We start from the raw sequence: 115,343 nt of genomic DNA, 5'->3' as shown, positions 1-115,343 counted from the left end.
GTGAGCTTGTCAATGGCATCGGCACCGAATTTGACCCGGAATTAACCGGTATCTTTCTGAACCAGGTGATAGGCAAGTGCTACTGAGTACAACTGAATCATCTCGAGTTGCCGGTTTATAAAAAGCAGTTTATTGAGATATTGGTTATATTAAAATAAAAACAGTTGCAAACGAAAATTAATAAAGGGGTAAGAGCCATTCTAAAGCCCTTACCCCTTTATTTTATTCAATAGGCCCCGTCATTTAGCTCGTCAATACTGCAGATTAGCATGATAAATGGCTCCACGAGATGGGGATCAAACTGGGTACCCGCATTTCTTCTTAATTCAGCAAAGGCTTCTTCATCCGAACGTTTGCTGCGATAACTGCGATCACTGGTAATGGCATCATACGAATCGGCAATACAAATCATTCGCGATTGAATCGGAATTAGTTCGCCTTTTAAACCCCGGGGGTAACCTTTTCCATCCCATCTTTCATGATGATCAAGGACAACTTCGGCCATTTCAGCCATGTCATTCACCGTACTTAAAATTCGATAGCCAATCTCAGGATGTCTTTTTATTTCTTCATACTCATCGTCTGTCAGCTTTCCCGGTTTATTGAGAATCGCTTCGTCGATGGCGATTTTTCCAATATCATGTAGTAATCCCACCGATTCAATTTCCTGGATTTCCTGATCTGAGAAATTTAAAGCAATTGCCAATTGCTTACATATATATGAAACCCGGTGCGAATGAAGTTCTTCTCTTTTGTTTTTTTCGTTTAACGTCTTGATAATAGCATGAATGGCGTTGCCTCTTATACTGGGGCCTTCAAAGAGCTTATTCTTATACATTTTATTTTCGGCGCACTTAAGCACCTCATGGATGTCTTCCTTTTCCGTATATTTAATTTCCCAACCTAAAGAAATGGACAACTCCATGGAACTCACTTTTTCCCTGGAACTCATTTTATGGATCCGTTCGACGAGCAATTCGGTCTGCGATGAATTGCTTTTTGGCACTAGGATCACAAATTCATCGCCGCCCATTCTGGCGATCACGGCATCCGGGCCACAGGCTTCGTTCAAAACTGCGGCCACTCTTTTGAGCAATTGATCGCCCATGACGTGTCCGAACGAATCATTGATCAGCTTTAGCCCATTCACATCGGCCATCATGATACATAGCGGCAGATTCTCGGAACCATTCAATCGCAGCAACTCAGCTTCAAAAAAACGGCGGTTATATAGTCCTGTTAATTGATCGTGGTAACTCAAAAACTCAATGCGTTCTCGAGATATTTTAGCCGTACTGATATTTCGGGTAATGCCAATAACTTCGTGCTCATTATTTCTGACAATCCGCATTTCAAAAATCTGACGCTGCTCATCAATAAACAGCTCATATTCAAAGGTTTGAAGCTGTTGGGTGTCAATGGCTTTGCGAATCTTATTGATCACTTCCGATGCAATTTGATCAGGAAATACTTCATTAAGGTATTTTCCTAAATAAGTTGACTTTAAGCTTGTTTGTATTTTTTCATCACTTGCCTGACAAGCGATAAACGCACCTGTGTCATCGAGCGTAAAGACGATATCGGGTAAGGCTTGAACAATTGATCGATTCCTGATTTCACTGTCTTGCAGCTGGGCCTGACTTTTGATCAATAAATTGTATTGTGCCCTAACATTGGCCTCCATGCGGATGATTTCCGTCATCTTTCCTTCCAATTCGATATTCATTTCGTTTAGTTTCTTTGTTCGTACCGCTACCATCCGTTTTAAGATCAGACTAATGGTCAGCAGCAGTAATATTATCAGCAAGATCGTTATAATCGCCCAATAGTATTCTTCAATAACTGACTGTACTGTTTTTTCTTCATAAACACCCAGCCAGCGATCATAAATACTATCGTACTCACCGGTTGCCTTTAATATCTGCAATCCGCTGTTTAATGTGATCAGCATGGTTTCGTTATCTTTTCGAACCGCCATACAATAATCATTTGGCGCTAAAACCATATTTTGGGCACGTAGTCCATTCAGACGCTGTTCTTTCATACTATATAACCCCGGCAGTTTTAAAACGCCGGCATAGTCATAGGTTCCGTCAGCAACTAATTTCAAAGCTTCATTAACTGTGGATACCTCAACCAGATTTATATTTAAATCGAGTTGACCGAGATACTCACCGATTATGTCACCACTTTGAACCACAATAGTTTGATCTCTTAACGCCTCAATTTGATCGAGTTGGATGTCTTTTCTTGTGAAGATATCACCATTTGTCACACTGTGTTTTGATGTGAAAGCATAAGTCTCCTGACGTTGGACCGAAAAAAACATCCCTGAAATAGCATCAATCTCACCTGACTCCAGTGCGGCTCTTGTTTTACTCCATTCATCTAGCCTAATTTCGACGTCATATCCCATCACTCGCGCAACCGCTTTGGCTAAATCTACATTGAAACCTGCCGGCATACCTTTGGAATCCAAATAACTGTAAGGCGGATAGTTGAGATCATCACCGATGATCATTACCGGTTTTTCCGGAACCGTTATCACTTGACCGAAAACGATTACAGAAGGCATGAAAAAAAGTACAATTGATAGCATAACGGCGACCCTGTTAATTGACTTCATATGTTTGTCATCCCTTCTTAATGGTTAAAGTGAGTATATTGTATAAAACCAAGTTTCAAAAGTCAATAGATAGCCTGAATTATTGACAAGCCAGGAGCTACCGTTATAATCATGTCGTTCAGGTCAATAATCATACAATGAGGTTGAGAACGAGCCGTTAGTCTCGACTGGACCAGATTCCGGGAGCTCCATCCTCACGGAATCTGGTTTTTCAATGATGGGGTAAATGGCCTTCGTTGGCTGGAATATCGCAGCGGGTAGATATAATCAGGATTCGATGGCAAAGGCATCGTCATTGGCGTTAACTGCGCCAACTTTGAGGACCTTACTTTTTGAGTTTCGAAAGGTTGGTCAAGACAATCGGAATGGCGGAAGCGATTAAAGTGCTGCATAACAAACTAAGCAATCAATAGAATGATGATAATGACTTGGGAATGTTTCAAGTTAAAGGGCATCATGTCCAACGAAATGCTCCCAATAATCCCTGACAGCCTAGCCAAACGTGATTGTAACCATCCCACCAGAATCGCTGTTACGCAGTTCGAGTTGTCCGGCGTGTGTTTTCGCGACTCGTGCGGCAAACCAGAGGCCCAGGCCATTGTGTCCATCGGCACCACGTGCTGCGTCGCCACGCCATAGGCGCTCGGTGGCATGGTGCAGCGCTGCCTTGCTAAAGCCGGGGCCTTCATCACACACCGTGATTTGCCAGCCACCATCGACCATACGGCCTTCCAAATACACGTTTCCACCCGCCGGGGTATGCTCGATGGCATTTTGCACCACATTACCGAGAGCCCGAAGTAAATGGTCTTTCTGAATCCGCACAGCACCCTCCAGATTGTTTTGGGTGTGCAGGCAAATCCGCTTGGCTTCAGCAATGGCGATTGTACGCTGGCAAAGCTCGTCAAACAGGGCGAGCAGGCTGGTGTTTTCAAATGCCTCATCGGCACCGGCGGCGGTTTCTAACAGACTGGCAACATACTGCTTGGCGCGGTCGTTGCTTGATACAATTGTGGCCACCATTTTGCGGCTGCGCTCAGGCAGTTCTTCATCCAGGAGAAGTTCAGCGTTGCCGCCCACCAGGGTGAGCGGGGTTTTTAAATCATGCGTGAGTGCGGCTATTTCCGCCTCGCGCTCTTGTTGTGCCGCCCATTGGGAGGACAGGGAGCTGAACAAGGCCTCCTTCATATGTTCCATCGCACCGAGCGCCTGGTCAAACTCCCGGATGCCCGCATGGGGAATTGCGAAATCCAGTTCCTGCGCGCCGACCTTCTCGCTTACCTCATCAAACAGCTTCAGTTTGGCGGCGAGACGACGCCGGAGTAACAGGGTGTTAAACAGCAGACAAAGCACACAGGCTCCGCCAAGTGTGGCCAGCCACAGGTATTCAAAGGGCGGCAGGATGTCGCGCAGTATCGGGTTGACAAACTCGGCTCGGTAATACCAGTGAAAGATTACGGTGCTATCATCCGCGTAGGTGTGCTGCGAAACATCGATGCTATCGCTGTCCTCCTGTAAAACCCTGGCCAGGGCTGCCAGTTTCTTACCTTCTACATTGCTTGCCAACACGTCGCCGTTTTGGCTAAACAAAGCGTACTCAGCCAGAAAATCGTCACCCGGAGAGACAAAGGTTTTTGGTTCTCCGGCCAGCATTTGCTCCACCTGTTGGTTGGAGACGTATCCCTGGTAAATAACGTCGGTGCTTAGAAGCCACCCAAAGTAGCAATACCATACCAGGCAGCATAACAGCATATCGCCAAGCATAACGACGGCAAAACGCAAAAGTACAAAGGAAAGGCTTACAGAACGCTGTTTTTTCGCCATTTGTAGCCCACCCCCCAAACGGTTTCGATGGGGCTGATGGCGTCGGCTTTCAGCTTGGCCCGGATATTTTTGATGTGCTCCGCAACGGCCGACGGATCGCCCTCAGCCTCAAAGCCGAAGACCGCTTCATATAATTGTTCTTTGGTAAACACCTGTCCGGCATGCAGCGCCAGATGTTCACAGATCGCGTATTCGCCCCTGGTAAAGGGCAGTGCGTGTTCGCCTGCGCTGGCCACTTTTGCCTGCATATCAAAGCGCACACCACCGCGGCTCAAGGTGTGGGTCGGCTGACGCACTTCCCGCCGCAGATGGGCGTTTACCCGGGCGCGCAGCTCCGTAAGACTGAAGGGCTTTTTAATGTAATCATCGGCACCCAGACCAAAGCCCTCGACAAGGGCCGCTTCTTCCGCCTTGGCGGTTAGAAATAGGATCGGGCAATCCACCTCGGCACGGATCCGGCGGCATAGGGAAAAACCATCCTCGCCGGGCATCATCACATCAAGCAGCAACAGATCGTACTGCTGGCACCGGGCAGGCTGCACGGCGGTGGCATCCGCTTCGGTGTCGATCAGGTGGCCGTCCTTTTCCAGGGCAGCGCGCACCAGGGATAGCATATCAAAGTCATCATCGACCACTAACACTTTCGACATCATCTCACCTCCTTGTTTTACTCTTGTATAACGTTACCTTCCCATCGACTAAACCAGAATAGTGACAAAATCAGAACCATCGAAGTCATCATAATCAGAGAAATAATTCCCGGAAATACGGGTGTACTGGAAACGTCAAAATAGTTTTCTAAAAACCGAACACCCCATTCCCAGGGAATGATCGGCCAAATCTTGTCACCAATCGCATTTTCAAAGTATCCGGCTAAAATGGTGCCCGATAGCCCTAACAAAACAGAAATACTGGAACCAAACCGAAAAGCAATCGGGATGTGTAGTAAATATAAAAATAAGTTGCTAAATAAAAATAGCTGAAATAGGAAAAAATATGATCCAACGGGTGCGGTGCCAATAGCCAGAAAAAAATTGACACCAACATAGAAACACAGTTCATATAATATCATATTTATCGTGAAAAGAAAGAGTAGAAAGAACAATTTCCCCAGGTATACGCTACTTCGCGACGCTACTAAACCCAGAGCATTTTTGTTATTCCGATCTAAGTTAATAAAAATTGGCACAACGATACTGACAAAAATCGGATAACATATTTGTAAGATGACGAAAAACAACCGCACATCAGCAATAAGATGGTATCCGCCAGTAGCGTAATAAACCAGGAATAATGTTGTAACCACAAACGGCGGTAGCAGATGCAATAAAACAATTGGTGTTCGTTTGATCTTGGTAAAGTTAGAAAGAAACTCCCTGATATTCGTCATTGGCGATACACCTGCTTGCTGTACCAGCGTGAAAATAAAAGGGTAAGAACGAACGCGACAACCAAGCTTATCAATACCAGCAACGCACTTTCGCCTAAATTTAAAATCAGTCTTGAACCGGCATCGACTAATAATCCGTTTGGTAAAACGCCAAATAATGTCACCATAAATCGTGCCGGCCAGCTATAAGGGAAAAACCAAAACAAAGGTGTCAAGGAAAAAAACAAACCGCCGAATGCGCTGGCGAACAAATTTATGATCACCGAACCAACAAAGCCGACTTTTTGATCCAAAAACAAACTAAACGGGATCTGCCATAATAACGAGAGCCACAGTAAGCCATATCCTAAAAGATAATATCCGCTATGACCAATTGCAGCTGCAACACCTGACACGAAGCATTCGGAGATAGCCGTGATCAGTGATAGCAATAATGAGATGTTAAAAAGATTAAGCGCGATCAAAATGGTTTTAGCAATAAAGGTCTTCTGCAAGTCGATGGGTAAACTATAAAGGGTTCGGTAGTTGTGCTTTTGATCTTTGTTATTCACCAAATGACTTAAAAACACAATCGACAAAGACGCAATCGGCATACACCAATTGCAAACCAATGCGCTTGAAAAACCACCTAACCCAATCCCAACAAATATAAATACCATCGATAATAAAATTAAAGCTGCCGGAATAAGAATCATCAGTTTTCTAAATAGGGAGCGTTTAAATTTCAAGTTTTCGGCGGTTAAATAGGTGCCTAACATCAAGACGCACGCTCCTTTCTGATGATCTCCATAAATAATTGTTCCAGGTTTTTATTGGCATCAATTTTATCCTGATACAAGAGTGATCCATCATACAAGATCCCGATATCATCGGCAACTTGTTGTATTTCGCTTAAAACATGACTTGATATAATGACAGAAATCCCAGACGCTGCAAATGTTTTAATCATTTTCCTTAATTCGTCAATACCAAAAGGATCTAACCCGTTTGTCGGTTCATCCAGGACTAATAATTGGGGGTTGTTTAGCAGCGCTAATGCGATACCCAAGCGCTGTTTCATTCCCAATGAAAAATCGGAGGTCTTTTTATTTTTAGTATCCGCTAAGTCCATCTGTCGTAACACCTCATGACATCTTTTTGTTGAAATCCCCATCAGCGTCGCTCGTACTTTTAAATTTTCATATGCCGTTAAATTCTCATACAGTGGCGGTGATTCGATCAACGAACCAATAGTTAATAAATCTTTTCGCGTCCACGGGTGATTGTTAAATGATATTTCGCCTGAAGTTGGCCGGATAATGCCGGTAATCATCTTTAATAAGGTTGATTTGCCAGCGCCATTAGGCCCTAATAAACCGTAGACAGAATTTTTTCTTACCGACATCGATAAATCTTTTATCGCATCGGCCTTTTTGAATTTTTTAGAAACATGATTGGTTTTTATGATGTGCTCGTATGTCATAACTTCCTCCATTTACATTCTGGTTTGTGCAGTGTCCGTTCCATAGGGTGTCCCTCCTTATATTTGTTACTGTTATGGTAACAGCCATTTTTAAGGATTTTATAAGGATGCGGGTACTTTCTCAAAAATTTATCGTCCTATGAAAAAATTTGCTATCGCAGCACAAAAGGTTTAGAATTAAGAAAACAACGACAGAAAAACAGAAATTAAAACGACTGATGATGACGGGACGTTTTGTCTGCGTTGGCAATTAAGGCAAAAAATAAGAATATAAGTTTAGATGTAAAGCGAGGGTACACATGAGTACTGATTTTGTAAACTTAACAACAGAAAATCTTGCGGGTGAGCATTTATGCTGCATTATCCGCAGTAAAAAGCCCCATCAAGGTATTGACGCAAAGCGACAATGGCTTTCAGCAAGGCTCAATGAAGGACATGTCTTTAGGAAGTTAAATGAAAAGGCGACGGTTTTTATTGAATATGCGCCGCTTGAAACCGCTTGGGTTCCCATAACGGGCGACAACTATTATTATCTGTATTGCTTATGGGTCTCTGGCAGTCACAAAGGAAAAGGGTATGGGAAATCGCTGCTAGAGTATTGTTTGGCTGATGCCAAAGAAAAGGGTAAATCCGGCCTTTGTATGCTTGGAGCAAAAAAACAAAAATCCTGGCTTTCTGACCAATCATTTGTGAAGAAGTTCGGCTTTGAGGTTGTTGATACCACCGATAATGGCTATGAATTGCTGGCACTTTCTTTTGACGGAACAACGCCAAAGTTCGCCCACAATGTTAAAAACCAAGAAATTGATAGTAAGGAGCTCACAATTTACTATGATATGCAATGCCCCTATATCTATCAAAATATTGAGAAGATCAAACAGTATTGTGAAGAAAATGCGGTTCCGGTATCGTTAATTCAAGTGGATACGCTCCAAAAAGCAAAGGAACTGCCTTGCGTTTTCAATAACTGGGGAGTGTTCTATAAAGGAAAATTTGAGACCGTGAATTTGATAGATGTCGCCTACTTAAAGAGAATACTTAAATATTGAAAAGCAGCGTAATTAAAACGAAGGAGAGGAACAACATATGAACACAGTTGAGCGCTTTGTCAAAGCTCAGGAAGAAAGCTATCGGCAGGCACTAATAGAAATAAAAAATGGTCGCAAGCACAGCCATTGGATGTGGTATGTTTTTCCCCAGCTAAAAGGGCTGGGTCGGAGTGAAATGGCTCGGTATTATGGAATCGCAAATCGTCATGAAGCTAAGGCGTATCTGGCCCACCCGCTACTAGGTTCGCGTTTACTGGAGATTTCCGGGGAATTGTTGAATCTGGAGTCTCGTGATGCCACGGCGGTATTTGGTCGGCCCGATGATGTGAAACTAAAATCGTCAATGACGCTGTTTTATCTGGTTGATGGGAATCCGACCTTTAAGGCGGTGCTGGATAAATTTTTTGGTGGTCAGTTGGATGAAGTCACTGCCGATCAATTGGATAAGGGAGAAATAACCGATGAAGCTGAATGATTTTGAAAAGCATATCGACGAAACGATCCTTGACCGGGGCTACGATTATTATGATGAGGGAAGAATCAACGAAGTGATCAAACAGGGAGATCGGGACTATCTTTTTACCGTAGCGGGAACCGAAGTTTATCAGGTGTTTGTAAAATTCGATGATCAGGGCGAAATTACGCAAACGGGTTGTGACTGCCCCTATGATTTTGGGCCAATCTGTAAACATCAGGTGGCGGCCTTTTATGTGTTAACGGATATTATTGACAACAGACAAAGCGAAGGTCTTAAGATTGAACGGGCAATCCAACAGCGTTTCCTGACGGAGGTACTTGATAACCTCACAAAAGAACAATTAATTACGATTATCATCGAGATGGCAGAAAAGGATGAAATCTTGAAAAACGGTCTGATGATGAGATATTCAAAGGGAAATCCGCGACAGGAACTACAAAAATGCAAACGACTGATGGAATCGATCGTCAGCAAATACCAGGGCCGAAGCGGCTATATTGAATATCGGGAAGCCGATGAATTTGCTGATGAAATGGACGAACTGCTGGAAGTGGCCAACGATACCGAAGATAGTTGCCTGGCTATGGATATTGCATCGATGTTGCTTATTGAGGCGGTTGAAGCATTTCAATATGCTGATGATTCAGATGGAAGCATCGGTCAATTAGTATCGGCGGCCATCGACGCAATCGAAAATATTGTAACCAATAACATGGATCTTGATATTGGTTTAAAAACTGAGCTATTTGAAAAGTTAGTTAAGCTATCTGATGAGAGCGTTTTTGATGGGTGGGAGGATTTTAGAATCGATCTGCTTCAAATCGGAATCGAATTTGCCGAGGTTGAAAGTCTGAGAAACAAGCTAAATCAGAAAATTGAAGCGATGATCGGAAAATTCGCAAAAAATTCATACCAGCGATACGTTGTTGAAGCCTTACTGCGGATTGAGTTGGAAATAAAAAGTCGGTATGGTGCGAAAGCAGAGGTTGATGAATTTATCAGACAGAATCTCAATTATTCATCGTTTCGAGAAGCGCTGATTGATAAACATATTAAGGAAAAAGATTTCCAGAGTGTGATTGAGCTGGCTTTGGAAGGAGAAAAAAAGGATCGCGACGCTGCCGGTTTAGTCGCCAGATGGAAAAAAATAAGATATACGGCTTACAAGCAGCTATCCCAGAAGCATGAACAGCAGCAGTTGGCTAAAGAACTGTTATTGGACGGAAATTTTGAGTACTATCAGGAACTGAAAGCACTAGATCCCGGAAATGAAACCGCACTATATAACGGCTTAAAGCAGGAATTAAAAGCCCTCAAAGACTGGCGTGGCAAAGAGTTGTATCGAACGCTGATTGTCGATGCTAAAGATTTGGATGCGATCATGGATTACGTCAGAGAAAATCCGCAAAGTATTGAAACCTATGCTGGGATGCTTAAAGAAAAGTTTAAAGATGAAGTCATAGAAATTTATCAAGCCTATATCAAAGGCGCCGCCGGAGCTGCCCGAAACAGACGTGATTATCAGAGCGTTGGCAGAATCATCAAACAGTACAAAAAGATTGCGGGTCAAAAAAATCAGGACAAGATTATTCAGGAGCTGGTCATTTTTTATAAAAAGAAGCCAGCCTTTGTCGATGAACTGCGCAAGGTTTAAACGATAAGGTAGGGAAAAGCAAAGGCTTTGAACTAGTTACTGGAATCTAAAGTCTAAAGTCAAAGTGAACGCTTTGGGTCGAATTTTAAAAGGAAGGGATAAAGGAGAAATTTGAGATGAACAAGACAAACCCGGAGAAAGCAATTAAAGAATTGACAATGGTATTGATGTATTTAACACGGTTTAATGAAAGTGATCGCTTTGGCTCGAATCTGGATATAAGCTGGAAAGGATATGATTTTGGTATTATTGATGAACTGGATGAGGAAGATTATGTCAGACAGGGAAATCATCGTTCCAAGTCGGTAGCAATTACGGAAGAGGGAATTAAATTATCGCAAAGCTTATTGCATAAATATAATATTTCGGATTGGGAGTAGCATGAAACGTTCCCTCGTCACTTAAAAAATGACAGGGGGACGTTCGATACTTTGATTTAAATCATCCGGTATATTTACGCCTTCTTTTTACCATCGTCGATAATTTCGATTTCTAAATAATCAAACCAAATCGATTCGATAAACTGGTCTTCACGAAAAGTTGTCTTGGAAATCTGATTAAGTTCTGTTGTATTTTTGTCAAACCACATTGGTTTTTCCAAATCAAAGTCGTGGCAGAAGGTCTCTAAAGCAGCTTGGACTTTATCATATATATGCAAGGATTTGTTATCAATTTCGATAACTTTTTCTTCTAAAAATTTGTTGTTTCTCATGATTTTTCCCCAAATTCGAACCATGTTTTTTACCTCTCGATCATCAATGTGTTATTACATCCGGATAACATTTTTAAGGGTCTGTAAAATGGACATATGTTGAGTATAAGGGGTAGCGAGAAAAATGTAAAGAAAATTGGTGTTTTCGATTTGGGAATGACATCGTGACGTTTCGCTTGTCAAGTTATGAGCAGCGAAAACCAGAATCTGGGAGAACAGTCCATTGCAAAGAAAATCGACTAATTTGAAATTTTCAGCAGGAAACCGGTGGCAGTATCTAGAAACGTCACCTCGTCATGCAAAAACCGCGAATAATGGGGAATGCTAATTTTGTGCATCAAAATTAACTTTGTATATGGATAGGTTAACCAAAATAAAAAAGTGAGAGTAAAAATATGGAAAACAAATTCGCTATAGCGATTAAATGTATTGCTTATTTAGATGGAAAAGTTCTGTTGTTGACTAAAGCTGAACATGAAAGAAAGGGTGATGCTTCTGATAGTAGTTGGGATTTACCGGGAGGAAGGGTAAATTACAAAGAAACACCAGAAGATGCTGCCAAGCGCGAAATGCAGGAAGAAACATCATTGAATGTCGAGCAATTGTCTTTGAAATTAGCGACTACTCTAATTAGGCCGGATGGTCTGCATTTGCTAGTACTAACTTATCAATGTAATTGTGATAGTCAGAACGTAATTTTAAGTAACGAACATATTTCGCATAATTGGTTTAGTATCAAAGAAATAATAGATAATGACACGATACCAGATTGGATTAAAGATACAGTGCGAACAATTAATGAGGATGAAATATGAGTCGAAAACTTATGTGCTTAACGGGCTTAGGCGGTTGCGGTATCTGCCGATTGGGACAGGTGCTGGGTTTGGGCAAGATGATCATGGAATAGGCATCGAGGCGATAAACATGACAAACGAAACTGCAATGCAAAAAATCAACAAGCGCTTGCGAAAAAGCGGTTGTGGATTTTTCGTTCTGGCAACGGGATATATTATTTGTCGGGAAACCCGAATTATCTGGCAAAATACTGGTAGCATCAGGTATCTCCGATGATTTATCGCCCGCTTTCCGACCGTATTGTTTCAATGATATTCTGCTTTTGCAGTCGATGGGCGGCATAGCGGGTAAGTGCTCCAGGTGATCAGAAATACTGCGAGCACGCACAGTACGATGGCAAGCCACGGCAACGCATACGGAATGGGAAACACCGATCGAATCGGTAAATTTATAAAAATGCTCACGATAATTCCAACTGGCAGGCCATACATGAGCGCTTTCATCGAACATAAAACGCTCTCGAGGTTCAGCATCTGCTTCAATCCTGCCGCTGTCATGCCCACACTCTGTAAAATGGCAAATTCACGGGAGCGCATCCGTACATTGGTGGACATTGTACGGATCACATTGGTAAACCCGATTAGCATGAGAAGCACGACAAAGCTGTACATAAAGATCAAGGCCGGAACAATGGCGATGTTCAGTCTTTCTCTTTTGATGAAGCCAAACACACCGCCAAAATTTCAAAAAGAACCGCTGTTATGAGTATGACAGGGGTGACGTTTCGTTTGTCAGGCTAGCACAAATGTGGTAGACTGACTAAAATAACATGAGGCGAAATCAGAAACGGCAAGTCGTTTCAGGTCGTTTGTTGTCTTTAGTGAAAAAAACTCACAACAAAAGCGTCGATAGAGAAGTGTCCAGAGTTATGATTGATACAAAACATAGTAAAGGGGATCAAATATTGGATAGTAAGGTTGAAACAAATGAAAATAAATGAAAAAAAGAGGTCGAAAAAACACAAACAAGTTAGCCAGAGGTGTCCTTGTATATGAACTGATGATGTTTTTGATTGTTATTGTAGGTATGATTCTAAGCATGATACCATTTTTTACTAGTAATAATGAAGTAAATATCGATTCTGCTATTGATCAAATGGCTAGTGAGGCAATGAATAGCGGAACTTCAAGTATCATTGCGGTGTTCATAGGGCTGCTCTTTTTATTGTTTTATTTTCGAAAATGCGACTATCGGAAATTAATGTTTCATTCGCAAGAGAAAATGACCCGTGTATCATTTTTGGTAGTACTGACAATTTTTATGTCTGCTCAGGCTGTTTTTAGTTTGCTGGGTGCAGGAATTGAGACTTCCCTCAACCAGTTTGGATTTAGCATTTTGGGCGAGATTGAGAGTGCATCCAGTGGCAGCAGCACGATATCGATGTTCTTATATGCTTCTTTTATTGGTCCGATTGCGGAAGAAATTATTTTTCGTGGTTTTGTCATGAGAGGATTTCAAAAGTACGGAACTTATTATGCCATCTTTATGTCCGCAGTGATTTTTAGAGCTTTTCATGGTAATCTGATTCAAAGTATCTTTGCGACTCTGGTTGGTCTAGTATTTGGATATGTCGCCATGAAATATTCTATAAAATGGGCCATCCTGTTACATATTATAAACAATTTTATCTTTGGCGATTTGCTTTTCTTTCTGACTTCAAGTTTAAATGAGTCCACGCAACCCATTGTGCTTTATGCGATTGAAGGAGTTTTCTTTGTCGGAGCAATCGCAATAATACTACTGAAAAGAAAAGCTGCCGGTTTATTGAAAGGGAAAAGTAGTTATTGAAATTTTTAATTCAAGACTGGACGCTTGACAATTTGGCAAACATATGTTATCTTTCGTATATTGCGAAATACGTAATATACGAAAGGGGAAATGATGAGTTTAAGAGAAAGCATACAGACAAGAAAATCGGTGAGAAGGTATAAGGATACATGCGTAGAAAGAAATATTGTAATAGAAGTAAAGAATGATTTGCAGAATTACACATCTAAATTCGGCACTTCCAGGGTGAGATTTGAAGTCTTGACGGCTGAAGATGAAACAGAAGTTGCTAAACTAGGTTTTTTATGGGGAGTTGGTAAAATTAACGCACCATATTGTATAATCGGAATATGCGAAGATGACCAAGGAATGCAAGAACTAGGATTTGCATTGGAACCAGAAGTGCTGAAACTTACATCAGCTGGATATGGAACTTGTTGGCTAGGTACTTTTGATAGAAAGGCATTGAATTTAAAATTTAATGTTAAGGAAAAAGAACAGATTGGCGTGGTAATAGCATTTGGCGCAGCACAGGAGGGCGGATTTTTAAATAGTAGTTTTAGAAAGATTGCTGGAAGCACAAAAAGAAAAGAAATTAAAGAGATCTGGATGAATTACCCTGAAGTGAAAGCGGCCGAAGAGATTGCCATGTTAGTAAAAATGTCTATTTTGGCACCGTCATCAAATAATGGACAACCAGTAAGAGTAATTATTAAAGAGAAAAGAGCAGATTTTTTTCTGATCGGCAACAGTAGAATAGATGCTGGAATTTTTATGTCGCATTTCTATCTATGTGCAAGTGAAATCTGTGATAATGTTAATATTTCGATTGAGAGCTACCCTCTAGAATGTTATACTCAAGAAAAAGCAACAAAATATGTAGCAAGTATATTTTTTTAGAAAGGAAAAAGCATGAGTGGAAAAAAAGTGAATTCAGAGCAGTTGCTACAGTTATGGCACAAGATAATGATAAGTGGAGATGTAACTGTGTGTACCGAGAAATTAAAAGGTGCATCGATAATTGATGTGAATATACTTAGATTGTTGGAAGAAAATAAAACAATGATGTTGAGAGATTTAGGCACTAAGCTTTCGGTTAGCCCAAGTACATTGAGTAGTGCAATTAAGCGAATGGAAAAGAGCGGACTGATTGAGCGAGTTATCTGTAAGGAAGATTTAAGATCCTATTCTATAACATTGACAGACGATGGTAAGCAGACAATTAATGAGCATTATGAACTAGAACTAAAGATCATGGATACGTTGCTAGGTCGTCTGGATTCTGAAAACGAGAGAAAAGAATTTCTAAAGATGCTGAGTAAATTAATCGGATAGAAAAGGTTAAAGATGACACAGGGTCGTTTCGCTTGTCAGACCAGCATAAATGTGGCAAACTGACCATAACAACAAGAGGCAAAATCATAATTAGCGCGACGTTTCAGGTCGCTTGTGACCTTGAGTGAAACGAAAGAAGTGGTGATAACGATGGAAAAAAATGACATTGGTTGGAATTTGGAAAATAGTTACGCAAAACTGCCGGAATTATTCTATACCCCGCTTGAATTAGAAACGGTCAGCGCGCCGAAACTGGTTATTTTGAATCAGCTTTTAGCAAAAGATATTGGTTTGGATTCGGAAGCGCTGATGGGTCAGGACGGGATCAATATCTTAGCCGGTCAGGCCTTGCCGGCAAATGCTAAACCGATCGCCCAAGCGTATGCCGGTCATCAATTTGGCTATTTTACGATGCTTGGTGATGGCCGGGCAATGCTGATTGGCGAACAGATCACACCAGCCGGCGAGCGATTGGATATCCAACTCAAAGGATCAGGGAAAACGCCTTATTCGCGCAGTGGCGATGGTCGCGCGGCGTTGGGACCGATGCTTCGGGAATATCTGATCAGTGAAGCAATGCATTATCTGGGCATTCCGACTTCCCGCAGTTTGGCGGTCGTGACAACAGGCGATCCGGTGTATCGCGAAAACCCGCTCAAAGGGGCTGTTTTAACCCGGGTGGCGGCCAGTCATCTGCGGGTCGGCACCTTTGAATATGCAGCGCAGTGGGGAACCGTCACGGATGTCAAAGCTCTGGCTGATTATGCCATTAACCGGCATTTTCCCTTGCTTGCGTCGGAACAAAATGTTTATCTGGGTTTATTGGACGAAGTCATCAAAGCGCAGGCTGCACTGATTGCCAAATGGCAGTTGGTGGGCTTTATTCATGGGGTCATGAATACCGATAATGTGACCATCAGTGGCGAAACCATTGATTATGGCCCCTGCGCCTTTATGGATCACTATGATCCGGAAACGGTATTTAGTTCCATTGATCTGCAGGGACGGTATGCCTATCGGAATCAACCCAACATTGGTTTATGGAATTTGGCCCGCTTGGCCGAAACCCTGATTCCGTTAATCGATGACAATCAGGAACAAGCCATTAAATTAGTCGAAGCCTCCCTGCGAAACTATCCTTCATTATTTCAGGCGGACTGGCTCCAAGGAATGCGATTAAAACTGGGAATTGTAAATAAAGAGCCGCAAGACGAGCTGCTGATTGCCGAGTTATTGGGATTAATGAAGCAGTATCAGGCCGATTATACCAATACCTTTATTGATTTAACGCTTGACCGAACCCAGTCGACTGAATTATATGAAAGTGATGCCTTTAAAGATTGGCTTGACAGGTGGAAAGCCCGATTGGAAAGACCGGCGCAAACCGATCAAGACATCAAAAAGTTAATGCAACAAGCGAATCCGGTGGTCATCCCAAGAAATTATCAGGTTGAAAAAGTCTTGCAAGCGGCTACCGATCAGGATGATTTTAAGCCCTTGCAGCAATTATTAGCAGTCCTTCAATCACCATACGACTATAATTCGCTTAATCAGGAGTTTATGACACCACCGGAACCGTCGAATCGTCCCTATAAGACCTATTGTGGGACGTGATTTTTTAATGTCATTTTATTTAATAAAGTGCGATTTAAGACAAACATGAAAACGATGGGATGACAAACAAAACATTAGATATGCCTGATTTTATAACTGGCATTCACCGATGCAGTTCTGAGTGAGTGAATCAGATTGCGAGAAATTTCGCAGTTGCTTTCTGTCAAATCAATTCTTTAACAAGATCAATAAAGTCGGCTAAATTAGGGGATATCCACTTTGAATCATGGCAGACGAGCTGGGTGTAGATGTTGTAATTATTTTTATACGGAAGCGCATTTAACAAATTAGCGGTCAGTTCTTTCTGAACTGCCAGATTGGGAAGTACGCACAGGCCCAAACCGCTCGCTGCCATTTCTTTTATTGCTTGAACACTTCCGGATTCCAGTGCGATTTGATAAGGAATTCCATGAGCTTTTAAATCATATTCAAACGCCGCACGGTAATTGCAACTGAAGCTTGTCAGGACTAACGACTGATTGGCGAAATCCTTTATAGCGAACACATTTTTTGACGCTAACGGATGTGTTGGCGCAGAAAGAACCAGAATTTCCTCGCGTTTTTTCAATAAGGAAGTGATCGAGGGATGTTTGATGGGATTTCCGATCGTTAAAGCGATATCGATTGTGTTATCAGTCAACTGCTGCACGACTTGATCATTTTCAATGAGTTTTAAGTGAAGCTCAATATTTGGATGGGTTTTTTTAAATGATTTTACGATCGCCGGAAGCTTAAAAATACAAAGTGATTCGGAGGCACCAATAATGATTTGGCCATGAGATGAAAGGCTGTTGTCAATTCTATCTTTGATCGTTGAAGCAAGTGTCAGCATTTCAACGGCATATGGCAAAAACATTTCCCCTGACTCAGTAAGAAAAACCTTTTTTCCAATCCGATCAAGGAGTTTTGTATTTAGTTCCTGCTCCAATTGCTGAATTTGAGCGGAAATACTGGATTGGGCGTAGCCGAGCGCATCGGCTGTTCTGGTATAGTTTTTATTTTTTGATAAAACCACAAAAGTTTTCAATTGCTTTAAGTCCACAGGTATAAACTCCTTCCTGTTACGATCGAAATAATCGATGATTACAATAGAAATACATCGTTTCACAGATCGATTGGTTTATAGTAACATATAGATACCGCAGGCACAATAAAAATCTCCGTGCCTGATGGGAAATCAGGTGGAGGTGTAACAAAGATGAATACGACTATTTTTCCAGAACCTGTCTTAAGACTGCCGGAGGCAGATATTCCGATCAATGGTGTGACGGCATATTTGTCTCAGGCAGAAAATCATCAAATTATTTTTATGGTGTTTGCCGAAGATACTGACTTACCGGAACATGCGCATGAAGGTCAATGGGGCATTGTACTTGAAGGTGAAATCGAGCTTGTAATCAATGGAATAAACTATTTATATCGGAAAGGTGATCAGTATTTTATTCCCAAAGGAGTCAAACATTCAGGTAAGATATTTGCCGGATATGCCGATATAACCTACTTTGATCAAAAAGACCGATATGGATGTAAAACGTTGTAGGGGATGGATATGAAAGCGGAATTATGTGAAAAAATTCTCGATTTTGGCGCGGACATTTGTGGATTTTCAAGTCTTCAACGATTTGCAGGTGCACCCAAAGGCTTTCATCCGAGTGATATATTTCCAGATTGCAAAAGCGTCATTGCCTTCGGGATCGCACTGCCTAAAGGCATCTTAATAGCTGATTCTCAACTGATTTATGCATATTTTAATAGTTTTACCGGTTCTCAGGTTGATCAAATTGCATTTCAATCCGCCGCTTTTTTAGAGAAGACCTATCACGGGACGGGCGTGCCATTACCCAGCGACGGGCCTTACGATGATTGGGATGAAGAAAAAATGGAAGGTCGTGGCTTGCTGTCAATGAAGCATGCGGCATATCTTTGCGGAATCGGTACGCTTGGCAAAAGTACGCTGTTGCTTAACAGTGAATACGGAAATCGCCTGGTAATCGGAGCTGTTCTGACCGATCTGCAAATAGAATCCGATGAACTGGATGCCGAAATATGCCTTGAACATTGTGATTTGTGTATCCGAAGCTGCCCGGTCGGGGCAATCAGCGATAGTGGTGTCAGACAAAAACCGTGCCGAATGAACAGTTATGGCAAGAACAAACGGGGCTTTGATACCGTATCCTGTAATCAATGCAGAACCATTTGTCCGATGCGATTTGGCTCATCGTAAGTCGCAGGCCCTTCGTTTGCTAAATGAAATGGCAAATTTTGTCAATACAGTCCTAAACTTGAAAGCTGCTTGTCCGATTATTAAGAAGATAAAATTTTCAATGCATAGCTTTATTTATATAATCCACCGGTTTTAATTTAAATACATCGATTTTTGAAAATTAACAAACCTTGATTATTTGATGATGCGAGCGATTGCGGCAATATCTTCAGAAGCTCTTGCAGCAATTATTGGCAGTCCTTCAATCACCATACGATTACAATTCGCTTAATCAGCAATATATGAACCACCGGAACCGTCGAATCAGCCCTATAAAACGTATTGTGGGACGTGATTTTTAATAAAGAAATGTCGATTACTTGAAACTTGGTACAAATGGAAATTCCAATACCATATCGGAATAATAGGAGGAATTGTATGAATATAAAGAGTATATCTTCCGGATATAACATTATGTCTTCCGAAAAAAGCAAGGTTACATCCACCAAAAAAGTTCAGGAAGTTAGTGATTCATTAAAAGAAACCATTGTAGCTCTAGCAAAGGAAGATGCAGAAAATACAGTATATATGGGAGACCAATTTCGCGCGCTGCGAATGCGTGAGGTAGAAAAAGTCGCACCGAACAGGGCTGCCGCCATGGCAAAGGCAACAGCAATTATGAATTCGGAAAATAATGCCGAGTGTCTAAAAAAAATGAAGGAGGCTGATTATAAGTGGATCCGGATGTTGCTGGGATTACCGTATAAGGCTCAATTCGAAACAGGGCCATTAGGAACAGGCGCTCATGTTTTTGACGAAAATGGAGATGAAATTGCAACCTATACGCCACAAGTTGGTTGGCAGACCCGTTCATCAAAGGCTGAAAATACTAAATCGGACGAATTGATTTTTATTTATTATGATGCCTATATTGAAGCCAGACAGGCAATGAAAAATGGGGCTGTCTCAAACACGCAAAGACCTGCTGGGGTAGATACAACGATACAGCAAAATGTAAGTTTGGATGTGAAGGTATAACAATTTGCTTGGTTGAAGCTGAATGATTTAGAGAATATAGCGACAAATTTTTATATACGGTAAAACAGAAAAGGTGCTTGACATTTTTAGCAAGAGAATGTAAAATTTTATTACCGACCGAGAGTCGATAGGTTTTTGCTCTCGTATCGACTCTCGGTCGGTAACGAATAAAATTTGAAAGGTTGAATATGAAACTTTTGCTGAATCTTGTCCGCAAGGACTTTAAAAGAAACCGGGTTATCACAACTGCCCTGGCAGTATTTCTGATTCTTTCAGCTGTTTTTATGGCAGGCGGACTGAGGGTTACCGGGATCATGCTGTCATCGTTAAATGGTTTGAATAAGATCGCCGTGCCGCCAGAATATGTGCAGATGCACAAGGGCGAATATGATGAACAGGCATTTGCGGATTTTGTCGCCAAACAAGATTATCTTGAGGACGCCCTGGTTGTCAGGATGCTGAATGTGAATAATGCCCAAATTATCTGCAACGGCGAATCGTTGGAAAAGTGTCTGATGGACAATGGCTTTGTTACTCAAAATGAAAACTTTGACTATCTGCTTGATCAGAATAATGAGATTGCAATTGTACAAGACGGTGAAATCGGTGTACCGGTTTACTATGCCGAGGGTTTAAATTTAAGAGCAGGCGACACCATTGTGCTGCAAAACGGAGATTATCAAAAAGAATTCAAGGTCGCGACGATTATCCGTGATTCGACGATGAATTCATCACTTTCTTATTCAAAGCGATTTCTTATCAGTGCGAACGATCAGAATGAAGTGGCGCTTCATATGGGAGAATGGGAGTATTGTTTCGAATTTCTCTTAGCTGAAGAGGTAGCCCCGACTGTGCTGGAAAAGGCATATTTGGAGGCCGGCCTGCCGTCTAACGGTGTGGCCGTTACCGCAGGGATTTTCAATATGATCAATGCTTTTTCTTACGGGTTGGTTGCACTGGTAATTATTGTGATCAGTATTTTGTTGATCACCATGTCGGTATTATGTCTCTCTTATATTATCCGGGCGACATTGGCAGAAGAAAATCACTCAATTGGCGAAATGAAAGCTATTGGAATTCCCGGAAAGGAAATAATAAAACTATATCAAATAAAATATATCATCCTGGTTCTGATTGCCGGGGTGATCGGCTATCTGGCGGCGATTCCTTTTGGTGAATTTTTTTCGGCAACGGTAATTCGCTATTGCGGCGATGGCAGCAGTCAGTGGATGCAATGGTTATTTCCGTTGGTGGGCGTCGTTTTGCTCAGTATTTTTGTTGTCTTCCGGTGCCATCGGATTATCCGGAAGCATTTGAAGCGGACCGTGATGGCGTTAATCAGAGGCGAAGAGAACATAAAAAAAGAAGGTCATTACAGGCTTCCTTCAAAGGGATTAAAGGTCGGGAACTTCTCAATGGCTTTAGGGGAACTTAAATGTAAGTGGAAAGAGTATTTTGTAATATTCTTGATATTTGTTTTTTCTTCTTTCCTGATTCTGCTCCCCATGAACATGAACAATACCATTAATAATCCGGTCTTTCTAACGTATATGGGCATTGGCAAAAGTGATGTCCGGATTGACATACAATACAGCGACAATTTGGCGCAACAAAATGAGGCGGTGATGACTTATCTGGAAAATGACCCGGCTATTGAACGCTATGCAGTCTACCAGAATGGTTATGTACAGTCCCAAAATATCGATGGAGAATGGGAATATTTGCGGGTACAGAACGGAGAAAATGCTGTTTTTCCATTAGAATACCTGGAAGGGCAGGCACCTCAGGAAGAAAATGAGATGGCGCTTTCATATCTGAATGCGGTTGATCTGGGTAAAAAAGTAGGCGACTCCATCACCGTGAGTTATCAGGGGAAAGAACGGATCTTAAATGTCTGTGGTATTTATCAGGATATTACTTATGGCGGAAAAACCGCCAAAGCAGCCATCGATTTTGATAGTAAGGATATCGAAGGATATATGATCTATTTGGATCTTCAGGAGGGCATCGATATCGACAGTAAAGTTGCCCAAATGCGAACGATATTACCCAACAGTAAGATTACCCCGTGTAATGAATTTGTTTATCAGACCCTCAGCAGCATTATTACAAATATGAACCGGGTGCAAGGGGTTGCGGTGGTGATTTCCTTAATACTGACCATTTTGATTACGGTCATGTTTCTTCAGCTGATGATGGCAAGGGAACACAGTGCCATTGCCGTCAAGAAAGCGATCGGATTTTCCACCCGAGATATACGGGTACAGTTAGGAATCAGGATTCTGGTGATTCAGTTCGTCGCGATTATAGCCGGAACGCTGCTGGCCAACACGCTGGGGGAAGCTATTTTTGCAGGAATGCTTGCGACCGTCGGAGTCGCTAAAATAAAACTATTGGTAGAGCCGGTCTGGGCTTATCTGCTTTGTCCAGCCGTACAACTAGGGGTAGTGGTTATGACCATAATAATTGGAACCAATACGGTTAGAAGCTATCACATCAGAGAACAAATAATGGAATAAGGAGCCAAAAATGATAAATATTGAAGGGATCAGTAAGTCTTTTAAGGACACAAAAGTATTAAATGATGTCTCGTTTGAAATCGAAAAAGGCGATTTTACGGCCGTGATGGGGGCCTCCGGTTCGGGAAAGTCAACACTGCTATACAGCGTCAGCGGAATGGACAATATCAGTGCCGGGCAGGTTATCTTTGAAGGGGTAAATATCAGCGAGTTACGGGAACGGGAATTGTCCAGATTCAGACTGACTAAGATGGGCTTTGTTTTTCAGAATGCCCAAATGCTGAAAAATCTGTCGATTTATGATAATATTATTTTGCCGGGACTTGTCGCTAAAAAAGAGCTGCCAGAGAAAATCAGAAAACGCGCATCGGAACTGATGGGGCGGATGGAGATTAGCGGAATCGAAAATCGTGATATTAAGGAAGTTTCCGGAGGTCAGTTACAGCGAGCATCGATTTGCCGGGCGATGATTAACAAACCAGATATCCTTTTTCTGGATGAACCGACAGGGGCCCTGAATTCGGAGGCGACAGAACAGGTTTTGGAAATATTAGAAGAACTGAACAATGAGGGGATGACAATCATGATCGTTACTCACGACCCCAGAGTCGCAGCAAAAGCCAAAAAAGTCCTTTACATACGGGATGGTCAGATTGCGGCCAGTAAGGATCTCAGAAACGGCAGCGGTTCGGAATTTGAACTCGGCAACTGGCTTAAAGAGGTGCACTTGTAATGGATGCAGGGTCTGCTGTTTCTGGGCCTGGCAAAGGAAAAGTTCGAGATCTGCGTCATGTCGTATTAGGCTAATTTTGATGTATGATGATGGAAGTGAACAAAATGATTATGTATGGATTTTTTGATGGATCAATAAGAAAATACATAAACAAAGAACGGTTTAAAACATTACAGAACAGAAGGGACAGATTATGTCAAATTCTACAAAAGCAGATTTGGAAGTGTCTTTAAAAAAACTATTACTCATAAAACCATTCGACAAGATTACAATTAGTGATCTGGCAACGGATTGCGGAATTAGCAGAATGACATTCTACTACCATTTTAAAGACATATACGATTTAGTGGAATGGAGCTGTGAAGAAGATGGAAAAAGAGCTTTGCAGGGGAAAAAAACATATCATACCTGGCAGGAAGGTCTGCTGCAGCTGTTTGAAGCGGTTTTAGAGAACAAACCCTTTATCTTGAATGTTTATCGTTCGGTGAGCAGAGCGCAGATAGAAAATTATTTATATCAGTTAACCTATGGACTCCTGGAAGGGGTGGTTAAAGAACAGGCCCAGAATACGTCAATTACCGAGGCAGAGATGAATTTTATCGCCGAGTTTTACAAATACGGTTTTGTGGGAATGATGCTGGATTGGATTAAAAATGGTATGAACGTGGATCCGAATGCCATAGTTGAAAAAATGAGTACAACCCTCAGCGGCAATATTGCCAATTCAATTCAAAATTTCGCAGCCAAACGTCATGCATGAGTATCTTTTTATCAAAACAGGCAGAGTGATCAGTTTTTTATCATTCTGCCTGTTTTGTAAATTGATAAGTCATTAAAAAAGTCTTACCATAAAGAAAAAACCTATTAGCGTTGAAGCGTGATGAAAGGCAGGATAATTTAATGGCAAATAAAAAAGTGAAAGTCGGATTGGCAACAGTGGCAGTGGCTGGCGCTGGCGTAACCGCAATGGTGGTAAAAAACAAGCTGATAAAAAATAACGAGAAAAAGCAAATACCCCAGGATTCTAATTACCGGAACACAGAACGTGGGAAACATCAAAAAAATAGTAAGGGGATCTATTATACCAATGGTAATTACGAAGCTTTTGCAACCCCAAAAAAACCGGAAGGGGTTGAAGAAAAAAACGCCTACATTGTCGGTAGTGGCTTAGCGGCACTGGCAACAGCTTGTTTTCTGGTTCGGGATGGACAAATGCCGGGCTCGCACATTCATGTTCTGGAGGCAATGGACATCGCCGGTGGGGCCTGTGATGGAATTGAAGATCCGACCAGAGGATATGTGATGCGGGGAGGCCGGGAAATGGAAAACCATTTCGAGTGTCTGTGGGATTTGTTTCGCAGTATTCCGTCCCTTGAAATCCCGGGCGCCTCAGTTTTGGATGAATTTTATTGGTTAAACAAAGAAGATCCCAATTATTCATTGTGCCGTGCCACCAGAAATCAGGGCGTTGATGCCCAGACAGATGGGAAATTTAACTTAAGTCAGAAGGGCTGCATGGAAATCATGAAACTCTTCATGACAAAGGATGAAGATTTATATGACAAAACCATTGAGGATGTATTTGATGAAGAGGTGTTCGCTTCCACGTTCTGGCTTTACTGGCGAACGATGTTTGCCTTTGAGAACTGGCACAGTGCGCTGGAGATGAAACTGTATTTTCAACGATTTATTCATCATATTGCCGGTTTACCAGATTTTAGCGCTTTGAAATTTACCAAATTCAATCAATATGAATCATTGATTCTACCAATGCAGAAATATCTGGAAACAGCCGGCGTTAACTTTGAATTCAACACCGAAGTAACCAATGTCATCTTTGAGATCGCTGAAAATAAAAAGGTCGCCAAAGCAATTGAATATAACGTAAACGGGGTTGAGAAAGGGCTGGTGCTGACAGAAAATGATTTGGTATTTGTGACAAACGGAAGCTGTACCGAAGGAACAATTTACGGCGACCAGAATCATGCGCCAAACGGGGATGCCGAAGTGAGAACAAGTGGCAGCTGGAGCCTGTGGAAAAACATCGCCCAGCAGGATCCGGTGTTTGGACATCCGGAAAAGTTCTGCTCCGATATCAAGAAAACAAATTGGGAATCAGCAACGATCACAACCTTAGATGATAAAATAATGCCATATCTCACTAATATCTGTAAGAGAGATCCTAAAAGCGGTAAAGTTGTAACCGGTGGGATTGTAAGCTGTATGGATTCGTCATGGCTGCTCAGCTGGACCATTAACAGACAAGGACAGTTCAAGGAACAGGATAAAAACAAAGTGTGTGTATGGGTCTATGGCCTATTCTCAGATGTACCGGGAGATTACATAAAAAAACCAATGAAAGATTGTACCGGCAAAGAAATTACTAAAGAATGGTTGTATCATTTGGGTGTGCCGGTCAATCAAATTGATGAACTGGCTGAAAACAGTGCCGTCTGTGTGCCAACCATGATGCCTTATATTACCGCTTTTTTTATGCCAAGAACCAAAGGGGACCGACCGGATGTTATTCCGGAAGGCTGTGTTAATTTTGCTTTTCTGGGTCAGTTTGCCGAAACCCCCAGAGATACCGTCTTTACAACCGAGTATTCAGTAAGAACCGCAATGGAATCGGTCTATGGTTTGCTTGGGGTTGACAGAGGTGTGCCGGAAGTGTGGGGGAGTGTTTATGATATCAGAGAGCTGCTTGACAGCAGTGTTAAACTGATGGATGGAAAATCACCATTGGAAATTAAACTGCCGGGCCCTCTAAATCTGATAAAAAAACCAATCATTCATTTTACAAAAGGAACCGTGATTGAAAAAGTACTAAGAGACCATGATGTTTTAAAAGACGAGATGCTTTAAGTTCCGATCAGAAAAAAACGCTGCAATATGATTTAAAAATTACCCGGTCATCAAGAAAAAGGGCCTGATCTTTGCATCGCAATGCGCAAGGATCAGGCCCTTATCGTAATTATAAGTAAGCAGTGGCACCTTCAAAATCCTGCACCAGCGTGGTGGTCAGATTCTTGACGATATCACTGTTTTTTATTGTTTCGGTTCGCACAGGCGATCTGATAGAATTTTTCCTTCTTCTTTTTTAAGAAGGCCGCTTTGTTTTCGAAATAGTCGTTTTCGTCGGTCAGCTTCTGATAGGCCTGCCAGCGTTGGGCAGATAACTGTCCTGTTTTAATAGCAGTTGCGATTCCGCAACCGGGCTCGTTTGTGTGCGTGCAGTTGCGAAAACGGCAAGAATTGAGGTGAGTTTCCACATCACGAAAAGTTTGATCAAAGCCGGTGTTAACATCAAGCATGCCAATTTCACGCATACCCGGGGTATCGATCAGCATGCCACCATCGGCTAACCGGATCAATTCTCGTCTTGTGGTGGTATGACGGCCCCTGTCATCATTTCTGATCATCTGGGTATTAAAGAGTTGGGTACCGCTTAGCCAATTGATCAGGGTTGATTTTCCAACCCCAGATGAGCCGAGTAGAGCGACTGTCTGACCTGCTGACAAATAGGCCATGAGATCCTGAAAGCCTTCATTTTGCAGGGTTGAAATACCGAGGATATCAACGCCGATGGCGATTGCTGCAGCCGCTCGGCATTTGGCCAGCAGATCATCAGTCAAGTCGATTTTGGTCAGGACGACTACCGGGGTTGCGCCGCTTTCCCAGACCAGACTCAAATAGCGCTCCAGCCGACGCAGATTAAAATCGTTGTTGACGGACATGCAGATAAAGATGGAATCGATATTAGCGGCGATCACCTGCGCCTGACTGGATGATCCGGCAGCTTTGCGAATAAAGACGCTTTTGCGGGTCAGCTGATGGTGAATAATGCCATGACCCTGGTCTCCGGAGGGACGATCGAGCATCACAAAATCACCGACAGCCGGAAAATTGGCGGCCTCAATCGTTTCGTAGCGCAGCCGGCCCGACAATTCGGCGAAAAATTCGCCCTGTTCCGAAATAATCCGGTAAATCCCCTTGGACTGAGACAGAATGCGGGCGACAAAAAGTTCCGGATATTGAGCGGCTTCCAAACGCAAGGATGCGCTTAAACCGTACCCGTCCAAATCAATCCTGCTCATTGTTGTCACCTGTGGCGCTAGTTAGGACCTGTGTCATTTCTTCCAGAGGGAAGGGTGGACTGGCCAAAGGGGCTACGGCGATGGACATTAGTTTAAGAGGGTTGTCATCGGCGGCAATTCGGTTGGAGCTAAGCTGCCCACAGCGGCGACAGCGATGAATAATTGCCCATTCCTGATTCTTGCGAATCCAGACGCTGATCGGTTCCATCAGACCACTGCAATTGGCTGAGCGGTCACCGGGTAAAATATCAACATGAAGACTGAACAGACAATGGGGACAATGATTACGGTGTTTGGTTCCGGCACCGGTAAATGAAACGACACGGCCACAATTCTGGCAGAAGAAACTCTCCTGACAGGGTTGACGCTGATAAACGTTTTTTTCTCTATTTGAATATTTCATTATTTTTCCTCCTGAAAGTATGTTGGATACAATGCGGGAGGTTTTGCAGAGATTAGATTTTGCAAACCTCCCGGTCTGCCACACTCTCTGCTTTATTTTGTTTTAACATAAAAACTCCTTTCAATCTGTCGATCAATGCAAACAAGACAGGATGATAAACGGAGTATTTGACAGCGCGACTTCTAAACAAGGCGCTGATCAAATGCTGTTTATCTCAGTCGATTGCACATCCTTATTCTAATGCTTTCAACCGTTATTTTCAAGTATTTTCTGGAACTGGCTGGATCTGCTGAGTTGCTGTTCTTAATTATGAAGGGAACAATTTCTTGAGGAATGCTGCCGTAATTTGCACGGCTGGGGCACATCACAACTGAAAACAAGGCATAAATCAAAAAACAGCTTATCGTGCTACTGTTTTGTGGTAAAATCAGCTCATCGATAAAGATCAACTGCGATCAAAAAGGAAGGTGAACCATCATGTTTGTCAATAAGCAAGCAGTACTGGAGTTGCTGGATGAGACGAAGATTTCTTATCAGCGGGTTGAACACGAAGCGGTATATACCATTGATGAAATGAAAAAACTAAATTTGCCTGACGCTGATTGTATTGCCAAAAATTTATTTGTTCGGGATGATAAAAAGCAGCATTTCTATTTGGTTTCGGTCCAAGAAGAAAAGCCAATCGATCTCAAAAAGCTGCGGGAAATAATTGGCTCGCGGCGCCTCAGCTTTGCTTCCGAAAAGGATTTGCAGGAAATAATGGGACTGGAAAAGGGTTCAGTCACACCATTTGGGGTTTTAAATGACAAGAACAAAAACGTTAAAGTTTTTATTGACGCACGCTTTAATAATCGCTTAATTGCGATTCATCCCAATGAAAATACGATGACGGTGTGGTTGAAAACAGCGGACCTGATTGAGCTGTTGCGGGATCACGGGCGTTCAGTTGAGATGATTAATCTCGTCTAAGTAAAAAATAGCTCCGAGAGAATTTGTGATAAGGTATGACAAAGGGGGTGATTCGCTTGTTATGCCTTTGTGTTTTTTTGAGTTCTACAGTACCTTTCGGGGCGATTACGAATCACTCAACCCCAATTCCACAGACTCTTTTTTATTTTGAATCACGTCATATCATCCCGCAGGGCATCAATGATATTTTCCTTTTTGATCTTGCTAACAGCATATAGCATTGTAATAAATACCACAAAGAGCACGCTGAACACGCTGATGGCCATACTGCCCCAGGGGAACACAAAATCGATATTGTCGGTCCCGCCGAGAACCATCCCTTTGTAAATCAGCCAGGAAGCGATGGCCGCGCTGGGAAGCCCGAAAAGCAACGCCCGCAGTCCATAAAAGGCACACTCAAAATTCATCATCTTTTGGAAATCCCGGTCGGACATCCCCACTGAGCGGAGCATCGCAAGCTCCCGCCGGCGCAGCTTGATATTGGTGGAAATCGTGTTGAACACATTGGCCACTGCAATCAGCGAAATCATCATGATAAACGTATAAGCAAACACATTGGCAATGAAGATGTAATTGCGGCTTTCGTCAAGCATTTTATAGGTATTGTAGAGGGTGTGATCGGCTGTAATTCCGGCACCCTGAATCATCGTTTCCATTTCAGCCGTCGACGGAGTGGGATTCGTTGAGCGAAAGGTCAAGCCCTTAACAGCCACATCAGAATCAGCGGTTTCAAACTGCGCTTTGAGCGAATAAGGGGCCATTACCCTAAAAAAGAACGGAGTTTTCGACCCGCTGTTTCCCGGGATCGGGAGGGTATCTGGTGGTACCGTCTCGACAAAGGTGACGCTGACGTTTTGCCCCGGTTCCGTTCTTGGCTCGCCATTTGTTTCGGGAGCAATGGTGAGATTCAGAGAAGAACACGCAAACAGATCACTAAGCTGATCAACCTCCCACATCTGATTGTCCTGGCCAGGCATTTTGGCAACGGCGATCATTTTCGCATTTGCCCCGGTATAGTCCGCGGCCGGTAAGCCTAAGTTGTTTAGCATATTCAGATAGGTGGTGTCATCAAGAAACTGGAGGTCCATAGGCAGATTAACCGTTTCGTCCGGCGCAGGTGAACCCGCGGTTACCCAATAATCGTCGGAAAGATCACTTGCTTTGGCAACACATGAATACTTCATCAGCGCTTGATACGAGCTTTCATAAACATTGTCGGCAGTTTTTAGTTTGTCGTAAAGCAGTAGCATTTCGCGATCGTCCATATCCTGGGTGGCAAAGCCAATGTCATAGGTTGTAAAGGCGACTGACCGCTCGGCCGCCTGTTTCATATCGGTTACAAAAGCGCTGGCCGAGACGAACAGGACGATGCTTAGAGCAAGCGACAGGACAATGCTGCGATAGCCTTTCTTGTTGCGCTTAAAATTCTTGAGTGCCAGGGTTCCCTCCAAACCGTATAGTCGCAGGGCCAATTTTGAAGTTTTGACAGCCTGGGATTCAATTTTGATCGCATTGGTCTGGCGAATGCTCTCCATCACAGGTGTATTGGCAGCCTTCCGGGCGGGAATATAGGCCGAAATCAGAATCGTAACCATGCTCACCGCTGCCGCAACGACAATGACAGGGATCGATACGGTCAAGGTTAACGGGACGTTACTGTACATGACGTTGCCAAAATTTTTGGCGACAATGGAAATCACCAGGCTGATACTGCCGAGGCCGACCAAAATGCCAATCGGGATGCCGACCGCACCAATGCAAAGCCCCTCAAACAGTACCGAATTTCGCAGTTGCTTGGCGGTGGCACCCACCGACGAAAGAATTCCGAACTGTCGGGTACGTTCATTCAGCGAGATGTTGAAGGCGTTATAAATCAGAAAAATTGAGCCGATCATGATGATGGCGACCAAAATGCCGCCAACCGTGTATAAAAATAAGTTGAAGATGTTATCGTCTGAAAGACCCATGAAGCGCAGCACGTTATCGTTGAAGACATAAGACTCTGCTCCGGCGGCGCTGCTGGCGTAAGCCTGGACACTGCGGGGGTTTTTAAGTGTGACAAAGACGCTTGCGCTATCTGCTTGATCTTGGGGATCGGCTTTGGTGATTAAGGTATATCCCGGTGCGGTCGATTCCTCAAAGCCGGGCCGTTGGTAGAGGCCGACAACCGTGTAAGTTCGCTGGTCTTGTGGTACTAGCGTTTCATTCCCGGCAGTGTATGGGTCGTGTTGACCGAGATTTTCGTTGTCACTGATGCGGTTGCCGACAGCCAGTGAAAGCGTGTCACCGACCGCAAATTTAACGCCGCCGTTGGCGGCGACGCTCCCCGAAACAAGAATCTCCCCGCTGTTTTCCGGCAGCCGGCCGGAAATCAGGTTGATCGACAAGGTATCAAAGGCTTCGGGACTGAATCCAGCGATAAAAAGATAGGGCTTGTCCGGGTTTTTACCGCCGTCAAGGGTGGCGTAGCCGATATTTTCAAAGGCCGCGGTGTTAGCGACGCCCGCGTCGTGGCTGCGTTCCTGGGCAAAAGCAGCTGGGATGTCAAAAAACTCGACATGCCAATCGCCGTATTTCTGGGCCGCACCGTTGGCGAGATAGGAAAGCAGCGAAACGCCAAAGGTCGCGACGGCCGTGATCATGGCGGCCGACAGAACCACGCCGATAATTGTGACAATCGTTCGGGTACGGCTTTTTATCATGCTTTGCAGGGTGATTTTGTGAAAAATATTCATGGCCGTACCCGTTCATCTCTTACGACTTTACCGTCTGAGATGCCGATAATGCGGTCGGCCTGCAGGGCGATATTTTCGTCATGGGTGACGAGCAGCAGAGTCTGATGATATTTTTGATTGCTTAATTTCAGCAGTTTGATAATTTCATGGCCATTCCGGCTGTCCAAACTGCCCGTGGGTTCGTCGGCCAGCATCAGCGCCGGGGCGTTCATCAACGCCCGTCCGATCGAAACCCGCTGTTGCTGACCGCCCGAAAGCTGATTGGGTAAATGCGTTTTACGGTCTTTAAGCCCCAGCAGTTCCAGCAAGTCATTCAGCCGTTCGGCGTTGACCTTGCGCTTGTCCATCAGGATCGGCAGGGTGATGTTTTCAACTACGTTCAGGGTCGGAATAAGGTTGTGAAACTGGTAAATCAGGCCAACCTGCCGTCGCCGGAAAATGGCCAGTTTTTCATTGTTTTGGGCATAGACATCCTGGCCGTCTAAAAACACCTTGCCGCTGGTTGGCACGTCGACACCGCCGATGATGTGCAGCAGTGTCGATTTTCCAGATCCGGAGGAGCCGATGATCGCGGTAAACTCCCCCTTTTTTATTGTCAGCGAAACATGATCCAGGGCGGTAACCTGGTTTTCGTCCTTGCCGTAGACCTTGCATAAATTTTCAATTTTTAAAAACTCCATTATGTGAGTCTCCTTTCTCATGGTTTACCCATATAATAGCAGTTTCAACTTACATCGTTGTGACTTTCAGGTGAGAGATCCGTCACTTTGAGAAACGAATGGCAAAGATCGCGCCGCCCTGGGGATGATTTTTGGCGATAATCGTCCCGCCCTGCCGGGTGATAATCATCTTGCAGAGCGCCAGGCCAATCCCGTATCCAGTGGCGCTTTGGTTTTTGCCACGATAAAAGCGGTCAAACAGGCAGGGTAAATCGGCTAAGTCAAAACCCGCGCCGCTATCATGGATGGTCATCTCGGTATACAGTGGGTTGTCCCGGCAGAAAATCTCAATTTTCCCGCTTGCGCCAATGCTATCAATGCAATTTTTGAGGATGTTTTGAAGCGCTTCCGAAAGCCAACCGGAATCACCCGGGATCATTAGCCCTTTCGGAACCTCTACTTGTACATCAATATCGTGCAGTTCGATTGGGATTAGCAGCGGGCGCAGCGCAGCACCGATCAAGTTGTTAACATCGATCGGCTCGCTTTGGAACACCACAATGCCGGCATCCAGGCGGGATAATTTGAGTAGGGAAGTAAGCAGCCAATCCATCTGCTGCAGCAATTCCTCGGTCTCCCGCAGAAAGGCTTGCCGCTCGTTTTTATCAGGGTTATTCGCTAACAATGACAGAATCAGATTTACGGATGTCAGCGGGGTGCGAAGTTGGTGGGCGATGTCGGCCAGTGAATTGGCCAGATGCTCCTTCTCTTTTTTCAAGGCGTCGTTTTGCTCCCGAATGCGCAGCGTCATTTTAGTTATCTCGCTGTGTAAAATAGAAAGTTCGCCCTCGTCCGATTCACCAATATACAGGTTGTCAACATTATGAAGGACCCGATCGATTTGATTAGAAATCTGTGCTAGGCTTTGGTAGCGGGCTTTGGTAAACGCGAAAAACGCGGAGCCAAAGGCGGCGGCAGCAGCGGTGGCAAGGATTCCCGCCGCCATATTGATGGCAAAGCCCAGCATCACCGTAACGGCGGTGATTAAGGCGAACACAAGAGCAAATTGCCGAAACTCTTTATTCCGCAACATCGTCCCCACCCAATCGATAGCCCGTCCCGCGAACGGTCAGAATGATTTGCGGGCTGGCGGGGTCGGTCTCAATCTTCTCCCGCAAGCGTTTGATGTACACGGTTAAGGTATTGTCGTTGACAAACTCGCCCGCCGCATCCCACAATTCGTCAAGCAGCCTACCCCTCGTGATAATACTTTTAGGGCTGCTGATAAACACCAAAAGCAAGCGATATTCTAGTGCTGAGAGAAAAACCTCGTTGCCGTTTTTTTTCACCAGGCCGCTGGCGGTATCAACATGAAGATTGCGAATTTCAAAAGCCGCTGGCGAACGCCCGCTTTTGCGTAGGGCGGTGCCAATGCGCGCAATCAATTCCCGGGGCCGAAACGGCTTGGTGATATAGTCGTCGGCGCCCATGTTCAGGCCGGTAACAACACTCGCTTCATCGCCGGAAGCGGTTAGAAAGATAACCGGAATATCCCCGGTTGCTTTTATTTCGGTGCAAACCGCAAAGCCATTTCCGTCAGGCAAAGAAATATCAACCAGCGCCAGGTCAAATTTATTCCCGTCAAGGGCGGCCAGGGCGTCACCACGGGTCGGGGCGTGAGTGACGGTAAATCCCTCCGCACGAAGCAACAGGATCAGGTTTTTAGCGATGGCCTGATCGTCCTCAACCAAAAATATCCGTTTCATTTATTTTCACCATCCTTAATTTTACTGCGTTTATATTGTATTTCTTTTGACGAAAATATTCAAGCGTCCCATTGTGACGCTATCAAACACCGAAAAACCATGGTGAACGTGACAGAAAAAAACGGTTGGGGATAATTTTTGCGTCCTGCCGACTCGGTTACGCGAAACCCGGGATAAAAAATCGGACAAGAAAATCTTACCAATAAAAAAACAGCGACTCAAAGTTCGTTTTTTTTTCTGATTATCCTCTGACATCAAATGTGATGTCCGGTTAGTATTTGTCGATGTCATCATCCAAATTGATCGTAACTTCGGACGAACGTAATCTGGTTGTTTTTACGGGTTGGAAAGCTGTTTCTTTTCTGATTGAACGTGATGTACTTGAATCCTTGGTTTTAAAAGCTTCCACCATTTGTTTGAGCATTTCAGCCTGGCCGGAAAGCTCTTCACTGGCGGCGGCGCTTTCTTCGGCGGTGGCCGAGTTGGTTTGAACGACCTTGGATACCTGTTCGATGCCCCTGTTGATTTGGGTGATTTCAGTGGCCTGGTCGTTAGAGGCCTGGGCGATACTACCGACCAGATCGGTCACTTTTTGGATTTGATTTAAAATCTCTTTGAGGCTTTCTTCGGTCTGATCGGCAATTTTTGTGCCGGCGTTGACCCTGTCAATGGATCCTTCAATCAGACCGGTCGTTTCCTTGGCGGCTTCGGCACTGCGGGCGGCCAGGCTTCTTACTTCTTCGGCAACTACCGCAAAGCCCTTGCCATGCTGGCCTGCCCGGGCGGCTTCAACGGCGGCGTTCAGAGCCAGAATATTGGTCTGGAAGGCGATATCATCGATGACTTTGATGATCTTGGAAATGCTTTTTGAAGAGTCGTTAATGTCCACCATGGCGGTGACCATTTTATTCATCTGATCATTGCCCACTTTTGCATTACTTCGAACCTGTAAGGCCAGGTCATTGGCATCATTGGCTCTGATGGCATTTTTCTTAGTTTCGGCGGCGACTTCTTCAATGGAAGCGGTCAGTTGCTGGATCGCACTGGCCTGTTCGGTGGTACCCTGGGACAAGGCCTGACCACCATCGGAAATCTGCTGGGAGCCGATTTCAACCTGACTGGCGGCAATATTAATGTCGGATAGGGTGGCACTGAGATTGGCGGTGATGTCGTTCAGGGCTGTTTTGATGGCCTGGAAGTCGCCCAGATAGTCGGCAGTGATGTGCTGATCGAGGTTCCCCCGGCCGATTTCTTCTAAGGTAGTGGTGATTTCACTAACATAGCGTTTGAGGAAGTCGACGGTTTGATTCATATTGTCCTTGATAATAGTATAATCACCCTGATAAGAGCCCACCATCCCGGTGTCGAGGTTTCCCTGAGCCAGTTCGTTTAGGATCGCTGATGCTTCCTGAACCGGTGCCACCACGGCATCAAGCGTGGCGTTGACACCATCAACAATCCGAGCAAAATCACCCTGATGTTTGCTGATATCCGCCCGGGTATCGAGGTTTCCGGCGATACCGGCCTGCGCCAGCATTCCAACGTCTTGAACCAGTGCCTTGATCGATGCCACACATTGACTGACGGCGTCGCCAATAATCTGGAAGGTCTCATAGGTCGTCTGAGTATCGGCGTCACAGTCGGCAAGATCAATTACAACATCGGTATTCCCCTGGGAAAGTTTGGTGAGTTCGGTCACCAGCTTTTGTGTTTCATGTTGCTGATAATCCGATATTTTTATCATCCGCCGTTCTTCTGTGCGGATGGCCGTCAGATCGGTGATAAATTCCATCGCGCCAATAATATTCCCGGAATGATCGGTAATTGGCACCCCGGTATAAGAAATATCGAGATCTAAACCATTTGGGTGCGCATCCGTTTCGCTGGTTGCTTTATTACCGGTACGCATCGCTCTGGTGCAGGCACAATTTTCCGAATGGCAATCGGATGTCTTAAAAAGACTGTGACACGGCTGACCGAGGGCTTCATTTTTGGCAAGTCCCACAACCTGAGCCGCTGAATCATTCAAATAGAGAATGTTAAAGTCATTATCAATGATTAAAACCGGGTTGGGCATGACATCGATGTAGCCAACCAGGGCACCCAGCATCGCATTGACTCCGCCAACGATTTCTTTAAACCCGCCGTTAAAGGCATCGGCCGTACCGCGTGTGTCCAGACGTCCTTCCACGGCGGCTTGCGACAGCATGGTTGATTCACTAATCAGATCCCGGATGGTTGCGATGGTCTTTATAAGTGCGGGGGAGATTTCGTCCTGGTCATCTTTGACTTCAATCGTCGCCGAAACATCGCCTTCGGAAATCTGGTTCATGGTCGCAATCACTACATTCTGTAGATCATCGGCCAGTCCATCCATGGCCATGGCCATCTGGCCGATTTCATCACGGCTGTTCATATTCAGCCGCGCACCCAAATGCCCCAGCCGCATTTCTTTGATCATATATTCCGCTTTTTTAAGCAACCGACTGATGACTAAACTGAGAAAAAAACCTAGGGACAGAGCCATCAGAACGCCGATCGCCATCAAGGCCGTCATGGTGGTCACGACGTTGTTTGTCTGATTGTGATTGCCCTCGGACAGTTCTTTGCCATCCTCCACAGTCATATCGTGGATTTTTTCCAGGGCATCCTGTTCGGCCTGCGAGGCAATCCCGACGACCCCGGTAGTTGCGATCCGGGCAAGCGCTTCTTCGTCCTGATTCTGGCGAGCCAAGGCCATTACTGCTTCCAACTCGGTCGCATAAACCTTTCGGGAATCGATGAACTGCTGATACAGTTGCGCCATCTCATCATCGAGAATATTCTGTTCAAAGGATTCCGATAGTTGGGTGATTTGTTCACGGCTCGCAGCGATTTTATCGCCAGTTGCCGCAATGATTGCGGGATCATCGGCAATGATCATATCTCTGATGTAGCTATTGATCTTCCCGAACTCAATACCCATATTCCCACTATCCGAGGTTGGCAGCGTCACGTGTTCATAAAGTTTCGTGCTGGATGTATCCAACGCTTTTATATTTGTGATCCCCACATAGCCGATAATACCAACGAGGACTGTTACCAGCATAAATCCGGCTAAAAGCTTTGTTCTGATCTTCATGTTATAAAACCATTTCATTCTTATAATCTCCTGTCATTATATTTAATTTATAATAATTCTAAACTAAAGATATCTAATAATCAAGTCGATTACCTAATGTTTATGTAAAAAACATGTAAATTCCGTTCTCTTGTTTTAAATTTAGTGATCAAAGGATATAAAATAATTCTGACCAGCATCAATCATGACAAAGGGACGTTTCGTTTGTTATGCCGTCAAAAATGTGATATACTGGCAAAAACAGCAGGAGGTGAAAGCAGCAATGGCAAGACAAGCGCGGGTCAAAAGCACAACGGGGATTTATCATGTCCTGCTAAAAGGTCTGGATGGACGTAATCTTTTTTTGGATGATTCGGATCGGTCAATTTTTATGGAAAAGTTGAATAAGGCGAGAGAAACCGGCGGGTTTCAGCTGTATGCTTATTGCCTTATGGATAACCACGTCCATCTGCTGATCAAAGAAGGGGAAGAGCTGGGCACCAGCATCAAACGGATTACCGTTGGATATGTTCAATTGCACAACAACAAATATGGGCGAACCGGCCATCTTTTCCAGAGTCGTTTTAGTAGTGAAGCAGTTGAAGCTAAACAGCATCTGATAACAGTGCTTCGATATATTCACCGGAATCCCTTAAAAGCGGGAATGGTTAGCCAGTTAGAAGAGTATCCATGGAGCAGTTATCATAAAATGATCCAGGTCGATCAGGGAAATCCGGCGATCCTTGATAGTGGGATCATCAAAGACTATTTTCCGACCGTGGCAGATTTTATTCGTTTTTCGAAGGAAGAAAATCAGGATGACTGTCTGGAAAGCCACCCCAAAACGAGATGGAGCGATGAACTGCTTACTGACATGCTGAAACATAATAGCGAGTACCAGAATCTGAGCGAATTGTCCGTTGACAAGCGCAACCAGCTGATCCGACAGATTCAGCGGGAAAGCGGTGGCAGTATCCGCCAGTTGAGCCGGGTGCTGGGGCTGGGCAAGATGATGGTCGAGCAGGCATTGAAGCGATAAGCATGACGAACGAAACATCCTTGCGTCATATTTTGAATAACAAGATTTATGGAGGTACCGCAAATGTCAATTACATTTTCGATTAAAAGTACGATCGATGCCAGGCGATCGGCACGCAGTTATCAAATGATGCCTGTTGATCAAGACGTCATGGACACGATCAAAAACTTTGCCAGGGCAATGCTGATTCCGTTTGAGCATCACGTTGCGATTCGATTCTTTCATGCCGATCCGACAAAAACACTCTATCCACTGATGAAATCACCACCAGATAACATTGCATTTGTGGCCGAAACCGATGCCATCTCCATTTCACAGGCGGGTTTCGTCGGGGAGTTACTGATTCTTTACGCCCAGAGTAAGAACCTTTCTACTTGTTGGTATGGGCACTACAAACTGGCAGAGCTTGAACGCTTGATGCCCCATTTGCAATCACCTGACCAGTTAAAAGAAGCAAACAAGGGGTTTGGGCATTCAAAAGGCGAGACCACCGGGATGCGGGCGATCTGCATCACGCCACTTGGTTATTATGAGGATGGCGGATTGCGTCTGATCGACAGGATCACAGAAAAGACGATCAGCCATAAACGGAAAGAAATTATTGAGTTGCTGGAGAATCCGGATAATTTTAGTCATCTGTCAGATGATCTATTGTATGCGCTGGACTTAGGCCGAAAAGCGCCTTCGGCTGGAAATGCCCAAATGTGGCGGTTCGGCTTTGAAGATTCCTTCAATACGATCACCGTTGCGATGCCACCGGGATACCAGCACTTTAAATGGGAACATCCGAATGTCGATATTGGCATATGCGCATGCCATGTCTGGCTTGGACTAATTGACCGAGGCTGGCAGCCAACAGTAAAAGTTAGTGAAGACGCCGGTAGAGCGGTTTGGAAGATTTCGATAGCGTAACCTGAAGGCTGGCGAACGGTCAGAATGATTTGTGGCATTTCGCAAATGCCGAGCATTCCAAAAAGGAGGTTTGTTTCCAGTGGAAACATCGTGATAATTATGAGTAACAATACTGATTACATCGATTTGCAAATGGAACTGGAGAATCTGATCATACAGGATTATGATAAATTATATGCCTGTGCATTCAGAATGATTGATAATCAGCAGGATGCTGAGGATATTCTTCAAAACTCGTTTTTAAATGCATATAAAAATTTAAGTAAATTCAGGAGAGAATCAAAGCTATTCACTTGGCTATACCGGATTGTTATAAACGAGTGCTACAAGCATTTCAAATATATAAACAAGCTGCCCTTGGTTAGAATAACTGAAAACTTAGGAGTTACAGAAAAAGAATTCTTTGAAAGCATCGAATACAATTGTGATTTTGACGATGATTTGGTGATGGATGAACTGCGCGAAAAATGTCTGCAAGCTTTTTTAAAATGCCTGCCCAAAAACCAACGGGTATGTTTTTTACTAAAAACCTGTACCAATCTTAAAAACAAAGAAATAGCCGAGATCCTGGATATGTCAGTTGAAAACGTTAAGGTTACGCTATTCAGAGGAAGAAAGCATCTTCAGGAGTTATTTGAAATGAGATGCAGTTTAATTGATCCCCAGAAGCCATGTAAATGCCAGCTATGGGTAAAATATATGAATGATCATCGTCTTCCACTTCCGACGGGCTATAACCAGCCAAAAACAGATGAATTACGAAAGGCGCATTTTAAAAATCTGTCATTACTTAAAAAGATTGCCTATCTATATACCGTAGAACAAAAACATGACAAAAAAGAAGTATCGGAGAAAATTAAAAAATTAACAGCTGATATTGTGTAACCTTTTTTATAAACAAGTATCTAAAATAATATAAAGCAATTTTAAACAGAATTGCTGAAATAATTATTTGGAGGATATCGATTATGAAAGAAAAAATTGTTGCACCATGTGGGATTGATTGCTTTAACTGTGAAATGTACGAGGATAATGTTACCGATGAATTTCAGAAAAGATTGTCAGAGTCAACGAAGATACCGAAAGAAAAAATAACCTGTAAAGGCTGTACGGAAGGGAATATATGTCTGCTTTTGAAAATGCAGGGGAAAAGTTGCAAAACACTTGATTGTGTTAAACAAAAGGGCGTTGACTATTGCTTCAATTGCGTTGACTTTCCGTGTAAATATCTGATGCCTCTGGCAGACGGAGCTGGAAAATTTCCGCAGAATATAAAATTGTATAACCTTTGCCTGATGAAAAAAATAGGCATCGACAACTGGGTTGAGCAGGTGGCAGATATCAGGCATACATATTTTACCAAAAAAATTGTAATTGGTGAAGGTGGAAGCGAGGAGTGATCAAAGATTATTTTCCGACAGCGGCAGATTTTGTTCGTTTTTCGGAGGAAGAAAACCAGGCTGACTGCCTGGAAATCAACCTAAAAATTAGACCAAGTGATGAACAGTTTCCCGACACGCTGAGTCAGAACAGCGAATGTCGAAAGCGGTTTGGAAGATTTCAATAGCGTAACGGAAGCAATTGTAGCATATGAGGTGGGGCGCATCGTTGGTCAGAATCTACGGTGCGCGGTCAAACTCAACAGGTTCAGGTGCGCTTTGGTATCCCAGGCTGATGACGCCGCAAATAATCAGAGTAAATGCGGATAACATAAACACCGGAATTAAAGTGAGTTGTTCGATTAAAACACCGGATAATGCGGTACCGATTAGAATTCCCGCAATCAACAACGGGGTGATCAGGCCGTTGATTCTGCCGATATAATCTTCCTGAACATTTTGAATCAATGGCACGCTGATTGCGACTTGAACAAAAGCGATGATTAAGCCAGATAAGAAATATAGCATCGCAGTAAGAATCACTACGGTTGATAGCGCTTCGGCGATTGTGACAGCGGCAAAAGCGATCATCCCCAAAAACAAGATCATTCTGGTTTTATATTTACTGACGATTGACATGGAGATAATTGCACCAATAAGAAGTCCCACCCCGGATAGCGAATAGAACCATTGGAGACTTTCAGTTTCGATGCGCAGTCTATCGGTCAGGATAAAAATGGTCAGCGGTTGAATCAGACCTTGGGCAAAACCAAACAATCCTAACACCGAACAAAGAACTGTTAACCCTTTATCATTATTGATATAGACCAGGCCTTCCTTCATCTGAGCTAACAGATTGGGCTTAATATAATCAGCCTTTCTGGGGCTGGCGGGTAATAAGAATTGTACCATCGCGGAGCATAAAAACAGAATGGCGATGATTGTCAGCGAAAAGCTAATGCCGAGGCCTTTATAGAGCAACGTGCCAATAATCGGCCCAATGATAAGATAGAGGGATTGCAACCCTTGAGATAGTGAAATCGCCGGGGTGATGAGTTGTTCATCAATATTTCGTTTGAACATGATCACTGACGAAGGGGCTGAGAACTGACTTACCATTGAAGAGACAAGGGTGGCGGCAAAAACGGTTTGCCACAAACCTTGATTGATGAGTAAAAGAATAACGACGACCGAAATACTGCTTAAGAAGTCCCCGGCAATCATGGTTCGCTTGGGATTCCATTTATCGGCGAGGGTGCCGCCCAGATATGAAAACACAAATATAGGCAGATATTCAAAAATTGTAATCAATGAAATCGCAATTGGATTGGCATTGGTTTTTTCAATGATAAAGAATAGTACCGCCATATTTCGGATCCAGATGCATAGCAGTTGGATTGCATCGGTAGTCATAATAATTCTAAATACTTTGTTTTGAAATAATTCTTTCATTTTGATCTTCCTTTCTTTGTTGAGTGTATATTCGTTAGACTTTCTGTTATAATTGTCTTTAATTGAATTTATCAAATTATGAAGAGAACGGATCCCCAGAACGGATCCCCACGGAGGGCATTGTGTCAAGAAACAGATTACCGGCCAATGAAGCTAAAGCATTTATTTTATCCCATGCACGCTCGTTATTCATCGACAAAGGCTATGATAAAGCCACAATGGACGACCTATGTCAATTAACGTCGATGAGTAAAGGCAATATCTATCATCATTTTAAAAACAAAGAAGATATTTATCTTCAGCTTCTCGATCTTCACGTTACCCAACTGACCAACAGCTGGCTTAATCCAGAATTTCAATCGATGTCGCCAACCGAACAGTTGCTCGCGCTGGCAGATCACTATGGCCGAGATTGCGAAAACCCTTTACTTAGTTCAGCTATGGAATTTGCGAATACGCTCACCGATGACTCCGAGGTTTTACCGGTGATAATGGCGATCTATGAGGTAATATCGAATGCGATTAAAGAGATCGTGAAGAGCGGTGTTGATCAACAGGTTTTAAAAGGAGACGATGTTGAGTCATTGAGTTTTGCCGTCATGTCCTTGTTATCAGGCGCCACCCAACTCTGTTTGACGATGCCTCATTTAAGCGGTGATGAATATGCGGCCTTGCATATCAATGCGATCAAAATGCTGTTATCCGGAATTGCCACGGACACAGAATGAGCCACACGGTACGGCATACGATAAATTAATAGTGACTGGTTTTATAGAAACTTCCTTTCATCGGGAAATGACAATAGCACTACAGACTGATCAGTCGGTAGTGCTATTATATATCAATGCAAACATAAGTCAAGAAAAATTTACTGAGGTGTTAAACTTTTATGAATAACGAAACTGATTGAATGACCTGATCTCCCTCTTACCTCTCACAGTCCACTTCATTAAAATCATTAATTATGCAATCAACCTCTTTCATATCTTCGAAAAGCGCCTGTCTATCTTTGGGTGAAATGGCTATAATCTTTCCAATTCCGGCTTTGTATGCTGACTGTATTCCAGATATCGCATCTTCGATCACGACACAATTTTGGACGTCAACTTGTATCATGTTGGCCGCTTTTATATAAATATCGGGGTTTGGTTTTCCTTTTATCGTGCCATCATTGTAAATGATTTTGTCATTATCAAACCACTTACTTAATTGAAATATTTTTCTGTAAAAATCAACATTGATTTTTGTTGATGCCGTTGCAATTGTTCTTGGGATATTATACTTTTTTAAATTATCCAACAATCGGATCGCACCAGGCGCTAATTGTAAATTCATCGCATCTTCGGTACAGAGGTTGCGATAAATAATTTCTTTTTTCTCCGACAGATCATCAATTACATCTACCGATAAACTTTTTTCGAGAAAATAACCTAGTATAAAGTCATTGTTACGCCCGTGCACATATTGCAAAAATTCGCTATCACTAATATCTCTATTGCACAACTCTTTGATAAATATCCGCCATGCTAGCTCATGTTTGTCCGAATCCCAAAACAATGTACCATTAAAATCAAAAATTAAACCAATTTTGTTTATGCCTAAATCCAATACATTCAATATGGCTCATCTCCTTCAATTATTAGATTTTTTTTTCATCAGCACTTTGAAAAAATGCTTGTTCTGTTTAGGTCTAAGGTTTTTGAGGTGAGGATGATAAGGAACTCTTCAATGGCTGCCAGAAAAGCTAAAATTCCCGTTATGATGAGTAGATTATTGCCCCACAAGGTATAGACTAATGGGCAGAAAAAGAAAAACAGACCCGTTATTTTATTAGCAATCGTATGAATAAATGATATCTTTCTAAATTTGATTTTTGAAAACACGGCATTTCCAATTCGCAGGATGAAAACAATAATAATTACGGCAAATATCAGCATCGTAATCTGATTTTGTTTCATCACCGTAATGATGATCATACCGCTCATGAACAAGTCTGCAATGCTGTCCAGCTTTGCCCCAAGCAAGGTTTCACTGCCGATTCTCCGAGCTATATAGCCATCCAACAGATCCGTTAAGCCGCATATCAGGTATACCAATATAAAAAGAACACTGCGAAAGTCAATAAACAACAAACCGAGAGATAAAAAAATCCGGCATGAAGTTATTATGTTGGGCAGGTACACTTTTTTCATACGTTATATCCTTGGCTCCGCACGTTATGTATTTGTTTTGCGGCTTGCAGCACCGTAATCGCACGCACATCAATTTCAACCGAACTTATCATCCAATACCAGTCCCGTCCAAAAAAAACGTTGGGGTCAAAGAGTTTGGAAAGCTCTGTGCAGGTGGCAGTTTTGCCCGCGACCATCGTGTCATCTACTAATATCAGTCGTTTCATTTGCGCTCTTTCTGTTTCATAAAATATCTGCTAAATCATTAAAATTCTGAATGATAAAGTCAGGCTTTATGGGGTTGTTCCATTTTCGGTTATCTCTATTAATCCAGCAGCTTGTGATTCCAGCCCTGTGAGCACCTAAAACATCCGCAGAACTATCACCAATATGTATGATTTCCTTTGGGTCTGTATCTAGTTGGCTCAATACGGTACGAAAGAATTTACCGCGTTTATCACCTTTGTAGCTTTTAAGGTCGTCTGAAATGAATGCCTTATCATATGTTATCTTGCAAATCAAATCATCAACCATCAAATGGTTGGAATCGCTGGAAAGGATAATTTGATATTTTTGGCGGAGTTTTGCAATGCAGTCCAAGACGTCATGATAAAAGGGTGCCTTGGCATGCTGGTACATCAAATTATATGCCACTTCCTGTGGTGAAGTCTTAAAATTTAATTTTTCCATGGCCTTTCGAGCACATTCCTGATACACTTCAGCCATTGTTTTAAACTGTTCCGATTGCACAGCCTTCTCATAAACGTTGGGCAAGGTGCTTAAAATTGCTTTTGCACCCTGCATTGCTTTTTCATCAGTGTAACTGTCTTTCAAAATGCCGCGCCAGATTTCGGGGATACGTTCGTTGACATCCACCAGCGTCTGAAAGATATCAAAACTAATTATGCGATAGTTCATAATGGGAAGTCCAGTTTAACTTGTCCGGCGCTAGGTTTTGCTCATTTATGAAATAGACATCTATTGTTATTCCATAATAGCAAATATCATGATAACAATCATTGATTTTTGCGAAATGCTTTAGCACACCTTCCCTAAGCATACCCGATTTTTCAAGCACTCTACAAGATGGTATGTTTTGTATATCGGCCAAGGCTTCCACCCTCTCAAACCCTAAGATGTTAAAAGCATATGCAATTAAGCATCTTGTTATTTCTGTTGCATATCCTTTATTCCAAAAGCAAGGCAATAAATTATATCCGACCACACATCGATTGGCATTTTTGTTAACTGAAATAATACCAGCCTCTCCAATATAATTATTTGTATCTTTTTCAAATAAGGCGCAAAAAACGGACTCTTTAGTAGATTGCATTGAAATATTTTTTTCAAGTTCCTCTTTCGCTTGAATTATATCTGTTAGCGGAATATAGGTGGAATATTTCCAAACCTCATTGCAAGATTTCAGTTTGTAATAATTTTCCAAATCCTCTATATGGTAATTTCTAAGCTCTAAGCACGCTGTTTCTAAATTCATATAATGTCTCCTTTCACGATTCAGATTATATTAATTGCCCGAGGCCGCCTTTGTCATTCTGAAATTCGTCAAGGGTATAGTCTGCCCTATGACACGGGAACGTTTCGGGTAATAGCTAATCAGAAGCTTCCTCCCGTTCTTAGGCGTTCCCGATAGTTCATCAGCTTCTGATTTAACGCTTCAAGTTCATGCAGAAGTTCTTTTTCAGTCCGGGAGGTTGCAATTATTTTTTCAATCCCGCCATTCTTGATGACAATTCGCCTTTCGGCACTGAGCGCCAGAACCGGATCATGGGTTGCGATCAAAACAATTTTTTCATTCGTAACCAGTAGGGATATCGCTATTTTCCGATCAATTCCGGCATTTTCGATTTCATCAATCAGGACAATCGGCGAGGAGCTCAAAAAAGCGGTATCGGCAATCATCAGCGCTCGGGACTGCCCTCCGGAAAGTGCGGTTACAGGGGTGTCAAGGGATATTTCTTCACCGGCAAGTTCATTAGCCTTTTCCAGAATCAAGCGGATCTTTTCTTCGATATCACCAATCATTCGGCTTTCGCCATGCATTTTTATAAATTCCGCCACCGTCAGATCCATGACGAAATTCATGTTCTGCGAAAGCTGGGCAACGAGTTTGTGCTCAATGGAAAACCGCCAAGACTGAGGCGGGATGGTATCATTTATCAATATCTGTCGTTTGGTTGGGGTATCACCCTGAGCAAGCCATTCAATATCCCCCAGCAAGCGACTTTTCCCGGAACCGGTTGGGCCAACAATCGATACGACATCACCTGGTCTGAGACAGATGCTGACATTTTCCTGTTCGCCATGCTTGTTCTGTCCTCCGACAATCGTAAGTGACTCGATATTCCACTGAACGCTTTTTTGACGTGCTTCCATATTCTCCAAAAACGACACAAACTGGTCGACAAGATCTGCCTGTTCAACCCCTTTTGTTTGGAGTTCATAGCTATCGAGGCTCTCAAAATATTCGTTGACGGTTAGATGATACTTTTCTTGTGGAGGATAATCGATAACAATGGCGTCGAAAAAATCGTGACAATAAGCATAGGTTTTGAGAATGATAGCAATCTTTTCGTCGGGTATTGAGTTAATCATGAAATTCGACCTTTCGCATATTGCCTAATTGATACGCCTTGCCGATTTTTTTCTCACCCAGGCAATAGGAGCAGACGGCGGCGGGCATGGAAAATCGCAGTTTTTCATCGGTAACCGCATCATGTTCCTGGGCTTGTGCTAAAATTGATGCAAATTCGGTGCATCCTTGACCGGTTATCCCGTTCACATTGAGAATCAGACATTTCGAGTTGGCTTGTCTTACCTTAAAGGCAAAGACTTCTCTTTCAGCCTGAGAGACGATATCCCCTTTTGTAATGATTACGATATCGGCCATTTTAAGCATGGGGCCAATTTTTTTAGGCGTATTGACACCCATTAGGTTATCAATCACACAGACCGCCATAACCCCGGAAATGTGCGGAGAACAGCGATTGCAAAGACCGGCGCTTTCGGTAATAAGATAGTCGACCGCTTTTTTAATTCCCCACTCAAAACACTCTTCAATATTGGTGATAAAGAAGTGATCTGGACAAAGATTGCCGGAAAGTCCGACCCCAACCGGAATGTTTTCTTTCTGATAGAGTGCCTTGTCGTCGGAGGTGAGGCAATCCATTTTTACAACCGCAACATCCGCACCATTATTTTTAAGAGCCCTGATGGTGCTGATAATGACTGATGTTTTTCCCGATGAAGGCGGCCCGGAAAAGGTAATGAGACGCATTCTATTTCACCCTTTCCAGTGAGTGTGTGTTAACCACCTGATTCAGTTCATCATGAAGTTTTTTTACATCCGTCTGAAGGAGAAAATCCCAACCGATCCATTTGTATTTTCCAAAGTGGGGCATTCTTTCCTCAAGCCCCGGCCGGAGCGAGCAAAAACCGACCTCGCTAAATAAAGCGCCAACCGCTTCACTAATAAAGTATCTTGAAACGTCCTTTGCATCCTGGCTGCAATCCTTTTTTGTCAACATGACAACCGGATTCATTACAGCACCGTCTTCCGGCCAGATCACCCGAACCGTGTCGCTTTCCTTCACAAGATTCGCAAAGGATAAAGGAATTACGCTGATAAAGGGCGCTTCTTCTTTTTTGCTTCCGGCAAGGGCTACCATCTGTGAAGGATGCAGCCTTGATTTTATATTTCGAGCCAACCGTTCTATTCCTTCAATACCATGGGTATGATAGATTTCAAATAAGATGCCCTCACACAAATCCTCATCGGTATGGCCTCTAAAGGCAATTTTCTGCTGATATTGCGAAGATAGAAGATCAGCCCATTTTTTTGGCGGCTCAAGATCGGGATAATTCGTTTGATCAACTAAAAAAATAAGTGGGTTGACAGCGATGATATCGTAGTAAGCATTGGGGTCAATAACGCCTGATTCCTGATAAGCCTCTGACACCTCAAAGTCAAGCGATGATTGGAAGGCGCCCTTTTTTATAAATCGTTCAACAAATGCCGGAAAGAAAAAGCGGCTGAATCCCGGAGCAATCATGATATCCGGAAGTTTATCAATATCCTCAATTGTTTTAAGCTCTTCAAAAAAATCAGCCTGGACGACGGCATTGGATAATATCTCATATTTTAGGGAAAGATTTTTATTTTTGATGTAACTGGCAATCGTTGCTTCCATGGGCACTTTAACCGCACAAGGCATCAGAGCCAATACATTGTTTTCAAAATATTTCATAAACTACTCCTTTTAAAATATACTTTAATCGTCACTATTGCGATAATAATTATCAAAATAATAAAAACTACGGATCCGTTTTTCATAAATTCTCCATCCGTTTGCTTCTTTTCAGATACTGATTGAGACGCCGCAACTAACGAAGCATCGCGATCATATTCCAGTTCTTCTAATGCGGTAAGCCCGGATGTGTCAATTTCCGTTTCGATTTGATTCCCACTAAGCTTTAGGTACCGGAGGGTACCACTTTTTATTTCCGCACCCCAGGAAGTAATTTTGTTATTGCTTAAATCTAATGTCGTTAATTTTGCAAAAATACTTAAATCCCCGATGTTTGTCATGCGATTATCGGATAATAAAATGTTTTTCAAGGTGGGCATCTGTCCTAACCCGGCAATATCATCAATTTTATTGCCGGACAAATCCAGGTAAGTTATTTGAGGTGCTTTCAAAAGCGGAACCTTGTTTAGGTTATTTCCTGAAGCCGTTAATTGCTCCAACCCGCTCAAGTTATATTTGCCAAGTTCATCTAAGCTGTCTAATTGCATATCTGCTAGATACAATTTTTTAATACTGTTTAAATCCCCGGCGGTAACGGTATCTTCAATGGTTTTACCAAAATAATCAGCAATCGTTTCAGCAATTTTACCGCTAAAAAGTTCGCCGATTTTACCGAGTACAACTTCACTTGAATTGATATTGGCACTGTTTGTGTTTTCCGGTATTAAATAATAATTTCCACCATGGCGGACATCGAATTCCACATAGCCATCAATTACGGGGAGCCCTGAAGCAACCGCTTCGACCCCCGAAAAGGTATTGATTTCGCCCGGCAAGATCAGTGGACTGTCGCCATGAACAGCCGTTTTCGCATATCCGCCATAGTAATTCAAATCCAAAACAGTGCCATCAGAGAAATTGTTTGAAACATTTAGTTTAATTTTGACTGCTCCGGGAAAATCCCGTTTTAGGGCAAAAGAAAAATAAAGCGACTCATCGCTGCTTCCACCGGGTAAATGATCAGACTGACTGACGAGATATTTGTTAATCCCCAGGAAATAGGGACCACTAATGGAAGGATTTTTACAAATTTCAGGAGAAAAATACCAACTATACTGCATCACGCCATTTTCAACAATTTGATAGACTTCATGAATTTGCTCTTCACCGATTTTTTCCAGGTGTTTCCATGATACCTTTGAAGTCGCATCAACGGTATCGACATAAGGGTTTTCCCATGTTCCCGTTCCTGAATCATGAATGGTATCATCTCCAATTGTTTCAGCAAAAACCAGGTTTGTAGTCGTAAAACTGACAAGCTGTATGATAATTATCGTAAACAATACTCTAAAAAGACAGGAAACCGTTTTTGCTTTCTTTTCACCGCATACCATAATTATCGACCCTTTCACGCATTAATTAGTTATCATGCTTGCCTTTTCTTTTCAGGAAAACAACAATTCCACCAATTGCCAAAACCACGACGATTAGCAGAATCACCAATCCAATATTCACCGGATTGGTGGACTTGGCTGTAACGATCTCATTATCTGCTGGAGCAGTTTTTTCTGGGACGGCAACGGGATTTTCTTTAGCTTCGTAGGTACCGCCCTGGTTGACCTCAAAACTAATATAACCATCCACTACAGTTACTTCTTTACTGTACGCATTCGAATCAGTAATCACAAGTTTTGTTCCATCAGCAAAAAATTCAGCCACTTTTAGTTTTAAATTTGCAGCGCCGTTCAGGCTATTATCCTTACCCTCGCTATGCGAGGTATAGAGGTCAAACGTAATCCCAAGACCTTTTTCAGGTTCGCTCACCGTTTGGACCGTAAGATTTATTGGTCCTTTTGTTTCACTGGTAAAGGGTGTTGTGAAAGCACTTCCGTCAAATGTCCAGGCATATTTTAATTCGCCATCAGCGGTTCCGCCGACTCTAAATTCATAGATACCCGTTGCCGGAGATCCGGTCATTGTCGTTCCCATATCATTGTAACCCAATAAAACATTAAAGGCTTTCCATGATAAGGTTTCGGTTGTTGAAGCGGAGTCATACACGGTTGTATCCACTTGGTCAGTTGCTAAAACGGGTGCGCTCATTGATGACATTATCGATATCATGATTAACACCATCATAATCAAACCCGGCATTGCATTTTTTTTCGCATTTTCCGGCATTTTTTTCGTTGCTTTTTTCATTAACTGCTCCTCTTCTTTGTTAAACTCAATTTAATCAGTTTTTTTTCGTGTTCTTTCTAATTCGCTGCTATCCAATCGTTTGTATCGACATAGCGTCAGCGCCATTCTGTCTGCTTTAAGCGTTTTTTCATTGCGGCCTCCTTTTATTTTTATTTTACTGCCTCATTTAGTAATTTGTTTATCTGTTCATCTGATAACTCAATCCGATAAAACAGCTGATAAAAATCTTTTGTTGCCGGCACAATATCAAAATGATAGTAGTCAGGATATAAAAGTTCTGCCAGCCAGGCTACCCCAACAATTCTGTTAGCCGATGGTGGCATGTCCAGCCAATTATATGGTAAGAAGGGGGTTTTGAATATTTCACCGTTCTTTACTGCTTCTAAAAGAGGCCATTCCGGATTTGCATTGGTAATGATGTCAAAAACATCGGTGTTCCCGAGGTTGGTTCCGCCATGGTCATCACTATATGAGGCGATTATAATATCAGGATTCCATTTAAACAATTGTTCCATATCAATGGTCAGACGACCGCTATCAACCGCATCCAGACGACATACATTAATTCCGCCAACCAGTTCAATCACCTGTGAGTGTGCTGATCCCTGTGGCGCGGTCTGAAGTCCGGTTGAGCCTTGAGCGTAGTAGACCTTGACTTTCTCTTTGTCTGGAATTGTTTTTGAAATGTCTTTAGCTTCATCAATTACCTTGGCGCAATAGGAGGCCAGCTCTTCAGCTCGCGCTGCTACTCCTAATAATTTGCCCAGGAATCGGTAACTCTCATCCATGGTCGTCAATTCATCACCAACCACGACAACCGGAATTTGAAAAGTTTCCTGCATTTCGTCGGCCGAAGTTTTCGCGTATTCGGTACTCGTATCCGTCATCAAAATAATAATATCCGGATTTCGGGCAACAATCTCTTCGGTATTTGCATTGGCATTTGTTCCCTGACAAAGCCCCAGTACCGGATGATTCAGATACTTTGCATTAATAAATTCAGCCTCCGCATCAGACGGTTCAATACACCATCCCAAAAGCTTATCCGGACATAAGGTATAGAGTGCAACAACCCCTGGTTGCCCGGCCGAATAAACACGATCAATTGTTAATGGCACTTCCACCGTTCTTCCTGCCATATCGATAATCGTGTTGTGCGCTTCATTTTTTGAATCCGAAGGATTGGAGCATCCACCTGAGGTAATGACAATAAATATGAGTGTTATTGTTATTAGCGGTCTTTTTATTTTGGCAAACATATCATTTTTTCCTTTCCCTCGACATTTACCGTTTGAACAGTAACGCTTACGCCATAGATTTCTTCAATCAATTCCGCTGTTAATATTTCTACCGGCGTTCCGGTTGAAATCACCTTGTCTTCAGTCATTGCGACAACTAAGTCGGCACACTCAAATGCCTGTTCAGGATGATGCGTTGTCATTATTACGGATATTTTTTCTTTTGCCAAGGCTTTAATGGTTTTAATAATTTTAATCTGATTGCCATAATCCAGATTTGCAGTGGGCTCATCCATAATTAAAATGTTAGGATTTTGAATCAAAGCTCTCGCAATAATTACTAGCTGCCTTTCACCGCCACTAATTTGGGTGTATATTTTTTCCTTTAAATAGCTAATGCCAATTTTTTCTAATATTTCATCGGCCTGTGAGTAGTCAGAATCGCCCGGTACCGAAAATATCGATAAATGTGGTGTTTTCCCCATCACAACAACGTCTCTAACAGAATATGGAAAGGGCGGAACATGGGACTGGGGGACATATCCAATCTGCTGCGCTCTTTTTTTATTGCTGTAGGTAAGAATATCTTTGCCATTAAGAATAATTGAACCGTTTAGGGTATTAAGACTTCCTAAAATCGTTTTTAGCAAAGTTGTTTTCCCGATTCCGTTTCTGCCCATGATACAGACAATACTCCCCGGATGAACCTTAAAATTAATCCCTTGATAGATTGGCATATTGTTATAGCCACAGGAAATGTTATTAAGCTCCAGCATTAAATCCATCCTTTCCTTCCTCTTAAAATCAAAAACACAAAAAACGGTGCCCCAATGATAGCGGTTAGTATCCCTAGCGGAATTTCAACCGGCATAACCGTTCTGGCAATATTGTCAACCAGTAACAGAAAGATCCCTCCCAGGATTGCTGTTGCCGGAATTAAGTACCGGTAGTCAGGACCGACGATCATCCTTGCCAGATGTGGAATAATCAGTCCAACCCAACCGATTTGACCGGAAACACTTACTACGGTTGCCGTCAGCATGGTTGCACAAATAATAATGACCAGCCTTAATTGCCCGGCATTAACCCCTAAAGCGCGGGCCTCTTCATCACCAAAACTGAGAACGTTGATTTCCCATCTAACCAGAAATATAATCGTCAGGCAAATGACAACCGGCACAATTATAAAAATTAAATCACTGTTTTTAGCGTCGGAAATACTTCCCATCAGCCAAAATGTGATCTCCGGCAATTTAGCATATGGATCGGCGACGTATTTAATAATGGAGATAAATGCACTGAATAATGATGATACCACCATTCCAGCCAGCACCAGAACGAGGGTTACATTTTCACGCCGTCCGACAATTCCGGCAATCAAACAGCTTAACGCCACCGAGGTAATTCCAAAGCCAAATGCTAATAATTGAATCATGATGGTTGGCAATGACAATAAAATCCCCAGCGATGCGCCAAAGCCAGCGCCTGCTGAAGCGCCTAAAATATCCGGCGAAACCATGGGGTTTTTAAAGATACCCTGATAAGATGCCCCTGAAACGGATAGTGCCAGACCCGTCAAAATGACGGCAATTATTCTGGGAAATCTGACACTGGAAATAAGATGTTCTTTAATCTGGTCAAGCTCCAGATTAATCCCAAGTTTTTTTCCCATATAAACGATCAAATCTTTTATATCAATGTTATATCTTCCCAAAGTAAAGGAGGCTAATAACAAAACGATCAATAGGATCAACATACCAGCTATTATTATCTGATTTCTTCGCACCCGCTTTTTTTTACGGTTTTGACTTTTTTCACGCTTGCCGATTTCCATAAAACTCCTTTGATAAAAAAATGAAATGATAAAAAAAATGAAGGTATACGCATACTTTCTGCGCGTACCTCCTTGTACCACTCTTGCTGTTTTTAATTGTTTAGTTTTGTATTGTCTGCTTTTATTTGATATCATAACTAAGAAATTATTTTTTGTCAATATAAAGTTTATCGGGTAGTTACTGATATGGTTTACTGCCAAAAACATCTCTTTGTCACATCATTAATAAGATTCCTTAGTCATCCCCGTGAATAGCTGATTGAATAAAACAATGATGAAAGCGGCAATGAGTGAATTAAGAAAACCGCCCATGCTGATAGTAGTGACAAAATGGTCGGCAATCATAATCATCCAGGCGTTCACAATGAAACTGAATAAGCCCAGGGTGAGAAGACTGAGCGGTAGGGTAATCAGTAGCAGAATCGGTTTTAATAATAAATTTACGCCCAACAAAACCAGTCCCATGATCAGCAGAGCCGAAATGCTGTCGATGTGAATGCTGTGAAAAACAAGTGACAGTAAGTAAAGCGTCGCAATGATCGATAGATATTTCATGAACAGTTTTTTCATTTTTACCTCCCAAAACAGTTTATCTGATTTTAATCAAAACTTTGGCCTTGTCAGTAGTAACATCGACAAGATCGTAGGGCTCATCGCTGTTTAAAGACCGCAGCAGGATCATCACAGCGACAACAAGCTCTTTCACTAAATGGACTGAGACCCGGGAAGATGGATTCGGAGCGGGTGTTTTCGGGGTAAAAAAACATGCGATGATCAGAATATCCAGAAAACTGTCCAGTAATTCTTCGAAAATATATAAGGGGATGGGAAAGGGAATTGTTATGAACTGTTTGTCCTCAATCTGAAGCCGGATCCATAAGCTGCGAAAACCCTTATTCGACATAGACCCGTACCTTAATCATGGTCTGACTGTTTTCATCCCAGGCTTCCACATCAACGATATTCGGTTCATCCAGGGTACCACTGATTACCTCTTCGACTATTTTAGCAAAATCGATGCCGGAAAGATCAATCCCCTTCGACTCCATATCTCTTCTGGCATCCGGGGGAAGTACTGCCGTCATTCGGTCGGCAATTTCACCAATGGTCGTCAGCAGACGGATCGGGATATTGATATTGACATTGACGGAATTGTTATCCGAGGTCACTTTAACCTTAAAGAATTTGTAACCGTGGTTGCCAGTTGTTTCGACAGTCGTAATTGTTGCCACTTCATTGGTCATAGTCAGAGCTTCCAGCAGTTCCATACCTTCGGAAGCTGTGATTTGCCCGCTTTCGATCATTTCTAATATTTTTTGTTGTTCGTTCATTGTCTAATCTCCCTTTTCTTTATAAATTTTTTATGCGTTCGGTTGCTTCTTTTGAGGTGATTTCACCGTTTGACAATTGATCCAAGATTTCATTTCGGGCGGCTGTTTTATTTTCGTTTTCCTTGATCAGTTCCTTTGAGGGCACTTCATAGCCCAGACCTCTGATAACCGTATCCAGTTTACCGCGTACTGTCGGATAAGAGATGCCCAGTTCTTTTTCAACATCCTTAATATTTCCCCGACACTTGATGAATATTTTGATAAAGTTAAGATCTTCATCTGGTAGACGGCAGAATTCACAAGGCTCAAAATGACCTTCAATGGTGGTGGCACACTTGGGACAGTTGAGTTTGGTAATGGATAGCTTTTCACTACAGATGGGACATCTGCCGGGAGCTTTGTACTTCATTTTTTTCACCAGTCCTATGTTTATTTGACTATAATATACTACCTAAAATCAAATATGTCAATATAAAAGTTAAAATAATTAATGCATAAATTAATTATATTAATAACTCCATACTGGTCTTTCAGCTCGGTCAAATGATCAGGAAAATTTTGATGCGTTTATTAGGTAAGCTATCGTAATAGTTGCCAGGCAAAATCCACAGACGTCAAAAGTACGGCTCCCGCAATGGGTGTGTCCTGATTAACCATCAATCTTGTGCTAAGTAGCACGATCTGTTCTTATTTTCTTTGCCAATAAAAAACAGTGTTAAAAATAAGGTCAGCACTTCTGTAATCGGTGCGACAAGCCATATTCCCATCATAGCAAAGAGCGGTGGTAAAGTGAAAATGCAAATCAGTAGAATGACCAAACCGCGGGCAGAAGAGATGATCGCCGACTCTTTCGCTTTGCCAATTGAGGTAAAGTAAAAAGATGAAATGGTATTAATTCCTGAAAACAGAAAGGAAACGGCGTAAATGATGACCCCCGAATGCACCAGCTGTTCCACGGCGTCGCTTTTAATGAATAAACTGCTGTACCATTTAGAACCAACTAACACAAGACAAAGAACTGCGATGCCGGCAATCAGTACCATCAGGTTGGTGATTCGACGCAGGCTTGTTGCCAGCAGATGTTCCTTTGCACCATAAGCAAAGCTGATGAGTGGGCTGGCACCCTGTCCGAAACCAATGATCACCATACTGAAGATATAGGCAAGATAGCCCACGATGGTAAAGGCAGTCACACCATCAACGCCGATAGTTGTGAGGATGACATAGTTATAGGCAAACATAGAAATGCTCAGGGACATTTCGCCGACAAATTCCGAGCTGCCATTGAGGAGTGTGCGAGTCAGCACCTTGGTCGAAAAATGAAATCGACGAAATTTATAGACGTTTGACTTCTTGATGAAAAAGAAAAGAATTCCCGAAAGGGTAACAATAGCGGCAAGCAAGGAGGCGGCAGCAATACCTTTTACACCCCAGCTAAACCAGTGGACAAACAAATAATCAAGTAGAATATTGAGCAGTACATTTAAAATGTTAATCTGCATGAAATACTGGGGGTTACCCTCGCCTCTGATAAACATACCAAAGGATGCGTTTATCACCATTATCGGAAGCTCCAGAAGCATAATGCCGTAATAGTCTTTGAAAAATCCGGCTACTTGTGCATCGACATTTAAGACACGAAGCATCGGTTCAAGGCAGAGCCACACGATGAGGCTAAGCAGGACGGTCGCAGCCATTGCCGTCCACATGGTTTGATTAAAAACGCCGTTACACTTTTTGATATCGCCACCGCCAAGGGCCATTCCGGCGATTGCCACTCCGCCTACGGAGACCATCAACCCCACGGCAAGGTATAGATAGACAATTGGCAGCCCTAAGTTAACCGCGGTAAGACCTTCTTTTCCCACGTAGTTTCCAATAAAAAAACCATCAGTAACCGTAATCAGCGAGGTCAGCACCATTGCAATAATCGATGGAATCGAAAATTGCAGAATTGTTTTGACTTTGTTGTTTTGAATGCGCTCTAAGTTCAATTTTAGTTCCTCCCTATATTCATTGTTTACACCATATAGAATAAAGGAAGGAACAGAAAAAAACTTCTGTTTTTGTGCTTTATTTGATTGGGATACAAAGATCAATTTCCATATCCATGGAATCACAGTCTATCTTTCTGTAAATCTCGAAGCCGTAACGATCGTCAATCACATATTTACCATGCGGCAGCCACACATTGAAGATGCTTTGATAAGAAGTATAGATCTGCGTTACTAAACCTTTGAAGTGATAAATAGCAAATTTTCCACCTTTTAGGACATAGGTATTTTCAAGCGAACAGCCTTTCGGAACAGTTAGGCAGAGGTCATATAGGCATTCGTCGATATCGGTAATGGAGGGGTCATCGTAGGTACGCTCAAGAAGCAGTGTTAACTCAGTGAAATATTCACTGTATTTTTTTTGAAAAGCTCCCCAATGAACGGATAAGTCCGCATAGTTTCCTTTATGCCGCTCGTATATAACAGGACAATCTTCAAGTATTTCGATGGAAATTTGTTTATTACAGTCTTCAAATGACTCTAAATTAATAGGCGTATCAGCAAAAACGGGATTAATCAAAGATTTTTGCGTAATGCTACGTCGGAATTCGATCGGTGACAGATTATGATGTTGTCTAAAAGCAGAGCTGTAGTTTGATGAACTGTAGCCGTAATCACCGCTGATATCAGTGACGCTTCTGCTTTTCTCAACCTTTAAGCGAAATGCGCTTTGCTCCATTTTCACGCGTTTGATAAATTTATAGATGCTTTCTCCCGTTTCCAGTTTAAACATTCGGGAAAAGTAATATCGTGAAAAATTGCAATGAGAGGCAATCGCATCAACCGATATATTTTCATTAATATGATTTAAGATATAGTCAATTGCACGATTGATATAGTTGTTGGTTATCATTTTTCCTCCCTTTTTTCTCACGTTTTCTTAGTTCATTTCTTCCCGGGACAGCATGGATTTAACCTTGTTTTCGTTAGCTAATACTGCGGCAGTTTTTCTTATTATACTTTCATATAATTTTATTGTCTAGGTGTTGTAATCGATCTACCCTAATTTAAATGAACTTGGATAACACGACGAATGCATCATAGTTACTTGTCTTACTTGACATTAAGTATTTGTTTGCATATAATTAGTTCAATACAGAACTATTGTATAGTGAACTAATTTATTAGGGGGGATCATTACGAATAATTCGACTAAAATATTGGTTAGTGGTCAGCAGATGAAACGGCTTTATGAAAAGCAGTTTGAAGAAATTTGTCAGAGGTATCAAATCACTCAAAATGAGGTCGATATTATTGCGTTTCTGGCAAATAATCCTGGTTTTGATACAGCAAAGGATATCGCTGAAATGCGCATGATTGCTAAAAGCTATATTTCAAAATCAGTTGAAAAGCTAATCAAGAAAGGTTTCCTTGTAAGAATTTCAGACAAAGAAGACCGGCGGATGATCCATCTGCAATTAACCGGAAAAGCAAACCCCGTTATTGACAGTGCCAGACTCAAACAAAAGGAATTTATCGAGATACTTTTTGCGGGGATGGATGCTGATGAGATTAAAACATTTGAATCATTGCTGGATAAGATTTTTGACAATGCAAATAAGACAACCGACAAAAGAGGAATATAGATAATGGAAAAAGACAGCACCTTTTTAGGAACTGAAAAAATAGGAAAACTACTTTTTCAGCTCGCAGTACCCGCAATTACAGCACAGCTTGTCAATATGATGTACAACCTTGTTGACCGCATATTTATTGGGCATATTCCGGTAGAAGGCACTTGGGCATTGACGGGAGTCGGCGTCTGTATGCCAATTATTTTGTTGATTTCAGCGTTTGCCGCACTGGTAAGCATGGGCAGTGCACCCCGAGCTTCTATTTTTATGGGGCAGGGTGATAATGATACGGCCGAAAAAATTCTGGGCAATTCATTTGTAATGCTTCTTGGCGTTGGGGTTATTTTAAGTATTGTTATGTTTATTTGGGGTGAAAATCTTTTGATGATTTTTGGAGCAAGTGAAAATACCATCGGATATTCGATGAGTTATCTCAGAATATATGTGCTGGGAACCGTATTTGTACAGCTGACGATCGGATTAAATGCTTTTATTACAGCACAGGGATTTGCAAAGATCGGGATGTACTCAGTGTTAATTGGTGCAGTATGTAACATAATACTCGACCCGATATTAATCTTTGTTTTTGATATGGGTGTTGCTGGAGCAGCCCTTGCAACGGTTATATCGCAAGCTGCTTCGGCGGCCTGGGTCATCCGCTTTCTTTGCGGGAAACAAACGGTGTTAAAACTGAAAAGGGAGAATTTTCGCCTAAAACACGAGGTAGTACTACCTTGCATTGCACTCGGTCTTGCTCCGTTTATCATGCAGGCAACCGAAAGTTTAATTTCTATTTCTTTTAACGCATCACTTTTGAAATACGGAGGGGACATCGCAGTTGGAGGCATGACGATACTGACAAGCATCATGCAGTTTTCCTTGCTTCCCCTGGTTGGGCTCACACAGGGTGCACAACCGATTATCAGCTACAATTATGGTGCTAAGAATAGCCAACGTGTGAAGGAAGCATTTTTGACACTGCTGAAATGTTGCGTTGCTTTTTCAACCGTCATATGGCTTCTTGTCATGCTAATACCGGAGACTTTTGCAGGCATCTTTACATCCGATCCTGAGCTTATTGCATTTACAGCAGATGCGATGCATATCTATTTTGCCGTCTCATTCCTATTCGGGATACAGCTTGCTTGTCAGCAGACTTTTATAGCAATTGGAAATGCTAAGACCTCACTATTTTTAGCAGTACTCAGAAAAGTGATTCTGTTGATTCCTTTAATTTATATTTTACCGATGATTTTCACAGACAAAATTGCGGCAGTGTATATGGCCGAACCGATTGCAGATTTAATAGCCGTTTCAGTAACAGCAACGCTATTTATAATACAGTTTAGGAAAATTAAGGAGCTAGGTCGTGCAGAGACCTTTAATCCGTTAAAAAACCATGTATCGGTTGATTACTTATCCTCAAGCAAAAAAAAGTTTTAGTATTGACAATGTTATATGACCGGTCTATAATGCATATAGACCGGTCGTTATAATATTGTGTTTGAGAGAAAGTGTGTAATTAATGAAAAATAATACTGATTCGAAAGAGAAAATTTTAACAGTTGCATCAAGGCTTTTTCAGGTAAAAGGATATAATGCAACAGGATTAAATGAAATCCTAAAAGAAAGCGGCGCACCCAAAGGTTCGCTTTATTACTACTTTCCTGATGGAAAGGAAGAGCTGGCGCTAGAAGCAATTAAGTTGTCAAGTCAGTTTATTCAAGCAAGCATACAAACTGCATTAGCCAAGTATTCGAACCCCATTGAGGCGATACAATACAATATCAAATGCATAATAGAAAGCTTAGAAGAAGATAAGGTACAAAACGTTTCGATTGGTTTACTAGCTTTAGAGACCCATCTATCAAGTGAGCCTTTAAGAGCAGCTTGCCAGGAAGCTTTTTACGCATTTAAAAATATATATACTGAAAAGTTAATTAAAAATGGGCTTCCTAAAGAAGTTGCGCAGGAATTGAGTGCAGTTATTCTCGCAATGATTGAAGGTGCGATTACAATATCAGTTACCCAAAAGAATGTTGCAGATTTAATCGTAGCCAGTAAGCAGATCGGTATCTTGCTAAATCATTATTTTTGCGATCAGTAATTAAGGGTTATACTTTGTTGCCTGAAATATATAGACTGGTCTAATTAATACATTGAAAATTCATACCCATGAGGACAAAAGGAGGAAATCATTTTGCAAACAGAAAGAGTTATAGAAAATCAGATCAAATGGAACGAGTGCAACAAACTCTGGAGCACATTGTTTGTTGTCTTTTGCTTGACATCTTTAGTTATTTCTACGGTCTTATTTATGTTAAATAATGTTATGTCGCTATATGTGAATCATATTGGGGGAAAAGCTGCTTTTAGCGGTATCTTAATGTTATGTTTTAGTGCGGCAGCTGTTGTTTCTCGTCTGGCTAGCGGCTATTTTGCGGACAAAAAAGGTCGTTTTGCGGTCATGCTAACAGGCGAACTTATCTTTTTCGCTTCGGTAATACTGTGCGCCTTTTTGCCATATTTAGGCGCTCTTCCGGTGCTGCGTATGGTACAAGGTATCGGTTATGCGGCGGTAAATACCGCAACGGCGGCTGCTGTTGCGGATATCATCCCCAAAAATCGTTTTGGCGAAGGCATCGGGTATTACACTTTAGCAATGTCTTTGGCACAGGCACTCGGGCCAGCCTTCGGCTTATATCTTATATCAGGCGGTAATTATTTTCAGATGTTTATTCTTGCGGGGGTGTTGATTCTTGCCGTAGCAGCTTTAACTTTTAACTCTCGACGTAATGACTATTTTACCAGCTATCAGCCACAAGCAAAAGTAAAAAAGGCAGAAAGTACAGAAAGTACAGCAAGTGTCCAGTATACGGGTATTTGGCGATATATTGAAAAAAAGGCATTAGGTGCGTCGATAACAGAATTTCTTATTTGTTTTGCAATGGCAAGTATCGTGGTGTTTGCCACGCTGTTTGCCATAAGTAGAGGGTTTGAAAGTGCCACTGCCATGTTTTTCATTATCTCCGCAGTCGCTTCAATTGTGACACGTCTGTTTATTGGCAAGTTGTTTGACAAGTTTGGACCCGTTCCCACGCTGACCGCTGGATTTATATGCGGCATCTTTTCAACGGTGACAATGGTATTTGTTTCAAACCCAATTATTTTTATCGGCATTGGCGCAGCATATGGTTTTTGCATTGGTATAACCACCACCGTTTTAAACACAAGCGCCCTTAAAAATGTAGATAGCAATAGGCGCGGAGCTGCCAGTGCCACATTTTGGCTGTCAATGGATCTAGGATATGGCTTAGGCGGAGCTGTTTGGGGGATCGTCATTGACCGATTCAGTTTTCAATTAACGTATTGGGGAGTAACCGCTGTTATGCTAATCGGTTTGATATTTAGCCTTGTCTATTTTACGAATAAGAGTCGAACGTCAAGTTAATCTGGCGAATCGTTCACTTCACATGATGAGGGCGCTGGATGAATATTGTTTCTGAATTTTCTCATTTCGATTGGTACTATTTTCATGCTGAATCAATGTTCCTGTTCTGCGGAAAGGGTGCGTGGTTTTACGAGACCCAATTCCTTATGAAGATGCACAGCCATAAATACAGTCGCAATGGCAGAGATAACATCAGAAATCGGCTGGGCATAAAGGATACCGCTTATTCCCCAAATCATCGGGAGAATTAGAATGATGGGGACAAAGAAAATTCCCTGTCGGCAAGCACCAAGGATAAAACCTTCTTTCGCTTTTCCCAGCACCAGGAACAGTGATGAATATACTGTATAGAAACCAAAAAGCAGGAAAGAAAAACCGTTGGCGCACAATGCTGTTTGACCGACATTAATCATGTCAATATCACCTTTTGTAAATTGGGAAATGATTGCGATCGGGAACAAAGCCATTGTTAATCCAAAGATTGTACAAAATATCGTTGACCATATGATGGCAGTTTTGGTTACTTCAAATAAGCGTTCGTATTTTTTTGCCCCGTAGCTATATCCTGCGATTGGCTGAAAACCTTTAAGAAATCCAAATACCATCAGACTTCCCATAGAAATAATTCTGGTTACGGCACCCATTCCGGCAATGACGGAATCGCCATATTCTTTTGCCTGCATGTTGATAAGCGTAATCGAAAGACTAGCCAACAACTGGAATGCCATGGTAGGAATACCTATTTTTAAAATTTCCGACATAATTTCTTTTGAAAAACAGCAAGCCTTAACACTAAAATTGAAGACGCTTTTTTTTCTGAATATATAGAATAAAAACACCAGGGTAGAAACAATCTGAGCAATAGCAGTGGCGATTGCTGCACCGGCTATACCTAAATTGAGGGTATATATAAAAATTGGGTCTAAAATGATATTTAGTACAGCACCTGCCAGCATTGCAAACATCGTTGTTTTGGCAGCACCTTCGCTCGTCACGATGTTATTCATTGTTACATTAAAGACGTTGAAGATCGATGAAATGACATAAATACTTGCATAAGTTACCGCATAAGGCATGATGCTCTCAGTTGCACCTAAAAGCTTCAGAATCGGATTTAGAAAAATGATTGTGCAGAAAATTATTATGATGCCGACAGAAATACTGCTGTAAAGAGCAGTACTGGCAACTTTGTTTGCGGTTTCTTTGTCCCCTCGCCCTAACAATCTTGAAATATACGATGCAGCACCATTTCCGAATAACAGACCTAATCCGACAACCACTTGCCCAAGAGGAAATGTGATTGTGATCGCCCCCATCTGGCTGGTTCCAAGTCCGCCAACAAAGTAAGCATCGACCAGATTGTATAACGCATTGATCATCATACCAATCATGGTAGGGAGTCCCAGTGCTAAAAGCGCTTTTGGTATCGGTGCGCTTCCCAGTAATTCCATTTTCTTGTTACGTTCATTCATGATAACTCTCCTTTTCTCTTGACACGAGATGTGAAATATAGTACTATAATTTATAGTAACTTTGCAAAACAAATAGTACTATAAATTATAGTACTTGTCAAGAGGAGAAAAAGGAGGGCATTATGGCAACAATCGATTTGATTGTCTTAGGAATATTGAAGAAAGAATCTTTAAGTGCCTACGACATTCAAAAGATAGTAGAGTACCGCAACATATCTAAGTGGGTGAAAATTAGTACGCCCTCAATATATAAAAAAGTTATTCAGCTCGAGGAAAAAGGCTTTATTAAAGGCAATATTGTAAAAGAAGGAAAAATGGCGGAGAAAGCTGTCTATTCGTTAACGGATGATGGAGAAATAGAATTTGAAAAATTAATGATTGGAATTTCGGCACAGTCGATTAGTATTTTTCTGGATTTTAATGCGGTAATCGTAAATTTGACTAGCCTCACACCGGAAAATCAAAAGTTGTGTTTAACAAATATTGAAAACAACGTGAAAACTCTAAAGACATATTTAGAAGATAATATCAGTATAAAAGAAAATATACCTGAGATTCCTGAAATAGGACTAGCTGTTTTACAACAGCAGCTTATTTTGGCTCAAGCAATCGAAACATGGATTACTTCACTAAAAGACAAGCATGATAAACAAAACGTTCCCCAGTTATTGCCAAGCTGATAATCGATGCAGAAATATTGACTAATATATTTTATTCTGCTAAGATTACTACATAATAGGATAAATACAGAAATCAGACAATGAAAGTCAACCTGGTGAGGTTGGCTTTTTTTGCGTCTATCGATCCTCAATGCCTTGTGGAAGCGAAAAAACCGGAGATTTAGCGAATGTGGTTTTCTTTCGAAAGACAATAGTTAGGAGTAATGCAGATGAAGGATATTTCAGATTATTTATGGGTTGTCATATCGGCGATGATTGTATTTCTGATGCAGCCAGGTTTTATGGCTTTGGAAACGGGACTTACACGCGCAAAGAACTCCATCAATGTTGCGATTAAGAATATGTCGGATTTTATTTTATCCGTTGCGGCTTTTTGGTTTATTGGTTTTGGGCTGATGTTTGGCGAATCATTTCATGGTATTGTAGGAATCAGTGATTTTTTTGTGAATTTTGAACAAGATGATTGGAAAGCTGCTTTTTTTCTTTTTCAAGTCGTGTTTGCCGGAACAGCGGCAACCATCGATTCTGGGGCGGTTGCCGAAAGAGCGAAATTCAGCACCTATTTATTAATGTCATTTATTACGTCATCATTTATCTATCCAATTTTTGGTCATTGGGCCTGGGGTGGTTATTTCTATGCGGATAACGCCGGCTGGCTTCAGCAGCTCGGATTTCTTGATTTTGCCGGATCAACGGTTGTTCACTCGATTGGCGCCTGGGTTGGACTTTCTGGTGTGATCATTATTGGCCCAAGACTGGGCAGGTTTGAAAAAGATGGCAAAGCAAACAAAATAAGAGGACACAATCTCGTTTTTGCATACTTTGGTGTTTTCATTCTGTTTTTCGCCTGGTTTGGGTTTAATGCCGGCAGTACGCTGGCGGCGACTACGAATATTGCCGACATCATTGCCAATACCTTGATATCTGCTTCTTTTGGCGGGCTTACCGGTCTGTTTGTCAGTTGGAAATTCAGTAAAAATCAACTTCCCGAACCGGAAAGTATCATCAATGGTATTCTTGGCGGATTGGTGGGAATAACCGCGGGTTGTTATTATGTGAGCGCAGTTGGGGCGTTGGTTATCGGGATTGTAGCTGGTTTAATTGTTTTTTTTGGAACCCTGCTATTGGAAAAGCTCAAACTGGATGATGTGGTTGGTGCAATACCGGTACACGGATTTGCCGGAGTGTGGGGAACAATTGCTACCGGAATTTTTATTCAGGAGAATTTTCTACTAGAATTTGGGATGACCAGATCCAATCAAATTATGATTCAAATACTGGGCGCGACTGCGGCGTTTGTTTGGAGCTTTGGCGTATCATTTATTTTAATGACGATTATTAATAAATTCTTTCCCATGCGGGTATCGCCAAGTCATGAAGAAATTGGACTCAATATTGCCGAGCATGGCGCAAGTACCAGTATTTTTGAACTTTCGAATTCGGTTCGGAATATCATTGAGCATAAAAACTTTAAAAATGCAGAAAAAATTGAAGTCGAATTCGGAACTGAAATTGGTGAATTGACAGATTATTTCAATAGTATGGTCAATGATTTAAAAGAAAAAGAAGAGCTGGCCGAAGAGGCTTTGCAGTCGCTGCATCATATGGCGGTGACGGATGGTTTGACACAAATTTTAAACAGAAAAAATGTAACCGATGCCTTGGAAAAAGAAATCAGCATTGCCATCAACTATGAGAAAAAACTGTCAATATTATTGTTCGATATTGATTTTTTCAAAAAAGTCAATGATCAATTCGGACATTTAGCTGGTGATCAGGTATTGGTTGATATCGTCAAGAATGTCAGCAATACCATCAGAAAAACAGACTATTTTGGCCGGTATGGGGGCGAAGAATTTCTTGTCATTATGCCTAAAACTGATTTGGCAACAGCGTATATCTTTGCAAATATGATCAGAGAAAAGATTGAAAAGATGATCTGGGATTTTAACAAGGATTATACCATTACGGTTAGCGGGGGCGTTGTCGAATACGAAGGAGAGGATTTAAATAAAATGATTAACCGGGCGGATTCACTGCTTTATTGCGCAAAAGAAAAGGGCAGAAACATGATTGTGAAGCAACCAATGTGACAAATAAAACGACCCCGCGTCATTTAGTCGATATGACGATCATTCGTGATATTCATATCGACTAAAAGGAACAGGAGACGTTGGATGGATTTATTTATAATGATCCCAAAATAGGAGCAAGTATCTTAACAGAAGGTATTGAAACAGTGGCTGAGTACGACTATCTAAAAAAGGAAAAAGATAGACCTCGTGCAGGGGTATATTTTTGGTAAACCCGATGAAATCTCGGTACCCCAAATAAAATTACCGCAATTGTTTTTTCTGGATTACGATGGCATCTTGTGGACAAGCATTGGTACATTGTATGCAGCAGAGACATTTGTGGAACTCAATGCTTTGAACCTTGTTGGTTATTTGAATTGAATTGGTAGGACAATGCAAACTGCAAAGTCCGCATTTTACGCACGAATTGCTGTCAATGCCAAATTTGAAGACCGAAAATTTACTCATTACTTTAAGGATAACTCCCCAGGGACATAAATAATTACACCAGAATGAGGCATTGAATAGGGTCGAGACAAGAATTCCCAGACAAGTAATTATTAAGAATAATTGAAGGCGTTGTCTCGATATCAGAGAAAATACAAATAATGATAAGAACAAAGCAAAAAACACGACTCCCGAAAGCGAAGTGTGAAAAAATTGAGGAACATGTCGTTTTTTTATACCAATTCGTTTGAATAATAATTTAATTCCGTTGTTTATGGTCGTGACTGGGCAGAAAAAACCACAGTAAATACGCCCAAATATCAGACTGATGCAAAATCCGATAATTAAGATAGGAAGCCATATCTGTATTTTCCCGGTAAATAGTAACACGCAAAAGAGAATAAGGAATAATATCTGAATCGCAAATTTATGGTTGAAAATGATGCTAAGTGTCGATTGATTAGCACTTTCAACTTTAATATGGCGATTTATTTTTTTGTTTGCCTGGTAGAATAAAAAAGTACTCATAGAAATGGGCAATAGTAATATTACCAAAAACAGTATGGTATTTTGATTAACGGCGAATTGGTTGGTGCGATAAACTAACGAAGCAACAGCGGTACCGACAAACAGAATCAAGCCAATTATATACAGAAGCTGATTAAAATGTTTCAGTCTGATAAAAATTCGGTTTTGCAGATTTGATGGCATTGCCTGAATAAGAGCTGCCAGCGTGACAATGATTATTGTTGAAAACATGATATAAAAGAGAAAAACAAGGGATGTGCCTGATAATGCCCCGATTACAACTTTCGGCAGCCAATCACTGGATGAATGAGTTGATAACATCGATAAGCAAAGAAATGTGCCAATTGTTCCGAATGTAAAGATGGATATAAAATGGACGTTTAATGCCGCGTTGAGATAGGTTTCTGCTTTTGTTTCAGACGGTTGCGCGGATAGTTTACTGATTAATCTTTTTATATAGAGGGTGTTAAAAAAGAAATAGGAAATAAATAGTGCGATTACCAATGGTGAGCTGATGCAGTGATAACATTCTTGCAGAGATAGGATCTCAAGTTTAAAAACCATCCATATACACCAAATTAAAGGTCCAATAAAATACATGTAAAAATAGAGCAATACAATTTTCAGAAACAGTTTATTTGTTTTCATGTTGAGCCTCCTAGATTATAAACAAAAGTCAAACATTGTCTCACATTTGCCGAGCAGTAATATTTTTTCATACGAACAACCCTAAAATGGACAATTAAACAGTGATGAACGAAGGATGCGAAAGATAATGAATTAAAGTTCAATATATTAATATCACATCATGATCACAATGTCAACACTTATTGAATTAAAGTTCAATAAGTGTTGAATTTATGATTCGAATATGATAAAGTAATGATGAAAGAAAAAGCAGGAGTTGAAAATATCAATGAAACATAAATCGCAGCAGGAAAGAAAAATAGAAACAAAAAAAAAGATTGTAGATGCCGCCATGTCGCTCTTTTCATCGCAAGGTTATTATCAGACAAATTCTAAGGAAATTGCGCGGGAAGCAGGCGTTTCAACCGGTAGTTTCTATACCTACTTCGCAGATAAAAAAGACGCATTAAAATATATCTTGAATACGTATACTCAGGAAGTGATTTCTGATTCGGCGGTATCGGACGATGATCTGATACTGTCAATCGACAGAAAAGCAATCCTCAGGGATACGATTGTTAAAAGTTTCAATTTACATAATTTCTCGGTTGGATTTTATCAGCAGGTCAGAACCTTGAGTATTGCCGATGAAGAAATTGGCTTGATATTTGAGGAATACAAGAGAACCATCTTAATGCGGATTAGTAAGTTGCTTGAGCATTTAGCCTCAGAGCTGCCGCCTGACTCCAGAGAGGCGGCGAGTATCATTATTTATGCTGCCATTGAAGGAACCGTACATACGGTAAAGTTCTCAAGGACTGATCAGACAGAAGCTGTTTTGATTGATGAATTGGTTCGGTTTGTTGATTCATACCTGGCGGCTTTGAATAAGGAGTGATGAGAATGAATCTAAGAAAAACGATAAGACCGACGAATTGCCGGAGCTATTAACAAAGGTAATAGAGATCATGTTGGCTGGGTTTGTTCTTTTAGGAAGATAACATCCCCGGCAAAAATTCCAATGATGACAATGAAAAGCAAAGTTGATAGGATGGCTTTTGATTTTAAGAAAAGAGTACAAGGTTTTCCAGTGAGCTATAAGCTATTAATAGCGATGCTCTCAATGATAGCGCCTATCATCATCAACCCAAGACCTGTCATCAAGACAATCTTTTCGGCGGTGGTCAGGTGTATATCCCTGATTTTTCGGGACACCGTATTTTTACCGTTGGTCAATACCGTAGCGATGTGGGCGACTGCACAGGTGATCAGCAACTGCCCCAACATCTCCCAAAGCCTGACCCGATGGGTTAGGTCAAAGGTGCGAACAATCCTTCTTTAGCCTTTGCACGATTACGAATGATGGTGTTTTAAAAAATGGGTTGCTGTTTTCGGCAGATGTAAATATTTTCTTTCATACGAAAAATATTATTATTGAATTTCATTTACTGCAAGCGTATACTGGAACCATCGAGAGAGCAGATAATTTTCATGGCAGCCTAACCGCCGCGACACTGCAAGGTGCTGGTTGATGATGGGTTTGTCCGAGTATTGACCTTTGCAAAGCTATAGATTTAAGGAGCTGTTGAGATGTTTAATAATGGTATTGTGAACTACAAAAATTACAATAATGTCGAAAAAAACCTGAAAAATGTCCTGAATTTGGCAAATGCCAGTCAGAATTCAAAAGCTGTTGAGGAAGAAATATATTATAATACCGCAAAAAATGTCGGGCGCAGCCTAAATGTAACAGACTATAATAGCTTGTCAGAAAAAATCATGGAATTGGGAATTGGGCAAATCGTCATAACCAACATGTCGGACGAGAAAGTCGTCTTTCGTCTGGATGACTGTTTTACCTGCAGTGATATGGAGAACGTTGGAAAACCGGTATGCTATTTTGAAGCGGGGATTTTAGCCGGTGCCGTCAGTACCATCAGCAAACAGGATATGGATGCGCTGGAAGTGAAGTGCAATGCCTTGGGAGATGCGTATTGCGAATTCGAAGTTACCAAAGCAGTTGGGAATAAAAAGAGCTTCAATGAAGACGGTGACGGTGGCAAAAACGATATTAATATGCTCTACCTGACCATCAACTCATTAAAGTTAGCCAAAAGCAAAAATCAGATCCAATCCCAAAGTCAGCGTTCGACTCAAGATAATAAGAAACTCAATGATGCTCTGGAAAATGCTTTGGAGGCAGATAATTTCAATCAGAATATCATCGATAGCATCCCCAATTATCTGGCGGTCATTGATAATAGGGGAATGGTGGTGCGAATCAATAAAAAGTACCAGGAATTCTTAGCCTCGGCATTTGAAAAGAATACCAGCATCATCTCGTTAGCATGGGAATCAAAATATACCGAGGTTTTGGCAACCGGGGAACCGGCGATATGGCAGCAGATGATTTCGGGTAAGGAACATATCATCTTTGAGAGCCCTATTTTAGAATCAAAGGCAGTGCTAAGACAGGTAATTCCGGTGGAGTCGGATTTTATTAAACTGCTGCTTGACAAAATCTCAGACCTGGAAGAACGGATTGACGGCAAAAACAAAGCCAGAGAACAGCAGGCGGTTAATCTTTGCGACACAAACGTCATTGTCGACAGCCATGAAATGATTGAACTGGTGAATTACATCAAGAAGGTATCAAAAACAGATGCCTCAATTCTAATGCGAGGGGAAAGTGGAACGGGGAAAACAATGTTTGCAGAAATTGTTCATCAAGAGAGTCCCAGAAGTCAAAAACCGTTCGTCTATATTGACTGTACCACGATCCCCAGGAATTTTTTTGAAACCGAGCTTTTTGGCTATGAACCCGGAGCCTTTACTGGTGCGAACAAGAATGGCAAAGTAGGCAGATTGGAAATGGCTCAGGGCGGCACTGTTTTCTTAGATGAAATCGCAGAGATTCCAATCGAAATCCAATCGAAATTACTCCGCTTTCTGCAGGAAAAAAAGTTCGAAAAAATGGGTTCTGTCACAACCCGGAAAGTTGATACAAGAGTCATTGCAGCGACAAGTCAAAATCTGGAAGAGATGATCAGGGCGGGTTTATTCAGAAAAGATCTCTATTACCGGCTTAATGTCATCAATATTATTTTGCCGCCGTTAAGAGAAAGACGTCAGGGAATTCCCGGTCTTGTCGATAAAATACTGGAACATATCAGTAAAGAAACGGGAACCGCATTAAAAAGAATTGATGAAGCAGGACTGCGGGAATTAATGAATTATAATTGGCCAGGTAATATTAGAGAGTTAGAAAATTTACTGAAAAGACTGACATTTTTAGTTGATGATCGGGTTATTACGAATGATCTGATTGTTAAAGAACTATGTACCGCAGAAACCTTAAATGGTTTTGATTCAGTAATCGCTAAAAGTGAAATTAAAGAAAATGAAAAGGATCTGATCGTCAAGGTTCTAAAAAGCTGCCACGACAATAAGACTGCTGCTGCGGAAAAACTGGGCATCACGCGGCAAACACTCTACAATAAAATTAAGAAATATAACATAACATAAACACTTGCAGGTTGTTGACCGGATGGTGTCTGACACTGTCAAAAACTGTAAAGAATGTCATTGACAGTGTCAAAAAAATGGACACTGCAAAATACCAAGTATCGACTGAAATCCGCCTGGATGCTAAATTAGGCGGATTTTATTTTTTGGCATAAAACTTGCTATTATATAATGAATAAATTACATGAATGAATTACAAGAAAAAATTTCTTTGAAAAGGAAGAGTGAAAAATTATGAGTTTGACAGATTTAATTTATGCGGGTTCGAATGCGGTTGCAGGTTTAACAGAAGGCGCTGTTAATGACGCTATTGAAAAGTATGGTGCCGATCATGCGGTTGGATACCCGGATACGGCCTATTTTTTACCGATCATTTATGCGGCAACCGGGGTTAAAATTAAAACTCTGGGCGACTTGCCGGCAGCAGTGGGGATTCTTAAAAGTCTGATTACCAACAAAGAAGATTTGGGAGAAGCCTTAAACGCCGGGCTGGCTACCGCAGTCGGGGCTGAAATTATTGAAGCGATCCGCTATCTGGATGGCGACCCTTACGCTAACGATGCCGGCATCGGTTTTGTCGCTGATCCGATTATTCGATCGTTGGGCGTGCCACTGGTAACCGGAGATATTCCCGGAATTGCGGTACTGTTGGGTGAATCCTCAGATCCCGCCACATTGGCAGCCATCGTTAAAGATTATCAGGAAAAAGGGTTGTTGACCTTTATGGTTGGTAATATCATCGAGCAAGCGTTAGCAGCCGGTGTGAAAATGGGACTGGAATATCGGGTCATTCCCTTAGGTCATGAAGTGACCTCAGTGATCCATGTTGTCTCCGTTGCGATTCGGGCCGCCCTGATTTTTGGCGGAATCGAACCGGGCAAACTGGCAGAATTCCTGACCTATACCAAAGATCGGGTACCCGCCTTTGTCAATACCTTCGGCGAATTAAACGAAGTAATTGTCTCCGTGGGAGCTGGCGCCATTGCTCTTGGCTTCCCAGTTATCGCTGATGTCCCGGTGCCGGAAGTACCCGGTGCGTTAATGACCCAGGCTGACCACACCAAAACCGTTGAGTTCTCCTTAGAGGCTCGGGAAATTAAAATAAAAGTTACCAAAATTGATGTGCCTGTTTCCGTGGCATCGGCATTTGAAGGTGAACGGGTTCGTAAAGACACCATGTTTGCTGAATTTGGCGGCAACAAAACCGAGTGTTGGGAACTTGTGACCAGCGGTGATCCGGCCGAAATGGAAGATCACAAAATTACCCTGATTGGACCGGATATCGATGACTCGATGTTTGCCGGAGCCGACGTGGTTCGTTTGCCACTAGGGATTGTGGTGACTGTTGGCGGAAAAGCGATGCAGAAAGATTTTGAAACCGTGCTGGAAAGACGGATCCACTATTTCACCAACTACATCGATGGCGCTATGCATGTCGGACAACGAAACATTGCCTGGATTCGGTTAACCAAAGAAGCCTTTGAAAAGGGATTCCGGTTAAAACATATCGGCGAAGTGCTCTACGCCAAGATGCGATCAGACTTTGAAAAGGTTGTTGATAAATGCGAAATTACCATCTACACCAAGCCTGAAGATGTCAAACGACTGGGCGAAGAAATGGTTAAACCGATTTATGCTGAACGTGATGCTCGAATGAGTGCCTTAACCGATGCCAGCGTTGATGAATTCTATACCTGCTTATTATGTCAGTCCTTTGCGCCAAGTCATGTTTGCGTTGTCACCCCAGAACGTCTAGGTCTTTGTGGAGCCGTATCCTGGCTAGATGCCAAGGCCACCAAAGAACTGGATCCACTGGGACCCAACCAGCCGATTGTCAAAGGTGAAGCTGTTGATGAACGGCTGGGGATCTGGGCTTCAGTTAATGAGGTGGTAAATGCCGCTTCCCAGGGAGCCGTCGAAAAAGTAACCCTCTATTCGATTCTGGAAGATCCGATGACTTCCTGTGGTTGTTTTGAATGTATCTGCGGGATTATGCCGGAAGCCAATGGCGTCATCATTGTCAATCGTGAATTCAGCGAGTCTTCACCAGTCGGAATGACCTTTGGTGAGTTGGCTTCGATGACCGGCGGCGGGGTTCAGACCCCAGGCTTTATGGGTCATGGCCGCTTCCTGATTGGTTCTAAAAAATTCATGTCAGCGGAAGGTGGTTTATCCCGAATCGTCTGGATGCCTAAAGAATTGAAAAACGATGTCGCCGAACGTTTAAACAAAGCGGTCTTTGAAATGACCGGCATTGAAAATTTTGCCGATATGGTTTGTGACGAAACCATTGCAACTGACTCTGAAGCAGTATTGGAATTCCTGGAAACCAAAAACCATCCCGCATTGGCGATGGATCCGATTATGTAAAAATTGTCCCAAAGTAAAAAATTAAGTAAAAAAAGATTAGTTCCAAAAGAGCGCAATTATGGGTTCTTTAGTCGAAAAAAAGTCAGCTAAATGATAGCTGACTTTTTTTAGTGTGTCAACCGCCAAAATTCACGGCAGACAATGTATGGACATGCATGTAAAAGAAGGATCGGCTTAATCCCTGATCCACGAAAAGACATATTCCAGGTGCTTAGGTAAGTCGATTTCCGGTTGGGCTGAAGTGACAAAATGGCCGTCAATTTTTCTTTCTTTCACGGCAAAATCGAAGTGTGCGGCAGCAATGCCCATATCGACCCGCTGAATATCGTAGGAAAAGGCCTTGCTGTAGCCCGGTGCTTTATCCTCATAAAAATGACAGCTGCCATCTTTTAATAAAATTCGCCAGGGTTGCTTGTTGGATGCGGATGGCCCTAATCGTACCATCTCCAAGGCAAAGGCAAGATCACCGGCAGTTGCTGCTGAAAGCGGGGACTGAAAATCATCTGCAAAAAATAATTGCTGCCATTCTTTGCGATGATCAGCTTTGACCAGTATTCGCATGGCCTTTTCTTTAAAATGCTGATGGTCGGCCGCATATCCAAATGGGGCTATGATCGGGAAAATTTCACCGGTTTCTAGTTTCATTGCGTTTGAAAAGCTCTGACGGTCAAAAGTGCCGCCCAGCCAACAGCTGCCGAGACCAAGATCGGTCAAATAAAGGACGAGGGCTTCAAATTCATAGCCTAAAGCTTCCAAGGCCATCGGTTCCAGGGTGATCGTCGAGCCAATATAGTGGCTGGCACCTTTGATGACCCCGTAGGTACCAAGTTTTTGGGCGTTTTTCCCAGTTTGGATAGCAAGGGTATGAAACGCAACGTTTGGTCCAAAGGGGTTTTCCAATGAATCGATAAAAGCTTCAATGGCCTTTCGCTGATCAGATTCAATCGCCTGTTCTTTATAATTTCTGACGCTATAGCGCTTTTTTACGGTTTCTTCAACTGAAAAATTAATATTCATCGTGATTCTCCTTAAAATAGTGATCTATGTAAATTTTAGACAATTATATTTTACACAATATAAATGGCGATTGTCAAGGATAATATTTTTTCTGTTGATTCGTTAGTTTCCCAGGATTCAACAGGGTTTTAAATAAAAGCGCACGATTGACAGCACGTTATTTTTATGATAAATTAGTTAATGATATTTAATTAAAAACAATGAACTAATATATATTGTGAATTGGAGGTTTATATGGAAGAAAATTTTGCGGAACTTGTAAATTTATTATGGGAAGAATGTATACGAAATCTTAATGCTGCACTAACAGAGGATGAAGCAGAAAAATTTTCAAATAACGACTATTACCATCTATTAGTAATTCAATCACTACGGAGACCGAATTTTTCACAGATAGCTGAAAAACTAGCTTTGACGAAACCAGCCGTTTCTGCGATCGTAAAAAAACTGATTAATATGAAGCTAGTTGAAAAACGGCAATCAGTTGAAGATAAAAGAATTTTTTATGTTGAACTCACGGCAAAGGGCAGAGCCATTTTACAGGGGGATAAAGCAGTTTATAAATGGGTAACAGATACCATTAAAAGTATTGCAGCCAATGAAGAAGAAGTTATCATCGTTGAGCATATTATTTCAGTATTGGTAGAAAAATTGGAGAAAAAGAACATATGAAATGTATGAAAATAAATCAGAAAATATATAAGATCATTGCGATGGGCATAATTATATTGTCATTGGTATTATATATCATTATGCCATTGAATATCTGTTTACCCTTTTCGACATGTGCTGTTGCAGGAATAACTGGATCGATGATAATAGCGAGTGAAATTCTATTTTGGATCGGAAGTCTGATGATCGGTCGCGATATTGCATTGAAAATTAAAAAGAAACTCAGTGTAACGAGAATTCTCAATTATTTGAGAGAACGAAAGAAGGAAAAATAGAATGATTTTTTATTTTAGCGGAACCGGAAATTCTAAACATATTGCTGAAAAAATAGCGAATAGTACAGGTGAAAGGCTAGTGTGTATTTCTGAAAATATCATAGCTGAAAATGAGACATATGAGATCGAAGAAAATGAGAGAATCGGATTTGTTTTTCCTGTATATTGGTATTGTATGCCCAAAATAGTTGAGAAGTTTATCGTACAGCTGAAATTATCGGGTTATCACAAGCAATATGTTTATGCAATAACAACTTATGGTTTAGCGGCGGGAAATGTAATGGACAGATTAATCCAAACCTTGAGTAATAAGCAAGTGCAAGTGAAGGGTATATTCGGCGTACAGATGGTAGACAATTATGTGGTTGGATATAATATTATTAATGTTGATAAGCAAAGGACTATTTTAAAAAATGCAGAAGTGGAAACAACTAAAATTATGACTATGATTGAGCGGCGTGAAAATATTGAATATATAAAAAAGGGAAGGATCCGTTTTGTTACGCCAATTACTGGATATGCTTACAGAAAGGCCAAGCACACTAAAAAATTTTTTGCGACATCAGAATGCAACAGCTGTAAAAAGTGCGAAAGAAGTTGCCCATGCAATACAATTCAGATGATGGATGGAAAACCGGTGTGGGTAGGAGAATGCACATTTTGTCTAAAATGTATTAATGGATGTAAGCAATCTGCAATACAGTACGGTAAATCCACTAAGAAGAGAGATAGATATCAGTATAAAAAAAAAACTAACACAGTCATGGGGAGATTTTCGGCGAACCGCTATAATGTCCCCTTTGTTTAGACATGTTTTTTAATTTCTTAATGTATCATACCTGGTGACATTTTCGGGATGGAATATGCCAATTGATTCTAGTTTCTTGCGCCCTGCGTCGTTGAGCGCATAAAACTTGTGCAGCGGCCCCATATCGGACGTTTTTTTTCGATAGCTACAAGTTTGTTTTTCTCAGCCCGCACCAAAATGGTGTAGACCGTTCCGTCCACAACATCGGTGAAGCCGAGCGCATTCAACCGCCGCATGATTTTATAGCCATAGGTTTCGCAATCGCTAATAATTTCTTAGCGGTTTAGCTTAAATTGTTTTTCTTCTCTCGTATTGTCAGCAATCCCAAAACAATCATGGTAATCGGACCCAGCAAGTCTGGAATAATGGTCAGTACATTTCCGGGATTAAAGTTGTCAACGGCAATTAACTCCTGAATATGAACGATTGATGCACCGAAAAAGAAGACCGCAGAAATAATAATAATTGGTACCCAGAACAGCCCTCGGAATTTTACGGCAAGAAAACCACAGATACCAATCCCCAAAGACACCATTCCCAATTCTTTCTGAAAACCATTAGAGACCCAGCCGATTTGTGCGGCAATTTTCTCACTCATGAAAATATGCCCATAGGCACTAAGGAACATTGAGATTCCTAAAAAAAAGAGCTGATGCAGCAATAAGGTTTCCGCCAAACCAATCCCAGTTTTTCGTTTAATAAACCAATGAATCAACCCGGTGATTAAACCAACGATGAACAAACCCATAAAAATCATCTTACTTCCTCCAGTTTTATTTTTCAAACTACTCTTTTTATACCATTTAATCCAAATAAATAACAAATGAAACGTCACCGAGTCATGCAACAACTTACTTTACTCTGACGTTAAAATAATATATTCTATAAAAAGGTATAATAAGCGGATGAACCTGATGTTATTTGAGTAGAAAATTCAGCTTTTGATTAGGGAGATGATATCAATGGAAAGCAATAGATATTTAGATGAAACAAAACTATTAGATTATTCAAATCAAAAAATCCAGGATTTAATAAAAATCAGGAAGTGGGAAAATCGAGAAGAGGAGCAACAGATAAAAGCAATTTATAATTATGTTAGGGATGAAATAATGTTTGGCTATAATGTGGATGACAACTATAAAAATCTGGGAAGGCATCTTATGAATAACAATGTCAGGAAGATTAGAAACAGCAATTAGATAAGTGAAAATGAAAACAAGGAAATAGTAGATAAAATTATTTCCTGATAATCATTCTTAAAAAGGCAACAATTCAAAGTGCTGTTAAAATTTATCATACCATATGTTTTTAAACATTTCCATGATCTTTCGACTAATTTAATAATGTAACGGGAAACGTCGCTGTGTCATATTTTTTTAACATTTTTAAAATAGTTCTTGCAATACATTTTTAATGGACTTATCCTTAGTTTCAAGGATATCCGTTAAAACCTAAAGGAGAAAATTGTATGAATCAGAAAAAAATTAAAGCGTTTGAAAAGATGATAAGTAGTGACTATCCCGATATAGCGGGCATTGTTGTGCAAAAAAGCGGCAATAAATTATACGAAAACTACTTTAACGGGTATGCCGCTGATCACTCCATTCATGTGTATTCAGTGACAAAAAGCATTGTTTCCGGTTTGATCGGGATCGCCCTTGACAAGGGACAGATTAAAAGTGTAGATCAGAAAGTATTAGATTTTTTTCCGGATTACGCTGTTCAAGCCGGTGAAAAAACAATACAGGAAGTTACGATTAAAAATCTGCTTACCATGACCGCCCCATATAAATATCAGTTAGAGCCATATGAGGCATTTTTCGCCAGTGAAAACTGGGTAAAAGCCGCCCTGGATTTATTGGGCGGCGAACAAATCGGAGAATTTAAGTATTCGCCCATCATTGGCGCACATATCCTGTCGGGCATTCTTGTAAAAGCGACAGGGCAACCAATAATTGAGTTTGCGATAAAAAATTTATTCTCGCCGCTAGGAATCAATGGGATGCATAATGTGGTGTTGCGAAGTGAAGAAGAACAGATGGCTTTTTATGCAAAAGAAAAACATACCAATGGCTGGGTTGTTGATCCCCAGGGGATCAACACGGCAAGCTGGGGTCTTACCTTGACGCCGGTGGATATGGCAAAAATAGGCCAATTGTACCTAAATGGCGGGTTATGGGAAGGCAAACAAATCATATCAAAACAATGGATCGATATAAGCACACAGGAACACATCAGGTGGGACAGCTTGTCTTATGGTTACCTTTGGTGGATTATTGATGAAAAAGAGCAAAGTTATGCTGCCCTGGGAGATGGGGGGAACGTGATTTACGTGAATACAAAGAAAAACATGGTTATTACGATCGCTTCTCTTTTAATCCCGGAGGTGAAGGATAGAGTTGAGCTTATTCTTAAAATGATTGAACCATTATTTTCAGATTGAGTAAGCATTCAACATCCAATTATTGATTGGAATAAGAACAACACCTATATCTAAAGTGAAGATATAACTCAGGATTTTGATGTTTATGATAATCCCGATGATTTACTAAAAGAACATCGCCAGGAAATGTCTGAGATTAAGAATTTTTTCTATAAAAATCATCTTGACATACTTATGAATAGCAATGTCAAGATGATTAAAAATAGCAATTAAATAAGTAAAAATGAAATAGAAGAAATAGTTTGTTAGACTATTTCCTCTATTTTTATCTTGGTCTGCAGATTGTTTAACGCGGAAATGAAAAAGACGGGATGCTCATAATGGATGTCATGGCCTGATTTGATGGTCAGGGTTTCGCAATCGGAGAGCAAAGCCTGAACCTTGTTGGCATCTTCATCGGTGTTGGCGGCGTACAAGACCCCGTCCTTACCGTAATTTGTTTCGGCTTTCAGATAAATTGTCGGAGCCGAAATCGTTTTTAGCATCGTTTCCTGATCGACCCCATTCATCCATGAACCATCGTAAAAACTCTCGCCGAAGGCCAGATCATAGTGATCAATGGTATTCATCAGTCGCAGCCAGGAATAGGGAATCCAGTAGATTCTGGGCCCCTGATCGGGATGTTCTGGGCGGAACGTCTCAACGGCCGTTACCACCTTTTCTTTTAAGCCGCCGAAAAGGGAAACCATATAGCCATGCTTATAATAATAGACAACAAAATCCGTTTCAGCCGTTTGATTCAGAAAGCCGTGGATGGTCATGAAGGTATCCTGCCAGGCAAAGCAGCCGGATCCTTCCTGCATTTCCTCAGGGGTCACGGAAAAGAGTGGGGGGTCTTCAAGTAGAACGCCGCTGACCAGCTCCGGTGCGTTGGCGCCAAGCCAGGCAGCTAGAATACCACCGGAAGAATGACCAGAGACAAAGCATTTTTCACCGATAACACGCTCCATAAATGCAATCAGCGCCTGGCCGTTGGCTGCACAGGAATAAAGCGCTGGATCATGACTGGATTGACCGTGGCCAAAGCAGTCCACCGCAAAGACATGATAGTTTTTCGATAATTCGGGCAGAACTGCGGCATAATCCTCCCAGGAAACGCCCTGTCCGTGGATTAACAGCAGGGCGGGGCCGTTATCTGGCCCCTCACCATAATTAATAACCGAACCATTATCCAGCGTGGCTGTTTGTTCAGTAAAGCCAGCGGCGAGGGTCTGTTTGAGATAGCGATCATCGATCGGATGTAAATTGCTGTAAAAAAAATAACCAAAGACGGCGGCGCCGCCGATTACTAAAAAAGCCAAAACAATCAGGACTACTTGCATTTTCTTAATCTTCACTTTCGTTATCCTTAACGGTTCGATCGGCATAGCCCAAACTTTGTTTAACAAACTCAAACTGACTGATGAATCGACTGGCGTCAATCAGGGCAAGGCCCCCCTGATTATCATCACCCAGAATCATCAGGTTGTCTCCGGGATTGATCTGAAAGACTTCCCGGGCTTTTTTGGGAATGACAATTTGTCCGCGTTCGCCAACAATCACCGTGCCAAAAACGTGCTTCCCTTTTGGCGGCAAGGGTACTCCTGACGTTTCGGTTCCGTTGACGAGGGTATCAAGGGAAATGTTATAAAGCTGAGCCAGGGCAATGCATTTATTCATATCCGGTAAGCTTTCGCCGTTTTCCCATTTAGCAACGGACTGCCGGGAAACTGCGATTTTATCGGCTACATCTTCCTGTGTGTACTGATGGGTTTTTCGTAGGGTCTGTAAATTCATACTAATCACATTTTTCATATTTTCACCACCTGTCCTTATTCTACCAGCTTTTGGAAATGACATCCATCAATTAATGTTAACATAATGGCACAAAAAATGTCAGCTTTGGTTGCGTTGCTATTGTTGTGGGACATCGCTTTTGGCTCGGGATTCAAAAGTCTACAATTCTTTAGTCATGTCATTATCAGTGGTTTTTCCCCGAAAAGTCATTGTTTAGTCTCCTTTAACGCATTTATTTTTGATGGTACAAACACTCATTTTTCCCGGAAATTATGCAGCGCCCTGAGCCCCGCGTCGTTAAGCAAAAAAAGGAACGTAACTTTTAGGTTAGGCCTAACAACTTACTTTACTTGGACGTTTAAATAATATATCCTATAAAAAGATGTAACAAGCATATGAACCTGCTGTTATTTGAGTAAAAAATTCAGCTTTTGATTAGGGAGATGATATCAATGGAAAGCAATAGATATTTAGATGAAACAAAACTATTAGATTATTCTCATCAAAGAATCCAGGATTTAATAAAAATTAGGAAATGGGAAAATCTTGAAGACGATCAACAGATAAAGGCAATTTATAATTATGTTAGGGATGAAATAATGTTTGGCTATAATGTGGACGACAACATCCCGGCATCAAAAGTCCTCTCAGATGGATATGGGCAATGCAACACGAAAGGAACACTTTTTATGGCCCTGTTAAGAGCAGTTGGAATACCGTGTCGAGTTCATGGGTTTACGATTGATAAAAAGTTGCAAAAAGGCGCGATGACGGGAATTGTCTACAAAAATGCACCAAAGAATGTATTTCATAGCTGGGTTGAAGTATTATATGAAAACAATTGGTGTGAGTTAGAGGGATTTATTCTGGATAAAAAGTACCTGGAGAAATTGCAGAAAATTAACAGTGAATGTACGGGCCCTTTTTGTGGATATGGGGTGGCAGTAAAAGACTTTCAACATCCAATTATTGATTGGAACAAGAACAACACCTACATCCAAAGTGAAGGTATAACTCAGGATTTTGGCGTTTATGATAATCCCGATGATTTGCTCAAGGAACATCGTCAGGAAATGTCTGAAATAAAAAAATTCATCTATAAAAATCTGGGAAGACATTTAATGAATAATAATGTCAGGAAGATTAGAAATAGCAATTAAACAAGTAAAAATGGAATCACGGAAATAATAGGTCTGACTATTTCCCGATTTTTGTCTTGGTCTGCAGATTTTTTTATGCGGAAATAAAAAAAACCGGATGTTCTTCTCGGAACCTCTCACCCCCGGATATTGTTTATAATACGATGTAATGTAATTCAAGTGATATAATATTGAGAATTAGATATTATATCATTTTTTTATTGTCCGTAAAATGGGTAAAATCGATAATATTTAATACATAAAATTACTAATTACTCGATAAAACTCTTTTTGATATAGTTAACTCAAGCAAAACATGAAAAGGATTACACGCTCAACTAACAAAATTGCGATCGTGTTACAAACCGGCACCAGCCATCTGAAAAGGATGTGGAGTTCGGACGTGTTTGGAATGATGGGCAATGACCCAAAATAAAAGGAGGATTTCATATGTCAACAGAAAAGGGAAACAACGAAGTCGAAATCAGTAAAGAAGAAAAACAAGGTGTTAAAGCATCCAAGATGAAAAAAGGCCGAAAATCAATCGCTTATCTTCAGGAGAAGAAGGATAATGGCGAGAAGATTGTGCAGATGTGCCCAGCCGACCGCGACAAGTATTTTGTGATGGCCGCTGAAATGGCTGACTGTGACATCTGTCGCCTGACGACTCCCGGTGAGAACACCGAGATGCAGATTGCCAACGCCAGCTGGCGGATTCGCGACGTCCGCAGTGCGGCGCAGCTGATCCATCTTAACTTCTATATGCAGACCCCGACCTACTGCTCTAAAGAAGAGGCTTTAAAAAACGGCTCCCTGTACATGGCCAATGGCGCTGACTCCCTGCTCCCGATGGGTGTCAGTAACGAGACTCTGAAGTATATGGCCGATAACCATCTGGTTGTATTCGGTCACGTCGGGGCGCTGTCGGGCTGGCAGACCAGTCGGCATGGTGGCTACAAGCGTCTGGGTAAAACTGCAGAAGATGCCATGGATGTTTTCCGAATGGCTTATGAGTATCAGGAAAATGGGATGATGGGCATGACCATTGAACTGACCCCGATCGAAGTTACCAACGCCATCGCCAGGAAACTGAGTGTACCAGTGGTTGCCATTTGTGCCGGTGGTGACGCTGACGGTTCCGAAATGGTTGACTTTGATACCTTCAACATGATGCCATCAGCGGCTGCTCATGCCAAGGCCTATGGTGATTTCTTTAAGTGGGCTGCAACCGCATACAGTGGCTGGGCTAATGATGTTCGGACTGGTGTATATCCCGAAGATAAGCACGGCTTCCACATGGATGCGCAGGAACTTGACAAATTCCTGAACCAGTTGGAACAAAAGTACACGGTAAGATAGCCAAGACGGTAATTTTCAGAAAGAGCAAGACGGGCGGATGAACTGAGTTAAGTGTGACTGGTTCATACGCCAACTAAACAAAAGTGAAAATAATTTTATGTGATAAGTTAGGGGAGACGATTTTATGAAAATGGATGCCAATACAATCTTAGCAATGGCGGAAAAAAGTACCCAGCAAATTCGTAGTCTACCGGAAGTGTTCGGCAAGGATCTGGCGGGTAAGGTGGCAATCGTAACCGGTGGCGCCACTGGGTTGGGTTATAACGTCGTAAACCGTTTAGCCGAGGCCGGCGTGCGGGTGGTCATTGCATCGCGAAAAGAAATGACCGGGATGAAGGCCGAGGCTGATTTTCGGGCCAGAGATTTTGAAGTAAAGTGGTTCCAGACCGATGTTAACAAGGTGTCTGACTGTTATGCCGCAGTTGATTATGCGGTGGCACAATACGGCGGCGTTGATATTGTCGTGGCCAATGCCGCAGTATGGTCAATGTATTCGTTTCTGGATATGCCAGAAGAGGCTTTTGACACGGTGATCAACACCGATTTAAAGGGCGAATATTTTATTGCCCAGGCGGCTGCCCGGGTGATGGTTGCGCAAAAGACCAAGGGAAAAATTGTGTTCATTTCGTCAGTTGCTCATAAAGGCTCTGACGCCGCTAAATTGGGTACGATGACCCACTATAATGCAGCCAAGGGGGCGATTGTCAGTATGACAAAGGGAATTGCGAAAGAATTGCGCCAATACGGCATCAGTGTCAACTGTGTCGCACCTGGTGGGATGCTGACAGCCGGAGCCCTGACTAATGCTGCGGAAGCAGTTGGTCTGTATGGACCGGAGTTTGCTGAGGAACGCGGCAAATACGGTCGCGAGACACCGATGGTCATGAATCCTGACGAGGTGGCGCTGGTGGTATTGGCGATGTGTACTGCGATGTCGGACTTCATCGTTGGTGAGACCATTGATGTGGATGGTGGCTCACTGCTCAGTTATCAGGCGAGGCCATGGAGTTACACCGTTGCCGGCTGTATTCCGGGGCCGAAAGCGGACTGACCAAATCAGGTCAATCAATAATTGAATAGATTGCGGATTTGATCCCCCTGAGTAGATGCGCCTCCCAAAGGCGACTACTCCAGGGGGATTTTATTTAGCGATATAATTGTTCTACTTAAGCCAGTAACCGGACGAGCAGTTCCTGGAGGTTGGAAACATGCATCTTTTCATAGATATGAGCGATATGTTTATTGGTAGTGGACTGGGAGATGTAAAGCGATTGACTGATGACCGCTGGCGAAATCCCCTGGCACAGCAGATTGGCAATTTCGATCTCGCGGGAGGTCAGGTTTGTGGTTTCCCAGGAAATCTGATCAACAGCTTGTCGGCTTGTCTGCTGCGTGAAAAAATTCTTATGCAGATTGTTTAACTGTGGAACCGCCAGGGACAGGGTCATAAACTCGGTCTCGGTAAAGTTTTCATCTTTTGTTTTGTCCAGGGCAAACAAGGTTCGCGGCTTGCCGTTTAGATCAAACAGCGCAAAACCAAGAGAGTATTTAACCCCCCGGGGAGGAATATAATTAGAAACAAACTCGGTGGGTGGTTCTTTTTTCCAGGCTCGGATATTGATGGTTGGTTTAGCAGGGTTTTCGCGTAAATTTTTCACCAGGCTATAATAGCCGGTCTTACTTTTTGAGTAGTATTCGAGGTACATGGTACTCCATTGTTTGTCAATATTGTGGAGATACTGATTACACACCTTGCCATTGCCATCGAGAAAATAGACAAGGGACTGATCGAAGTCGCATAGATTGCCAAGGCCGGCCAAAATTTCGGCGCAAAAGGCTTTCAGGTCATGCATATTTCCGCAGGTCAGAGTAAACTCATAAATTTTTTGCCAGGGGATATTTACATTCGTGTTCATCTTCATTCCTTCCATATTTGTGTCAGGAATATCCCTTTCCCACTGCCATTTCTTTTATCATTTGGATAGTTGAATTTTAATGGTAAAATGTAATAAAGTCAAGTTGGATCAATGAGTGAGAAAGATTTATGAAAAATTGATGATTCAAGTCACTATAAAAAGCAGGCCGAAAAAACGCTTGCAACTGAAACCGGAAAATGATAGCTTAAAGCGAGCGGCACTGATAAAATAACCAGGAAAAATGATCAGGGCGCAGACCAATAATGGCGAATGCACTAAATACGAATACACTAAAAGGATGGGAATGGTATGATGAAGGTATTGATTGTCGAAGATGACAAGGTGTTGAATCACACCTTGGCCTATAATCTTATTTCAGCGGGATATCAGGTGACTTCGACCTACAATTTTAAAGAAGCTGACAGCACGCTGGAGCTGAGTCAGGTTGATCTGATCGTTTTAGACGTGAATCTGCCCGATGGCAATGGTTTTGATTTATGTAGAAAATGGCGTGACCAAATCGATACACCAATTATTTTTTTAACCGCCAATGATCTCGAAAGTGATATTTTAAAGGGGTTTGAACTGGGGGCCGAAGATTACATCACCAAGCCGTTTTTGATTAGCGTCATGCTGAAAAAGATCGCCGTGATTATCAAAAGAAATGGCGGTAGTGTTGAGAAGCATATTTATAACGACGGCAATCTGATCATTGATTTCTCAGAGCGAAAAGCCAGTCTTGGTGGAAACGCCATCGAGCTTAGCAGCAACGAATACAAGCTGCTTGACATTTTTATCAAAAACAGCCAGACGGTGCTGACAAGACGGCTGCTACTGGAAAAATTGTGGGATTGCAACGAGAACTTTGTCGATGAAAATGCTCTGACCATGATGATCAGCCGGATCAGATCAAAGATTGACACCAGGGACAAAAAACATCTCAAAACCATTTATGGGATGGGTTATCAATGGATGGGGGTGCCCGATGAGAAATAAGCTTTGGGGGGGCGTGGCAATCTTGCTAAGCGTTGCTTACTGTGGTTTTATATTTTTGCTATTCCATCATCCCCTGGCAACCGCAGTTTCGGCGCTACTCTGTCTGTTTTTTATTTTGAACGGCTATTTTGTGAAACGCAGAGATGAAAAGATCATTAGCGCAATCACGGATGACATCAGCGAAAATCTGGAGTTGCTGTTTAATGATGATTATCAAAACGTCAATGCCCTGGATTTATTGGATGAAACACTGATTTCAAAGATTAACCAGAAAATTGTCCGCATCGCCGACGTATTAAAAATAGCGACAGAAAAATCAACCACTGAAAAAAAGGTGCTGGAGGGTTTTATTTCGGATATATCGCATCAGGTAAAAACGCCAATGACCAATTTAAAAATGCTGCACGAAACCATCCAGGATCGCGATCTGCCGGAGCAGACCAGAAATGAACTGCTCAAATTAATGGGAACTCAGCTTGAAAAGCTGGAATTTTTACTATCCTTCATGGTAAAAGCGTCACGATTGGAAGCGGGCCTGATTCAACTTAAAAGGCAGCCAGAAAATTTGTTTGATACGCTGGCAGCAGCCTTGTCGGATATAACCGTTCCGGCCGAAAAAAAGCAGATCCAGATCACCGTTAATTGTCCAGAGGAATACCGCTTAAACCATGATTTAAAATGGACGGCGGAAGCCTTGTTCAATGTGCTGGAGAATGCGGTGAAGTACTCACCGGATCACAGTTTCATCACCGTTGAGGTCAAACGATGCGAAATGTATACCCGAATCACTATCACCGATCAGGGCAAAGGGATTCCCGAAGCGCATTATGGGAAGATCTTTCAGCGATTTTACCGGGAGCAAGCAAATCTGGAGATTGAGGGAATTGGAATCGGTCTTTATCTGGCCCGTGAAATCATACAGAAGCAGAACGGCTATATGATGGTGCGCTCTGTTATCGGCGAGGGCTCAACCTTTTCTATTTTTTTGCCCAATGCTTTTTAAAATTGTCAAAGTAGCGTTAATCCTAACCGGCTTGTTAGAATTGATGCTCTTTTTTAGTTAATTTCGTATTCATTTCATGAGAACTGTTATATTTTGGTTAGTTTGTCTTGCTATACTGGCGCAAACAGGAGGAATCAATTTGATGAAAATACTGGAAACGAAAAATTTAAAAAAATATTACGGAAAAGAAGAAAATTGCGTCAAAGCCCTTGATGGTATCGAACTCGCAGTTGAGAAAGGCGAGTTTTTAGCGATTGTCGGGACATCGGGCAGCGGAAAATCGACACTGCTCCATATGTTGGGCGGACTGGACGTTCCCACCGCTGGAAATGTAACGATAGGCGGTAAAGAAATTTCGCAGATGTCCGATGAGCAGCTGACTATCTTTCGGCGGCGACAGATTGGCTTTGTGTTTCAAAACTACAATCTGGTCTCGATGCTGAACGTCTACGAGAATATTGTCTTGCCCCTGGAACTCGATGGCAACAAGCCGGACCGCAACTATATCCGTGCAATTATTGAGCTGCTGCACTTACAGACGATGACGCAGCGCTTCCCCAATAATCTCTCCGGGGGACAGCAACAGCGGGTCGCCCTGGCGAGGGCCTTAGCATCAAAGCCGGCGATTGTGCTGGCGGATGAGCCGACGGGAAATTTAGACAGTAAAACCAGTCAGGAAGTGCTGGGTCTTTTAAAAATGAGCATCAAAAAATTCGGCCAGACGCTGGTGATGATCACCCATAACACTGAAATCGCTCAACTTGCGGACCGCATCATTCGCATTGAGGATGGAAAGATCGTAAAACGATGAAAACGGCAAAAAAAATCATAAACAACAATCAGGCCATTATTCGTCATCTTGCCATGCGCAGTATCAAAACCAGTAAAACAAGAAATCTCTTTATCCTCATAACCATTGCCCTGTCCGTCAGTTTGCTGGGGGTGATGGCATTGTTCACCTCGGCCCAGGGTATTGAACTAAAAAGACAGGTAGCGATGATGCAGCATGTCACCTATATGAATGTAAATGCGGCCCAGATTGCCGCGCTGGAGAGCGAAGAACAGGTTGAATTTATGACTCTGGATAAATTGGGTCAGGGCTTTGAACTAAATGGAGAAATGATCCAGCCAGTTTATTATGAGGAAATAACGGCGCCGATTAAAACAACTGCGGTTATCGAAGGCAGCTATCCCCATCAATTCAATGAAATTGCGGTTAACAAATCCTTGATGAAGGTACTGGGCGTGCCGGCCACGATCGGGGAGACGGTTTCTCTGACCTTTCTGGATGGGGAAACCGAAACCTTTATCGTTTGCGGATTTTTAGAAGAAGCGGAGGTTACCAAGGTCTATCCGCTAATCTTTTCCCGGGAATATGCCGAGAATGGACCACAATTAAAGGATGTCGCCTATCATGCACTTTGTCGAATTCAGGGGGCCGAGGGTATGTCTGAGCAGGAGTTTCTGGATACCATTCGTAGCATTGGTGCAGAGGCCGGAATCGAACGAAAAAACATCAATGAAAACAACTATTTTTCCAATTCGCTGACGATGTCGGCCATGAATGTTGGGGTAGCTGTCGGCGTTGGTATCGGCATCCTGCTGGTTAGTGTATTGGTTATCTACAGTGTCTTCTATCTTTCGGTGGTCGGCAGAATCCGGCAGTTTGGGCAACTGCGAACACTGGGAGCAACCAAAAAACAGATTAGGGCCTTAGTCAGACGGGAAGGGGTTTTGCTCTGCCTGATCGGGTCGATGGCAGGCTTTCTGATTGCCTGGCCGATCGCTTATTATATCAAGCCGGGCGGCTGGGACTGGGAAAGCACCCTGATTGTCAGTTTGATCATCCTGCTGGCCGATCTGATCACTGTGTTGATTTCTATCCGAAAACCGGCAAAACTGGCAGCCTCTGTTACGTCGATTGAGGCATCGCTTTTTTCACAGTACCGCCAGAGTCGAAAAAAAGAATCTAAAAGCATCAAACGGAAAATGACGCCGTTGCATCTGGCAATGATGAGTGCCGAAAGGAATCGCAAAAAAACACTATTGACGATGATTTCCCTGGGCGTTGGCGGGGTTATTTTTCTCTCCGGAGCGACATTTATCGGCTCCATGACAGCGGAGGATTATTCCCGACAGGGCTTTTATCAATGGGGTGAATACATCATCGCCTATGACTATAATGCCTCACAAACGATGGAGAACGGCAATGTCGGGATTCAGCTGAACAATCCTCTGAATCCCGAATTTATTGAAAGCATTAAAGAAATTGACGGCGTCAAAGCGGTACAAAGTTATCATAAAGCCCAAGTCAATTACGATTACAAGGATCAAGTCAACAATCAGGACAGCCTGGCTCCATTTACCCGGGAAGATCAGGAAAATGTTAGAAATGTCTTAGAAGAAGGCAACTTTGATTATGACGAAATGATTGCCAATGACGAACTGCTGATTGTTCTTAATGGCGTGGCGGAGGAAATATTTGGCTGGAAATTTGAAATGGGCGACACTGTCACCCTCCATTATTTCAACGGCACCGAGGAAGTAGAGAAAAATTTTAAGGTGGTCGGCGCCATCGATACTTATAGCGAAGTAACTTATAATTCCGGCTGGTTTCTCATTCCCCGGGAAAAGCTGGATCTCTTATTTCCTGGGGTTGACACCACTGAAACGCTGGTGGTCTCGGTTGATGATTTAGAATTGAGAGGGGCTGAGATTGAGCCGCAGATACAAAATCTGGTCAACGAAAATCCGCTCCTGGCAATGGATACGCTTAGAGAAGAGCTGATTGCCGATAAGATATCGTTCACTCTGATCAATCGAGTGATTCTGGGGCTGTCAATTTTTATTATCGCCTTTAGTCTGATCAATCTGATCAACACGCTGATGACCAATATTATTTCGCGTCGACAGGAGTTTTCAATGCTGCAATCAATCGGAATGACGAGTGGCCAATTGATGAAGATGGTTCAGGGCGAGGGATTAATTCTGGCGTTGGGGAATCTGGTTATTACCTTGATAGTGGGTACCGGGATGGGATACCTGCTGGTCCATCTGCTGCGGGAACTTGGCGCAACCTATATGCACTATCGCTTTCCGATTTGGTATTTTCTAGCATACCTTCTGGTCACATTGCTGGTGCCGGTTCTGGTTTCGGGTGTTTCAGTACGCTCTTTTCAAAACAATTCCTTGGTTGAACGATTGCGGGCGATGGAATAAAAAAATCTTCATAAAAAGAATAATAACGGGGTCAGGGCATATTTTTAAAGCTCTGGCCCCGTTAGTTTGCTTATTACAGATATCAGCCAGCATTGCGGGACATTAATTAAAATACTTTAAGAAGTATTAACTTTCGTATAGGGCAGCGATATCATGTATTCTACGCTTCATTTCTGTGCGGATATGTAACGGCTCTAAACACTCGCATTTATCCCCAAAACTGAAAAGAATATTGTAGTGGTATTCGTTCTCAATGAAAGGAAAACTAACAATGTAATGTTCCTCACCGTCTGGCGAAAAGTGTTCATAAGTGCAATAATCAAGGACCCTGTCCATGACAGATTTGTGGATGCGAATTTTGATTTTTGTTTGCATCGTTGCCAAAATATCAGTAAAATCTAACTGCGGTTTTTGATAATCTCGTGGCGTAAAAAATTCTGCTTGTATTTGTAGGTTTGATGTGCGGGATAGTTTAAATAAGCGAAAATCATTTCTTTTATGGCAATACCCTTGTAAGTACCAATGACTGCTTTTCAATAAAAGCTGATACGGCTCGGCTGTTCGTGCGGTTTTATTTCCGTAGCGGTCTGAATATTCAAAGGAAAGTAGCTTGCTTTCCTGTAAAGCTGTTTTGATCATTTCTAAATAGGGTTGTATGTTCTGGTTGCTCATCCACGGACTTAAATCGATAGCGATTTGATTTGCTTTTAAGTCAATGTCTTTGGCTCTGTCGGCAGGGATAAAACTCTTGACTTTCGCAAGGGCGTTTACCAGTTCATCACCTCGTATCATGTTGGAAAGACTGGAAAGCCCCATCAAGATAGCAGAAAGGTCGGCAGTCGAAAAAACATTTTTATCAATCTTGTATTGCTGCATGATTTCAAAGCCGCCGCCCACTCCCGATGCCCCGCGAACCGGAATACCCGCCATGTTGATCGTGTCTATGTCGCGGTAGATTGTACGGGGTGAAACTTCAAACAGATCGGCTAACTCCTGTGCGCCGATACGCTTTTTATCAAGGAGTATCATAATAATGCTAACAAGCCTGTCAACTTTCATCTGTCAGCCGCCTTCCAAAATTTATTATTATCATTATAGATTGTTGCCATACTGCTGTCAACAATTGCAAGGTATAATAAAAAAGTAACCAAATCAATCGACCGATCAGGAGGAAACACTATGAAAAAAGCCTTAGTAATAATCGATATTCAAAATGACATAACAAAGAATTACAAGGATGTTATTGGCAATATCAATAAAGCGATTGATTGGGCAGTCAATCATAATATTCGTGTTATTTATATCAGGCATGAAAATTTATCAGCCGGCACGAGGACTTTTAAACCCGATACATATGGGTCTGAATTAGCTTCAGACTTGAAAATAGTATCAAAAAATGTTTTTACAAAATACAAAGGAAACGCATTAAGCTGTGAAGAATTTACCGACTTTATTAGTAAAAATGAAATATGTGATTTCTACATAGCAGGAGCAGATGCTGTTGCTTGTGTCAAATCAACCTGTTACAACTTACGCAAAGCAAATTATGGCGTTAATGTCCTATCCGATTGCGTTACCAGTTATGATAAAAGGAAAATTGACGAAATGTTACGTTATTATGAAAGTAAAGGTAGTGAAATTATTTGTTTGAAGGAATGATTACAAAACAGAAACGGGCTTTAGGGGACAATAATAGCGGTTGTGATTAGTTTGGTTCTATGCGTTGCGGCAATTATTTGGTGGTACGAAGAAATAATAAAAGAAAATCATGATAAGATGAGAAGATTATTAAGAGGAGAAATTTAAGATGATTAGAACGATATATCTTTATGTCTGTGATACCATGGCAGATTGGGAAATTGGATATTTAACGGCAGAACTTAATTCCGGCAGATTTTTTAAGAAGGGGATAACGCCATGCAAAGTAGTAACCGTAGGCGTTGATGCGACACCAGTTACGACCATGGGCGGTTTGAAAATATTACCGGATATCAGTGTGGCCGAGTGCGATTTAAAAAGCGCAGATGCTCTGATTTTACCCGGCGGAGATACCTGGTTAGAGGCAATCCACGAACCGATCATCAATATAGCCGAGCAGGGTATTAAAGAAAACATGATTGTGGCGGCCATCTGTGGTGCGACAATGGGACTTGCCAAGAATGGGTTGCTGGATTCCAGATACCATACAAGCAATGATCTGGGATATCTCAAAATGGTCTGTCCGGATTATCAAGGTGAAGCATATTACAAAAATGACCCAGCGGTTACGGATGGAAACTTAATCACAGCGACCGGGGTTGCACCATTGGAATTTACGGTGGAAGTTCTGAAAGCTTTGGCGGTCTTTTCGCCAGAAACATTAGAGGCTTGGTATCCGCTTTATAAAACGCATGAATCGGAGTATTTTCATGCGTTAATGAACTCGATACAATAGCGAAGAGTGCTTTAGAAAAAAGACATCATGTCATCTTTGGTTAAATTAAAATGGAATAGAAAAGGTGGGAAAGCAATGAAATGCTGTATTGTAATTACTGGAATAGATCTGAAAGATAATTAAACTATTTAGGAGGATTTGAAATGTCTATTCCGGAAGAAAAAACATACCCTCGGACTGGTGATACCCAGACCATTTATCTAAATACTGTTATTAACAATCCCAATATTAAGGTTGGCGACTATACCATCTATAACGATTTTGTAAATAATCCCATTGATTTTGAAAAAAATAATGTGTTATATCATTATCCCATCAATCAGGATCAATTGATTATTGGTAAATTCTGTTCCATTGCCTGTGGTGCAAAGTTCATTTTTACCAGTGCCAATCATACCTTGAAGTCGTTATCGACTTATTCATTTCCGTTATTTTGGGAAGAATATGGCCTTGAGCAGAAAGATGTTACTCAGGCCTGGGATAAAAAGGGTGATATTGTGATTGGAAATGATGTCTGGATTGGCTATGAAGCCGTTATTATGTCGGGGGTTCAGATTGGCAATGGGGCAATCATCGGAACTAGAGCCGTTGTCACAAAGGATGTTGAGTCCTACACAATCATTGGCGGAGTACCCGCAAAGCCGATTAAAAAACGATTCGACGATAAAACAATTGAAAAATTGCAGTCGCTTTGTTGGTGGGACTGGAATAAAGATCAACTGCGTGGAAAATTAAATGATATTATGTGTGGGAATATCGGTCGATTATAAAAAGTGTTGCGAAAAAAAATGGCGAGGTATTGAGATAACAAATCTTGAGGCCTCGTTTTTTATTGTTGAATAGAAGGTTTTGTTTAAATGAGCGAAACTAAGAGGTATAATGGTTTTAAAAGCAGACATAGTTGGGGTAATATTAACATTGAGAACAGCGTAGCATTTGAGTAAATGTTAGAAGACGAGGTGAAGTTTTGATGAAAGCAAATCAGATATTAAACTATTGCACGGAGTATTTATCCGATACTGTTTTGGTAGAGAGCTGGGGTGAAAAAGGAATATTTTATAACCCCGATCATGCCTTGAAGCGTGGCGTTTATGTGTTGACTGTGAAAGAAAAAGATGGTGCCAACGATAAAGGCTCCAATCTGAACCGAGAAGGGATTTTTAGAACGAATATGGGATTGCGAAAACAAACATTTTCAGAATTGTTTGGGAGTAACCCGGCCCGCCCAGCAGCCGGTGAGGTTGTTAGGATGGAATATGATTTTACCTTATTGGATACGATTTTACCACATCCTGTATATGCCTGGATGGGATGGATCAGCATTTTGAACCCATCAGAGGATACCTTTGAGAAATTAAAACCGCTGATTGACGAATCCTATGCGTTTGCTATGGAAAAATTTAAAAAGAGAAAATGAATATCCGATTTAATAAAGAGACATGAATGGAGGGAAAATGATAAAACAAAAATTAACAATAGATGGTATTCCAGCGATTATTTGGGGCGAGAATTCCCCTAAAGTATTTATCGCTGTACACGGAAATATGTCAAGCAAATCCGATGATACAATTGTGATATTGGCAGAAAAACTAACACAATTAGGATATCAGGTGCTTAGCTTTGATCTGCCTGAGCATGGTGAACGTCGCAATGATCCAACGCCATGCAAGGTTCAATATTGCGTAAAAGATCTTTCTGCCATTATGGAATATGCAAAAACAAAATGGAATGAGATCAGTTTGTTTGCTTGTAGCATGGGTGCATATTTTAGTTTTCTTGCATACAAGGATGTTGATTTGAAGCAGTGCCTATTCCTGTCACCAGTTGTCGATATGGAGCGAATTATCAATAATATGATGTCGTGGTTTAGCATCAGCGAGACACAGTTACAAGCTGAAAAAGAAGTTTCAACCCCGATCGGACAGGTGTTATATTGGGATTATTATTGCTATGTTAAGGAACATCCCATTAATTTCTGGGATAAACCGACTGCAATTCTTTATGGCTCGGACGATGATTTATGTGAATTCGATACGGTTTCAAACTTCGCACAGCAATTTAATTGTGATCTAACCGTAATGGAACATGGCGAACATTACTTTCATACGGAAGAACAATTGGGATTTTTTAGGCGCTGGATAGAAAACCATATCATTGTTTAAATCAAATTCAGCCAAATTGGAAGGAGCCTAAGATGGAACAAAATTATATCAGTAGTGTGCGACTCAGTTCACCAGTGGATGAAGCCTCTTATCTTCACCACTTGATGGTGGTACACCATCTGACACAGATGAAAGAGCTGTATTTTCCCAAAGCAGTGACCTTTTTAGTCGGTGAAAACGGCACGGGAAAGTCAACTTTACTGGAAGCGATCGCAGTGGCCTTTGGTTTTAATGCTGAAGGTGGTACGCGCAATTTTAGCTTTTCTACCAGCTCAACCCACTCTGATTTACATCGTCACCTGACTCTTTCGCGAAGAGCCTATCCCAAGGATGGCTTTTTTTTAAGGGCCGAAAGTTTTTACAATGCGGCCAGTTATCTGGATGAGGTTTATGAAGCGGAATTCCAGAACCAGCTGCCAACCGCATACGGCGATCGGTCACTGCATAACCAGTCTCATGGTGAGAGCTTCCTGTCATTGGTGGAAAACCGCTTCAACGGAAATGGAATTTATCTGCTGGATGAGCCTGAAGCCGCACTTTCTCCCAGTCGGCTGATGACCCTGCTGGTTCATATAAACGAACTGGTACGGCAGAACTCCCAGTTTATTATCGCCACGCATTCGCCCATTCTGATGGCCTATCCGGAAGCAGAACTATATCAGTTGTCCGAAGAGGGCATCCAATCGGTAGATTATCGAGAAACGGAACATTATCAGCTGACCCGTCGATTCCTAGAGAATCCCGAAAAGATGCTGCATTACCTGCTGGCAGAGGATTGACAAAACCTTGGCAAAGGGATATTATTATAATATGTAGTACAAATCATACTTATTATACTTATTGTACTTGCCACATTGAATGGAGGAAAATAATGACTCAGCCAAAAGGAAAATATGCCTGGACTGTTAAGGTCGGTGAAAAAGGACAGATTGTCATTCCCAAAGAAGCAAGGGATGTCTTTAATATTAAACCAGGCGATACATTGATATTGCTGGGAGATGAAGAACAGGGGATTGCGATTCCCCCTAAAAATATGTTTGCTAAGATTTCGCAAATGGTTTTTGGCGGAAAGGACGCTGATTCAGACACGGGTGATGAAAAATGAGCGTCCTGGCGGTTAACAATTTATGCAAAAAATATGACCGTTTTGAACTCGATAATGTTTCTTTTGCATTGGAACAGGGCACCATCACCGGTTTTATTGGCCGTAATGGAGCCGGCAAGACTACGACCCTTAAGGCACTTCTGAACTTTGTTCATCCAGACGGAGGAGAGATTTTATTTTTCGGAAAGAGCTTTAAAGTGAGTGAGTTTGAAATCAAGCAAAAAATCGGTTTTGTTGCCGGTGGGATTAATTATTATCCCAAAAAGAAGATCAAGACAATTACAGCAACCACCCGGCGTTTTTATGAGAAATGGGATGAACAAGCCTATCAACATTATATGGAGCGCTTTGCACTGGACGAAAACAAAACCCCCGATGAATTATCTGAGGGAATGAAGGTGAAATATTCACTTGTTCTGGCGCTTTCACATCATGCGGAACTGTTAATTCTGGATGAACCCACCAGCGGTCTTGATCCGATTTCAAGAGATGACTTGCTTGATGTCTTTTTGGGACTAGCAAAAGATGGGATCACGATTTTATTTTCGACTCACATTACCTCAGATCTGGATAAATGTGCGGATAATATCATTTATATCCAGCATGGTAAAGTGCTAGCAGACAGCAATATTGAATCATTTTTAGCGCAGTACAAAGTTATGGAATTTTCAGACGAGCACCTGAGCGATGATTTAAGATCCAAACTGATCGGGTACAAGCCGATCAAGCATGGCTATAGTGCTTTAATTAAATCGATCGATGTGAATAATATCGATGAAAAAGTGACTGATGCGGATTTAGAATCGATTATGATTCATTTGGAAAAGGAGTGACATAGAAATGAATAATCTGCTTTACAAAGAATTCAAGCTGGCGATGCACCCGACCTCAGTTATTTTTTTATCTTTATCAGCAATGATGCTGATTCCTAATTATCCCTATTATGTGACATTTTTTTACACCAGTCTGGGGATCTTCTTTATGTGCTTAAGTGGGCGGGAAAATAACGATATTTTTTACACCATGACACTCCCGGTTTGCAAAAAAGATATTGTCAAATCACGATTCTTATTTGTCGTCATGATTCAGCTAGCTCAGGTATTAACGGCAATCCCCTTTGCATATATCAGAAGCTTATATGATTTGCCGGGAAATCTGATCGGGATTGATGCAAACACGGCCTTTTTCGGGTTAGCCTTTTTAATGATGGGGTTCTTCAATCTCGTTTTTTTTACCAATTACTTTAAAAATACCGACAAGGTTGGGGTTGCTTTTGGTTGGGGTAGTCTGGTGATGACCATTTATATGATCATTGCAGAAACAAGTGTCCATGTGGTGCCATTTATGCAAAAATATTTGGATACGAAAGATCCGGATTATATTGAATATAAGCTGGTGGTATTAGTCGTCGGTATCTTATTTTATAGTGTATTGACACTCGGCGCTTATAAAAAATCGGTAAGATCTTTTGAAGCATTGGATTTGTAGGGACAAAGGAGAAGAGGGTTTAAATGAATGATAAATATCAGACAATTGGGGATTTAATCGACCAGCAGAGTGCGGCATTTATAAGCTCTGTTGATGATAAAGGATTTCCCAATACAAAAGCGATGTTGCCACCAAGGAAAAGAGAAGGAATACGAACATTTTATTTTACTACTAATACGTCTTCGATGAGAGTGGCACAATATCGCAGTAATCCTAAGGCCTGCATATATTTTTGTGATAAACTTTTTTTTCGAGGAATAATGCTTAAAGGAACAATGGCGATTCTAGAGGATGTTAAAAGCAAAGAGATGATATGGCTCGAAGGCGATACAATGTATTATCCAGGGGGCGTAACAGATCCTGATTATTGTGTTTTGAAATTTACTGCTGAAACGGGAAGATTTTATAGTGATTTTAACTCAGAGGAATTCAATATAGTATAATATATAGTATTGTTTTTACATAAAATAATTTGCTGTTGGCGACTAAGATAAGAAAAAATGAGCTACCCTTCCGGTTTGGCAGTGCCAGCGTTCCAGAAGGGTGGCCAAATGATTTTAAGTGAGGGTATCACGTTTCGTTTATTTTTTAACCACCGGTATCCAAACTTCATACTGCGTATTTTGTGGATCGGCATTGATATAGACTTCGATGTCCGGGGCATTGCCGTATTCATACCCAGAAGTTGGCAGCCACTCGGTGACAATCCGTTGTTCTAATTCTTGAATGGACAGGTTTGTTCCACTGCCAGCGAAGATCGCCCATGTGGCAGCAGGAACCGTATATTCAGTTAAACTGTCATCGATGTTCTTCGTGCTTGCAACCGCAATAAAATATCGCCAGTCCTCGGTGTCATTGCAGACACTGACCCCCAGTAAACCCATTGGCTGTTGATCCATCAGCACCGCCAATTTTGGAATCGTTCCATCGGTAGTCGCCTGTTGCCACATTTGCGGCACAATTTCAAAGTTTTTTTCAATTTCCTTGTGCAAGGGTTGTCCCGTGCCAACAATTCGAAAAGCTGGTTTTTGTTCAATTCTGTAATTCATTTCCGTAACTCCTTTAATTGTAATTTTGAAGCTGATGGGCGGATAAGCACAGAGCTCAACGCTCCCTTCTTTAACATGTGAAGGGGCAACGCCGTGAATCGTTTTAAACGCTCGGTTAAATGCGGTGGGAGAAGTATAGCCATATTTCAAGGCCACATCAATTATTTTTTCTTCGCTACCATGAAGATCAACGGCTGCCAGTGTCATTCGCCGGCGGCGGATATATTCCGATAAGGGCACATTTGCCATGTAGGCAAACATCCGTTGAAAATGATAGGTTGAGCAACAGGCAATGGCGGCGACTTGCTCATAGTCAATGTCCTCAGCAATATTCTCCTCAATATAATTTATTGCGTTATTCAGTCTTTCAATCCATTCCATTTGTTCAGCTCCTTATTAATATTATAATGTTTCAAGATTATCTGTCCTCTCTTTTCATGCCCAAATAAGCGAGTTGGCTTTTATTATGCGAGAAATTGAGGTGGTTATTTGCGGATATCCCATTTGTAGATTATGCAGCAATCGGGATAATGGTGTTTGAATTTTAGGTTTGTAAACATATTATATAAGGTCAGATAAGGAATGACAAGAGCAATGACCATACCGAGCCGTTTAATATCCTAGTAAAGGGCATTGTAATACGACATCATTGAATGCTAATCAGTATAAGAAGGGTGAATTTCGTTTATCATTCATCAAAAGTGTGATATATTGATAAAATATCAGAGGGTTAAATCAAAAATAACAACAAGGTGGAGAAAGAGGGCGAGATAACCCTAATGGAGTAATGATGTGAACAGACCTGGTACGAAGAAAGGCTTAATGGTGGTTAGATGATGAAAATAGAAGTAACCAATAAATATGCGAATTTGGAAGCGGAACTTCAGATCGATTGTGAAAAATGCAGCGGTCTATGTTGCGTCGCTTTGTATTACACGAAAACTGATGGGTTTCCCGAAAACAAGCAGGCGGGGGTACCCTGTAAACACGTGATGACAGATTTTCGCTGTGATATCCATGCTCTTTTGAAAACGAAAAAGATGAAAGGGTGTCTGGCTTATGATTGCATTGGCGCCGGGCAGAAAGTGACCCAAAGCTGTTACCTCAATGAAAACTGGAAAACCAATCCGGACAAGGCCGATGAAATCTTTCGGGTCTTTATGAAGGTCTTTCAGCTCCATCAGATCGCCTGGTATTTATTGGAAGGGCTGTCTTTAGTCAGCGATGATCGTACTAAAGCGGAGATCGATGCGCTAATTGCAGAGAATATTCAAATGACCGCAACTACTGCGACTGAAATCCTGGTTATGGATATTGCCAGTTATAAAATGCGTGCTAATAAGGCGTTAAAAAAGGTGAGTGATCAAGTAGTGACGGATTCTTCTGATGGGACAGCCCATAAAGACTATTTTGGTAAAAACTTTAAACGAGCCAATCTTGATGGCCGAGATTTTAGTATGGCGTTGATGATTGCAGCCAATCTTAGCGGTTGCAGCCTGAAGAAAACCAACTTTTTGGGCGCTGATATGCGGGATGCGAACATCAAAGACACGGATTTAAGCGGCTGTATTTTTCTAACACAAATGCAGATTAATGCGGCTCAGGGAAATTCTAAAACTAAGCTTCCTACTAATTTATCACGACCTTCCAGCTGGCAAGGTGAGTGACCGTTAAGCAAGTGAGTAGCTATCAACTGAGCCAGGTGAGAGAATGTATAGAATACTTTCAAATAGGCACATTGGCGGGTTCGAAAAAGTCCCGGTAAAAATTCTTTTTTAAAAATTTAACCTTAAGGTGGTTTCAAAAGCTTTGAAAAGGTGTATAATACAATGGAGAAATAAAACACGGAGGTAGTTATGAATTTGTCACAGTTGGAACGAATGAAAAATGACAACGGTTTTATAGCGGCGTTGGATCAAAGCGGCGGTAGCACACCAAAAGCACTGGCAATTTATGGAATTCCCAAAGAAGCTTATGCTGATGAAGTAGAGATGTTTCAAATGGTTCACGAGATGCGTTCACGAATTATGAAGAGTCCTGCGTTTACCAAAGAACGGATACTGGCAGCGATCCTGTTTGAAAAAACAATGGATCTGAAAGTAGATGGAAAATATAGTGCCGATTATCTTTGGGATACTAAGGGAATCTTACCAATATTGAAAGTTGATAAGGGACTATTGGATTTGGAGAATGGCGTTCAACTAATGAAACCGATTGCTGATCTTGATGCGTTACTCATCCGGGCAAAAGATCGACATATATTTGGGACAAAAATGCGTTCTGTCATAAAAGAAGCTAATCCAACAGGGATCAAAGCCATTGTTGATCAACAATTTGAATTGGGCAAGGCCATCGTAGCGGCAGGGTTTATTCCAATTTTGGAGCCAGAGGTTGATATTCATACCCCTAATAAGGCCGAAGCCGAAGCCATGCTCAAACAAGAAATCCTCGAACACCTGAAAACGTTGGATCCGAATGTACAGGTTATGTTTAAGCTGACCATTCCCGATGTTGATAATTTTTATCAAGAGATTATCGTGCATCCAAATGTTGTCAGAACGGTTGCTCTATCGGGTGGTTATTCCCGAGAAGAATCAAATAAAAAATTGGCGAAGAATCCGAAACTGATAGCCAGTTTCTCAAGAGCACTAACCGAAGGACTCAATGCGAACCAAAGTGATGACGAATTTAATAAGACATTAGATGAATCGATCCAATCGATTTATGAGGCCTCAATTAAATAAAAATCACTGATGTTCGACATTAACATAAAGATTCAGAAAGCGTAATATTACAAGTTAATATTACGCTTTCTGTTTTTTATTTCATACATTTTTAAATCGGCCAGATGTAATAGCTCATTTAGCTTATAACCATCGGCAGGGAAAGATGCATAGCCAAAGCTAAGGCCTTTAAAATCAAATCCCTCAAAAGTATCAGAAAAATTCAATTTCTCTATTTGACGACAAAAGGTATTGATCTCAAGATGTTTTGAAAGGATAACGAATTCATTATGATTAACATGACGACGTTTTGTTTGTTGGATCGAGTATTGCATTGATTTCTGCCGAATTTGACATCAATTATGTTAAAGTGTATATTATACTTACATTTTTGCTGGCAATCGTTTCTGAAAATAGCATAAAAATGCCTGGAAAAAGAGGGGTTAAATGGAGATATTATTTTTTGTAGGGATTGGAATCATTGGCTTTATTGGTTTTAGTTTATTGTCAAACAGAAGAGCGAGAGTTGATTTTCGACAACGCTTAATTAATGAGTTTGGAACAGCACCAACCGGTTTTAATCCTGATATTTGGGGAAGCGTATCCGATTATTGGGATCGAAAACTAAAATATGAAAAGATAGAGGTCACCATCGATGAACTGACCTGGAGCGACTTGGATATGGACGATGTCTTTAAACGTTTGGACAGCTGTTTAACCTCGGTTGGCGACGAGGTGTTGTATGCAACCCTGCATCAACCAATATGGAATGATGAATTGTTTAAAGAACGAGAGAAACACATCACTTTCTTCTCTGAAAATCCCGAAGAACGTCTGGAAATTCAAATGATTCTTTCAAAATTGGGTAAATCCAGCTATAATGATGTTTCTTCACTTATTTTTGAAAGTCAATTAAAAGCGCTTAAGAATCCCCTGGCCTATACAATCCTGGCCATTATTCCTTTTCTTTGCTTGGGGATCTGTCTATTAAATATATCAGTTGGTCTGGCGAGTATAGTCCTTTCAATCATTGTTAATGGCGTCGTCTATTACTATTTTAAAAAAGAAATAGCCAAAAATTTACTAACCATTCATTATTTATCAGCCATTCTCCGATGTTGTAACAGACTTTTAGCATATGACACAACCGACAGTCTAAGTGATTTAATGGATAAAATCCGACAAGATAATGTTCCCTTTAAAGCCCTTGCTGGTAAGCTTTCCGGAGTCATGATGGGTGGTACCTCAGACATTGATTTACTTCTGGACTACCTGAAAATCATAACCCTCTACGACTTCAGAACCTATAACAAAGCGATTGCCCTGGTATCAAAGAACAGGGAGGCCCTTCATCGCATTTATCAGAATATTGGCGAACTGGATCTTTCAATCACGTTAGCATCTTTCAGAAAAAGTCTTCCGTTTACCGTTAACCCAACCTTTACAGAAGAATTTAAAGTAGTTGCCGCTGATTTATATCATCCCTTATTGGAATCACCCATAGCAAATGACATTGAACTTCAGCAAAACAGCCTGATTACCGGGTCTAACGCTTCTGGAAAATCAACGTTTGTAAAAGCACTGGCTATTAACAGCATTTTTGCCCAGACGATTTATACCTGCACTGCCAGCAGTTTTTCGCTTGCTCACTGCCTGCCCGTGACCTCCATGGCAGTGAAGGATGATATTCTAGCTGGGGACAGCTACTTTATGGCTGAAATTAAATCTCTGAAACGAACACTAGATAAGGTGAATAACTATCCCTGTCTCTGCTTTATTGATGAAATTTTAAAAGGCACCAATACTATCGAGCGAATCGCCGCTTCCTCAGCGATTCTGGATTATTTAGATCAAAAGAACTGTCTTTGTCTGATTGCCACCCATGATATTGAACTCACCAATATTTTGGCAAACAGGTACGATAATTATCATTTTCAGGAGACCATTACAGACGAAACAATTTGGTTTGATTACAAATTGCATGTCGGGCCATCCCAGACTAAAAATGCCATTGCGCTGTTAAACTATTTAGAATTTGACCAGATAATCATTGAGAATGCCAATTCTCTGGTGGATCGTTTTGTAGAAACCGAAAAATGGCCGCTAATTTCCTCGATATCCCAATGAAAATCGGGAATCAGGGTTTGCTATAATTTAACGAATAAAGAAAATCTCGAATTGGAGGACTGAGGATGTATGATCTATTGCTGATAAGCGGATCCACAATTATTATATGTTGCTTGATCATTTTATCAAGAACGACGAAAAATATTGAACGATCGGTGCGGTTGTCAAATGCCTTCGTGGCGTTAGCCTGCTTTTTAATTTGCTTTTCATACTCAAACTATGTAAATTTTATCAAACTCCCCTGGCCGCAAATTAATTTAAGTGCGTTATTTTTCGATTTTGGCTTAGTCGCCTTCTTAGTCGGTCTTTTCATCATGTTTGTCGAGCTGCTTAAAGATCCAATGTTTAAGTATTCGCCATATGTTGTTATCATTGGAATGAGCTTATTGACGATGTATGGTAATCTCGCCGTACCAATCGGATGAGGTCTTATTTATTTGCGAAAAACTGCTCAGCTCGTTGCACCCATTCTTCGGGATGATAAGCACTGATTTCGGAATGCCGATAACCCGGTAATTCAATTAATTGACAGTTCTTAACAGTGCTTTGGAATAGCGCTCCAGACGCTTTAATACACTTCATTTCTTTACTGCCATACCAGTAAATGATATCGCTCAGGCTGTTTTTCAAACTGTCTTTGAGTTCATAGTTATAATAGGTGTAAAAAACCTGATTCATTGTTTCAACTTTAACAGCGGGGATATCTCGCAAATATAACTTGGCAATGTCATCAGGTAAATGCATTTGTTTTGGAAGCATTGTCAGGGCCCACTGATTAAATTTTTTTGAAAACATCCATTTGCCAAAATGTTTATAGACAAAGAGACTGTATTTCAAAAGAGCTGGCTGGGGAATGCACAGGCCACTTTCGATAATTGCTTTTTCGGCAAGGTTCGCTCTTCTTGATAAGAGTTCAATGGCGATCTGCCCGCCCAGAGAAACCCCGCTGAGGGCGAAAAGTTTGCCATCATTGTTATGGTCAAGATAATCAAGTAACTGATCAGCAATTTTTTCGGTAGAGCGATAAGGAACTTCGGCTTCTTCACCATGCCCATCGATTACCGGTAAGATCACATGGTATTTATGCTGCAATAATCTGGCTTCTTGTAAATAAAGCCAATAGGACCAACCGGCACCGTGAATGAGCATGATCGATGGTGACTTTTTATCCCCGTATTCATAGAACTTCATCATTGTTTTCCTTTCGTTGTCTGCTAAAATAATTCATCTAACATATTTTCGATCAGCTGAAGGATCATCTTCTCAATCCCGGCTGCTACCAATATATCTTTATTTTGGATGGTGAGATTCATAATCTGAATCCAGTTAATGACTGCATCGAGATCATACTGCTCTTTTTTTTCACGCACATGGCGTAAATTTCTTTCCATCTCTGCTTTTATATCGGTCATTTTATCAAAACAATCGCTGGGAAGCCGGGTGGATAAGTTCTGAAGATCTGCTCTGGTCAGGAAACGATAGACATTGTTCTCATCTTTTAAAAACATACAATCGTATAATTCGCGCAAATCATTCCGTTCAAGATGTCCCTTTGCTTGAATGATTTCTTCAAGCTGATGATTGATGCTTTGCTGGTATGATTCGGCAAGTGCATAAACCAGTATTTCTTTTGAGTTGAAAAAATTGTAAAAGGTACCTTGAGCAATGCCCACTCTTTTAGTGAGCTCGTGAATACTCATTTTTTTTAAACCATGCTGTTTGATCAATTCCAAGCCAACCATCATAAGCTGATTTTTTATTTCTTGTCGTTTTTCGTTTGAATATATTTTTGGCACTGGTTCACCTCCTAATAATATGAATAGATACTAATTATATTCATATTATTAGTATAGACCAGAATTATTTTTTTGTCAACGCTGTGATTAGTATGTTAAAATTATAAATATCAAAAGCGATCCCATTAAATTATCGTATTTGACAGAAGAAGATGTAGTTAACCATTTGAAAGAAAGCGAAAGATTGCCGTAGGCAATTAAATCAATAGATTCTAAATAATGAGAGGTAATTTGTATGGAAGAAAATCTAATTGCCCCCTGCGGCATGAATTGCAGCTTATGTGTCGCCTATCAAATGAAAAAAGGTGATTTGAAAAAGCAGGGATTTAATCGGAAATACTGTCCCGGCTGTATTCCCAGAGGCGAAAACTGCACCCATATGGGTGATCAGTGTGAGTTGCTCAAAAACGGCCGGGTGCGTTTTTGTTATGAATGCAGTGACTTTCCCTGCAAGCGGTTAAAGGGATTGGATAAGCGTTATCGGACCAAATATCATATGAGTATGATTGAAAACCTGAAGGCCATTCAGAAAAATGGGATGACGGCGTTTCTGAAAAGCGAAAAAGAGCGGTGGGCATGTCCCAAATGCGGCGAGCCAATTTGCTGTCATAACGGGCTCTGTCTGCAGTGTGATCTTGATATTTTGCGAACAAATAAGCGCTACCGCTGGAATGAGGAGGAAATTTAATTGAAAACAACACTACGCAAATGGAAAATAGAAGATGCGCAGCAGCTTTCGGAGATGCTGAACAATCAGAAAATTCTGGCTAACCTGCGCGACGGCTTGCCCTTTCCCTATACCATCGATGATGCAAAAGAATACATTCAGGTGATGCTGGATGCGGATCAAGACCAAACCTTTGCTTATGCCATCACCGATGAAGATCGGGTCATTGGCAGCATTGGTGTGTTCCGCAAAGAAAACATCCATTTTAGAACCGCTGAACTGGGTTATTACATTGCCGAACCCGATTGGGGGCAGGGACATGGAACCCGGGCAGTAAAACAGATCTGTGAACTTATTTTTGAAACAACCGATATCATCCGGATTTTTGCCGAGCCCTTCGTCCGCAATATCGGCTCCGGCCGTGTTTTGGAGAAATCCGGTTTTCAACAAGAAGGGATTTTAAGAAAAAACGCAGTTAAGAATGGACAATTTGAGGATATGAAGCTATATGCCCTGATCAGAGAGTAGAAGATGAGCGATTCGGTTATAAAAACCTTAATTATTTAGCAGGAGGAGCATTTTGACTAAATACCCGATCCATCCGGACTTTTTAAAATATGAAAAGCTAAAAACACCAATGTCACCAGGTTTATTACCGCTGATGAATGGGATTATTGAAAGAAGTTTTAATAAACGCTTACCGAATCAAGGGGTACGTGAAATCAGAAAAAGAATCCCCGGCTATCGTAACGAACCAGTGGAGATGATTATCTACGAACCGGAGGACATGACAGAACCGTTGCCCTGTCTGATGTATCTCCATGGCGGAGCCTTTGTGCTGAAGTCAGCAGCTTTTCATAAACATCTGATTTGTGAATATGCAAAGCATACCCCTTGTAAGGTGGTTTTCGTCGATTATCGGTTGGCTCCTAAGCATGCTTTTCCGGTTGGGGTTGAAGATTGCTATGCCGCTTTTAATTGGGTGCATCAAAATGCCACAGAGATCGGTATTGATCCCGAAAAAATTGCCGTGGGCGGCGACAGTGCCGGCGGCGCGCTGGCGGCGGCCGTCTGTCTGATGGCGCGGGATCGAAAGGCACCGAAAATCAGTTTTCAGATGCTGATCTATCCGGTCACCGATGCCCGGCAGATAACTGATTCCATAAAAGAATTTGTCGATACACCACTCTGGAATGCTAGACAGAATGAAAAAATGTGGAAGCTCTACCTGAAGGATGTCGTTCATTTAGACCGGGTCTATGCTTCGCCCATGGAAGCGGAAACCTTCGCCAGCCTGCCAGCGGCTTATATTGAGGTTGCCGAATTTGACTGCCTGCGGGATGAAGGGATAAATTTTGCTGCGGAGCTAAAAGAAAGTGGTGTTTCGGTTGAATTGCATCAGACCAAGGGAACCATTCATGGGTTTGAAATAGCCGAAAGCAGTGAAATCGTCAAGCAGAGTTTGATGAAGCGGATTGATGCACTCAATCGGGCTTTTTCGGACTGGGGATAAATAAAGCGGATGAATTTTTAAGCCGGAAGACAACGATGAATATGGAGACAGCAAAAATTTCACTAAAATAGGGAGCTGGATGTTGAAGAATGAATTGGTCAGTAAAGCCATCGAATATATCGTTGAAAACCTGAATGAGGAAATCGCTATCGAAGATGTGGCGGATTATTGTCATCTTTCCAAGTATTATTTTTGCCGAGTTTTCAAAGCCGAAACAGGTGAAGGGGTCTATGCCTTTATCAAGCGTCTGAAAATGGAACAAAGCGCCATTGAAATGAAGCTTGGCAAGGAAAAATCGATTACCGATATTGGGATGACCTATGGCTATAGTTCATCAAATTACAGCACCGCCTTTAAGAAGCACCATCACCTGTCCCCGGCGGAATTTCGCAAAACCGTGAATACCAGCTGTGCCCCCCACCCCTTTATTCCCGATCAGATGGCAAGATTTCAATCATTTGAGGTATATGATCAGAAGATAAAGATCTGCGAGCTGGCGGATTTCCGGGTGATTTATGAGCGGTATCTGGGCAATTATCTGGATCTGGGAGAACAGTGGTTGACCTTTACGGCGAAGCATCAGGCCTATGTCAACACCGATACCCTTCTGATTGAACGTTTTTACGATGATCCTGCCATTACCAGGGTTGGCCAATGTTTGTATGATCTTTGTATGACTGTTGATGCGAACTGTCGGCTCGAGAATATCACTACCATTGAGGGCGGGAAATTTGCCGTTTGCCGCTTTGATGGCTTGATCAAGGATATTTATGAAACCCTTCAGGGCATTTTTAATATCTGGCTGCCAAACAGCGGTTATGAAATGGACGAACGCTATGGACTTGATATTTACCGCCAGATGGACAGAGAAAATAGTCAGGTAATCATGGATTTGTGCATCCCCGTTAAATAGCGCAAGAATTCAGAAGTAAAGCCGCAGACTTTCTTTTATAATGATAATTGTCAAGGGACAGCGGTCGATTTAAAAGAGGTCTGTTTTTAATTTTTTGAAAAGCTTTAATATGAAAATCTTATAAATAGAAAAGTTGCAGCAATCAATTAAGCCGAACCGGTGCATCAATAAAACAAAAGCGGAGGATGATAATATGTTTGATATCAGAAAGATTCAGGAACAGGTCATTTATCAAGCGGTCAAAGATAAAAGCAATGAGGATACTGCCAAAGCAATCATGTATGGCTCGGATGAACCGGCGAAAAGCGAGGATAATCCGGCATGGGTAAAAGCAACGATGGAACGGCTGGAAAACCACTTTGATCAGGATGTTGTTGTGCAGATCAGAAGAAACTGTCAGTGTGGCTACGGGATGGAGGAGAAATTGGCGTTGGTAAAAGAGCTGGTTGCCGCATCCACAAGCATGGAAGAGTTCGGAAATCTGGATAGGGCCAATGCGGCCGGGCTTTATAGTAAAAACGGAGAACTATATCTGCAGTTTCCTTTTTGTCCCTGCCCAATGCTGGAAGGGGTTGACCGTCTGGAGACTGATACCTGGTGTCAATGTACCACCGGTTATAGCCAGGTGCTTTTTGAAAAAGCGTTCCAGTGTCAAGTTGAGGTGGAGCTCCTCAAAAGCATCAAAATGGGTGATGACAAATGTCTGATGAAGATTATGCCCGAAAAAGACATCTGGAAATAAGGATCAAAATATCATCAGGAGAAATCCCGAAGATCATAACCGAAATTTTAGCCTGAGCCGGTACTGCAGATAAAAATGCAGCATCGGCTCTTGTTTTTTTGGTAGTGGCAATGTCACGCAACAGTCAAAAAACCATTTGGATCAGTTTTAGCATCAGTCCCAGGCCATAAATGACAATAATGCCGCCGCAAACCAGATTGATATAACGCAAAGCCCGGCCTTTGATAAGATTTCCAGAATAGGAAACGATCAGGGCGAGGCTAGTAAACCAGAGCAGCGAGGCAAAAGCCACGCCGAAAATAAAATACTGGGCATCATCCACCGGCAGGGAGACGCGGAAAGCGCCAAGCATCATGGTTCCATCGATCAGCGCCTGGGGATTGAACCAGGTCACCACAAAGGCCGATACAACCATCTTGCGGAGGGATAAGACCGCACCTTCTGCTGCTTCTTTTTCAGTTTTAGCCAGGAGCAGCGAGATGCCAATATAAGTGACGATCAAACTGCCGAAAAACAAGACCAGCTCTCGCAGCCAGCTATAGTAGTCCATCACTGCGCCGATACCATAAAAACAGCAAAAGGCCAGAGCCACATCAAAAAGTGTCACCGTCAGCCCAACCAAAAGAGCCTGCCGCCGACTGCGAGCCAGGGCGCCATTAATCACAAACATATTCTGCATCCCGATCGGGGCGACATAAGCCAGCCCCATGAGAATGCCTTGTAAAAAGTATTGCATAAAAACTCCTTTTGAATTTTCTGAGGATCATTTTTTCTGTTATAATGAAATCACGCTTACATTATAAATAAAAACTGGCATTTTGTAACCGGCCATATGAGATATTTAAACCAGCCAGAAGGAGCGATAACAGCGTTATGAATAAAAAGCAGACCTGCACCTTTGAGTGGGTGCCTGACCGCAGTTCAAAGATACCGATCTACCGACAGATCATCCACTTTATTAGCACTCAGATCCAATCCGGCGCCTGGGAAGTGGGGTCTCAGTTGCCTTCGCAGCGGGATCTGGCCGCTAAACTGGGGGTCAATCGGAGTACCATTACCACAGTCATGGATGAGCTGGCGGCTGATGGAATAATTGAAAGCAATTTTAAGGGCGGAACCCGGATTATCAGTAACACCTGGGCATTGTTGCTATCCGAAATGAGTATCTGGAATCGTTATGTGAATCTGGGCAGCTTTAAGTCCAATCATGCGATGATCCAGGCCATCAATCGACTTGAATTTACCCCCGGAATCCTTCGCTTGGGAACCGGCGAACTGGATCCAACCCTTTTTCCTACGGAACTATGGAAAAAATCATTAAAGTCCCTGGAAAACATCCCGTCTTTGAATTATCTGGAAGCTTCTGGTCTTTATCAGTTGCGCTGTGCCATCGTCAACCATGTTAAGAAATTTGGCATCATTGCGACGCCGGATCAGGTGCTGATTACCTCTGGGTCCTTACAGGCGCTGCAGTTGCTATCGGTTTGTATTCTTTCGGCAGACTCAGTGGTCTACACCGAAGCACCAACTTATCTGAGATCCTTGCAGATTTTTCAGTCTGCAGGAATCAGGCTTGAGAGTATTCCAATGGATGAAGAAGGTATTTTGCACCACCGCATTCCGATTAGCGCAAAATCAACAAAAATCCTATATACCAATCCAACCAATCACAATCCTACTGGAATCACGATGTCAAATCGGCGCAGGAAGGCCCTTTTTGAATACTGTGCCGTCAATCGCATTCCGATTGTTGAAGATGGGGCTTATGAAGAATTATATTTTGATGAACAGTCCCAGCTGCCCATTAAGCAAATGGATCAGAACGGCGATATCATTTATCTGGGGACGGTATCAAAAACCCTTTCACCGGGCCTGCGAATCGGTTGGGTGATTGCTTCAGAGCCGATTATCAACCGTCTCGGAGATGTGAAGATGCAAATGGATTACGGCGCCAGTTCGGTTTCGCAATGGATCATGACCGAATTTTTAAACAGCGGTATGTATGAACTGCATCTGGAACGAATCAGAGCCGAAATGAAGAACCGCAGAGACCATGCGGTCCGGGTAATCAGGCAATACCTAGGCGATCAGGTATCCTTCAGAACACCGGCCGGTGGTTTTTATATCTGGATGCGCTTTAATAAAAAAATACCCCTACTAAAACTGTTTGAAGAAGCCGTGAAAGCCGGGGTGCTTCTCAATCCGGGCGATATCTATGATGATGCCCCGACAAATGCCCTCCGCATCTCCTATTCGTATCTAAGCGGCCGGGATTTTGAGGAAGCAGTGATGCGATTGTCTGATATTATCAAAAAATGGACGTAACAGGGCTGTTGGAAACTAAAATATCGGTGAGCGATAGAAAATTTTGAAAGAAAAACTGGTAATAGGTATGTAAATAGTTGTATGATAACAGTAATGTCTAAAGGTTAAAGGAGTTGAAAAAAGTGAAAAGAAAAATAAAACTGGTATCTCTGATTTTAAGCATGCTGATATTGCTGACGTCCTGCTCAGCGGTTGAAAAAACGGCCTTGGATCCCAAAAATCCTGTTTCCATCACCCTGTGGCACTATTATGTCGGAGATAATAAGATTGCGCTAGAAACAGCGGTAGATACTTTTAACAAAAGTGTGGGTTCTGAAAAGGGTGTTGTGGTTAATGCCGTAGCTAAGGGCAGTGTTACTGAATTGGAAAAAGCTGTCACTGATGCCGCCAAAGGGGTTGTTAATGCGGAAGCCATGCCGGATCTATTTTCCTGCTATCCGGATAAGGCACTGGAAATTGATGAACTTGGCAAGCTATGCGATTTAAACGATTACTTCAGCGAAGCAGAACAGGCCCTGTATGTGGAAGAATTTCTAAATGACGGCCAGTTTGATGGCGAGCGACTGCTGATTCTGCCGATTGTTAAAAGTACCGAGTTGCTTTATGTTAATGAGACCGCCTGGAATGAATTTGCTGCGGCCAACGGTCAGGACGCCACTAAGCTTAGTACCTGGGAAGGGGTTTATGCGGCAGCGCAGGCCTATTACAAATGGACTGACGCCCAGACACCAGAAACCAGCGGGGACGGGAAAAGCCTGATGGGTGTTGATTCGGTTGCCAATTATGTTATTATCGGCAATAAACAATTAGGGGTTGAAGTCATTGATGGTCAAAACCAGCAGGTAGTGTTAAACCGGGAGGTGATGAAAAAGATCTTTGATACTTACTACGGTGGTATCAGTCTGGGCTATTTCAACGCTGTCGGTAAATTCCGGTCAGACGATATTAAAGCTGGTGATCTGGCTGCCTACGTGGGTTCGTCATCAGGGGCCGCCTATTTTCCAACCTGGATTGAAAAGGATAATACCCAGCTGCCGATCGATTTTCTGGCCTTATCTTATCCAGTCTTTGAAGGGGGTAGCCCTTATGCAATTCAGCAGGGCGCAGGTATGAGTGTTGCGAACTCCACTCCCGAAAAGCAGGAAGGAGCCGCCGTTTTTCTAAAATGGTTTACTTCAGAAGCCCAGAATATTGAGTTTGCGATGACCACCGGATATCTGCCGGTCCAATCCGGCGCTTATGAGAATACCGAATTTAAGGCATCGCTGGAAAATCTACGGGCTGGTGAGGCCGCTGATAAAAATATTGCAGCCGTTTATGATATTGCCCTAAATCAGATTATGGAACGTGATACCTATGCTTCCTTGCCTTTCAAAGGAAGTTATGAAGTGCGATCCACTCTGGAAAAATCACTGACAGCTATGGGCGATTCTGGCCGTCAAAATGCCGCGTCATTAAAGGAACAGGGGCTATCAGAAGTGGAAATATTAGCGGCTCTGGATCTGAATGCCCGGTTTGAAGAGTGGCTGACAGTTATTCACAATCGGCTTGATGAGTCCGGCATCCCCTATATTGAAAATTAAGACAGATACAAAAAACATTTTATAAGGAAAATCCTATGAAAAAAACCTGGACCCTCCGAAGACAGTTGAATATTTTATTGGCAATGATTGTGATCTTTCAAAGCCTTGCTTTACTATCGGCGCTATGGGTATCTCAGGTGTTTTTTATGCTGGATGCCGAAGCAGTGCGGCTGCTGAATAATACCACCGAAACCCGGAGCAAAACATTTAACGCATCAGTCGGTCAGACGATTGCCAGTCTGGCCGATGAGACCGAACAACTGAATTCAGCATTGACTTTATTGGCCAGGCAACAGGGCAGTAACCCGGAAAGTCTGTATCTCAATGATTCGGGATATCATGAGGCCGCTTTGCTGGCCAGTGAGTCATTGGTATCAATTTTGCAGGAAAACCGGGTAACTGGGGCTTTTTTTGTCTTAAATGGATCCAATTCAAACAAAGGGGATCCATCCGCCCATTCGGCGGTATATATTCGCAATACCACCCCAGATAGTAGCGCAACATCAAACTACTTATTAGAAATTGGTCCCATTGCCGTTTCTAAGCAATATACCATGGCGACTAGCATCCGCTGGAATCTGGACATGCCTTCAGGCGGTGAAGACGGGGATTTTGATTTTTATGAAAAACCGATCTGGGCTAGCACTCAGTATAAAAATTCTGAAATGGAACGCTACGGCTATTGGACGACGCCCCGGGATCTGTTAAAAGACAATCAGCAGGTTGTTTGCTATACCATGCCAGTTCTGGATGAAAATGGGAATGGCTATGGAGTGATGGGAATCGAGATTGATATGCCCTATTTTTCCCAACACTATTTGCCAGATTCCGATCTCCTTTATCATAACAGCTTTTATGTGATTGCCGGAATGACGGATCAGGTCCTGGATCTTGACTGGTTTATTCCCAGTGGGGTACTGGCAGAAACCTATTTAAAAAGTGGGGAGCAGTTGAAACTGAAATCACTGGAAAATGAAGGCGTTTTCGAAACTGAACTCAGGGAGCTGGGAACAATGGTTGCTTCGGCTCGAAAGTTGAAGGTCTATAGCGATAATTCACCCTTTGCGGATCAGAATTGGACCCTGGCCTGCTTTGTGCCTAGCGATGTTTTGCGAGAAAACTCGGCATCCGTACAAGAGAAACTGATTTATAGCATTGTGCTGACCACGATCCTGGCATTTTCGGCAGTTTTTGTACTGGTTTACTTTTTTACCCGCAAGATCTCCCGGTTGTCAAAATATGTCCGGGAGCTTTCACCCTATGACGAAATTCATTTCAAGCCAACCGGAATGCTGGAGGTTGATGACCTGACCGCTGCGGTTGAATTGTTGAACCAGCGATTGATGAATGTTTCCAAAACCACTTCTAAAATTCTGGAACTGAGCTTATTGCCCATTGGCGGCTATGAAGTGCTGGATAGCGGCAAGCAGGTGATCCTTACCGATTTTCTATATTGGTTGTTGCACCTGGATCCTGGCAGCCTGATTTCTCAGGAGGACTGGAACCGGTACTATCAGAAGCTGACCCGGCAACCGCTGGATGATCAGGAAAATATTTATGAATATTACGATAGCTATACCGAAAAACTGATGTGGCTGCGGATTCTGGAGGCTAAATCGCCCAATGGGGTGGTTGGGGTGATCCAGGATGTGACTGAGGACATTGAAGAAAAACGACGATTAACCAATGAGCTGGATTATGATGCACTGACCGGCCTATTCAGTAACACGGCCTTAAAGCGGGAGTCAAATCGCAGAATCAAAGAAAAGCCAAATGAAATTGGGGCGATGATTTTCATCGATCTGGATAATCTCAAATATATCAATGATACGTTTGGTCATGATGTCGGGGATCGGCTGATCATTCGGGCCAGTGACATTTTTCGCTATTTTGAACAGTTTGGCGGTCTTGTCTCCCGGATTTCCGGCGATGAGTTTGCCATTTACTTGCATAACTGCGGCAATCAGGACGAAGTTCGCAAGATTATCCAAAATCTTTATGTCCATGGCAAGTCTATTTCATTGATTACCCCAGATGGCAGCGATAACCAGATCCGCTTTTCGGCGGGAGTTGCCTGGTATCCCCAGGATGCCGCCAACGTCATGGATCTGCTGAAGCTATCAGATTTTGCTATGTATGAGGCCAAAAACACGGAAAAAGGTCGTTTGTTTGAATTCAATCGGGAGTATTATCAGCAGATGGCCTATCTGTTAGAAAACCGGGAGGCGATCAATCGCTTGCTGGATGAACAGCTGATTCGCTTTGCCTTCCAACCCATCGTCGATTTAAAGACCGGCGAGATTTATGCCTATGAGGCCCTGATGCGGCCATTATTGGACAATTTTAAAAATCCCACGGAAATTCTGGCAGTTGCGGCGGCCCAGTCAAAACAGGCGCAGCTGGAACGGATGATTATTATGATGGCCTTTCAGATCATTGATGAGCATTCTCAGGAGATTGGCGAGCGCAAAATATTTAT

General features: G+C 42.0%; 117 protein-coding genes and 1 pseudogene. 67 read left to right on the top strand and 51 right to left on the bottom strand.

Annotated elements, in window-relative coordinates:
* Positions 1 to 226: 226 nt before the first annotated feature.
* The 6 genes from Q7J41_RS01745 to Q7J41_RS01720 form a co-directional block, all read right to left on the bottom strand.
* Complete coding sequence (locus tag Q7J41_RS01745; RefSeq protein WP_304884633.1) at positions 227 to 2,626, bottom strand: transporter substrate-binding domain-containing protein; 2,400 nt, start codon at positions 2,624 to 2,626, stop codon at positions 227 to 229.
* 492 nt (positions 2,627 to 3,118) lie between these two features.
* The gene (locus Q7J41_RS01740) at positions 3,119 to 4,450 is read right to left on the bottom strand and encodes a sensor histidine kinase KdpD (protein WP_304884632.1); all 1,332 of its coding nucleotides are present in this window, start codon (positions 4,448 to 4,450) and stop codon (positions 3,119 to 3,121) included.
* Positions 4,426 to 5,100: a response regulator transcription factor gene (locus Q7J41_RS01735; protein ID WP_304884640.1), complete on the bottom strand. Its 675-nt coding sequence runs from the start codon at positions 5,098 to 5,100 to the stop codon at positions 4,426 to 4,428. The genes Q7J41_RS01740 and Q7J41_RS01735 overlap by 25 nt, the downstream gene beginning before the upstream one ends.
* 17 nt (positions 5,101 to 5,117) lie before the next feature.
* On the bottom strand, positions 5,118 to 5,840 hold the full coding sequence (locus Q7J41_RS01730; RefSeq protein ID WP_304884631.1) for a lantibiotic immunity ABC transporter MutG family permease subunit: 723 nt from the start codon (positions 5,838 to 5,840) through the stop codon (positions 5,118 to 5,120).
* Positions 5,837 to 6,598 carry a lantibiotic immunity ABC transporter MutE/EpiE family permease subunit gene (locus Q7J41_RS01725; RefSeq protein ID WP_304884630.1) on the bottom strand — a complete coding sequence of 254 codons (762 nt, stop codon included), beginning with the start codon at positions 6,596 to 6,598 and terminating at the stop codon, positions 5,837 to 5,839. The genes Q7J41_RS01730 and Q7J41_RS01725 overlap by 4 nt, the downstream gene beginning before the upstream one ends.
* Positions 6,598 to 7,302, bottom strand: a complete 705-nt coding sequence (locus Q7J41_RS01720) for a lantibiotic protection ABC transporter ATP-binding protein (protein WP_304884629.1) — start codon at positions 7,300 to 7,302, stop codon at positions 6,598 to 6,600. Before Q7J41_RS01720 ends, Q7J41_RS01725 begins: the two co-directional genes overlap by 1 nt.
* A gap of 299 nt (positions 7,303 to 7,601) precedes the next feature.
* Here Q7J41_RS01720 and Q7J41_RS01715 point away from each other — a divergent pair, with 299 nt between their 5' ends.
* The 4 genes from Q7J41_RS01715 to Q7J41_RS01700 all read left to right on the top strand — a co-directional run bounded on the left by Q7J41_RS01715 (position 7,602) and on the right by Q7J41_RS01700 (position 10,863).
* Positions 7,602 to 8,351, top strand: coding sequence for a GNAT family N-acetyltransferase (locus Q7J41_RS01715; RefSeq protein WP_304884628.1), 750 nt, complete (start codon positions 7,602 to 7,604; stop codon positions 8,349 to 8,351).
* Between the two features lie 37 nt (positions 8,352 to 8,388).
* Complete coding sequence (locus Q7J41_RS01710; protein WP_304884626.1) at positions 8,389 to 8,826, top strand: DUF1810 domain-containing protein; 438 nt, start codon at positions 8,389 to 8,391, stop codon at positions 8,824 to 8,826.
* Complete coding sequence (locus tag Q7J41_RS01705; RefSeq protein ID WP_304884625.1) at positions 8,813 to 10,483, top strand: SWIM zinc finger domain-containing protein; 1,671 nt, start codon at positions 8,813 to 8,815, stop codon at positions 10,481 to 10,483. The genes Q7J41_RS01710 and Q7J41_RS01705 overlap by 14 nt, the downstream gene beginning before the upstream one ends.
* Positions 10,484 to 10,599: 116 nt before the next feature.
* Positions 10,600 to 10,863: a DUF6429 family protein gene (locus Q7J41_RS01700; RefSeq protein ID WP_304884624.1), complete on the top strand. Its 264-nt coding sequence runs from the start codon at positions 10,600 to 10,602 to the stop codon at positions 10,861 to 10,863.
* A 74-nt stretch (positions 10,864 to 10,937) separates the two neighbouring features.
* On the opposite strand, the gene Q7J41_RS01695 is transcribed toward Q7J41_RS01700, so the two are convergent.
* A complete protein-coding gene (locus Q7J41_RS01695) occupies positions 10,938 to 11,219 on the bottom strand; it encodes a hypothetical protein (RefSeq protein ID WP_304884623.1) in 282 nt (93 codons plus the stop codon).
* A 371-nt stretch (positions 11,220 to 11,590) separates the two neighbouring features.
* Between Q7J41_RS01695 and Q7J41_RS01690 the strand changes: the two genes are divergently transcribed.
* Entirely contained in the window at positions 11,591 to 12,010 is a 420-nt protein-coding gene (locus tag Q7J41_RS01690; RefSeq protein ID WP_304884622.1) for an NUDIX domain-containing protein, read from the top strand.
* Positions 12,011 to 12,119: 109 nt separating this feature from the next.
* Positions 12,120 to 12,266 carry a hypothetical protein gene (locus Q7J41_RS01685; protein ID WP_304884621.1) on the top strand — a complete coding sequence of 49 codons (147 nt, stop codon included), beginning with the start codon at positions 12,120 to 12,122 and terminating at the stop codon, positions 12,264 to 12,266.
* 29 nt (positions 12,267 to 12,295) lie between these two features.
* On the opposite strand, the gene Q7J41_RS01680 is transcribed toward Q7J41_RS01685, so the two are convergent.
* A complete protein-coding gene (locus Q7J41_RS01680; RefSeq protein ID WP_304884620.1) occupies positions 12,296 to 12,721 on the bottom strand; it encodes an FtsX-like permease family protein in 426 nt (141 codons plus the stop codon).
* A 265-nt stretch (positions 12,722 to 12,986) separates the two neighbouring features.
* Here Q7J41_RS01680 and Q7J41_RS01675 point away from each other — a divergent pair, with 265 nt between their 5' ends.
* From Q7J41_RS01675 to Q7J41_RS01660, 4 genes are all read left to right on the top strand, one after another.
* Positions 12,987 to 13,838 carry a CPBP family intramembrane glutamic endopeptidase gene (locus Q7J41_RS01675; RefSeq protein ID WP_304884619.1) on the top strand — a complete coding sequence of 284 codons (852 nt, stop codon included), beginning with the start codon at positions 12,987 to 12,989 and terminating at the stop codon, positions 13,836 to 13,838.
* A gap of 90 nt (positions 13,839 to 13,928) precedes the next feature.
* The gene (locus Q7J41_RS01670; protein WP_304884618.1) at positions 13,929 to 14,717 is read left to right on the top strand and encodes a nitroreductase family protein; all 789 of its coding nucleotides are present in this window, start codon (positions 13,929 to 13,931) and stop codon (positions 14,715 to 14,717) included.
* A gap of 12 nt (positions 14,718 to 14,729) precedes the next feature.
* Positions 14,730 to 15,152 carry a MarR family winged helix-turn-helix transcriptional regulator gene (locus Q7J41_RS01665; RefSeq protein WP_304884617.1) on the top strand — a complete coding sequence of 141 codons (423 nt, stop codon included), beginning with the start codon at positions 14,730 to 14,732 and terminating at the stop codon, positions 15,150 to 15,152.
* 150 nt (positions 15,153 to 15,302) lie between these two features.
* A complete protein-coding gene (locus Q7J41_RS01660) occupies positions 15,303 to 16,766 on the top strand; it encodes a YdiU family protein (RefSeq protein ID WP_304884616.1) in 1,464 nt (487 codons plus the stop codon).
* Between the two features lie 163 nt (positions 16,767 to 16,929).
* On the opposite strand, the gene Q7J41_RS01655 is transcribed toward Q7J41_RS01660, so the two are convergent.
* On the bottom strand, positions 16,930 to 17,808 hold the full coding sequence (locus Q7J41_RS01655; protein ID WP_304884615.1) for a LysR family transcriptional regulator: 879 nt from the start codon (positions 17,806 to 17,808) through the stop codon (positions 16,930 to 16,932).
* Positions 17,809 to 17,964: 156 nt separating this feature from the next.
* Between Q7J41_RS01655 and Q7J41_RS01650 the strand changes: the two genes are divergently transcribed.
* From Q7J41_RS01650 to Q7J41_RS01620, 7 genes are all read left to right on the top strand, one after another.
* Positions 17,965 to 18,306 (top strand): cupin domain-containing protein, encoded by a 342-nt coding sequence (locus Q7J41_RS01650; RefSeq protein WP_304884614.1) that lies wholly within the window; start codon positions 17,965 to 17,967, stop codon positions 18,304 to 18,306.
* A 9-nt stretch (positions 18,307 to 18,315) separates the two neighbouring features.
* Positions 18,316 to 18,990 (top strand): epoxyqueuosine reductase, encoded by a 675-nt coding sequence (locus tag Q7J41_RS01645; protein WP_304884613.1) that lies wholly within the window; start codon positions 18,316 to 18,318, stop codon positions 18,988 to 18,990.
* Positions 18,991 to 19,407: 417 nt separating this feature from the next.
* Positions 19,408 to 20,007: a hypothetical protein gene (locus Q7J41_RS01640; protein WP_304884612.1), complete on the top strand. Its 600-nt coding sequence runs from the start codon at positions 19,408 to 19,410 to the stop codon at positions 20,005 to 20,007.
* A 188-nt stretch (positions 20,008 to 20,195) separates the two neighbouring features.
* Positions 20,196 to 22,526: an ABC transporter permease gene (locus Q7J41_RS01635; RefSeq protein ID WP_304884610.1), complete on the top strand. Its 2,331-nt coding sequence runs from the start codon at positions 20,196 to 20,198 to the stop codon at positions 22,524 to 22,526.
* A gap of 10 nt (positions 22,527 to 22,536) precedes the next feature.
* Positions 22,537 to 23,259: an ABC transporter ATP-binding protein gene (locus Q7J41_RS01630; RefSeq protein ID WP_304884608.1), complete on the top strand. Its 723-nt coding sequence runs from the start codon at positions 22,537 to 22,539 to the stop codon at positions 23,257 to 23,259.
* Between the two features lie 193 nt (positions 23,260 to 23,452).
* Complete coding sequence (locus Q7J41_RS01625; RefSeq protein ID WP_304884606.1) at positions 23,453 to 24,019, top strand: TetR/AcrR family transcriptional regulator; 567 nt, start codon at positions 23,453 to 23,455, stop codon at positions 24,017 to 24,019.
* Positions 24,020 to 24,225: 206 nt separating this feature from the next.
* Positions 24,226 to 26,124: an oleate hydratase gene (locus Q7J41_RS01620; protein WP_370650970.1), complete on the top strand. Its 1,899-nt coding sequence runs from the start codon at positions 24,226 to 24,228 to the stop codon at positions 26,122 to 26,124.
* Between the two features lie 173 nt (positions 26,125 to 26,297).
* Here Q7J41_RS01620 and rsgA read toward each other — a convergent pair whose 3' ends face one another.
* Positions 26,298 to 27,356, bottom strand: coding sequence for a ribosome small subunit-dependent GTPase A (gene rsgA / locus Q7J41_RS01615; protein WP_304884601.1), 1,059 nt, complete (start codon positions 27,354 to 27,356; stop codon positions 26,298 to 26,300).
* Positions 27,343 to 27,759, bottom strand: coding sequence for an RNHCP domain-containing protein (locus Q7J41_RS01610; protein ID WP_304884599.1), 417 nt, complete (start codon positions 27,757 to 27,759; stop codon positions 27,343 to 27,345). Before Q7J41_RS01610 ends, rsgA begins: the two co-directional genes overlap by 14 nt.
* 477 nt (positions 27,760 to 28,236) lie before the next feature.
* Between Q7J41_RS01610 and Q7J41_RS01605 the strand changes: the two genes are divergently transcribed.
* Positions 28,237 to 28,728, top strand: coding sequence for a prolyl-tRNA synthetase associated domain-containing protein (locus tag Q7J41_RS01605; protein ID WP_304884597.1), 492 nt, complete (start codon positions 28,237 to 28,239; stop codon positions 28,726 to 28,728).
* 152 nt (positions 28,729 to 28,880) lie between these two features.
* Here the strand turns inward: Q7J41_RS01605 and Q7J41_RS01600 are convergent, their stop codons facing one another.
* The 5 genes from Q7J41_RS01600 to Q7J41_RS01580 all read right to left on the bottom strand — a co-directional run bounded on the left by Q7J41_RS01600 (position 28,881) and on the right by Q7J41_RS01580 (position 37,027).
* Entirely contained in the window at positions 28,881 to 31,463 is a 2,583-nt protein-coding gene (locus tag Q7J41_RS01600; protein ID WP_304884595.1) for an ABC transporter permease, read from the bottom strand.
* A complete protein-coding gene (locus Q7J41_RS01595) occupies positions 31,460 to 32,143 on the bottom strand; it encodes an ABC transporter ATP-binding protein (RefSeq protein ID WP_304884593.1) in 684 nt (227 codons plus the stop codon). The genes Q7J41_RS01600 and Q7J41_RS01595 overlap by 4 nt, the downstream gene beginning before the upstream one ends.
* A gap of 82 nt (positions 32,144 to 32,225) precedes the next feature.
* Positions 32,226 to 33,215 carry a sensor histidine kinase KdpD gene (locus tag Q7J41_RS01590; RefSeq protein ID WP_304884591.1) on the bottom strand — a complete coding sequence of 330 codons (990 nt, stop codon included), beginning with the start codon at positions 33,213 to 33,215 and terminating at the stop codon, positions 32,226 to 32,228.
* Positions 33,202 to 33,888 carry a response regulator transcription factor gene (locus Q7J41_RS01585; RefSeq protein WP_304884589.1) on the bottom strand — a complete coding sequence of 229 codons (687 nt, stop codon included), beginning with the start codon at positions 33,886 to 33,888 and terminating at the stop codon, positions 33,202 to 33,204. The genes Q7J41_RS01590 and Q7J41_RS01585 overlap by 14 nt, the downstream gene beginning before the upstream one ends.
* A 271-nt stretch (positions 33,889 to 34,159) precedes the next feature.
* Positions 34,160 to 37,027 carry a methyl-accepting chemotaxis protein gene (locus Q7J41_RS01580; RefSeq protein ID WP_304884588.1) on the bottom strand — a complete coding sequence of 956 codons (2,868 nt, stop codon included), beginning with the start codon at positions 37,025 to 37,027 and terminating at the stop codon, positions 34,160 to 34,162.
* Between the two features lie 244 nt (positions 37,028 to 37,271).
* Here Q7J41_RS01580 and Q7J41_RS01575 point away from each other — a divergent pair, with 244 nt between their 5' ends.
* The 5 genes from Q7J41_RS01575 to Q7J41_RS01555 all read left to right on the top strand — a co-directional run bounded on the left by Q7J41_RS01575 (position 37,272) and on the right by Q7J41_RS01555 (position 40,506).
* On the top strand, positions 37,272 to 38,027 hold the full coding sequence (locus Q7J41_RS01575) for a transposase (protein ID WP_304884587.1): 756 nt from the start codon (positions 37,272 to 37,274) through the stop codon (positions 38,025 to 38,027).
* Positions 38,028 to 38,075: 48 nt separating this feature from the next.
* Positions 38,076 to 38,939: a nitroreductase family protein gene (locus Q7J41_RS01570; protein ID WP_304884584.1), complete on the top strand. Its 864-nt coding sequence runs from the start codon at positions 38,076 to 38,078 to the stop codon at positions 38,937 to 38,939.
* 99 nt (positions 38,940 to 39,038) lie between these two features.
* A complete protein-coding gene (locus Q7J41_RS01565) occupies positions 39,039 to 39,824 on the top strand; it encodes an RNA polymerase sigma factor (RefSeq protein WP_304884582.1) in 786 nt (261 codons plus the stop codon).
* Positions 39,825 to 39,907: 83 nt separating this feature from the next.
* Positions 39,908 to 40,339 carry a DUF3795 domain-containing protein gene (locus Q7J41_RS01560; protein WP_304884580.1) on the top strand — a complete coding sequence of 144 codons (432 nt, stop codon included), beginning with the start codon at positions 39,908 to 39,910 and terminating at the stop codon, positions 40,337 to 40,339.
* A complete protein-coding gene (locus Q7J41_RS01555) occupies positions 40,336 to 40,506 on the top strand; it encodes a hypothetical protein (RefSeq protein ID WP_304884578.1) in 171 nt (56 codons plus the stop codon). The genes Q7J41_RS01560 and Q7J41_RS01555 overlap by 4 nt, the downstream gene beginning before the upstream one ends.
* 52 nt (positions 40,507 to 40,558) lie before the next feature.
* Here Q7J41_RS01555 and Q7J41_RS01550 read toward each other — a convergent pair whose 3' ends face one another.
* On the bottom strand, positions 40,559 to 41,770 hold the full coding sequence (locus tag Q7J41_RS01550) for an MFS transporter (RefSeq protein ID WP_304884577.1): 1,212 nt from the start codon (positions 41,768 to 41,770) through the stop codon (positions 40,559 to 40,561).
* Positions 41,771 to 41,892: 122 nt separating this feature from the next.
* Between Q7J41_RS01550 and Q7J41_RS01545 the strand changes: the two genes are divergently transcribed.
* A complete protein-coding gene (locus tag Q7J41_RS01545; protein ID WP_304884576.1) occupies positions 41,893 to 42,498 on the top strand; it encodes a TetR/AcrR family transcriptional regulator in 606 nt (201 codons plus the stop codon).
* 199 nt (positions 42,499 to 42,697) lie between these two features.
* Here Q7J41_RS01545 and Q7J41_RS01540 read toward each other — a convergent pair whose 3' ends face one another.
* From Q7J41_RS01540 to Q7J41_RS01450, 19 genes are all read right to left on the bottom strand, one after another.
* Positions 42,698 to 43,387: an HAD family phosphatase gene (locus tag Q7J41_RS01540; protein ID WP_304884574.1), complete on the bottom strand. Its 690-nt coding sequence runs from the start codon at positions 43,385 to 43,387 to the stop codon at positions 42,698 to 42,700.
* A gap of 38 nt (positions 43,388 to 43,425) precedes the next feature.
* Positions 43,426 to 43,962: a CDP-alcohol phosphatidyltransferase family protein gene (locus Q7J41_RS01535; RefSeq protein WP_304884572.1), complete on the bottom strand. Its 537-nt coding sequence runs from the start codon at positions 43,960 to 43,962 to the stop codon at positions 43,426 to 43,428.
* Positions 43,959 to 44,168, bottom strand: a complete 210-nt coding sequence (locus Q7J41_RS01530; protein WP_304884570.1) for a hypothetical protein — start codon at positions 44,166 to 44,168, stop codon at positions 43,959 to 43,961. Before Q7J41_RS01530 ends, Q7J41_RS01535 begins: the two co-directional genes overlap by 4 nt.
* Before the next feature lie 16 nt (positions 44,169 to 44,184).
* On the bottom strand, positions 44,185 to 44,859 hold the full coding sequence (locus Q7J41_RS01525; RefSeq protein ID WP_304884568.1) for an HAD family hydrolase: 675 nt from the start codon (positions 44,857 to 44,859) through the stop codon (positions 44,185 to 44,187).
* On the bottom strand, positions 44,840 to 45,436 hold the full coding sequence (locus tag Q7J41_RS01520) for a GNAT family N-acetyltransferase (RefSeq protein ID WP_304884566.1): 597 nt from the start codon (positions 45,434 to 45,436) through the stop codon (positions 44,840 to 44,842). Before Q7J41_RS01520 ends, Q7J41_RS01525 begins: the two co-directional genes overlap by 20 nt.
* A 119-nt stretch (positions 45,437 to 45,555) precedes the next feature.
* On the bottom strand, positions 45,556 to 46,554 hold the full coding sequence (locus Q7J41_RS01515) for an ATP-binding cassette domain-containing protein (protein WP_304884564.1): 999 nt from the start codon (positions 46,552 to 46,554) through the stop codon (positions 45,556 to 45,558).
* Complete coding sequence (locus tag Q7J41_RS01510) at positions 46,547 to 47,236, bottom strand: GTP-binding protein (RefSeq protein WP_304884562.1); 690 nt, start codon at positions 47,234 to 47,236, stop codon at positions 46,547 to 46,549. Before Q7J41_RS01510 ends, Q7J41_RS01515 begins: the two co-directional genes overlap by 8 nt.
* A gap of 1 nt (position 47,237) precedes the next feature.
* The gene (locus Q7J41_RS01505) at positions 47,238 to 48,206 is read right to left on the bottom strand and encodes an ABC transporter substrate-binding protein (protein WP_304884560.1); all 969 of its coding nucleotides are present in this window, start codon (positions 48,204 to 48,206) and stop codon (positions 47,238 to 47,240) included.
* Positions 48,203 to 49,600, bottom strand: a complete 1,398-nt coding sequence (locus tag Q7J41_RS01500) for a leucine-rich repeat domain-containing protein (RefSeq protein WP_304884558.1) — start codon at positions 49,598 to 49,600, stop codon at positions 48,203 to 48,205. The genes Q7J41_RS01505 and Q7J41_RS01500 overlap by 4 nt, the downstream gene beginning before the upstream one ends.
* A 25-nt stretch (positions 49,601 to 49,625) precedes the next feature.
* A complete protein-coding gene (locus tag Q7J41_RS01495) occupies positions 49,626 to 50,408 on the bottom strand; it encodes a hypothetical protein (RefSeq protein WP_304884556.1) in 783 nt (260 codons plus the stop codon).
* Between the two features lie 149 nt (positions 50,409 to 50,557).
* Positions 50,558 to 51,667: an ABC transporter substrate-binding protein gene (locus tag Q7J41_RS01490; RefSeq protein ID WP_304884554.1), complete on the bottom strand. Its 1,110-nt coding sequence runs from the start codon at positions 51,665 to 51,667 to the stop codon at positions 50,558 to 50,560.
* The gene (locus tag Q7J41_RS01485) at positions 51,652 to 52,431 is read right to left on the bottom strand and encodes an ABC transporter ATP-binding protein (protein WP_304884552.1); all 780 of its coding nucleotides are present in this window, start codon (positions 52,429 to 52,431) and stop codon (positions 51,652 to 51,654) included. Before Q7J41_RS01485 ends, Q7J41_RS01490 begins: the two co-directional genes overlap by 16 nt.
* Complete coding sequence (locus tag Q7J41_RS01480; protein WP_304884550.1) at positions 52,422 to 53,480, bottom strand: iron ABC transporter permease; 1,059 nt, start codon at positions 53,478 to 53,480, stop codon at positions 52,422 to 52,424. Before Q7J41_RS01480 ends, Q7J41_RS01485 begins: the two co-directional genes overlap by 10 nt.
* 222 nt (positions 53,481 to 53,702) lie before the next feature.
* Positions 53,703 to 54,050: a phage holin family protein gene (locus tag Q7J41_RS01475; RefSeq protein ID WP_304884548.1), complete on the bottom strand. Its 348-nt coding sequence runs from the start codon at positions 54,048 to 54,050 to the stop codon at positions 53,703 to 53,705.
* A 19-nt stretch (positions 54,051 to 54,069) separates the two neighbouring features.
* Positions 54,070 to 54,384: a hypothetical protein gene (locus tag Q7J41_RS01470; protein WP_304884546.1), complete on the bottom strand. Its 315-nt coding sequence runs from the start codon at positions 54,382 to 54,384 to the stop codon at positions 54,070 to 54,072.
* Positions 54,374 to 54,811, bottom strand: coding sequence for a hypothetical protein (locus Q7J41_RS01465; protein ID WP_304884545.1), 438 nt, complete (start codon positions 54,809 to 54,811; stop codon positions 54,374 to 54,376). The genes Q7J41_RS01470 and Q7J41_RS01465 overlap by 11 nt, the downstream gene beginning before the upstream one ends.
* 19 nt (positions 54,812 to 54,830) lie before the next feature.
* Complete coding sequence (locus Q7J41_RS01460; protein WP_304884544.1) at positions 54,831 to 55,220, bottom strand: DUF2089 domain-containing protein; 390 nt, start codon at positions 55,218 to 55,220, stop codon at positions 54,831 to 54,833.
* Positions 55,221 to 55,467: 247 nt separating this feature from the next.
* Positions 55,468 to 56,805, bottom strand: coding sequence for an MATE family efflux transporter (locus Q7J41_RS01455; RefSeq protein WP_304884543.1), 1,338 nt, complete (start codon positions 56,803 to 56,805; stop codon positions 55,468 to 55,470).
* A gap of 79 nt (positions 56,806 to 56,884) precedes the next feature.
* The gene (locus Q7J41_RS01450; RefSeq protein WP_304884541.1) at positions 56,885 to 57,718 is read right to left on the bottom strand and encodes a GyrI-like domain-containing protein; all 834 of its coding nucleotides are present in this window, start codon (positions 57,716 to 57,718) and stop codon (positions 56,885 to 56,887) included.
* A 325-nt stretch (positions 57,719 to 58,043) separates the two neighbouring features.
* Between Q7J41_RS01450 and Q7J41_RS01445 the strand changes: the two genes are divergently transcribed.
* The 4 genes from Q7J41_RS01445 (at position 58,044) to Q7J41_RS01430 (ending at position 61,890) form a co-directional block, all read left to right on the top strand.
* Positions 58,044 to 58,451 (top strand): MarR family winged helix-turn-helix transcriptional regulator, encoded by a 408-nt coding sequence (locus Q7J41_RS01445; RefSeq protein WP_304884539.1) that lies wholly within the window; start codon positions 58,044 to 58,046, stop codon positions 58,449 to 58,451.
* 3 nt (positions 58,452 to 58,454) lie between these two features.
* Entirely contained in the window at positions 58,455 to 59,882 is a 1,428-nt protein-coding gene (locus Q7J41_RS01440) for an MATE family efflux transporter (protein WP_304884537.1), read from the top strand.
* An 82-nt stretch (positions 59,883 to 59,964) separates the two neighbouring features.
* A complete protein-coding gene (locus Q7J41_RS01435) occupies positions 59,965 to 60,546 on the top strand; it encodes a TetR/AcrR family transcriptional regulator (RefSeq protein ID WP_304884536.1) in 582 nt (193 codons plus the stop codon).
* Between the two features lie 93 nt (positions 60,547 to 60,639).
* Positions 60,640 to 61,890, top strand: a complete 1,251-nt coding sequence (locus tag Q7J41_RS01430) for an MFS transporter (protein ID WP_304884535.1) — start codon at positions 60,640 to 60,642, stop codon at positions 61,888 to 61,890.
* Positions 61,891 to 61,982: 92 nt separating this feature from the next.
* On the opposite strand, the gene Q7J41_RS01425 is transcribed toward Q7J41_RS01430, so the two are convergent.
* Entirely contained in the window at positions 61,983 to 63,362 is a 1,380-nt protein-coding gene (locus tag Q7J41_RS01425; RefSeq protein WP_304884533.1) for an MATE family efflux transporter, read from the bottom strand.
* Between the two features lie 122 nt (positions 63,363 to 63,484).
* Between Q7J41_RS01425 and Q7J41_RS01420 the strand changes: the two genes are divergently transcribed.
* From Q7J41_RS01420 to Q7J41_RS01410, 3 genes are all read left to right on the top strand, one after another.
* The gene (locus Q7J41_RS01420) at positions 63,485 to 64,042 is read left to right on the top strand and encodes a PadR family transcriptional regulator (RefSeq protein ID WP_304884531.1); all 558 of its coding nucleotides are present in this window, start codon (positions 63,485 to 63,487) and stop codon (positions 64,040 to 64,042) included.
* 209 nt (positions 64,043 to 64,251) lie between these two features.
* A complete protein-coding gene (amt, locus tag Q7J41_RS01415) occupies positions 64,252 to 66,135 on the top strand; it encodes an ammonium transporter (protein WP_304884529.1) in 1,884 nt (627 codons plus the stop codon).
* Positions 66,136 to 66,215: 80 nt separating this feature from the next.
* Positions 66,216 to 66,347, top strand: coding sequence for a hypothetical protein (locus tag Q7J41_RS01410; protein ID WP_304884527.1), 132 nt, complete (start codon positions 66,216 to 66,218; stop codon positions 66,345 to 66,347).
* Between the two features lie 31 nt (positions 66,348 to 66,378).
* Here Q7J41_RS01410 and Q7J41_RS01405 read toward each other — a convergent pair whose 3' ends face one another.
* Positions 66,379 to 67,740: a 4Fe-4S binding protein gene (locus Q7J41_RS01405; protein WP_304884525.1), complete on the bottom strand. Its 1,362-nt coding sequence runs from the start codon at positions 67,738 to 67,740 to the stop codon at positions 66,379 to 66,381.
* A gap of 268 nt (positions 67,741 to 68,008) precedes the next feature.
* On the opposite strand from Q7J41_RS01405, the gene Q7J41_RS01400 reads away from it, so the two are divergent.
* A complete protein-coding gene (locus Q7J41_RS01400) occupies positions 68,009 to 68,617 on the top strand; it encodes a TetR/AcrR family transcriptional regulator (protein ID WP_304884524.1) in 609 nt (202 codons plus the stop codon).
* 197 nt (positions 68,618 to 68,814) lie between these two features.
* Here the strand turns inward: Q7J41_RS01400 and Q7J41_RS01395 are convergent, their stop codons facing one another.
* Complete coding sequence (locus Q7J41_RS01395; RefSeq protein WP_304884522.1) at positions 68,815 to 68,994, bottom strand: hypothetical protein; 180 nt, start codon at positions 68,992 to 68,994, stop codon at positions 68,815 to 68,817.
* A gap of 315 nt (positions 68,995 to 69,309) precedes the next feature.
* On the opposite strand from Q7J41_RS01395, the gene Q7J41_RS01390 reads away from it, so the two are divergent.
* A complete protein-coding gene (locus tag Q7J41_RS01390; RefSeq protein ID WP_304884521.1) occupies positions 69,310 to 71,244 on the top strand; it encodes a sigma 54-interacting transcriptional regulator in 1,935 nt (644 codons plus the stop codon).
* A gap of 234 nt (positions 71,245 to 71,478) precedes the next feature.
* A complete protein-coding gene (acsB, locus tag Q7J41_RS01385) occupies positions 71,479 to 73,614 on the top strand; it encodes an acetyl-CoA decarbonylase/synthase complex subunit alpha/beta (RefSeq protein WP_304884519.1) in 2,136 nt (711 codons plus the stop codon).
* 174 nt (positions 73,615 to 73,788) lie between these two features.
* On the opposite strand, the gene Q7J41_RS01380 is transcribed toward acsB, so the two are convergent.
* Positions 73,789 to 74,631 (bottom strand): nitroreductase family protein, encoded by an 843-nt coding sequence (locus tag Q7J41_RS01380; protein ID WP_304884517.1) that lies wholly within the window; start codon positions 74,629 to 74,631, stop codon positions 73,789 to 73,791.
* A 234-nt stretch (positions 74,632 to 74,865) separates the two neighbouring features.
* On the opposite strand from Q7J41_RS01380, the gene Q7J41_RS01375 reads away from it, so the two are divergent.
* The 3 genes from Q7J41_RS01375 to Q7J41_RS01370 are packed head-to-tail and all read left to right on the top strand — an operon-like array spanning position 74,866 to position 76,386.
* Positions 74,866 to 75,303: a MarR family winged helix-turn-helix transcriptional regulator gene (locus Q7J41_RS01375; RefSeq protein WP_304884515.1), complete on the top strand. Its 438-nt coding sequence runs from the start codon at positions 74,866 to 74,868 to the stop codon at positions 75,301 to 75,303.
* Entirely contained in the window at positions 75,300 to 75,578 is a 279-nt protein-coding gene (locus Q7J41_RS17725) for a transporter suffix domain-containing protein (protein WP_370650967.1), read from the top strand. Before Q7J41_RS01375 ends, Q7J41_RS17725 begins: the two co-directional genes overlap by 4 nt.
* A 1-nt stretch (position 75,579) precedes the next feature.
* Positions 75,580 to 76,386: an EFR1 family ferrodoxin gene (locus Q7J41_RS01370; protein WP_304884514.1), complete on the top strand. Its 807-nt coding sequence runs from the start codon at positions 75,580 to 75,582 to the stop codon at positions 76,384 to 76,386.
* Between the two features lie 9 nt (positions 76,387 to 76,395).
* Here Q7J41_RS01370 and Q7J41_RS01365 read toward each other — a convergent pair.
* Positions 76,396 to 76,658, bottom strand: a pseudogene (locus tag Q7J41_RS01365) (PadR family transcriptional regulator).
* Positions 76,659 to 76,669: 11 nt separating this feature from the next.
* Positions 76,670 to 77,143, bottom strand: coding sequence for a DUF6790 family protein (locus tag Q7J41_RS01360; RefSeq protein ID WP_304884513.1), 474 nt, complete (start codon positions 77,141 to 77,143; stop codon positions 76,670 to 76,672).
* A gap of 205 nt (positions 77,144 to 77,348) precedes the next feature.
* Between Q7J41_RS01360 and Q7J41_RS01355 the strand changes: the two genes are divergently transcribed.
* Together Q7J41_RS01355 and Q7J41_RS01350 are read left to right on the top strand one after the other, a co-directional pair.
* The gene (locus tag Q7J41_RS01355) at positions 77,349 to 77,585 is read left to right on the top strand and encodes a hypothetical protein (RefSeq protein WP_304884512.1); all 237 of its coding nucleotides are present in this window, start codon (positions 77,349 to 77,351) and stop codon (positions 77,583 to 77,585) included.
* A gap of 269 nt (positions 77,586 to 77,854) precedes the next feature.
* Positions 77,855 to 78,829, top strand: coding sequence for a serine hydrolase (locus Q7J41_RS01350; RefSeq protein ID WP_304884510.1), 975 nt, complete (start codon positions 77,855 to 77,857; stop codon positions 78,827 to 78,829).
* Between the two features lie 245 nt (positions 78,830 to 79,074).
* On the opposite strand, the gene Q7J41_RS01345 is transcribed toward Q7J41_RS01350, so the two are convergent.
* Positions 79,075 to 80,166: an alpha/beta hydrolase gene (locus Q7J41_RS01345; RefSeq protein WP_304884509.1), complete on the bottom strand. Its 1,092-nt coding sequence runs from the start codon at positions 80,164 to 80,166 to the stop codon at positions 79,075 to 79,077.
* Positions 80,156 to 80,623: a helix-turn-helix domain-containing protein gene (locus Q7J41_RS01340; protein ID WP_304884507.1), complete on the bottom strand. Its 468-nt coding sequence runs from the start codon at positions 80,621 to 80,623 to the stop codon at positions 80,156 to 80,158. The genes Q7J41_RS01345 and Q7J41_RS01340 overlap by 11 nt, the downstream gene beginning before the upstream one ends.
* A gap of 434 nt (positions 80,624 to 81,057) precedes the next feature.
* Between Q7J41_RS01340 and Q7J41_RS01335 the strand changes: the two genes are divergently transcribed.
* The 3 genes from Q7J41_RS01335 (at position 81,058) to Q7J41_RS01325 (ending at position 84,154) form a co-directional block, all read left to right on the top strand.
* Positions 81,058 to 81,765, top strand: coding sequence for a transglutaminase family protein (locus Q7J41_RS01335; protein WP_304884505.1), 708 nt, complete (start codon positions 81,058 to 81,060; stop codon positions 81,763 to 81,765).
* Between the two features lie 429 nt (positions 81,766 to 82,194).
* Entirely contained in the window at positions 82,195 to 83,103 is a 909-nt protein-coding gene (locus tag Q7J41_RS01330; RefSeq protein WP_304884503.1) for a 3-methyl-2-oxobutanoate hydroxymethyltransferase, read from the top strand.
* Positions 83,104 to 83,227: 124 nt separating this feature from the next.
* On the top strand, positions 83,228 to 84,154 hold the full coding sequence (locus Q7J41_RS01325; protein ID WP_304884500.1) for an SDR family NAD(P)-dependent oxidoreductase: 927 nt from the start codon (positions 83,228 to 83,230) through the stop codon (positions 84,152 to 84,154).
* 115 nt (positions 84,155 to 84,269) lie between these two features.
* Here Q7J41_RS01325 and Q7J41_RS01320 read toward each other — a convergent pair whose 3' ends face one another.
* On the bottom strand, positions 84,270 to 85,019 hold the full coding sequence (locus Q7J41_RS01320) for a response regulator transcription factor (protein ID WP_304884498.1): 750 nt from the start codon (positions 85,017 to 85,019) through the stop codon (positions 84,270 to 84,272).
* A gap of 312 nt (positions 85,020 to 85,331) precedes the next feature.
* Here Q7J41_RS01320 and Q7J41_RS01315 point away from each other — a divergent pair, with 312 nt between their 5' ends.
* The 4 genes from Q7J41_RS01315 (at position 85,332) to Q7J41_RS01300 (ending at position 90,237) form a co-directional block, all read left to right on the top strand.
* A complete protein-coding gene (locus Q7J41_RS01315) occupies positions 85,332 to 86,015 on the top strand; it encodes a response regulator transcription factor (RefSeq protein WP_304884639.1) in 684 nt (227 codons plus the stop codon).
* Positions 86,005 to 87,018 (top strand): HAMP domain-containing sensor histidine kinase, encoded by a 1,014-nt coding sequence (locus Q7J41_RS01310; protein ID WP_304884496.1) that lies wholly within the window; start codon positions 86,005 to 86,007, stop codon positions 87,016 to 87,018. The genes Q7J41_RS01315 and Q7J41_RS01310 overlap by 11 nt, the downstream gene beginning before the upstream one ends.
* 142 nt (positions 87,019 to 87,160) lie before the next feature.
* Positions 87,161 to 87,829, top strand: a complete 669-nt coding sequence (locus Q7J41_RS01305) for an ABC transporter ATP-binding protein (RefSeq protein ID WP_304884494.1) — start codon at positions 87,161 to 87,163, stop codon at positions 87,827 to 87,829.
* Complete coding sequence (locus Q7J41_RS01300; RefSeq protein ID WP_304884492.1) at positions 87,826 to 90,237, top strand: FtsX-like permease family protein; 2,412 nt, start codon at positions 87,826 to 87,828, stop codon at positions 90,235 to 90,237. The genes Q7J41_RS01305 and Q7J41_RS01300 overlap by 4 nt, the downstream gene beginning before the upstream one ends.
* Positions 90,238 to 90,363: 126 nt before the next feature.
* Here Q7J41_RS01300 and Q7J41_RS01295 read toward each other — a convergent pair whose 3' ends face one another.
* The gene (locus tag Q7J41_RS01295; protein ID WP_304884490.1) at positions 90,364 to 91,296 is read right to left on the bottom strand and encodes a YafY family protein; all 933 of its coding nucleotides are present in this window, start codon (positions 91,294 to 91,296) and stop codon (positions 90,364 to 90,366) included.
* A 120-nt stretch (positions 91,297 to 91,416) separates the two neighbouring features.
* On the opposite strand from Q7J41_RS01295, the gene Q7J41_RS01290 reads away from it, so the two are divergent.
* The 10 genes from Q7J41_RS01290 (at position 91,417) to Q7J41_RS01245 (ending at position 97,869) form a co-directional block, all read left to right on the top strand.
* A complete protein-coding gene (locus Q7J41_RS01290; protein WP_304884488.1) occupies positions 91,417 to 91,896 on the top strand; it encodes a cysteine hydrolase family protein in 480 nt (159 codons plus the stop codon).
* 148 nt (positions 91,897 to 92,044) lie between these two features.
* On the top strand, positions 92,045 to 92,671 hold the full coding sequence (locus Q7J41_RS01285; RefSeq protein ID WP_304884486.1) for a type 1 glutamine amidotransferase family protein: 627 nt from the start codon (positions 92,045 to 92,047) through the stop codon (positions 92,669 to 92,671).
* Positions 92,672 to 92,814: 143 nt separating this feature from the next.
* Complete coding sequence (locus Q7J41_RS01280) at positions 92,815 to 93,441, top strand: CatB-related O-acetyltransferase (RefSeq protein ID WP_304884484.1); 627 nt, start codon at positions 92,815 to 92,817, stop codon at positions 93,439 to 93,441.
* Between the two features lie 200 nt (positions 93,442 to 93,641).
* A complete protein-coding gene (locus tag Q7J41_RS01275) occupies positions 93,642 to 94,088 on the top strand; it encodes a DUF6194 family protein (RefSeq protein ID WP_304884483.1) in 447 nt (148 codons plus the stop codon).
* A gap of 37 nt (positions 94,089 to 94,125) precedes the next feature.
* Positions 94,126 to 94,833 carry a carboxylesterase gene (locus tag Q7J41_RS01270; RefSeq protein ID WP_304884481.1) on the top strand — a complete coding sequence of 236 codons (708 nt, stop codon included), beginning with the start codon at positions 94,126 to 94,128 and terminating at the stop codon, positions 94,831 to 94,833.
* 32 nt (positions 94,834 to 94,865) lie between these two features.
* Positions 94,866 to 95,612: an AAA family ATPase gene (locus Q7J41_RS01265; RefSeq protein ID WP_304884479.1), complete on the top strand. Its 747-nt coding sequence runs from the start codon at positions 94,866 to 94,868 to the stop codon at positions 95,610 to 95,612.
* 92 nt (positions 95,613 to 95,704) lie between these two features.
* Entirely contained in the window at positions 95,705 to 95,938 is a 234-nt protein-coding gene (locus Q7J41_RS01260; protein WP_304884477.1) for an AbrB/MazE/SpoVT family DNA-binding domain-containing protein, read from the top strand.
* Positions 95,935 to 96,771: an ABC transporter ATP-binding protein gene (locus Q7J41_RS01255; RefSeq protein WP_304884475.1), complete on the top strand. Its 837-nt coding sequence runs from the start codon at positions 95,935 to 95,937 to the stop codon at positions 96,769 to 96,771. Before Q7J41_RS01260 ends, Q7J41_RS01255 begins: the two co-directional genes overlap by 4 nt.
* A 7-nt stretch (positions 96,772 to 96,778) precedes the next feature.
* The gene (locus Q7J41_RS01250; RefSeq protein WP_304884473.1) at positions 96,779 to 97,426 is read left to right on the top strand and encodes an ABC-2 transporter permease; all 648 of its coding nucleotides are present in this window, start codon (positions 96,779 to 96,781) and stop codon (positions 97,424 to 97,426) included.
* A 23-nt stretch (positions 97,427 to 97,449) separates the two neighbouring features.
* The gene (locus Q7J41_RS01245; RefSeq protein ID WP_304884472.1) at positions 97,450 to 97,869 is read left to right on the top strand and encodes a pyridoxamine 5'-phosphate oxidase family protein; all 420 of its coding nucleotides are present in this window, start codon (positions 97,450 to 97,452) and stop codon (positions 97,867 to 97,869) included.
* 138 nt (positions 97,870 to 98,007) lie between these two features.
* Here Q7J41_RS01245 and Q7J41_RS01240 read toward each other — a convergent pair whose 3' ends face one another.
* A complete protein-coding gene (locus tag Q7J41_RS01240) occupies positions 98,008 to 98,856 on the bottom strand; it encodes an AraC family transcriptional regulator (RefSeq protein ID WP_304884471.1) in 849 nt (282 codons plus the stop codon).
* 452 nt (positions 98,857 to 99,308) lie between these two features.
* On the opposite strand from Q7J41_RS01240, the gene Q7J41_RS01235 reads away from it, so the two are divergent.
* A complete protein-coding gene (locus Q7J41_RS01235) occupies positions 99,309 to 100,142 on the top strand; it encodes a pentapeptide repeat-containing protein (protein WP_304884469.1) in 834 nt (277 codons plus the stop codon).
* Positions 100,143 to 100,331: 189 nt separating this feature from the next.
* Entirely contained in the window at positions 100,332 to 101,219 is an 888-nt protein-coding gene (locus Q7J41_RS01230) for a fructose bisphosphate aldolase (RefSeq protein ID WP_304884468.1), read from the top strand.
* Positions 101,220 to 101,266: 47 nt separating this feature from the next.
* Here the strand turns inward: Q7J41_RS01230 and Q7J41_RS01225 are convergent, their stop codons facing one another.
* Positions 101,267 to 101,533 carry a diguanylate cyclase domain-containing protein gene (locus Q7J41_RS01225; protein WP_304884466.1) on the bottom strand — a complete coding sequence of 89 codons (267 nt, stop codon included), beginning with the start codon at positions 101,531 to 101,533 and terminating at the stop codon, positions 101,267 to 101,269.
* A 112-nt stretch (positions 101,534 to 101,645) separates the two neighbouring features.
* Between Q7J41_RS01225 and Q7J41_RS01220 the strand changes: the two genes are divergently transcribed.
* Positions 101,646 to 103,325, top strand: coding sequence for a hypothetical protein (locus tag Q7J41_RS01220; protein WP_304884464.1), 1,680 nt, complete (start codon positions 101,646 to 101,648; stop codon positions 103,323 to 103,325).
* Between the two features lie 429 nt (positions 103,326 to 103,754).
* Here the strand turns inward: Q7J41_RS01220 and Q7J41_RS01215 are convergent, their stop codons facing one another.
* Complete coding sequence (locus Q7J41_RS01215; protein ID WP_304884462.1) at positions 103,755 to 104,519, bottom strand: alpha/beta fold hydrolase; 765 nt, start codon at positions 104,517 to 104,519, stop codon at positions 103,755 to 103,757.
* Between the two features lie 20 nt (positions 104,520 to 104,539).
* Positions 104,540 to 105,121 carry a TetR/AcrR family transcriptional regulator gene (locus Q7J41_RS01210; protein WP_304884460.1) on the bottom strand — a complete coding sequence of 194 codons (582 nt, stop codon included), beginning with the start codon at positions 105,119 to 105,121 and terminating at the stop codon, positions 104,540 to 104,542.
* A 235-nt stretch (positions 105,122 to 105,356) separates the two neighbouring features.
* Here Q7J41_RS01210 and Q7J41_RS01205 point away from each other — a divergent pair, with 235 nt between their 5' ends.
* From Q7J41_RS01205 to Q7J41_RS01185, 5 genes are all read left to right on the top strand, one after another.
* Positions 105,357 to 105,809 (top strand): DUF3795 domain-containing protein, encoded by a 453-nt coding sequence (locus Q7J41_RS01205; protein ID WP_304884458.1) that lies wholly within the window; start codon positions 105,357 to 105,359, stop codon positions 105,807 to 105,809.
* Positions 105,810 to 106,316, top strand: a complete 507-nt coding sequence (locus Q7J41_RS01200) for a GNAT family N-acetyltransferase (protein WP_304884456.1) — start codon at positions 105,810 to 105,812, stop codon at positions 106,314 to 106,316.
* A 52-nt stretch (positions 106,317 to 106,368) separates the two neighbouring features.
* The gene (locus tag Q7J41_RS01195; protein ID WP_304884454.1) at positions 106,369 to 107,301 is read left to right on the top strand and encodes an alpha/beta hydrolase; all 933 of its coding nucleotides are present in this window, start codon (positions 106,369 to 106,371) and stop codon (positions 107,299 to 107,301) included.
* 79 nt (positions 107,302 to 107,380) lie between these two features.
* Positions 107,381 to 108,214, top strand: a complete 834-nt coding sequence (locus Q7J41_RS01190) for a GyrI-like domain-containing protein (RefSeq protein ID WP_304884452.1) — start codon at positions 107,381 to 107,383, stop codon at positions 108,212 to 108,214.
* Between the two features lie 193 nt (positions 108,215 to 108,407).
* Complete coding sequence (locus tag Q7J41_RS01185) at positions 108,408 to 108,956, top strand: DUF6144 family protein (RefSeq protein ID WP_304884450.1); 549 nt, start codon at positions 108,408 to 108,410, stop codon at positions 108,954 to 108,956.
* A gap of 124 nt (positions 108,957 to 109,080) precedes the next feature.
* On the opposite strand, the gene Q7J41_RS01180 is transcribed toward Q7J41_RS01185, so the two are convergent.
* Complete coding sequence (locus Q7J41_RS01180; RefSeq protein WP_304884447.1) at positions 109,081 to 109,692, bottom strand: LysE/ArgO family amino acid transporter; 612 nt, start codon at positions 109,690 to 109,692, stop codon at positions 109,081 to 109,083.
* A gap of 137 nt (positions 109,693 to 109,829) precedes the next feature.
* On the opposite strand from Q7J41_RS01180, the gene Q7J41_RS01175 reads away from it, so the two are divergent.
* The 3 genes from Q7J41_RS01175 to Q7J41_RS01165 all read left to right on the top strand — a co-directional run.
* Entirely contained in the window at positions 109,830 to 111,281 is a 1,452-nt protein-coding gene (locus Q7J41_RS01175; RefSeq protein WP_304884445.1) for a PLP-dependent aminotransferase family protein, read from the top strand.
* Positions 111,282 to 111,403: 122 nt separating this feature from the next.
* Positions 111,404 to 112,864 (top strand): extracellular solute-binding protein, encoded by a 1,461-nt coding sequence (locus Q7J41_RS01170; RefSeq protein WP_304884443.1) that lies wholly within the window; start codon positions 111,404 to 111,406, stop codon positions 112,862 to 112,864.
* A gap of 35 nt (positions 112,865 to 112,899) precedes the next feature.
* On the top strand, positions 112,900 to 115,343 hold a 2,444-nt coding region (locus Q7J41_RS01165; RefSeq protein ID WP_304884442.1), incomplete at its 3' end, for a diguanylate cyclase domain-containing protein.

This window comes from Acetobacterium sp. (genome assembly GCF_030652775.1).
Taxonomy (GTDB): Bacteria; Bacillota; Clostridia; order Eubacteriales; family Eubacteriaceae; genus Acetobacterium.
Note: the sequence above shows the minus strand (reverse complement) of the source record. Positions and strands in the feature narration are given on the sequence as shown.

Bases quoted from the DNA above. Each gene is read 5' to 3' on its own strand.
- Q7J41_RS01745 (WP_304884633.1), bottom strand. From the start codon at position 2,626: ATGAAGTCAATTAACAGGGTCGCCGTTATGCTATCAATTGTACTTTTT.
- Q7J41_RS01740 (WP_304884632.1), bottom strand. From the start codon at position 4,450: ATGGCGAAAAAACAGCGTTCTGTAAGCCTTTCCTTTGTACTTTTGCGT.
- Q7J41_RS01735 (WP_304884640.1), bottom strand. From the start codon at position 5,100: ATGTCGAAAGTGTTAGTGGTCGATGATGACTTTGATATGCTATCCCTG.
- Q7J41_RS01730 (WP_304884631.1), bottom strand. From the start codon at position 5,840: ATGACGAATATCAGGGAGTTTCTTTCTAACTTTACCAAGATCAAACGA.
- Q7J41_RS01725 (WP_304884630.1), bottom strand. From the start codon at position 6,598: ATGTTAGGCACCTATTTAACCGCCGAAAACTTGAAATTTAAACGCTCC.
- Q7J41_RS01720 (WP_304884629.1), bottom strand. From the start codon at position 7,302: ATGACATACGAGCACATCATAAAAACCAATCATGTTTCTAAAAAATTC.
- Q7J41_RS01715 (WP_304884628.1), top strand. From the start codon at position 7,602: ATGAGTACTGATTTTGTAAACTTAACAACAGAAAATCTTGCGGGTGAG.
- Q7J41_RS01710 (WP_304884626.1), top strand. From the start codon at position 8,389: ATGAACACAGTTGAGCGCTTTGTCAAAGCTCAGGAAGAAAGCTATCGG.
- Q7J41_RS01705 (WP_304884625.1), top strand. From the start codon at position 8,813: ATGAAGCTGAATGATTTTGAAAAGCATATCGACGAAACGATCCTTGAC.
- Q7J41_RS01700 (WP_304884624.1), top strand. From the start codon at position 10,600: ATGAACAAGACAAACCCGGAGAAAGCAATTAAAGAATTGACAATGGTA.
- Q7J41_RS01695 (WP_304884623.1), bottom strand. From the start codon at position 11,219: ATGGTTCGAATTTGGGGAAAAATCATGAGAAACAACAAATTTTTAGAA.
- Q7J41_RS01690 (WP_304884622.1), top strand. From the start codon at position 11,591: ATGGAAAACAAATTCGCTATAGCGATTAAATGTATTGCTTATTTAGAT.
- Q7J41_RS01685 (WP_304884621.1), top strand. From the start codon at position 12,120: ATGACAAACGAAACTGCAATGCAAAAAATCAACAAGCGCTTGCGAAAA.
- Q7J41_RS01675 (WP_304884619.1), top strand. From the start codon at position 12,987: ATGAAAAAAAGAGGTCGAAAAAACACAAACAAGTTAGCCAGAGGTGTC.
- Q7J41_RS01670 (WP_304884618.1), top strand. From the start codon at position 13,929: ATGATGAGTTTAAGAGAAAGCATACAGACAAGAAAATCGGTGAGAAGG.
- Q7J41_RS01665 (WP_304884617.1), top strand. From the start codon at position 14,730: ATGAGTGGAAAAAAAGTGAATTCAGAGCAGTTGCTACAGTTATGGCAC.
- Q7J41_RS01660 (WP_304884616.1), top strand. From the start codon at position 15,303: ATGGAAAAAAATGACATTGGTTGGAATTTGGAAAATAGTTACGCAAAA.
- Q7J41_RS01650 (WP_304884614.1), top strand. From the start codon at position 17,965: ATGAATACGACTATTTTTCCAGAACCTGTCTTAAGACTGCCGGAGGCA.
- Q7J41_RS01645 (WP_304884613.1), top strand. From the start codon at position 18,316: ATGAAAGCGGAATTATGTGAAAAAATTCTCGATTTTGGCGCGGACATT.
- Q7J41_RS01640 (WP_304884612.1), top strand. From the start codon at position 19,408: ATGAATATAAAGAGTATATCTTCCGGATATAACATTATGTCTTCCGAA.
- Q7J41_RS01635 (WP_304884610.1), top strand. From the start codon at position 20,196: ATGAAACTTTTGCTGAATCTTGTCCGCAAGGACTTTAAAAGAAACCGG.
- Q7J41_RS01630 (WP_304884608.1), top strand. From the start codon at position 22,537: ATGATAAATATTGAAGGGATCAGTAAGTCTTTTAAGGACACAAAAGTA.
- Q7J41_RS01625 (WP_304884606.1), top strand. From the start codon at position 23,453: ATGTCAAATTCTACAAAAGCAGATTTGGAAGTGTCTTTAAAAAAACTA.
- Q7J41_RS01620 (WP_370650970.1), top strand. From the start codon at position 24,226: ATGGTGGTAAAAAACAAGCTGATAAAAAATAACGAGAAAAAGCAAATA.
- rsgA (WP_304884601.1), bottom strand. From the start codon at position 27,356: ATGAGCAGGATTGATTTGGACGGGTACGGTTTAAGCGCATCCTTGCGT.
- Q7J41_RS01610 (WP_304884599.1), bottom strand. From the start codon at position 27,759: ATGAAATATTCAAATAGAGAAAAAAACGTTTATCAGCGTCAACCCTGT.
- Q7J41_RS01605 (WP_304884597.1), top strand. From the start codon at position 28,237: ATGTTTGTCAATAAGCAAGCAGTACTGGAGTTGCTGGATGAGACGAAG.
- Q7J41_RS01600 (WP_304884595.1), bottom strand. From the start codon at position 31,463: ATGAATATTTTTCACAAAATCACCCTGCAAAGCATGATAAAAAGCCGT.
- Q7J41_RS01595 (WP_304884593.1), bottom strand. From the start codon at position 32,143: ATGGAGTTTTTAAAAATTGAAAATTTATGCAAGGTCTACGGCAAGGAC.
- Q7J41_RS01590 (WP_304884591.1), bottom strand. From the start codon at position 33,215: ATGTTGCGGAATAAAGAGTTTCGGCAATTTGCTCTTGTGTTCGCCTTA.
- Q7J41_RS01585 (WP_304884589.1), bottom strand. From the start codon at position 33,888: ATGAAACGGATATTTTTGGTTGAGGACGATCAGGCCATCGCTAAAAAC.
- Q7J41_RS01580 (WP_304884588.1), bottom strand. From the start codon at position 37,027: ATGAAATGGTTTTATAACATGAAGATCAGAACAAAGCTTTTAGCCGGA.
- Q7J41_RS01575 (WP_304884587.1), top strand. From the start codon at position 37,272: ATGGCAAGACAAGCGCGGGTCAAAAGCACAACGGGGATTTATCATGTC.
- Q7J41_RS01570 (WP_304884584.1), top strand. From the start codon at position 38,076: ATGGAGGTACCGCAAATGTCAATTACATTTTCGATTAAAAGTACGATC.
- Q7J41_RS01565 (WP_304884582.1), top strand. From the start codon at position 39,039: ATGAGTAACAATACTGATTACATCGATTTGCAAATGGAACTGGAGAAT.
- Q7J41_RS01560 (WP_304884580.1), top strand. From the start codon at position 39,908: ATGAAAGAAAAAATTGTTGCACCATGTGGGATTGATTGCTTTAACTGT.
- Q7J41_RS01550 (WP_304884577.1), bottom strand. From the start codon at position 41,770: ATGAAAGAATTATTTCAAAACAAAGTATTTAGAATTATTATGACTACC.
- Q7J41_RS01535 (WP_304884572.1), bottom strand. From the start codon at position 43,962: ATGAAAAAAGTGTACCTGCCCAACATAATAACTTCATGCCGGATTTTT.
- Q7J41_RS01530 (WP_304884570.1), bottom strand. From the start codon at position 44,168: ATGAAACGACTGATATTAGTAGATGACACGATGGTCGCGGGCAAAACT.
- Q7J41_RS01525 (WP_304884568.1), bottom strand. From the start codon at position 44,859: ATGAACTATCGCATAATTAGTTTTGATATCTTTCAGACGCTGGTGGAT.
- Q7J41_RS01520 (WP_304884566.1), bottom strand. From the start codon at position 45,436: ATGAATTTAGAAACAGCGTGCTTAGAGCTTAGAAATTACCATATAGAG.
- Q7J41_RS01515 (WP_304884564.1), bottom strand. From the start codon at position 46,554: ATGATTAACTCAATACCCGACGAAAAGATTGCTATCATTCTCAAAACC.
- Q7J41_RS01510 (WP_304884562.1), bottom strand. From the start codon at position 47,236: ATGCGTCTCATTACCTTTTCCGGGCCGCCTTCATCGGGAAAAACATCA.
- Q7J41_RS01505 (WP_304884560.1), bottom strand. From the start codon at position 48,206: ATGAAATATTTTGAAAACAATGTATTGGCTCTGATGCCTTGTGCGGTT.
- Q7J41_RS01500 (WP_304884558.1), bottom strand. From the start codon at position 49,600: ATGGTATGCGGTGAAAAGAAAGCAAAAACGGTTTCCTGTCTTTTTAGA.
- Q7J41_RS01495 (WP_304884556.1), bottom strand. From the start codon at position 50,408: ATGAAAAAAGCAACGAAAAAAATGCCGGAAAATGCGAAAAAAAATGCA.
- Q7J41_RS01490 (WP_304884554.1), bottom strand. From the start codon at position 51,667: ATGTTTGCCAAAATAAAAAGACCGCTAATAACAATAACACTCATATTT.
- Q7J41_RS01485 (WP_304884552.1), bottom strand. From the start codon at position 52,431: ATGGATTTAATGCTGGAGCTTAATAACATTTCCTGTGGCTATAACAAT.
- Q7J41_RS01480 (WP_304884550.1), bottom strand. From the start codon at position 53,480: ATGGAAATCGGCAAGCGTGAAAAAAGTCAAAACCGTAAAAAAAAGCGG.
- Q7J41_RS01475 (WP_304884548.1), bottom strand. From the start codon at position 54,050: ATGAAAAAACTGTTCATGAAATATCTATCGATCATTGCGACGCTTTAC.
- Q7J41_RS01470 (WP_304884546.1), bottom strand. From the start codon at position 54,384: ATGTCGAATAAGGGTTTTCGCAGCTTATGGATCCGGCTTCAGATTGAG.
- Q7J41_RS01465 (WP_304884545.1), bottom strand. From the start codon at position 54,811: ATGAACGAACAACAAAAAATATTAGAAATGATCGAAAGCGGGCAAATC.
- Q7J41_RS01460 (WP_304884544.1), bottom strand. From the start codon at position 55,220: ATGAAGTACAAAGCTCCCGGCAGATGTCCCATCTGTAGTGAAAAGCTA.
- Q7J41_RS01450 (WP_304884541.1), bottom strand. From the start codon at position 57,718: ATGATAACCAACAACTATATCAATCGTGCAATTGACTATATCTTAAAT.
- Q7J41_RS01445 (WP_304884539.1), top strand. From the start codon at position 58,044: ATGAAACGGCTTTATGAAAAGCAGTTTGAAGAAATTTGTCAGAGGTAT.
- Q7J41_RS01440 (WP_304884537.1), top strand. From the start codon at position 58,455: ATGGAAAAAGACAGCACCTTTTTAGGAACTGAAAAAATAGGAAAACTA.
- Q7J41_RS01435 (WP_304884536.1), top strand. From the start codon at position 59,965: ATGAAAAATAATACTGATTCGAAAGAGAAAATTTTAACAGTTGCATCA.
- Q7J41_RS01425 (WP_304884533.1), bottom strand. From the start codon at position 63,362: ATGAATGAACGTAACAAGAAAATGGAATTACTGGGAAGCGCACCGATA.
- Q7J41_RS01420 (WP_304884531.1), top strand. From the start codon at position 63,485: ATGGCAACAATCGATTTGATTGTCTTAGGAATATTGAAGAAAGAATCT.
- amt (WP_304884529.1), top strand. From the start codon at position 64,252: ATGAAGGATATTTCAGATTATTTATGGGTTGTCATATCGGCGATGATT.
- Q7J41_RS01405 (WP_304884525.1), bottom strand. From the start codon at position 67,740: ATGAAAACAAATAAACTGTTTCTGAAAATTGTATTGCTCTATTTTTAC.
- Q7J41_RS01400 (WP_304884524.1), top strand. From the start codon at position 68,009: ATGAAACATAAATCGCAGCAGGAAAGAAAAATAGAAACAAAAAAAAAG.
- Q7J41_RS01390 (WP_304884521.1), top strand. From the start codon at position 69,310: ATGTTTAATAATGGTATTGTGAACTACAAAAATTACAATAATGTCGAA.
- acsB (WP_304884519.1), top strand. From the start codon at position 71,479: ATGAGTTTGACAGATTTAATTTATGCGGGTTCGAATGCGGTTGCAGGT.
- Q7J41_RS01380 (WP_304884517.1), bottom strand. From the start codon at position 74,631: ATGAATATTAATTTTTCAGTTGAAGAAACCGTAAAAAAGCGCTATAGC.
- Q7J41_RS01375 (WP_304884515.1), top strand. From the start codon at position 74,866: ATGGAAGAAAATTTTGCGGAACTTGTAAATTTATTATGGGAAGAATGT.
- Q7J41_RS17725 (WP_370650967.1), top strand. From the start codon at position 75,300: ATGAAATGTATGAAAATAAATCAGAAAATATATAAGATCATTGCGATG.
- Q7J41_RS01370 (WP_304884514.1), top strand. From the start codon at position 75,580: ATGATTTTTTATTTTAGCGGAACCGGAAATTCTAAACATATTGCTGAA.
- Q7J41_RS01360 (WP_304884513.1), bottom strand. From the start codon at position 77,143: ATGATTTTTATGGGTTTGTTCATCGTTGGTTTAATCACCGGGTTGATT.
- Q7J41_RS01355 (WP_304884512.1), top strand. From the start codon at position 77,349: ATGGAAAGCAATAGATATTTAGATGAAACAAAACTATTAGATTATTCA.
- Q7J41_RS01350 (WP_304884510.1), top strand. From the start codon at position 77,855: ATGAATCAGAAAAAAATTAAAGCGTTTGAAAAGATGATAAGTAGTGAC.
- Q7J41_RS01340 (WP_304884507.1), bottom strand. From the start codon at position 80,623: ATGAAAAATGTGATTAGTATGAATTTACAGACCCTACGAAAAACCCAT.
- Q7J41_RS01335 (WP_304884505.1), top strand. From the start codon at position 81,058: ATGGAAAGCAATAGATATTTAGATGAAACAAAACTATTAGATTATTCT.
- Q7J41_RS01330 (WP_304884503.1), top strand. From the start codon at position 82,195: ATGTCAACAGAAAAGGGAAACAACGAAGTCGAAATCAGTAAAGAAGAA.
- Q7J41_RS01325 (WP_304884500.1), top strand. From the start codon at position 83,228: ATGAAAATGGATGCCAATACAATCTTAGCAATGGCGGAAAAAAGTACC.
- Q7J41_RS01320 (WP_304884498.1), bottom strand. From the start codon at position 85,019: ATGAACACGAATGTAAATATCCCCTGGCAAAAAATTTATGAGTTTACT.
- Q7J41_RS01315 (WP_304884639.1), top strand. From the start codon at position 85,332: ATGAAGGTATTGATTGTCGAAGATGACAAGGTGTTGAATCACACCTTG.
- Q7J41_RS01310 (WP_304884496.1), top strand. From the start codon at position 86,005: ATGAGAAATAAGCTTTGGGGGGGCGTGGCAATCTTGCTAAGCGTTGCT.
- Q7J41_RS01305 (WP_304884494.1), top strand. From the start codon at position 87,161: ATGAAAATACTGGAAACGAAAAATTTAAAAAAATATTACGGAAAAGAA.
- Q7J41_RS01300 (WP_304884492.1), top strand. From the start codon at position 87,826: ATGAAAACGGCAAAAAAAATCATAAACAACAATCAGGCCATTATTCGT.
- Q7J41_RS01295 (WP_304884490.1), bottom strand. From the start codon at position 91,296: ATGAAAGTTGACAGGCTTGTTAGCATTATTATGATACTCCTTGATAAA.
- Q7J41_RS01290 (WP_304884488.1), top strand. From the start codon at position 91,417: ATGAAAAAAGCCTTAGTAATAATCGATATTCAAAATGACATAACAAAG.
- Q7J41_RS01285 (WP_304884486.1), top strand. From the start codon at position 92,045: ATGATTAGAACGATATATCTTTATGTCTGTGATACCATGGCAGATTGG.
- Q7J41_RS01280 (WP_304884484.1), top strand. From the start codon at position 92,815: ATGTCTATTCCGGAAGAAAAAACATACCCTCGGACTGGTGATACCCAG.
- Q7J41_RS01275 (WP_304884483.1), top strand. From the start codon at position 93,642: ATGAAAGCAAATCAGATATTAAACTATTGCACGGAGTATTTATCCGAT.
- Q7J41_RS01270 (WP_304884481.1), top strand. From the start codon at position 94,126: ATGATAAAACAAAAATTAACAATAGATGGTATTCCAGCGATTATTTGG.
- Q7J41_RS01265 (WP_304884479.1), top strand. From the start codon at position 94,866: ATGGAACAAAATTATATCAGTAGTGTGCGACTCAGTTCACCAGTGGAT.
- Q7J41_RS01260 (WP_304884477.1), top strand. From the start codon at position 95,705: ATGACTCAGCCAAAAGGAAAATATGCCTGGACTGTTAAGGTCGGTGAA.
- Q7J41_RS01255 (WP_304884475.1), top strand. From the start codon at position 95,935: ATGAGCGTCCTGGCGGTTAACAATTTATGCAAAAAATATGACCGTTTT.
- Q7J41_RS01250 (WP_304884473.1), top strand. From the start codon at position 96,779: ATGAATAATCTGCTTTACAAAGAATTCAAGCTGGCGATGCACCCGACC.
- Q7J41_RS01245 (WP_304884472.1), top strand. From the start codon at position 97,450: ATGAATGATAAATATCAGACAATTGGGGATTTAATCGACCAGCAGAGT.
- Q7J41_RS01240 (WP_304884471.1), bottom strand. From the start codon at position 98,856: ATGGAATGGATTGAAAGACTGAATAACGCAATAAATTATATTGAGGAG.
- Q7J41_RS01235 (WP_304884469.1), top strand. From the start codon at position 99,309: ATGATGAAAATAGAAGTAACCAATAAATATGCGAATTTGGAAGCGGAA.
- Q7J41_RS01230 (WP_304884468.1), top strand. From the start codon at position 100,332: ATGAATTTGTCACAGTTGGAACGAATGAAAAATGACAACGGTTTTATA.
- Q7J41_RS01225 (WP_304884466.1), bottom strand. From the start codon at position 101,533: ATGCAATACTCGATCCAACAAACAAAACGTCGTCATGTTAATCATAAT.
- Q7J41_RS01220 (WP_304884464.1), top strand. From the start codon at position 101,646: ATGGAGATATTATTTTTTGTAGGGATTGGAATCATTGGCTTTATTGGT.
- Q7J41_RS01215 (WP_304884462.1), bottom strand. From the start codon at position 104,519: ATGATGAAGTTCTATGAATACGGGGATAAAAAGTCACCATCGATCATG.
- Q7J41_RS01205 (WP_304884458.1), top strand. From the start codon at position 105,357: ATGGAAGAAAATCTAATTGCCCCCTGCGGCATGAATTGCAGCTTATGT.
- Q7J41_RS01190 (WP_304884452.1), top strand. From the start codon at position 107,381: ATGTTGAAGAATGAATTGGTCAGTAAAGCCATCGAATATATCGTTGAA.
- Q7J41_RS01185 (WP_304884450.1), top strand. From the start codon at position 108,408: ATGTTTGATATCAGAAAGATTCAGGAACAGGTCATTTATCAAGCGGTC.
- Q7J41_RS01180 (WP_304884447.1), bottom strand. From the start codon at position 109,692: ATGCAATACTTTTTACAAGGCATTCTCATGGGGCTGGCTTATGTCGCC.
- Q7J41_RS01175 (WP_304884445.1), top strand. From the start codon at position 109,830: ATGAATAAAAAGCAGACCTGCACCTTTGAGTGGGTGCCTGACCGCAGT.